Annotated in this window: 91 protein-coding genes, 1 other RNA gene, 2 pseudogenes and 2 riboswitches (1 of these 96 running past the window's edge); of the genes and pseudogenes, 39 read left to right on the top strand and 55 right to left on the bottom strand. The window is 50.4% G+C overall.

Features of this window, described 5'->3' with window-relative positions; genetic code table 11:
- Window positions 1-205: 205 nt before the first annotated feature.
- Complete coding sequence (locus IPG80_RS04755; protein WP_345103249.1) at window positions 206-517, bottom strand: hypothetical protein; 312 nt, start codon at window positions 515-517, stop codon at window positions 206-208.
- Window positions 502-741 carry a toll/interleukin-1 receptor domain-containing protein gene (locus tag IPG80_RS04750; RefSeq protein WP_345103248.1) on the bottom strand — a complete coding sequence of 80 codons (240 nt, stop codon included), beginning with the start codon at window positions 739-741 and terminating at the stop codon, window positions 502-504. Before IPG80_RS04750 ends, IPG80_RS04755 begins: the two co-directional genes overlap by 16 nt.
- Before the next feature lie 185 nt (window positions 742-926).
- On the opposite strand from IPG80_RS04750, the gene IPG80_RS04745 reads away from it, so the two are divergent.
- The 5 genes from IPG80_RS04745 to IPG80_RS04725 are packed head-to-tail and all read left to right on the top strand — an operon-like array spanning window position 927 to window position 5,792.
- Window positions 927-3,401, top strand: a complete 2,475-nt coding sequence (locus IPG80_RS04745) for a tetratricopeptide repeat-containing protein (RefSeq protein ID WP_345103247.1) — start codon at window positions 927-929, stop codon at window positions 3,399-3,401.
- Window positions 3,402-3,450: 49 nt separating this feature from the next.
- The gene (locus IPG80_RS04740) at window positions 3,451-4,050 is read left to right on the top strand and encodes a deoxynucleoside kinase (RefSeq protein ID WP_345103246.1); all 600 of its coding nucleotides are present in this window, start codon (window positions 3,451-3,453) and stop codon (window positions 4,048-4,050) included.
- Window positions 4,051-4,938, top strand: coding sequence for a class I SAM-dependent methyltransferase (locus IPG80_RS04735; RefSeq protein ID WP_345103245.1), 888 nt, complete (start codon window positions 4,051-4,053; stop codon window positions 4,936-4,938).
- Window positions 4,939-5,397 (top strand): GNAT family N-acetyltransferase, encoded by a 459-nt coding sequence (locus IPG80_RS04730; protein WP_345103244.1) that lies wholly within the window; start codon window positions 4,939-4,941, stop codon window positions 5,395-5,397.
- Window positions 5,394-5,792 (top strand): hypothetical protein, encoded by a 399-nt coding sequence (locus tag IPG80_RS04725; RefSeq protein ID WP_345103242.1) that lies wholly within the window; start codon window positions 5,394-5,396, stop codon window positions 5,790-5,792. Before IPG80_RS04730 ends, IPG80_RS04725 begins: the two co-directional genes overlap by 4 nt.
- 1,112 nt (window positions 5,793-6,904) lie before the next feature.
- Here the strand turns inward: IPG80_RS04725 and IPG80_RS04720 are convergent.
- The 7 genes from IPG80_RS04720 to IPG80_RS04690 form a co-directional block, all read right to left on the bottom strand.
- A complete protein-coding gene (locus IPG80_RS04720) occupies window positions 6,905-7,657 on the bottom strand; it encodes a hypothetical protein (RefSeq protein WP_345103240.1) in 753 nt (250 codons plus the stop codon).
- A gap of 96 nt (window positions 7,658-7,753) precedes the next feature.
- A complete protein-coding gene (gene tpiA / locus IPG80_RS04715) occupies window positions 7,754-8,515 on the bottom strand; it encodes a triose-phosphate isomerase (RefSeq protein ID WP_345103238.1) in 762 nt (253 codons plus the stop codon).
- 8 nt (window positions 8,516-8,523) lie between these two features.
- Window positions 8,524-10,326 (bottom strand): serine/threonine-protein kinase, encoded by a 1,803-nt coding sequence (locus IPG80_RS04710; RefSeq protein WP_345103236.1) that lies wholly within the window; start codon window positions 10,324-10,326, stop codon window positions 8,524-8,526.
- A 140-nt stretch (window positions 10,327-10,466) separates the two neighbouring features.
- Window positions 10,467-10,988, bottom strand: a complete 522-nt coding sequence (locus IPG80_RS04705) for a hypothetical protein (RefSeq protein WP_345103234.1) — start codon at window positions 10,986-10,988, stop codon at window positions 10,467-10,469.
- Between the two features lie 101 nt (window positions 10,989-11,089).
- A complete protein-coding gene (locus IPG80_RS04700; protein WP_345103232.1) occupies window positions 11,090-12,262 on the bottom strand; it encodes a phosphoglycerate kinase in 1,173 nt (390 codons plus the stop codon).
- A gap of 53 nt (window positions 12,263-12,315) precedes the next feature.
- Entirely contained in the window at window positions 12,316-13,326 is a 1,011-nt protein-coding gene (gene gap / locus IPG80_RS04695) for a type I glyceraldehyde-3-phosphate dehydrogenase (protein ID WP_345103230.1), read from the bottom strand.
- Between the two features lie 164 nt (window positions 13,327-13,490).
- Window positions 13,491-14,804, bottom strand: coding sequence for a gluconeogenesis factor YvcK family protein (locus tag IPG80_RS04690; RefSeq protein WP_345103228.1), 1,314 nt, complete (start codon window positions 14,802-14,804; stop codon window positions 13,491-13,493).
- A 269-nt stretch (window positions 14,805-15,073) separates the two neighbouring features.
- On the opposite strand from IPG80_RS04690, the gene IPG80_RS04685 reads away from it, so the two are divergent.
- Window positions 15,074-16,054, top strand: a complete 981-nt coding sequence (locus IPG80_RS04685; protein ID WP_345103226.1) for an aminotransferase class III-fold pyridoxal phosphate-dependent enzyme — start codon at window positions 15,074-15,076, stop codon at window positions 16,052-16,054.
- Entirely contained in the window at window positions 15,975-16,397 is a 423-nt protein-coding gene (locus IPG80_RS04680) for an aminotransferase class III-fold pyridoxal phosphate-dependent enzyme (protein ID WP_345103224.1), read from the top strand. The genes IPG80_RS04685 and IPG80_RS04680 overlap by 80 nt, the downstream gene beginning before the upstream one ends.
- 98 nt (window positions 16,398-16,495) lie before the next feature.
- Here IPG80_RS04680 and IPG80_RS04675 read toward each other — a convergent pair whose 3' ends face one another.
- The 3 genes from IPG80_RS04675 to IPG80_RS04665 form a co-directional block, all read right to left on the bottom strand.
- Entirely contained in the window at window positions 16,496-16,942 is a 447-nt protein-coding gene (locus IPG80_RS04675; protein ID WP_345103223.1) for a toll/interleukin-1 receptor domain-containing protein, read from the bottom strand.
- Between the two features lie 70 nt (window positions 16,943-17,012).
- Window positions 17,013-22,808: a sortase gene (locus IPG80_RS04670; RefSeq protein WP_345103221.1), complete on the bottom strand. Its 5,796-nt coding sequence runs from the start codon at window positions 22,806-22,808 to the stop codon at window positions 17,013-17,015.
- 42 nt (window positions 22,809-22,850) lie between these two features.
- Entirely contained in the window at window positions 22,851-30,971 is an 8,121-nt protein-coding gene (locus IPG80_RS04665) for an SdrD B-like domain-containing protein (protein WP_345103218.1), read from the bottom strand.
- 325 nt (window positions 30,972-31,296) lie between these two features.
- On the opposite strand from IPG80_RS04665, the gene IPG80_RS04660 reads away from it, so the two are divergent.
- The 3 genes from IPG80_RS04660 (at window position 31,297) to IPG80_RS04650 (ending at window position 36,314) form a co-directional block, all read left to right on the top strand.
- Complete coding sequence (locus IPG80_RS04660) at window positions 31,297-32,871, top strand: ATP-binding protein (protein ID WP_345103216.1); 1,575 nt, start codon at window positions 31,297-31,299, stop codon at window positions 32,869-32,871.
- A gap of 160 nt (window positions 32,872-33,031) precedes the next feature.
- A complete protein-coding gene (gene pepF, locus IPG80_RS04655) occupies window positions 33,032-34,837 on the top strand; it encodes an oligoendopeptidase F (protein WP_345103214.1) in 1,806 nt (601 codons plus the stop codon).
- 124 nt (window positions 34,838-34,961) lie between these two features.
- A complete protein-coding gene (locus IPG80_RS04650; protein ID WP_345103213.1) occupies window positions 34,962-36,314 on the top strand; it encodes a CpXC domain-containing protein in 1,353 nt (450 codons plus the stop codon).
- Between the two features lie 32 nt (window positions 36,315-36,346).
- On the opposite strand, the gene IPG80_RS04645 is transcribed toward IPG80_RS04650, so the two are convergent.
- The 3 genes from IPG80_RS04645 to IPG80_RS04635 form a co-directional block, all read right to left on the bottom strand.
- Window positions 36,347-37,156, bottom strand: a complete 810-nt coding sequence (locus tag IPG80_RS04645) for a PIG-L deacetylase family protein (protein WP_345103211.1) — start codon at window positions 37,154-37,156, stop codon at window positions 36,347-36,349.
- A 144-nt stretch (window positions 37,157-37,300) separates the two neighbouring features.
- Window positions 37,301-37,681 carry a pyridoxamine 5'-phosphate oxidase family protein gene (locus IPG80_RS04640; RefSeq protein ID WP_345103209.1) on the bottom strand — a complete coding sequence of 127 codons (381 nt, stop codon included), beginning with the start codon at window positions 37,679-37,681 and terminating at the stop codon, window positions 37,301-37,303.
- A gap of 6 nt (window positions 37,682-37,687) precedes the next feature.
- A complete protein-coding gene (locus IPG80_RS04635; protein WP_345103207.1) occupies window positions 37,688-38,380 on the bottom strand; it encodes an FHA domain-containing protein in 693 nt (230 codons plus the stop codon).
- A gap of 134 nt (window positions 38,381-38,514) precedes the next feature.
- On the opposite strand from IPG80_RS04635, the gene IPG80_RS04630 reads away from it, so the two are divergent.
- On the top strand, window positions 38,515-39,504 hold the full coding sequence (locus IPG80_RS04630; RefSeq protein WP_345103205.1) for a serine/threonine-protein kinase: 990 nt from the start codon (window positions 38,515-38,517) through the stop codon (window positions 39,502-39,504).
- Between the two features lie 97 nt (window positions 39,505-39,601).
- Here IPG80_RS04630 and IPG80_RS04625 read toward each other — a convergent pair whose 3' ends face one another.
- Complete coding sequence (locus tag IPG80_RS04625; RefSeq protein ID WP_345103203.1) at window positions 39,602-40,540, bottom strand: ATP-binding protein; 939 nt, start codon at window positions 40,538-40,540, stop codon at window positions 39,602-39,604.
- Window positions 40,541-40,542: 2 nt separating this feature from the next.
- Entirely contained in the window at window positions 40,543-40,737 is a 195-nt protein-coding gene (locus tag IPG80_RS04620) for a MoaD/ThiS family protein (protein WP_345103201.1), read from the bottom strand.
- 169 nt (window positions 40,738-40,906) lie between these two features.
- Here IPG80_RS04620 and IPG80_RS04615 point away from each other — a divergent pair, with 169 nt between their 5' ends.
- The 3 genes from IPG80_RS04615 (at window position 40,907) to IPG80_RS04605 (ending at window position 44,769) form a co-directional block, all read left to right on the top strand.
- Window positions 40,907-42,103: a glycosyltransferase gene (locus IPG80_RS04615; RefSeq protein WP_345103199.1), complete on the top strand. Its 1,197-nt coding sequence runs from the start codon at window positions 40,907-40,909 to the stop codon at window positions 42,101-42,103.
- Window positions 42,100-42,453 carry a YraN family protein gene (locus IPG80_RS04610; protein ID WP_345103197.1) on the top strand — a complete coding sequence of 118 codons (354 nt, stop codon included), beginning with the start codon at window positions 42,100-42,102 and terminating at the stop codon, window positions 42,451-42,453. Before IPG80_RS04615 ends, IPG80_RS04610 begins: the two co-directional genes overlap by 4 nt.
- A gap of 81 nt (window positions 42,454-42,534) precedes the next feature.
- Entirely contained in the window at window positions 42,535-44,769 is a 2,235-nt protein-coding gene (locus IPG80_RS04605) for an SH3 domain-containing protein (RefSeq protein WP_345103195.1), read from the top strand.
- A 74-nt stretch (window positions 44,770-44,843) separates the two neighbouring features.
- Here the strand turns inward: IPG80_RS04605 and ndk are convergent, their stop codons facing one another.
- The 3 genes from ndk to IPG80_RS04590 all read right to left on the bottom strand — a co-directional run bounded on the left by ndk (window position 44,844) and on the right by IPG80_RS04590 (window position 50,031).
- Window positions 44,844-45,296: a nucleoside-diphosphate kinase gene (ndk, locus tag IPG80_RS04600; protein WP_345103193.1), complete on the bottom strand. Its 453-nt coding sequence runs from the start codon at window positions 45,294-45,296 to the stop codon at window positions 44,844-44,846.
- A gap of 65 nt (window positions 45,297-45,361) precedes the next feature.
- Complete coding sequence (locus tag IPG80_RS04595) at window positions 45,362-48,670, bottom strand: tetratricopeptide repeat protein (RefSeq protein ID WP_345103191.1); 3,309 nt, start codon at window positions 48,668-48,670, stop codon at window positions 45,362-45,364.
- Between the two features lie 65 nt (window positions 48,671-48,735).
- Complete coding sequence (locus IPG80_RS04590) at window positions 48,736-50,031, bottom strand: thymidine phosphorylase (protein ID WP_345103189.1); 1,296 nt, start codon at window positions 50,029-50,031, stop codon at window positions 48,736-48,738.
- Window positions 50,032-50,193: 162 nt separating this feature from the next.
- On the opposite strand from IPG80_RS04590, the gene IPG80_RS04585 reads away from it, so the two are divergent.
- From IPG80_RS04585 to IPG80_RS04575, 3 genes are all read left to right on the top strand, one after another.
- Window positions 50,194-50,367: a hypothetical protein gene (locus IPG80_RS04585; RefSeq protein ID WP_345103187.1), complete on the top strand. Its 174-nt coding sequence runs from the start codon at window positions 50,194-50,196 to the stop codon at window positions 50,365-50,367.
- Between the two features lie 76 nt (window positions 50,368-50,443).
- Complete coding sequence (locus tag IPG80_RS04580; protein WP_345103185.1) at window positions 50,444-50,836, top strand: hypothetical protein; 393 nt, start codon at window positions 50,444-50,446, stop codon at window positions 50,834-50,836.
- A 2-nt stretch (window positions 50,837-50,838) separates the two neighbouring features.
- Window positions 50,839-51,453, top strand: a complete 615-nt coding sequence (locus tag IPG80_RS04575) for a hypothetical protein (protein WP_345103183.1) — start codon at window positions 50,839-50,841, stop codon at window positions 51,451-51,453.
- Between the two features lie 109 nt (window positions 51,454-51,562).
- On the opposite strand, the gene IPG80_RS04570 is transcribed toward IPG80_RS04575, so the two are convergent.
- Entirely contained in the window at window positions 51,563-51,712 is a 150-nt protein-coding gene (locus IPG80_RS04570; RefSeq protein ID WP_345103181.1) for a hypothetical protein, read from the bottom strand.
- Window positions 51,713-51,715: 3 nt separating this feature from the next.
- Between IPG80_RS04570 and IPG80_RS04565 the strand changes: the two genes are divergently transcribed.
- Complete coding sequence (locus IPG80_RS04565) at window positions 51,716-52,093, top strand: hypothetical protein (protein WP_345103179.1); 378 nt, start codon at window positions 51,716-51,718, stop codon at window positions 52,091-52,093.
- 1,301 nt (window positions 52,094-53,394) lie between these two features.
- On the opposite strand, the gene IPG80_RS04560 is transcribed toward IPG80_RS04565, so the two are convergent.
- The 23 genes and pseudogenes from IPG80_RS04560 to tgt all read right to left on the bottom strand — a co-directional run bounded on the left by IPG80_RS04560 (window position 53,395) and on the right by tgt (window position 74,583).
- Window positions 53,395-53,871 (bottom strand): hypothetical protein, encoded by a 477-nt coding sequence (locus IPG80_RS04560; protein ID WP_345103253.1) that lies wholly within the window; start codon window positions 53,869-53,871, stop codon window positions 53,395-53,397.
- Between the two features lie 393 nt (window positions 53,872-54,264).
- Window positions 54,265-54,603 carry a hypothetical protein gene (locus IPG80_RS04555; protein WP_345103177.1) on the bottom strand — a complete coding sequence of 113 codons (339 nt, stop codon included), beginning with the start codon at window positions 54,601-54,603 and terminating at the stop codon, window positions 54,265-54,267.
- A gap of 613 nt (window positions 54,604-55,216) precedes the next feature.
- Window positions 55,217-55,513, bottom strand: coding sequence for a hypothetical protein (locus IPG80_RS04550; protein WP_345103175.1), 297 nt, complete (start codon window positions 55,511-55,513; stop codon window positions 55,217-55,219).
- A gap of 30 nt (window positions 55,514-55,543) precedes the next feature.
- Complete coding sequence (locus tag IPG80_RS04545) at window positions 55,544-55,714, bottom strand: hypothetical protein (RefSeq protein ID WP_345103173.1); 171 nt, start codon at window positions 55,712-55,714, stop codon at window positions 55,544-55,546.
- An 11-nt stretch (window positions 55,715-55,725) separates the two neighbouring features.
- Window positions 55,726-56,034, bottom strand: coding sequence for a hypothetical protein (locus tag IPG80_RS04540; RefSeq protein ID WP_345103172.1), 309 nt, complete (start codon window positions 56,032-56,034; stop codon window positions 55,726-55,728).
- A gap of 52 nt (window positions 56,035-56,086) precedes the next feature.
- On the bottom strand, window positions 56,087-56,794 hold the full coding sequence (locus IPG80_RS04535) for an alpha/beta hydrolase (protein WP_345103170.1): 708 nt from the start codon (window positions 56,792-56,794) through the stop codon (window positions 56,087-56,089).
- 37 nt (window positions 56,795-56,831) lie between these two features.
- Window positions 56,832-57,496 (bottom strand): annotated as a pseudogene (locus tag IPG80_RS04530) (uracil-DNA glycosylase).
- A gap of 15 nt (window positions 57,497-57,511) precedes the next feature.
- Entirely contained in the window at window positions 57,512-58,549 is a 1,038-nt protein-coding gene (gene queA, locus IPG80_RS04525; RefSeq protein WP_345103167.1) for a tRNA preQ1(34) S-adenosylmethionine ribosyltransferase-isomerase QueA, read from the bottom strand.
- A gap of 84 nt (window positions 58,550-58,633) precedes the next feature.
- Window positions 58,634-58,837 carry a DUF2905 domain-containing protein gene (locus tag IPG80_RS04520; RefSeq protein ID WP_345103165.1) on the bottom strand — a complete coding sequence of 68 codons (204 nt, stop codon included), beginning with the start codon at window positions 58,835-58,837 and terminating at the stop codon, window positions 58,634-58,636.
- 27 nt (window positions 58,838-58,864) lie between these two features.
- Window positions 58,865-59,155 (bottom strand): hypothetical protein, encoded by a 291-nt coding sequence (locus IPG80_RS04515; protein ID WP_345103163.1) that lies wholly within the window; start codon window positions 59,153-59,155, stop codon window positions 58,865-58,867.
- Between the two features lie 9 nt (window positions 59,156-59,164).
- Window positions 59,165-60,190 (bottom strand): annotated as a pseudogene (ruvB, locus tag IPG80_RS04510) (Holliday junction branch migration DNA helicase RuvB).
- An 81-nt stretch (window positions 60,191-60,271) separates the two neighbouring features.
- A riboswitch (cyclic di-GMP riboswitch) is annotated at window positions 60,272-60,353 on the bottom strand.
- A riboswitch (cyclic di-GMP riboswitch) is annotated at window positions 60,354-60,448 on the bottom strand.
- Between the two features lie 117 nt (window positions 60,449-60,565).
- Window positions 60,566-60,880 (bottom strand): HlyD family secretion protein, encoded by a 315-nt coding sequence (locus IPG80_RS04505; protein WP_345103161.1) that lies wholly within the window; start codon window positions 60,878-60,880, stop codon window positions 60,566-60,568.
- Entirely contained in the window at window positions 60,861-61,688 is an 828-nt protein-coding gene (locus tag IPG80_RS04500; RefSeq protein WP_345103159.1) for a biotin/lipoyl-binding protein, read from the bottom strand. The genes IPG80_RS04505 and IPG80_RS04500 overlap by 20 nt, the downstream gene beginning before the upstream one ends.
- Before the next feature lie 82 nt (window positions 61,689-61,770).
- Window positions 61,771-64,203, bottom strand: coding sequence for an ABC transporter permease (locus tag IPG80_RS04495; protein WP_345103157.1), 2,433 nt, complete (start codon window positions 64,201-64,203; stop codon window positions 61,771-61,773).
- 58 nt (window positions 64,204-64,261) lie between these two features.
- Entirely contained in the window at window positions 64,262-66,331 is a 2,070-nt protein-coding gene (locus IPG80_RS04490; protein ID WP_345103155.1) for a GAF domain-containing protein, read from the bottom strand.
- A gap of 104 nt (window positions 66,332-66,435) precedes the next feature.
- Complete coding sequence (locus IPG80_RS04485) at window positions 66,436-66,819, bottom strand: response regulator (RefSeq protein WP_345103153.1); 384 nt, start codon at window positions 66,817-66,819, stop codon at window positions 66,436-66,438.
- 42 nt (window positions 66,820-66,861) lie between these two features.
- Window positions 66,862-68,781 (bottom strand): ATP-binding protein, encoded by a 1,920-nt coding sequence (locus IPG80_RS04480; RefSeq protein ID WP_345103151.1) that lies wholly within the window; start codon window positions 68,779-68,781, stop codon window positions 66,862-66,864.
- Window positions 68,782-68,811: 30 nt separating this feature from the next.
- On the bottom strand, window positions 68,812-69,990 hold the full coding sequence (locus IPG80_RS04475) for an ATP-binding cassette domain-containing protein (RefSeq protein WP_345103149.1): 1,179 nt from the start codon (window positions 69,988-69,990) through the stop codon (window positions 68,812-68,814).
- Window positions 69,987-70,721 (bottom strand): ABC transporter ATP-binding protein, encoded by a 735-nt coding sequence (locus tag IPG80_RS04470; RefSeq protein ID WP_345103147.1) that lies wholly within the window; start codon window positions 70,719-70,721, stop codon window positions 69,987-69,989. Before IPG80_RS04470 ends, IPG80_RS04475 begins: the two co-directional genes overlap by 4 nt.
- 63 nt (window positions 70,722-70,784) lie before the next feature.
- On the bottom strand, window positions 70,785-71,450 hold the full coding sequence (locus tag IPG80_RS04465) for a hypothetical protein (RefSeq protein ID WP_345103145.1): 666 nt from the start codon (window positions 71,448-71,450) through the stop codon (window positions 70,785-70,787).
- 63 nt (window positions 71,451-71,513) lie between these two features.
- On the bottom strand, window positions 71,514-72,605 hold the full coding sequence (locus IPG80_RS04460) for a M20 family metallopeptidase (protein WP_345103143.1): 1,092 nt from the start codon (window positions 72,603-72,605) through the stop codon (window positions 71,514-71,516).
- Window positions 72,606-72,643: 38 nt separating this feature from the next.
- Window positions 72,644-73,456 carry an undecaprenyl-diphosphatase UppP gene (gene uppP, locus IPG80_RS04455; protein WP_345103141.1) on the bottom strand — a complete coding sequence of 271 codons (813 nt, stop codon included), beginning with the start codon at window positions 73,454-73,456 and terminating at the stop codon, window positions 72,644-72,646.
- Complete coding sequence (gene tgt / locus IPG80_RS04450; protein WP_345103139.1) at window positions 73,453-74,583, bottom strand: tRNA guanosine(34) transglycosylase Tgt; 1,131 nt, start codon at window positions 74,581-74,583, stop codon at window positions 73,453-73,455. The genes uppP and tgt overlap by 4 nt, the downstream gene beginning before the upstream one ends.
- Window positions 74,584-74,702: 119 nt before the next feature.
- On the opposite strand from tgt, the gene IPG80_RS04445 reads away from it, so the two are divergent.
- Window positions 74,703-75,323, top strand: a complete 621-nt coding sequence (locus tag IPG80_RS04445) for a hypothetical protein (RefSeq protein ID WP_345103137.1) — start codon at window positions 74,703-74,705, stop codon at window positions 75,321-75,323.
- Window positions 75,320-76,750 carry a PLP-dependent aminotransferase family protein gene (locus IPG80_RS04440; RefSeq protein ID WP_345103135.1) on the top strand — a complete coding sequence of 477 codons (1,431 nt, stop codon included), beginning with the start codon at window positions 75,320-75,322 and terminating at the stop codon, window positions 76,748-76,750. Before IPG80_RS04445 ends, IPG80_RS04440 begins: the two co-directional genes overlap by 4 nt.
- Before the next feature lie 71 nt (window positions 76,751-76,821).
- On the opposite strand, the gene IPG80_RS04435 is transcribed toward IPG80_RS04440, so the two are convergent.
- Complete coding sequence (locus IPG80_RS04435; protein ID WP_345103133.1) at window positions 76,822-77,226, bottom strand: DUF2721 domain-containing protein; 405 nt, start codon at window positions 77,224-77,226, stop codon at window positions 76,822-76,824.
- 92 nt (window positions 77,227-77,318) lie between these two features.
- On the opposite strand from IPG80_RS04435, the gene recJ reads away from it, so the two are divergent.
- A complete protein-coding gene (gene recJ / locus IPG80_RS04430; protein WP_345103131.1) occupies window positions 77,319-79,058 on the top strand; it encodes a single-stranded-DNA-specific exonuclease RecJ in 1,740 nt (579 codons plus the stop codon).
- 36 nt (window positions 79,059-79,094) lie between these two features.
- Here recJ and IPG80_RS04425 read toward each other — a convergent pair whose 3' ends face one another.
- The 8 genes from IPG80_RS04425 to rnpB form a co-directional block, all read right to left on the bottom strand.
- Complete coding sequence (locus IPG80_RS04425; RefSeq protein WP_345103129.1) at window positions 79,095-79,436, bottom strand: rhodanese-like domain-containing protein; 342 nt, start codon at window positions 79,434-79,436, stop codon at window positions 79,095-79,097.
- Between the two features lie 29 nt (window positions 79,437-79,465).
- Window positions 79,466-79,660: a hypothetical protein gene (locus tag IPG80_RS04420; RefSeq protein ID WP_345103127.1), complete on the bottom strand. Its 195-nt coding sequence runs from the start codon at window positions 79,658-79,660 to the stop codon at window positions 79,466-79,468.
- Window positions 79,651-80,292 carry an SDR family NAD(P)-dependent oxidoreductase gene (locus tag IPG80_RS04415; protein ID WP_345103125.1) on the bottom strand — a complete coding sequence of 214 codons (642 nt, stop codon included), beginning with the start codon at window positions 80,290-80,292 and terminating at the stop codon, window positions 79,651-79,653. The genes IPG80_RS04420 and IPG80_RS04415 overlap by 10 nt, the downstream gene beginning before the upstream one ends.
- 10 nt (window positions 80,293-80,302) lie before the next feature.
- Window positions 80,303-81,304 carry a hypothetical protein gene (locus tag IPG80_RS04410; protein ID WP_345103123.1) on the bottom strand — a complete coding sequence of 334 codons (1,002 nt, stop codon included), beginning with the start codon at window positions 81,302-81,304 and terminating at the stop codon, window positions 80,303-80,305.
- Complete coding sequence (locus IPG80_RS04405; RefSeq protein WP_345103121.1) at window positions 81,291-81,602, bottom strand: hydrogenase/urease maturation nickel metallochaperone HypA; 312 nt, start codon at window positions 81,600-81,602, stop codon at window positions 81,291-81,293. The genes IPG80_RS04410 and IPG80_RS04405 overlap by 14 nt, the downstream gene beginning before the upstream one ends.
- A 222-nt stretch (window positions 81,603-81,824) precedes the next feature.
- Window positions 81,825-82,505 carry a hypothetical protein gene (locus IPG80_RS04400; protein WP_345103119.1) on the bottom strand — a complete coding sequence of 227 codons (681 nt, stop codon included), beginning with the start codon at window positions 82,503-82,505 and terminating at the stop codon, window positions 81,825-81,827.
- A 233-nt stretch (window positions 82,506-82,738) separates the two neighbouring features.
- The gene (locus IPG80_RS04395; RefSeq protein WP_345103117.1) at window positions 82,739-83,251 is read right to left on the bottom strand and encodes a hypothetical protein; all 513 of its coding nucleotides are present in this window, start codon (window positions 83,249-83,251) and stop codon (window positions 82,739-82,741) included.
- Window positions 83,252-83,532: 281 nt separating this feature from the next.
- Window positions 83,533-83,984: RNase P RNA component class A (rnpB, locus tag IPG80_RS04390), an RNA gene on the bottom strand.
- 148 nt (window positions 83,985-84,132) lie between these two features.
- Here rnpB and coaE point away from each other — a divergent pair.
- From coaE to IPG80_RS04305, 17 genes are all read left to right on the top strand, one after another.
- On the top strand, window positions 84,133-85,278 hold the full coding sequence (gene coaE, locus IPG80_RS04385) for a dephospho-CoA kinase (RefSeq protein ID WP_345103116.1): 1,146 nt from the start codon (window positions 84,133-84,135) through the stop codon (window positions 85,276-85,278).
- 74 nt (window positions 85,279-85,352) lie between these two features.
- The gene (gene cdaA / locus IPG80_RS04380; RefSeq protein ID WP_345103115.1) at window positions 85,353-86,225 is read left to right on the top strand and encodes a diadenylate cyclase CdaA; all 873 of its coding nucleotides are present in this window, start codon (window positions 85,353-85,355) and stop codon (window positions 86,223-86,225) included.
- Window positions 86,226-86,230: 5 nt separating this feature from the next.
- Window positions 86,231-87,484: a CdaR family protein gene (locus tag IPG80_RS04375; protein WP_345103114.1), complete on the top strand. Its 1,254-nt coding sequence runs from the start codon at window positions 86,231-86,233 to the stop codon at window positions 87,482-87,484.
- 117 nt (window positions 87,485-87,601) lie between these two features.
- A complete protein-coding gene (gene der, locus IPG80_RS04370; protein ID WP_345103112.1) occupies window positions 87,602-88,966 on the top strand; it encodes a ribosome biogenesis GTPase Der in 1,365 nt (454 codons plus the stop codon).
- 30 nt (window positions 88,967-88,996) lie between these two features.
- The gene (locus IPG80_RS04365) at window positions 88,997-89,377 is read left to right on the top strand and encodes a DUF3054 family protein (protein WP_345103110.1); all 381 of its coding nucleotides are present in this window, start codon (window positions 88,997-88,999) and stop codon (window positions 89,375-89,377) included.
- A 67-nt stretch (window positions 89,378-89,444) separates the two neighbouring features.
- On the top strand, window positions 89,445-90,050 hold the full coding sequence (locus tag IPG80_RS04360; protein ID WP_345103108.1) for a sigma-70 family RNA polymerase sigma factor: 606 nt from the start codon (window positions 89,445-89,447) through the stop codon (window positions 90,048-90,050).
- A complete protein-coding gene (locus IPG80_RS04355) occupies window positions 90,050-90,763 on the top strand; it encodes a hypothetical protein (protein ID WP_345103106.1) in 714 nt (237 codons plus the stop codon). Before IPG80_RS04360 ends, IPG80_RS04355 begins: the two co-directional genes overlap by 1 nt.
- Window positions 90,764-90,876: 113 nt before the next feature.
- A complete protein-coding gene (locus IPG80_RS04350; RefSeq protein ID WP_345103104.1) occupies window positions 90,877-91,452 on the top strand; it encodes a hypothetical protein in 576 nt (191 codons plus the stop codon).
- A 41-nt stretch (window positions 91,453-91,493) separates the two neighbouring features.
- Complete coding sequence (locus tag IPG80_RS04345) at window positions 91,494-91,979, top strand: NUDIX hydrolase (protein WP_345103102.1); 486 nt, start codon at window positions 91,494-91,496, stop codon at window positions 91,977-91,979.
- A 17-nt stretch (window positions 91,980-91,996) separates the two neighbouring features.
- Window positions 91,997-92,953, top strand: coding sequence for a homocysteine S-methyltransferase family protein (locus IPG80_RS04340; RefSeq protein ID WP_345103100.1), 957 nt, complete (start codon window positions 91,997-91,999; stop codon window positions 92,951-92,953).
- A 93-nt stretch (window positions 92,954-93,046) separates the two neighbouring features.
- Window positions 93,047-93,895 (top strand): SDR family oxidoreductase, encoded by an 849-nt coding sequence (locus tag IPG80_RS04335; RefSeq protein WP_345103098.1) that lies wholly within the window; start codon window positions 93,047-93,049, stop codon window positions 93,893-93,895.
- A gap of 33 nt (window positions 93,896-93,928) precedes the next feature.
- A complete protein-coding gene (locus tag IPG80_RS04330) occupies window positions 93,929-94,462 on the top strand; it encodes a hypothetical protein (protein ID WP_345103096.1) in 534 nt (177 codons plus the stop codon).
- 145 nt (window positions 94,463-94,607) lie between these two features.
- Window positions 94,608-96,497, top strand: a complete 1,890-nt coding sequence (locus IPG80_RS04325; protein ID WP_345103094.1) for a LysM peptidoglycan-binding domain-containing protein — start codon at window positions 94,608-94,610, stop codon at window positions 96,495-96,497.
- A 120-nt stretch (window positions 96,498-96,617) separates the two neighbouring features.
- Window positions 96,618-96,929 (top strand): metalloregulator ArsR/SmtB family transcription factor, encoded by a 312-nt coding sequence (locus IPG80_RS04320; RefSeq protein WP_345103092.1) that lies wholly within the window; start codon window positions 96,618-96,620, stop codon window positions 96,927-96,929.
- A 267-nt stretch (window positions 96,930-97,196) separates the two neighbouring features.
- Window positions 97,197-97,994 carry an arsenite methyltransferase gene (gene arsM, locus IPG80_RS04315; protein ID WP_345103090.1) on the top strand — a complete coding sequence of 266 codons (798 nt, stop codon included), beginning with the start codon at window positions 97,197-97,199 and terminating at the stop codon, window positions 97,992-97,994.
- Window positions 97,995-98,141: 147 nt separating this feature from the next.
- Window positions 98,142-98,726, top strand: a complete 585-nt coding sequence (locus IPG80_RS04310; RefSeq protein ID WP_345103088.1) for a TetR/AcrR family transcriptional regulator — start codon at window positions 98,142-98,144, stop codon at window positions 98,724-98,726.
- Window positions 98,727-98,791: 65 nt separating this feature from the next.
- Window positions 98,792-99,652, top strand: coding sequence for a DegV family protein (locus tag IPG80_RS04305; protein ID WP_345103086.1), 861 nt, complete (start codon window positions 98,792-98,794; stop codon window positions 99,650-99,652).
- A 43-nt stretch (window positions 99,653-99,695) separates the two neighbouring features.
- Here IPG80_RS04305 and IPG80_RS04300 read toward each other — a convergent pair whose 3' ends face one another.
- Complete coding sequence (locus tag IPG80_RS04300) at window positions 99,696-100,826, bottom strand: M48 family metallopeptidase (protein ID WP_345103084.1); 1,131 nt, start codon at window positions 100,824-100,826, stop codon at window positions 99,696-99,698.
- Window positions 100,827-100,894: 68 nt separating this feature from the next.
- On the opposite strand from IPG80_RS04300, the gene IPG80_RS04295 reads away from it, so the two are divergent.
- On the top strand, window positions 100,895-101,713 hold the full coding sequence (locus IPG80_RS04295) for a GNAT family N-acetyltransferase (RefSeq protein WP_345103082.1): 819 nt from the start codon (window positions 100,895-100,897) through the stop codon (window positions 101,711-101,713).
- 371 nt (window positions 101,714-102,084) lie between these two features.
- Here IPG80_RS04295 and IPG80_RS04290 read toward each other — a convergent pair whose 3' ends face one another.
- A protein-coding gene (locus IPG80_RS04290) for a cysteine hydrolase family protein (RefSeq protein ID WP_345103080.1) crosses the window boundary here: on the bottom strand, window positions 102,085-102,302 show its 3' portion. 352 nt of this gene lie beyond the right edge of the window; 218 of the gene's 570 nt are visible here — the last part of the coding sequence; its start codon lies beyond the right edge, outside the window; it ends in the stop codon at window positions 102,085-102,087.

Below are 102,302 nucleotides of genomic sequence, written 5' to 3'. Positions count from 1 at the left end.
ATGCCAGGAGATCCAGCCCCACACCCCAAGGATCAAACCAGAGGATAGGGCTGTTAACCAACTGGTAAGAACAGGGTCGCTTGTTTCAATGTGCAATGAGAGTAACTGCCCGTAAAGAGTGTTCCCCAATACCAAATAAGACAGGGTAATTGCAAATGGCATTGCCAGTAGAGCGGCTTGCACACGCATAAAATCAAAGCTGCGTTTAATATCTGATAAGGCAGCGAATCAACAAAAGGGTATAAAAATCGTCCACAAGGTATTTAACGAGAGGGAAAGCAACGATGGCACTAAATACAATTGTGCCCCATACTACTGCTGGTGCCTTAAAGCCTGATTCCGGAACAGGATGTTCCTCCTGTATCGGATGAGCTAATTGTGAGAATAATTCGTTCAAGCCCGCCTGATAATTGCCACGGAAATCCACCCATTCATATTTTTCAAGTTCGGCGGGGATGTCTACCGCTTCAAAGATCAGCAAAATAACACGTTTTTTCGTCTCTAAAAATGGCGCCATTCCAAGGCAACAAATTCTGAAGCCAGCGAAGCCTTTGAAACCACCAAAAGAACTGTATCTGCTTCTTTCAAACCTTTATCGATCTGTTCCGCCCAAGGAGAACCCGGGATCAAAACCCGATAATCCAGCCAGACATCATATTTTTTTTCTTCCAAATCGCCGACAAGATCGTCAACAAAACCCAGTTCGCGCCGTGAATAACTAATAAAAATTTTATTTTGCATCAGTCTCTCTCTCCATAACGATTATACCAAAGCGTTTAATCTGCCATGGAATAGTCATATCGCGCCAGCACCGACAGGGAGAATCTTTGCTCACATTGCTCCATCCTTGATACAATTAGAGAAAATTGACCAATCAGACGTATGTTTTTATATAATATTGGTATTGTAGATAAAAGGAAAAGAATATGCCCGAAGCCAATGAAAGCAATCCTGAAAAAAAGCTTGAACCAGAGGGAAATCCGATCCCAGTTCCACGACCGGAAAAACCCCTGACGCCTTCAGTCGATTCCAATCAGGTGATGGACGCTGCTTCATCCAAAGCAACTTCGTCTAACCCCGCCTCCACAGGTGATGCCGCCAAGACTGCCGCAGCCACGGAGACCAAGGCAGGTAAAGCCAACCGCTCTGTAGATGATAAGGATTATGATGTAGACGGCTCTGGAAAAGACAGTAAGAATTTGCACCCCGAAGTAAGACCTCATGCTTTTGTTGTAATGCCATTCGGCAACAAAAAGGGTCCAGACGGTCACCCATTCGACTTTAATGCAATTTACAAAACGCTGATCAAGCCTGCCATTGAAGATGCAGGTTTCGAGCCTTTCCGCGCCGATGAAGAGACCTCTTCAGGCGACATCCTTACAGACATGTTCCAAGAGTTACTGCTGGCAGACATGGTGGTTTGCGACCTAAGCATTGACAATGCCAATGCGTTCTACGAGTTAGGCATTCGCCACTCTTTACGCAAGCGAGGCGTGGTTCACATCCAGGCAGGACGCCCTTACATGCCTTTTGATGTATTCAACGTGCGCACCCTGCCCTATCACATCACACCTGAAGGGGTACCCGACCCGATACATATCCGCAACGATATCAAAGCCGTTGCCCGGCTTATTCGCGATACGTGGGCGTCAGACCGAGATATGGTTCACAGCCCCATCTACAACCTGTTGACCGGTCTAAAAGAGCCAAACCGAAAAAGCCTGCAAACCCCGCTGGCAACCGGGTTCTGGCGTGAATACGAAGAATGGAAAGACCGGGTTACTGTTGCCCAACGCGATAAACACATCGGCGACATCCTGCTGTTAACCGAAGAGATCCGCAATCCGCTCATCCGCGAAGATGCAGTTGCCGAAGTTGGCAGTGCCCTTTCGCGGCTGGGTCGTGACGAGCTGGCGTTAAAACAATATCGTGAAGGCATCAGCGTCAATGCTTCCAATTTGGAATTTCGTCAGGAAGAAGCCTTCCACTTGAATCGGGTTGGGCGGGTAAACGAAGCCATTGTCAAGCTTGAGAATATTCTGAAAGATTACCCGGAAGACAATAAATCGATCTCGTATTTGGGGCGCATCTATAAAGAGATGTGGACGGGCGCCTGGCGTAAAGTGAATGATAAGAAAAAACGGCTGAAAGTGGCTTTCGATAGCTATCATTGGCTTATCCGATCCATTGAAATCTATATGAAGGGGTTTCAAGTCGACCTGCGTGATTATTACCCCGGCATAAACGCTTTTACCCTTTCCATGCTTGCCATTCATCTGGCAGATAAGTTTGACAACAAAAAGGCACCCGACCCGGATATCATTCGCATTCGAAAAAGGTTGAATGGTCTCCGAGAGACCCTGCAGTTCTGCCTTGAAAGCAGATTAAATCTCGATCAAGATAATGCCGACTATTGGGCTCTCGTTTCTATGGCGGAACTGCGTTTATTTACCTCCAACGACCTTCAAGAAGTGCTTCGTTCTTATCGCAAGGCGGTGACTGCCGTTCGGCGCGACCTGTTCTCCCTGCGTTCTTCTCTTCAACAATTGGAGATCATTCAATCGTTGGACGTGCGCCCTGAGTTCGTTTCTGCCTGTATAAATTTGATCAAAGAAGAGATAAAGATCGCAAGCACGGGCGACGCAGGCAACATTGCCCAAGTGGACATTCGCCCCGGGTCCAAATCCAAAAGCGGACGAGCACTCGTCTTCAGCGGCTACATGGTGGACTACACAGGGAAGGACAAGAAAACCTTCCCTTCAGAAAAAGAAGGCGAGATCCGGCAGGAGATTCGCAAGCGCGTGGAAAAGTTTAAGGCAACAGCCCTGGACCGGGCTTTTTTGGCAGGTTTATCTGCCGGGAGTGAAATCATATTCGCAGAAGTTTGCGCCGAAGCTGGCATCAAGGTAAAAGTTTTCATGCCACACCCGGACTCTACCTACATTCGCAGGTTCGTTGCTCCGGCAGGAGAAGCCTGGGTTGACCGCTTCTACTCGATCCGCAATCACCCGCTGGTGGATGAGATCTACCAGATCGAGCACCTTGGGCAACCCAAAGATGGCGACAATTTATACGAGCGCAACTGCCGCTGGGCGATCTACTCAGCCATGGGTCGTGTTGGCATTGCCAACATGGAAATGGTCGCAGTGGCAAGTGATTTCATCAGCGACACCAAAGACCGCGATGTGCTCCTCACCCGCTACATGATCGACCTTATGCGCAACCTCGGCGGCAGGGTCGATGAGTTCATCAACCCTACAAAATACATTCGCAATGTGATCGACAGCGCCCTCGAACGCCTGATCCTGCAAGGGGATGAAAACGCGCAGTCGGGAAAAAAGAGCGGCTCCAGTTCCACAAAATCCATTCGAAGAAAGCGCGTCGAGAAAAAGACGGAATAACACAAGAGACCCGCTGATACGAGCGGGTCTCTTCTTCTCGAATTCATCCATGAACAAACTTTTTGTCATCGTTGGCGCAAGCGGCGTGGGCAAGACCACACTCATGAACGCTCTGCTGAGACACTATGAATGTGCAATTGCCTACGAACAACATAATGAACGTCCCTTTCAAGCGCTCTTCAAACAGGATGCCCGCTACGCGCTTGCCAACCAGGTGGATTATCTGCTCATGCGTGCCGAGCAGGAACGCGATCTGCGCTCGGGAGACAAGCCAGCTTTAATGGATGGCGGGCTGGATCTCGATTTTTACGGATTCACACGCCTCTTTCACACCCGGGGCTGGCTCAGCGCTGCCGAGTTTGACCTGTGCCGACGCCTGCATGCACTCACCCGTCAACTACTGCCGCCGCCAGACCTCATCATTACTCTGAGCGCGGATGCGAATACCATCCGCGAACGATTGGCTTCGAGAAACAGAATCAATATTGCATCGGGCGAAGATGCGGAGCTTTTAGAGTCGTATGTGGCAGACTGGTTGAAAACGGTTCCCGAGTCGCACATCCTGCGGTTGGACGTTTCAAAGGAAAATAGGGAGTACTCCACAAGCATTCCCATCATCCTTGATAAAATCAGGGGCATACGAGGCTGAATGGAAAACATTGATGAACTGAAGCACCAAACCAACGGCAAGCCAACCTATAAACTGACCCAGGCGAATGTTTATGTTTCGCCGGGAGGGTTTCACTACATTGACCATCTTGACCCGATGGAAGAAGTTTCGCCAACGATCGACGGCAGCGGGCTGACCGATGCCGAGGTGACCTACATTGAGAAGTCTTTGCAATCGAATCCCGAGAGGCTGGATAATCAATTGGCAGCAGTAAAGCGGCATCTGACCATTGCGGGTAAGAAGGCGCTGGATATCGGCTGCGGAGGCGGGCTGTTCCTGGCACAGTTGAAGGCGGCGGGCGCAAATGTTACCGGCGTTGAGTTAAGTGATACGCGCGCGTTCTATGCAAAGACCAAATACGGTTTTGAAGTGCTCAAGCGCACCATCGAAGATGAATATTGGAAAAACTTTTATGGCAGCTTCGATATTGTTACGCTGTGGGATGTGATCGAGCATGTCAATTACCCCATGGCAACCGTGCAGGCAGCGGCAAGGATGCTCAAACCAGGCGGTATTCTACTGATAGATACGCCCTGCCGCGATGCGTTCTATCATCGCTTTGGCGAATTCACCTACAAGCTCTCAGGCGGGAGATTCCCGACCTTTTTGAATACGATGTATTCGGCAAAACCTTTCGGGCACAAACAGATCCTTTCGCTCACTGAGATGAAAGGACTGTTCGAAGCGGCTGGCTTGGAAGTAGCGGAGTTGAAGCGTTTTCATGAACTTTCATTCCCCTACAGTTTTTATTTAAAAAAGTTGCTGCGGTCTGAGCTGTTGGTGAAGGTGCTGCTGCCATTCGTTCACATCTTTTTCGTGATCTTTCCCATCCGCAACAAGATGCTGGCGATCGGAAGGAAAGTATAAATGGTGACCCTGCGAGCCGTGACTACAGATGACCTGCCTTTTTTCTTTGCATATCAATTGGATGAACAAGCGGTTGAAATGACGGGCTTTCCACCCCGGAATAAAGATTCATTTGACGCACATTGGTCCAAGATTCTGGCAGATGAGAACATCTTTATCCAAACCGTTTTATACGAAGGACAAGTAGCTGGTAGTATTCTTAGCTTTGTCATTCAGGGGGAACGGGAGGTCGGGTATTGGCTGGGCAGGGAGTTTTGGGGTAAAGGCATTGCCTCTGAAGCGCTGAAGCAATTTCTATTTCAAGTAACACAACGTCCGCTGTTTGGGCGGGTGGCGCAGAAAAACCCAGCTTCGAAACGTGTCCTGGAAAAATGCGGTTTCCACGTCATCGGTGAAGATAAATGGACTCCGCCCACGGGTTCGGAAGAAGTTTTGGAATTCGTATTACGGTTGGAATGAAAACTGCGTTCAACGCCTATCTTAAAGAGCTTGCCGCCAGAACCCTGCAAAACGGCGGCACGGCATCAAAGCCAGCTACTTGTGAATTCCTCCCCGATCAGGATGTGTGGAGTTTTCCAAAATATCCGGCAAAGACCGCCATTCTTCCGCCTACGATCAATTTACTCAGCGAGCTGCGTGACTTCATTACCCGGAATGAGGCTTTCCTCAACGAGGCTGATTGCTGGCTGGGCACCTGGATCAACCCGCAGACAGGTAATTTTTATTTCGACGTTGCAACAGGCATCGCAGACCTTGAAACAGCGAAACGCAAAGCAATTCAGGCAGGCAAAGCAGACGGCAGAGAGATCGTGGCAATGTTCAATGCCAAAAGAAATAAGACGATATTTCTCTGAACGAATTAAACCCCCCCCAAATTTCCCTTCTGGGCGGGGCCCCGCGAACAAACACCCCCAAACCAACCCCCCAGGGGCCGGGGGGGGGGGGGGGGGGGGGGGGGGGGGGGGGGGGGGGGGGGGGGGGGGGGGGGGGGGGGGGGGGGGGGGGGGGGGGGGAGGGGGGGGGGGCGGGCCGGGGGGAGGGGGGGGGGGGGGAGAGGGGGGGGGGGGGGGGGGGAGGGGGAAGAGGGGGGGGAAAAAAAGGAGGGGGGGGGGGGGGGGGCGGGGGGGAAGGAGAAGAGGGGGAAAAAAAGGGGGGGAGGGAGGAGGGGGGGAGGGCGGGGGGGGGAAAAAGGGGGAAAGGGAGAGGGAAGAAAAGAAAGGAGGGGGGGGAAAGAAGGGGGGCCGGGGGGGGGGGGGGGAAAAAAGGAAAAAAAAAAGAAGGGGAAGAAGAAGGGCCCCAAGGGGGGGGGAAGGGGGGAAGGGGGGGGGAAAGGGGGGGGGAAAAGAGAGGGGGGGGGGGAAGCCAACAGCCAGGGGGAGGGGGGAAGAGAGGGAGGGAAGGGGCGGGGAGAGCACCGGAGAAAAGGAGGGGAAAGGGGAGAGGGAAAGGGGGGAAGGGGGGGAGGGGGGAGGGGGGGGGGGGGGCACGGGGGGAAAGGGGAAGAAAAAAAACCCAGGGGGGGGGAAAAAAAAAAAAAAGGAGGAAAAAGAAGGAAAAAAAAAAAAAAAAAAAAAGGAGAAAAAAAAAAAAAAGGGAAAGAGGGAAAAGAAAAAAAGAAAAAAGGGGGATTAAAAAAGAGGGGGAAAAAAAAGCGGGGAAAAAAAAAAAAAGGGGGGAAAAAAAAAAAAAAAAAAAAAAAAAAAGGACAAAAAAAAAAAAAAAAAAAAAAAAAAAAAGTAAACAAAAAAAAAAAAAAAAAAAAAAAAAAAAAAGAGAAAAAAAAAAAAAAAAAAAAAAAAAAAAAAAAAAAAAAAGAGAAAAGGGGAAAAAAAAAAAAAAAAAAAAAGCGTCCCAAAAAAAAAAAAAAAAAAAAAGAAAAAAAGGAAAAAAAAAAAAATAAAAAAAAAAAAAAAAAAAAAACCCTTGGCTTAGTATTCCCCGGCAATCAACTTTTATCAGATCATATTTAACGAACATCCACCTGCATAAGATATGCGATCACCTGCCGCAGTCCCCAAAATGGAATCAACAAAACAAGGTGGACGATATTACTGAGCGCAAACAGCAAAGCGACTGAACGTAACAATGGATCCAAAACGGGGGCAAGGTTATTCAGCATCCACGTCCCTGCGCCGGAGAGGATCGCAAGCGTGAGCAAAGCGCCCACCCACAACCCAAGCGGCAGCCAGGCATGCCGATCCGACTCAGAAGGCAGCATGGTGCTGGATACGGCAAAGGTCAAATAGAACCAAAGAAAGAAATCCGGCACAGAAGGCAGCAGCCCCACCCCCATCAGAAATAACTTCATCTGTCCATTGACCAACACATGCCAGAGCGCATCCAGCCGCAACTGGATCACGCCTGCATACGCCACGAATGCCGTCCCGGCAATGATAGGCGCCAGCCCGATCAGCGAATCGCGCAGGATGTCTGTCCTTTCTGTTTCCACATAACCGAGTTGCAAATGTCCATCTCCCAGTGCCTGCGGAATGATGGAAAAACCGCCGGTCCGCACACCTAATATCTTCGCCGCAACAAAATGACTCAGCTCATGCAAAAACACACCAGGCAGGAATAATGCTGAGAACAAGGCGATCGTCAATGGTCTGCTGCGAGTTACAAGAAAAAGGATGATCTGAATTTCACGATGCAAAAAACGCTGGAGGTATACCAGCGGCAAAAGCATGCAAACAAGCCAAAGTAAACCAGTGAACTGCATTTAAAAAATCTCACTGACAAAGGCAAAGGTCACAGAGAATTTTCCTGATCTCCGTGACCTTTGTGGTCTTTGTGCCAAATTCTTTTATGATTTCGATTAAGCAGAGCCCGCCGCGCGCGCAATGGCGATGAACTCATCCACCTTCAGGCTCGCGCCACCAACCAGAGCACCGTCAATATCCGGCTGGGAGAAAAATTCCGCAGCGTTGGAAGCGGTCACCGAACCGCCATACAGGATGCGGATCGCCTGAGCTGTTTCTGCGCCGAAAAGTTCGCTCAAAACCGGCCGGATCATCCCGCCGTGGACGCCCTGTGCATTTTCGCCGCTGGAAGCCTTGCCTGTGCCGATTGCCCAGACTGGTTCATACGCAACAACAATACGTGAGGCGAAGTCTGCAGAAACGCCCTGTAACCCCTGCCGGGTTTGTGAAGCGACAACCTCGGCAGTCTGCCCGGCTTCATACTGCGCCAAGGTCTCACCCACGCACACGATGGGCGTGATATCGGCTTTCTGCGCCGCGAGCAATTTCTTGTTGACCGTTTCATTCGTTTCGCCAAAATAAGTACGGCGTTCTGAGTGACCCAGAATCACATACCCGCAAAGTTCCCTCACCATGGCTGGGGCGACCTCACCTGTGAAAGCGCCTTTTTCTTCCCAATGCATGTTCTGCGCGCCAAGACCGATCCCGGTCGCTGCGAGCATTTGCGAAGCGGTCATCAAAGACAGATATGGCGGGCAAACTACCCGCTCAACACTATTAACTTCATTCAAACCACCAGAAAGTGCGGAGAGCAATTCTTTCGTCTCCGCAATATTTTTGTTCATCTTCCAATTACCGGCTACAAACGGTTTTCTCATGCATTCTCCTATTGGATCGTTGTTAGTAATTTACCAGCCATCTCCCGCAGCCAGGGCGGTGCCCCCAAGTCTGAGGATAATGACAGCAAAAGGGTTTTAGCTGTTTCGCGGCTGCCCACTTTCATTTCGATCTCTGCCTTGAGCAAAAAAGCTTCGTACATATCCGGCATCAGCTTTTGAGCATTTGCGAGATTTAATTTTGCATCATCCAGGCTGCCGTTATACAAGGCGTATCGTCCGCGGGCAATGTACCCAAGTGGAAGGTCGGCGCTATCGATCCGCTCGAAGAAAACGAGTAAAGGCATTTCCTTCTCGGAAGCAGCTTTATAGACCGCCTCATGCATTCCATCGCGGACTTCCATGGGAATGTTTTCCGCACGACCGGCAATTCCAGCCAGCCGCATGTACATCCCTGCGGCAGGGATCCATGCTTCACGGGACTTGAATTCCTGCACCGCAGTCATGTAAAAATCTTTATTGGAAGGACCAGCAAGATTGGCAGCCTGCGCCAGCGCTTCGTAAGACGGATTTTTTTGACCGTCATCCCAAAGAGCAAGGGAGAGTTGCAAGTGTGCGTTCGCGTTTCCCGGATCCTTCGCCACTTCTTCACGAGCCGCAGCGACGGTTGGCGAATCACTGCTCGGCGTCAGAGGCGGGAGCAATGTTTGAGTCGCATCAGGTGGTACGTCCACGACAGGAGTAGAAACAGCCGGAGTAGCGATCGCTTGCGTTGCCCGTGCAGGACGAATAGGCAGAATGCCTGGATAGTTACGCAGTGCAAAAAATGCTACAACACAACCAAGGATGACGACCAGCCCGCCTGCCGCCCACATCCACCCGGTATTTTTTTTGGAGGTTTGCTTGGGTAATGATTTGGCGGCAATCGCAGTCCTGGCATCCAAGCCGGGCTTTTGTTGGGCTTTGGAGGCATCGCGCAAACCGGCAGGGCGCATCTTAATGGATGTACCTTGCATGGGAATACCTGAATCGATCCAGGCTTGTTTGAAAGCGTCCATTAGAATTTCAACGGATTCGTAACGGTCGAGCCGGTCTTTGGCAAGTGCCTTCATCAACACACGTTCCACCGCTTCCGGCACCGTCGAATTTACGACCCGCGGAAGAGGCAGGGGTGAATAGATATGGTCGTGAATAATGGAAAACGGAGTGTCAGCAGTAAAAGGAACCCGCCCCACCACCATTTCATACAACATGACACCTAAAGAATAGATATCCGTTTTGTTATCGAGATCTTTCTTCCCCATGGCTTGTTCGGGCGAAATATATTGCGGCGTGCCCATGATCGAATCTGCAGAAAGTGTAGATTCGCCATCTTGAGCAATACGCGCCAGACCAAAATCCGCCAGATATATAACACCGTCAGTTGAGATCAGCACATTCGATGGCTTGATATCGCGGTGCAACACGCCCTGCCGATGTGCATACGCCAAAGCCGAACCGACCGAATCCACAACCTGCTCGATCTCAACCGCAGAAAGCGGACCTTGATTTAAGCGGGCTTTGAGCGTATCGCCTTCGATGAACTTCATCACCAAATATGGGCGTCCCTCGTGCTCAGCATAATCGTACACTGGCACAATGTTCGAGTGTTCCAACCGCGCCACGACCCGGGCTTCCCGCTGAAAACGGCTGATGAAGGTCGAATCTCCATTAAATGCCTGATGCAGCACCTTCAGCGCAACATACCGATCCAGGGCGGCATGATAGGCTTTGTACACAGAGGCCATCCCCCCCTGCCCCAATTGCTCCATCACTTGATATGGACCGACGTTCGCGCCCGGCTTGAATGACATACACTTCTCCGCAGAATTATTTCCCCCCATTATAGCCGAGCCTGCCAAGCTTCGGTTATACCTGTGTAAATTGTTTGCAAACTGTCATTAAATTGAAAAGCGGACGGGGTTGAGACCCGTCCGCTTTTAGAAAATATGGATTAAGGTTGAATATCCACGGTCACATTGACAATGCCGTTTTCCGGTGTGAAAGTCAACGGGAAAGGCTTGGAAGAGCCATCACCACAATTAACACTCCATTCCTCGCGCCAAACACCTGCGCTATCCGGCTCTTGGATCACAGTAATAGTAGTCCCTTCAACAGTGGGAGCGGTGCAGCCAGACATAATACCGACCAATTGAACCGACGCCCAAGCCATAAAACGCGTTTCCTCATCGGCAAGTCCACCAGTGGGAACGTCGCCGCTCACATCCAAACCAGGGACGCCCGGCACTCCGGGAGTGGCATTCGGGTCAAGCGGGTTGAACGGTACATCAGTGGGGATGTCAAAATTTTGAATATCCTCCACCGCTGCCTGTGCAGCCACGTATGCCTGGTAGCCATAATATCCACCAGCGCCGGTTACAACACAACAACAGCACAACACCACCGCAACAACAACACCAATAATCACATTGCGGTTATTCTTTGGTTCTGTTTGAGGAACGGAATTCGTTTCCATTTTTAAATCTCTCCTGTTTAAAATTGATAAAATCATTATACAAAAGAAAGGAGCAGAAGGATATAAAATCCTTCTGCTCCTTTTGTCCTATATAAAAACGCTTACTTGTCGTTCAGGGCAGCCACACCGGGCAGTTCCTTGCCTTCAAGGAATTCAAGTGAAGCACCGCCGCCGGTGGAGACGTGAGTCATCTGCTTGGCAACACCAGCTTTCTTGACAGCACTGGCAGAGTCACCACCGCCGATCACGGTGACGGCTTTAGATTCAGCCATCAACTTCGCAAGGGCGAATGTCCCTTCGGCGAACTTCGGCATTTCGAAGACGCCCACGGGTCCATTCCAAACGATCAACTTGGCTCCATCCAGTGTGCTTTTATACACGCTGATGGTTTTCGGTCCGACATCCAGCATGCGCCAACCCGCGGGAATCTTGTCCACGTCTACGGTTTGGGTGTTGGCTTCGGCGTCGAACTTATCCGCGATGATCGCATCGACAGGCAGGACGAGTTTATCGCCCAGTTTGCCGAGCAGAGTCTTGGCGGTTTCGAGCGCTTCGGCTTCGACGAGACTGTCCTGCATGTTCAGTCCCTTCGCGGTGAGGAAGGTATTCGCCATACCGCCGCCGATGATGAGTTTGTCACATTTAGAAGCAAGCGTTTCAACGACGAGAATCTTGTCACTGATCTTCGCACCACCGAGAATGGCGATGTAAGGATGCTCAGGGTTAGCAACGGCTTTGCCGAGGTATTCGAGTTCCTGTTCCATCAAGAAGCCGGAGACAGCGGGTAAGAAGCGGGCAATGCCTTCTGTGGATGAATGTGCTCGATGAGCCGAACCGAAGGCGTCATTGACATACACATCCGCGAGGGCTGCCATTTGTTTGGCAAGTTCGAGGTCGTTCTTTTCTTCGCCTTTGTGGAAGCGGGTATTCTCTAGCATCACCACGTCACCGGGCTTGAGCGCCTTGGCAATGGCTTCCACTTCAGGACCGACACAATCGGGAGCCATGGTCACGGGGCGATTGATCAGCGTAGATAAAACTTCGGAAGCAGCACGCAGGCTGAATTCCGGGTCTGCGCCGCCCTTGGGGCGTCCCAAATGGCTGGCGAGCAGGAGCGAGGCTCCCTGATCCAAAACGTATTGGATGGTGGGTAAAGCGGCTTTGATGCGTTTGTCGTCGGTGACTTTGCCTTCTGCCATGGGGACGTTGAAATCCACACGCATGAAGACGCGTTTGCCTTTGAGTTCGATATCTTTTACAGTTTTCTTGTTCATAATTTCCGCCAAAAAAGTAGGGGCAGGTCTGAGACCCGCCCCTACGCATTATATTACAGGGATTTCGCCATCAGTGCTACGAGATCGGCAGTGCGGCTTGCATAACCCCATTCATTGTCGTACCAGGCGACCACTTTGACCATGGTGCCCATAACGATGGTATCCATGGCGCTAAAGACGCTGGAGAACTGAGTACCGCGCAGATCGGTGGAGACGAGCGGCTCATCGGTGACATCCAGGATGCCCTTCATGGAACCATTGGCATACTCGATCATCGCGGCGCGGATCTCTTCGACGCTGGCTTCTTTGTTTAAGATCGCGGTGAAATCCACAACGGAAACTGTGGGAGTTGGCACACGGAACGCCATACCGGTGAATTTACCCTTGAGTTCGGGGATAACAAGACCGACTGCCTTTGCTGCACCCGTTGAGGAAGACACAATATTCTGCGCCGCGGCACGGGCATCACGCAAATCCTTCGCACCAACGTCTTGCAGTTTCTGCGAGTTGGTATAAGCATGAATAGTGGTGAGGAAGCCCTTCTCAATACCAAATTTATCATTTAACACTTTAGCAACCGGCGCGAGACCGTTGGTAGTGCATGAAGCGTTAGAGACGATGTTGTGTTTGGCGGGGTCGTATTTATCGCCATTTACGCCGAGCACCACGGTGATATCTTCATTCTTGGCAGGTGCAGAGATGATGACTTTTTTAGCGCCGCCTGATTCAATATGCGCCTTGGCTTTGGTTGCATCGGTGAAGAAGCCCGTGGCTTCGATCACAATGTCAACGCCCATGTCCTTCCACTTGATGGCACCGGGGTCTTTTTCAGCGGTAACCTGAACGGTCTTGCCGTCAACGACCAGGTTGCCGTCTTTCACGTCTACCGTGCCATTATAGGGACCGTACGTTGAATCGTACTTCAACAAATGCGCATTGGTTGCCGGGTCGAACAAATCGTTGATCGCAACAACTTCAACCTGGTCGCCAACGCGCTGCTTGATCGTGCGCAAGACGAGGCGTCCGATACGACCAAATCCGTTAATACCAACTTTTACTGCCATGGGAAAATCCTCCAATTAAATATGTGTCAGGGAACACGAGCGTGTTGCCGCTGGTATGGTCATTCATACAACTTGAATTTTACTTCTTTTGGGCAAATTTGTGAATTTTCGTACGTCTTGGTTTTTCGTGATGAATGTAATCGATTACCAGGTAATTTTTCTAATTATTTTGAGTGACGGGCGAAAAAAGCATCCAAAATCGCTTGTGTCACTTTTGCAGAATCATGCCGCCAGGGATGCGCATCATCAATAAGGTCAGTGGCATGGGTGCGTTCATCGGAAAGTACTTTTTCATCAGCACGAACCCAAACAGACGAAGGTCCCACATCCCCTTGATAATTATTATTACATAAGATCACGTCAAAAAGATTTTCACCTACATGTCCTTCCAAAACCCGGACATGATCGTAACAAGTAAATGCATCGGTTTCACCTGCCTGTGTGGCAATATTACAGACATAGACCTTAATTGCCCGGCTTGCACGGATCCCATCCAACAGATCGTGTACGAGCAGGTTAGGCAGGATGCTTGTATAAAGGCTGCCAGGACCGATCACTATAATATCTGCCGCAAGCAGTTCTTTGATCACAGGCGGAAAGGCGGCAGCATCATCGGGTTCGAGCCATACACGGCGTACCCGTCCTGCCATTTCAGGGATCTTACTCTCCCCCTCCACACGGACTTCATTCAACGTGTATGGCAATTCCATACTTGCCACAAGTTGCACATTGTGCAGCGTTGAAGGCAAGACCTGCCCATTCACAGAAAGTACCCGCCCAGATTCAACCACGGCACCTTCAAAGCTGCCGGTAATATCTGCGAGGGCTGTGATGAAAAGATTTCCAAACGAATGTCCGTCCAGATCTGGAGAGCCGCTGAAGCGGTACTGAAATAATTGAGTTAACATGGCTTCATCATTGGATAACGCCGCCAGACAGTTACGAATATCACCCGGAGGCAGAATGCCAAAGCTCTCCCGCAGCCTCCCCGAAGAACCACCGTCATCCGCAACGGTTACTACGGCGGTTAAATTGCGAGTATGAGCTTTCAAGCCGCGCAACAAGGTGGAAAGTCCATGCCCGCCGCCAATGGCAACGATGTGGGGTCCGCGATTGCGGCGTTGAAAATTCGCCAGTGTATTGACCACATCCGAGCCTGGTTGCAGGAACGGGCGCAGGAGGGAGCGGTTCAGTTTATACATCCCATAGACGATCAGCATGACGCCCATGCCGCCGAAGATCAGAGCACGCCAGATCCTGGGCAGAAAACGCAAAGAAGCATAGGAGAGTACAGTAAGCAGAGCCGGTTCGGATGAATCCGTTCGGTAAATGTCGATCAATATGACGGCAATGCCAAGTCCAAGCAGGGTAATGCCGCACATCATTAGAAAAAGCCAGCGTTTTACTCCCAACCCTGGGCGAAGCCAGCGAGGAAGATCGCGCAATATTTCCATGAATCGGTAGAAAAAATAATCCATAAAAAAGATAATAGCAGGGAAAATACCCTGAGTCAAAGGTATAAGAAGGCTCCCTGCGCTGCGGGATGCAAAAAAAGGCATACGGTATAATACGGACGTCCAATAACGTGGCGATCAAATTTGATCGCACGCAAACGCGACACACTGCCTACACGAAGTAAATTCACCTGGACTACACAATATACCCCCTGCTCTCGCTTCCCAAGTAGCGACGCAGGGTATTGTTGTCGAAACTCAAATCTGGCAATTAATTCACACAAGGAGCAATCATGGAAAAAACAAATCTTCCCGGACCAAAAACGAAGGCTATGATCGAACGAGATCACAAAGTAATTTCGCCTTCGTATCCCCGCGGATACCCCTTCGCCATGGATCATGGCAAAGGTACTGAGGTTTGGGATGTGGACGGGAACCGCTTTTTAGATTTTATGGGCGGTATTGCAGTTGTTTCAACCGGTCACTCGCATCCCCAGGTTGTCAAAGCCATTCAGGAGCAGGCAGAAAAATTCATTCATATTTCTTCAGATTTCTATCACGAGAATTGGATCCGGCTCGGCGAAAAATTGAACGAGATCGCGCCTTTTAAGGAAGATGCGCTTTCCTTCATGACCAACTCTGGCACTGAGGCTGTTGAAGCTGCCATCAAGCTTGCGCGCTACCATACCAAACGTTCAAACTTTATCGGCTTCACCGGAGCTTTCCATGGTCGAACCATGGGCGCCGTCACTTTTACGGCCAGCAAAGCGAAATATCACAGTGGTTTCTATCCGCTAATGAATGGTGTGACCCATGCCCCCTACCCCAATCCATATCGCCCTGTGCTGGAACGACGTAAGGGTGAAGATTATGGCGAAGCGGTCGTGCGGTATATTGAGGAAGAGATCATTGCGCAGATATTGCCTGCCGAGGAAGTTGCGGGCGTTCTGGTTGAAACTATTCAAGGCGAAGGCGGTTATATCGTCCCGCCAGATGGGTTCTACCCTGCACTGCGTAAATTCTGCGACAAGCATGGCATCTTGCTTATTCTGGACGAAGTACAATCAGGCATGGGACGCACTGGCAAATGGTGGGCGATCGAACATTTTGGTGTGGAACCAGATATCATCACCTCTGCAAAGGGAATCGCCTCGGGGTATGCCGCTGGGTGCTTGCATTGCTCGGAAATCTGTCATGGATTGGGAGATCGGTACTCACGGAAATACCTACGGCGGGAATCCCATCTCATGCGCGGCTTCGCTGGCAACCATTGACTTGATCGAGAAGCAATATCTTCAGAATGCTGCTGAAGTTGGCGAATATGCCATGGACGCACTGACCGAGATCCAGGCACGCCACCCCAGCATCGGTGAAGTGCGCGGCAAGGGCTTGATGATCGGCGTGGAATTCGTGAAGGATCGCGAATCAAAGGAATCTGCCGGTGAATTGACAGAACGCGTCGTGGACCTGGCGTTCGAACGCGGCTTGTTAATGCTTTCTTGCGGAAAAAGCGTGATCCGAATCGCACCACCGCTCTCCATCAGCAAGAGTGAAGTAGATGAAGGCTTACGTATGTTTGAAGAGGCACTGACAGAAGCCGAAAAGGAAATGAAGTAGGAATTTTCAAAATTTGCGCCGCAATGTTGGCGTTGAACAAAAAAGGCTGCCTAAAAACTAGGCAGCCTTTTTTGTTTTTTTTGTTCAAGAGGTCAATCTTAACCATCGGTAATGAGCGGCGCTGCGCCAACCCGCTTTGCACGCAGGTTTAGGCTCGCCAATAATTTCTTTCTACCATTATCGTTATATAGATCCACCCATTGATAGTCACGCAAGCTGTGGGGCAATTCAATTTCTTCAAACCGGGCTGGGATGAGGAATATCTCTCCTTGGGGCATTTCCAATGCCCGGTCAAGAGCGAGGCGCAATTCCCTTTGGACATACCCTTCCCTATTCACTGATCTTGAGGAAAGGCAAAGCAAGATCAGATCGGTCTCTTCCAAAGCTTTTGATATTTCCAATTTCCAATCCTGACCAGGCAAGAGTTTTTCAGTATCAAGCCACGGGTCTGCGCCATGTGCTACAAGATAAGCATACAATTCCTGTGCCTGAGTACGATCACCGGATGCATAACTAATGAAAATATTAATGAGGCGCGAGTTCAAAACAAAATCCTCCTACGAAAGTAATTGAGTGGAAATGTCCGCTGAAGACATTTCCACTCAATCCTAAACCTTATTCATCAATTACTTGGGTCAACACTGCGCGTACAACTGTTCTCTGCAGGTATTCACCCGAAGCCTCATCAAAAGTCTTACAGGTGATAAGGGTCAACCAGGGTTTGTCTTCGTGTTTCAGCACAGAGCTGACTGCAGTCGGTTGGACGGTGCTGTTGGTACGCACCTCGTAGATATACTTCTGTCCGCCAAGGTGAACGATGATCTGGTCGCCATATTTCAGGGTGTTAAGGTTGGCAAACGGACCCTTTAAGCCACTGGCGAGGGAGGTATGTGCAGTAATAACCGAGTTACCATCAAAGGTTGGGTAGGCTGTATTTTCCAACCATCCGGCTGAACTTGCCAGCCATCGCAGATCCCATTCGCCGGTCTTTTCGTCGAATGGCACGCCAACAATGTTCAACTTCGCGCCCATGGATGGAATCTCCACCCAGAGGTCGGTCTGCGCATACGCGAAGTCTTCCGGCATATCGGGCAGATAGGTTACGCGCCCGGGTGCAAAACCGGTAGCCGGAAGTTTAATTACCTCTTTTCCGGGTCCTTCACGTAAAGGTGGCGGCAAGTTGATGGCAACTGTTGAGACTACTGCATAGCTGTTCACGCCTGCAGGAGCACTTGGGTCATACCAGCGCTCAGTACCATTCACGTTGTAGGGCGAGATCTGCACAGGCACATCCGGAATAACACCAACATTGTCGACCGCAGGGTCGATCTCCAAACTAGTCCACTCGACATTCGCTGAGTTAACCACAGGAGCAGGTCCGACGAAGATCGCATCGAACGTGACGCGACCGGTTCGCCCAAGTTGGAATTCGTTCCAGCGGACAGTGAGCGTTGTACCGATAATGCTTGGCGGTAAAGCAACTGCTGTGCCACTAACAACCGCACTACCCGGAACATACTGCAAACCAACTGGGATCTCGTCGGTTATAACCACATCAAAGGCATCCGCAGAGCTTTGAGAGGAATGAGCCACATCAATCGTAAAGGTGATGATGGAGTTATATGGAGCATTTACAGGCGTGGCGGTCTTGTTGATGGTCATTTCAGGTTCAACCAGTGTGACCGGGTTCGCACTCACCGTTTGTGAATTACCACTGTAATTCCAAACCACACTGTTTGTACGCTGGTCGCCGCCTTGGTTGGACAGGATATCCAAAACGATCAGAGAATATCGGATGGTAACCAACTTTGGCTGGAGTGTTGCGTTGGTAAGAGCGCCGAAATCAAAAGTGACCAATCCACCATTATTTGCGACAAGCGGGTTACTGCCAGGCGCGGCGCCGTCAAGAGTGTTACAGGTGCCATCGGCAAGAGTTGTGCTGGTTACACCAGCAGGCAGATCCAGTTCGATACAATCCATGAACGCCAGACCGGTTTGAGGTGTATCAACAACTGTCACATTATTCAACGTACCGGAAGGCACAAGCAGAGTGATCTCATAGATAAGCTGCTCGCCAATGGTCGCTGCAGGCGCGCCTCCAGTTGTAACAGTGGTATGGGCAGCATTGCCGTCAATAAATGCCTTTGCAATTGTAAATGTGAAGCCAAAGTCCAATGTTGGATCGGTTGTGGTGCCGGTCGAATTATCAACCACCTCAAGTGATGCAGGAGCGGTGGGGTCAAGCGCAAAAACCTTACTGGAAGCAACACCGGCTGCCGTCCCAACACCATTGTCGTTATTATCAATATTATTGTTGGGGTTATTTGTATCACCAACACTGGCTACATCTCGCGCACTGAAGAAACCAGCAGGCGGGCTGACTCGAAGGATGTAATTACCCTGCGGCAAACCGGTTATAGTGTAGATGCCACTCGCATTTGTAGTTGTGGAGGTGTAAACGGTCAGACTATTGACATTGAGGACATCCACAGTCGCCGATGGAAGCGGGAAGTCGACAAAAGCGTCATAGGCTCCATCATTATCCACATCCACAAAGAGTTGATTGCTGACCGCTACCCGATAGAAACCAAAATCCACGGTGCGGTTGCTTTGGTTGTTCACCGCTTCACCTGACTCGGGGTTGGTACCTGGATCATTATCATTGATCGGCTCAGACATGCCCGGACCAAGGACAACGGCAGTGCTGACAACATCGCCGCTGGAAATACGCGTACCATTATCATCGAGGTCAGTATTGTTCTCAGGGCTGGGCGCAGTTGTTTCAAGCAGATTGCCGTTATCATCCCGGGTTGTTCTGCTGCTCCAATACCCTACGAGCGCATTATTGGATGCATTGTTCACAAAGTTATCGGAAGGAATGACAACCAGATAACTACCCGGTTCCAGATTGTCAAAACGATAATAACCATTTACATCCGTTGTATCTGTTGTGACCAGCGTGTCTGTACCCGAATCATATTGATTGTTCGTGTTTGTGTCGCGATACAACTCAACCAGAACACCGTTCACGCCAACTTCGGTACCGTTCTGTAGTACGCCATCATTGTTGGTATCGAACCAAACACGGTTGCCAAGGCTGTAAACAGATTTGAAACCAAAGTCTACGGTCAGGTCAGTTGTAAGACCGGCTGGGCTGTCGCCAAATTCACCTGCATCCATGACAAGTGTGCCACTGGTGACGGCGCCAGGGACATTTTCTGTGGGTCCATTATCGTCGGAGTCGGTGTTGTTATTTGGGTTGGGGGTTGAACCCAAGTCTACTGTGCTGACGTAGCCATTTGGCGGAGTCACACGCACAATGTAGTTCCCTTCGGGCAAGCCGGTGAAGGAGTAGATGCCGTTCGTACCAGTTGTGACGGAACCAAGAGATGTAGTGCCGTTACCTGCAAGCAAGGTAACTGTAGCGGCATCAAGTTCAGTATCTCCAGCACCATACGTGCCATTCACGGCGGCATCCACAAAGATCAAATTACCAATGGAAACCTGGTAGAAACCGAAATCCACGGTCATGTTGGCACGGTTATCGAGGTTGCCCTGACCCGAGCTTGAGAGATCGCCTTCACTGGTAGGTTCGTTGGTTGCAGGTCCAAGTGTGACCGCAGTGGATGCTACATAATTGATGGCGCTGCCCGAGAAGGTAGTGGCGCCATTTTCATCCACATCGGAGTCTGAATTGGTATCCGGATCGTTTGTGGCAGTTTCGTTGATCGAGCCGTTGTCTGCTCTTGAAGTGCCACTGCTCCAATATCCAAGCAAGACATCTGTAGTGCCACCAGAGGTGAAGTTATCATTTGGAAGTACAACAACATAATCACCCGCACTTAAACCATCGAAGCGGTAGTAGCCGCTTGCATTTGTGGTCGTAAATCCAGCGGAGGTATCCAAAGCGTCGTACACACCGTTTGGATTTGTATCCTTATACAACTCTACGCGGGCGCCACTGACGCCGTTCTCATTCGCGTCGATATTCCCATCATTATTTGTATCAAACCAGACGCGGTTACCGAGGCTGAAGGTTAGAGAATTGAAACCAAAATCCACTGAGTTATCTGTGGTGGTCCCGTTTGCAACAGTGAGAGTCTTGGCTGTGCTAAGCGGTGTGGTGCCGCTGCCGGGCGTCATTGTTAAGATGCCGCTGGTTACTGCACCGATCGCCGTACCAGGTCCGTTGTCGTTGTTATCCGTGTTGTAGTCCGGGTCAGTGGTGTCGTTTGCATTGACTGTATCCACCGTGCTGGCGTATCCGGCTGGTGGAGTAACACGCACGACATAGTTGCCTTGCGGCAGACTTGGGAAGGAGTACACACCGCTGGCAGTCGTGACCATACTGCGGAGCACGGTCGCACCATCAGCGCTGAGTAATTCAACGGTGGCACCACCAAGCAACTGGTCGCCAGAGGCGGAAACGTATTCGCCGTCAGAAACACCGGCGATCTGGTCATCCATGAAGATCAAGTTGCCAATGCCCACACGATAGAAGCCGAAATCCACGGTCATATTGGCGCGGTTATCGAGATTACCTTGCGGGTTGGCTCCGGATACAAGATCACTTTCACCTGTAGGCTCGTCGGTGGCAGGTCCAATCGTTATGGCACGTGAAGAAACATAGTTAAGCGGGTTCGCGTTGGAGAGCGCCGTGCTGGTAAACGTGGTCAGACCATTTTCCTCGCTAGTTAGCGGGTTGCTGCCTGCGTCCACATTATTATCGGGATCATTGGTGGCGCTTTCGCTCAAGACACCTGCATTACTGACCGTTGTGCCCGTGCTCCAGTAACCAGCCAGCGGGTCACCGGCAACATTATCTCCAAGACCAATATTTCTGAAGTTATCACCTGGCAAGAGAACAACATATTCACCCGCTGTGAGACTATCGAAGCGGTAATAGCCATTTACATCGGTGGTTGTATTTCCGGCTATGGTATCGCCTGCATCGTAAGCGCCACTTGCATTAGTGTCACGGTACACCTCAACTCGTACACCACTAATACCGTCTTCACCAGCATCAATGACGCCATCATTATCGGTGTCGTACCAAACACGGTTGCCAAGGCTGAAAAGCAGGGCGTTGAAGCCAAAGTCCAGCGTATTATCAGTTGTCGTCCCATTAGCAATGGTGACAGTTTTCGGCGAGCCGCCCGGGGTTGTTCCGCCGCCAGGAGTCATCGTCAGGATATTACTGCTCACTATCCCGGAATTTAGCCCAACACCATTGTCGTTATCGTTATCATTGTTGTCCGGGTTATCATTATCGGTTTGCGGATTTGTATCAATGGCGCTGGCATACCCTGTTGGCGGCGTAACCTTGACAATGTAATTACCTGCGGGCAATCCAGTAAATGAATATGTGCCCGCCGGTCCGGTGGTGACACTGCTGCCTATTGTCGTAGTTCCGTTCTCAGCATAAAGCTGGACGGTCGCTCCGCTAAGCAGGGTATCGCCGCCATTGTATGCGCCACTGGTATCAACATCCACGAAAACCAGATTACCGATAGCCACATTGTAGAAGCCAAAGTCAAGGGTGCGGTTGCTGCGATTATTAGGCGCTTCACCCGCTTGCGGATTGGTGGCTGGGTCGTTATCAGTGGTTGATTCTAGTTCGGCACCTAATGTGACTGCTGTTGAGGCGACATAATTAACCGTATTGCCCGAGAAGGTAGTGACACCATTTTCGTCGGTATCGCTATCATAATCATTATTGGCAGTAAAAGCCGCAGTTGGGGTCGCATCACTTGGAACGCCACTGGAATTGATCAACGTGCCGCTGCTCCAATACCCCAGCAATGCATCGGTAGTTCCACCAGCCACAAAGTTATCATTCGGTATAACTACTACATAATTGCCCGCAGCAAGATTATCAAACCGATAATAACCATTCGCATCTGTATTGACAGTTGTGACAGACGTATCCCCTGCATTAAATGTGCCGCTGGCATCGGTATCACGATACAGTTGCACCAGCACGTTATTGACGCCGCTCTCGCCTGTATCCAGAATGCTATCGTTGTCCGTATCGTACCAGACGCGATTGCCAAGGCTATAGACCTTGGTAAAGCCAAAGTCGAGTGTGTTATCGGTGGTGGTACCCGTACCCTGATTCAAAGCAATATTTGCCCGCACTTCACCAGCAGACATGGTTAATGCGCCACTGTTCACTTGACCAGGTCCAGTGCCATCCCCATTGTCGTTGTTATCAGTATTAATATCCGGGTCATCATTATCATTCTGCGGATTCGAGTCGATCGTACTGATATATCCGCTAGTTGGAGTGACACGGATTATATAATTTCCGGCTGGCAAGTTTTTGAAGGAATAGGTGCCGCCTGCGCCGGTGGTAACACCACCCGCCGCATCGTCTGTGGTTCCCAAAATTCCGTCTGGACCCACTGTCACTTCGGTAGAATTATTCCCAGTGTAAAGCCGGACGATAGCGTCTCATAAAAGTGAGTCTGAAGAAAGCGAGTTGTATATGCCATCACCATCTTCATCCACATAGACCAGATCGCCGATCTCAACTCGATAGAAACCAAAGTCCACCGTCATATTGGCGCGGTTATCGTAAGTGGTTCCCTGTCCTGTGGCGGAAAGGTCAACTTCGTTAAGCGGCTCAGCAGTTGCCCCAAGCGTAACAGCCGCTGCAGCTACATAGTTGATAAAGCGATTGGATATAAATGTAGTACGCCCATTCTCGTCACTCGTTGGGAGTCCGGCATCTACATCATTATCCGGGTCATTCGATGTTGAATCTGAACGATTGGAATTATTGGCAATGGTTGTGCCTGTGCTCCAATAGCCCACCAGCGCATCCGTTGTTCCGCCTGTGGTGAAATTATCGTTCGGAATGACAACAATGTAGTTCCCAGCGGGGAGTCCATCAAAGCGGTAATAACCGGTTAGGTCTGTAGTTGTAAATGGAGATGCCGCTACGGGCAGGTCTGTACCGGGATTATAAGTTTGATTGTTATTCGTGTCAGAATACAACTCGACGCGAACACCGCTTACACCTTGTTCTGCCGCATCCAACACTCCGTCATTGTCAGTATCGAACCAGACGCGGTTACCGAGGTTGTAAACGGGAACAATAAAGCCAAAGTCAACTGTGGGGTCTGAAGTGGTGGCAGTGGCATTGGTAACAACATTGTTAGCAGCACCCGCCGCACCGCCAGTGCCTTGACCAGGGGTCAAGGTTACAACACCGCTGCTGACTTGCAATGCATTTTCGCCAATCCCATTGTCGTTCTCGTCCGTGTTTGTGTCGGGGTCGGTGGTATCTCCTGAGTCGGCAGTATCCACTGTGCTGGCATATTCAATTGGGGTTGAAGGCGGGGTAACACGGACAACATAGTCGCCTGCGGGCAAGCCGCTGAACGAATAGGTGCCGCCTGCACCCGTCACATACGCACCGGTTCCATCATCGGTCGTGCCAAGGATGCCATCTGCACCGACTTGAATTTGTGTATTGTTATTCCCTGAATAAAGCACAACGTTTGCGCCTGAAAGCAGGGTATCTCCGGCATTACGATCGCCGCTCTTGTCTACATCAACAAATACGATGTTACCAAGGTCAAGACGATAGAAACCAAAATCAACAGTACGATCACTTTGGTTATTGGGTTCTTCACCATCAGCAGATTCCGGATTGGTTGAAGGATCGTTATCTGTGATTAATTCTTGCGCACCGGATCCCAGAGTGATCGCAGCAGAAGCAACATAATCAATTCCACCGCTGGCAAGAGCTGTGGTTAACCCGTTGTCGTCAAGGTCGTCTTGATCGGCATCCGGGTCGTTGGCGGTAGCATCAGTGATCGTACCGTCTGAAATGATGCTCGTTGCGCTGCTACGATACCCAAGCAAGGGGTTCCCCGGAACGGTGTCTCCAGACGCAAGGGTACGGAAGTTATCATCTGCAATAACGACAACGTAATTTCCTGCTGGCAGGTCATCGAAACGATAATAGCCGTTCGAATCGGTGGTATCAAAAGCGAGGAAGGTATCCCCGGCATTAAAACCGCCGCTGTTGTTTGTATCGCGATACAGTTCCACGCGAACACCGTTAATACCAACTTCGGCTCCATCCATGAGACTGTTATTGTCGGTATCGTACCAGACGCGGTTACCAAGGCTGAAGACCAATGGCACAAAGCCAAAGTCCATGGTGTTGTCAGTCGTGCTGCCGCTGGAATTGGTTATAGTCACATTTGGTTTTGGTGTGGTATCCGGACGTGTGCCGCCACCGGGTGTCATGGTAAGGACACCACTGGAAGTGACCACTGCATCGATCAATACACCATCTCCATTGTCGTTGTTATCGACATTGTTATCTGGTTCGTCATTGTCGGTTTGCGGGTTGGTATCAATCGTGCCTTCATAGCCTACCGGCGGTGTAACACGGACAATGTAATCGCCCTGGGGCTGCCCGGCAAACGAATACAACCCGGTACTTGCGGCGCTTGTAGTTGTAGCAAGCAAAGTGACACCATCCGCGCTATACAATTGCACAGTGGCTCCAGAAAGCGGTGTATCACCTGCGTTATTCGCACCAGATCGATCAAGGTCGGCAAATACCAAGTTGCCAATAACAGTACGATAGAAACCGAAGTCAGCCGTCAGGTTGGCACGCTCATCAATGGCACCCAGAGGTCTGGTTCCATCAATATCGGTTTCACCCATGGGTTCAAGCGGTGGAGGTCCAAGCGTGATGACAGACGAAGAAACGAAATTAATGGTCGTGCCGGTCACGTCGAATGTGGTCACGCCGTTCTCGTCACTATCATCCTCATCAATATCGACATCGTTGGCAGTATTGTCACTGAGAGTTCCATTTGCGGCGCGTAGAGTGCCACTGCTCCAGTAGCCCACAAGCGAAGTATTGCCGCCTGTTGTAAAGTTATCGTTGGGGATGACGACCACGTAATCACCAGCGGGAAGGTTATCAAAACGGTAGTAACCACCGGCGGCAGTCAACATACCGCCCGCGGCATCATCAGCACTGTTCAGAATACCATCGGGACCCACATTTATTTCAGTGCCGCTCGAATTGAAGAGTTGAACACGTACGCCACTAACGCCGACCTCTGTTGCAGTATCGATCAGGTTGTTATTATTGGTATCAAACCAAACGCGATTACCCAGACTATAGTAGGGAGAGATAAAGCCAAAATCGAGGCTTGAGTCGGTGGTAGTCCCAGTCGCGTTGGTCTTTGTAATATTCGCTCCCGAATCTGTGGAAGGATTCAGAGTCAGCACTGCGCTGGAAGCCTGCCCAAGCGCGGTTCCAACACCATTATCGTTATTGTTGGCGTTCTGATCCGGATCGTCATTATCATTTTGCGGATTGTCATCACGCGTGCTGTAATAACCAGCAGGCGGGGTGACTTTCACAATGTAGTCTCCGGAAGGCAACCCAACAAAGGAATATAGACCATTTGCAAGGGTGGTAACACCGCCCAAGGCATCATCACTTGTACCGATAATGCCGTCTGGTCCCACTGGGATTTCGGTTGTGCCGTTGCTCATAAAGAGTTGAACAGTCGCACCCGCCAAAGGACCATCAGGGCTGCCATCCAGGTCGCCGTCTTCGGTGAAATCGGCAAAGACCAGGTCGCCAATAGCGGCACGATAAAAGCCAAAGTCAACTGTCATGTTGGCGTGGTTGTCTGTAGAGCCCTGCCCGCTGGCAGAAGAAGGTTCACCCGTAGGCTCCAACGGCAGACCACCCAGAGTGATAGGAGCAGAGGAAACATAATCGATCGGATTAACAGAGGAAAGCAACGTACTTAAGAAGGTTGTAACACCATTCTCATCACTTGTGCCTGAGACGGCATCACGATCATTATCAGGGTCGTTGGTAGCGCTTTCAGATAGAGTGCCAGTTCCATTAACGGATATCCCTGTACTCCAATAGCCTGCCAATGGATCAGAGCCCATGTTATCGCCCGCGCCGACATTGCGGAAGTTGTCACCGGGGATGACAACCACATAATCACCCGCTGGCAGGTCATCGAAGCGATAATAACCAGTACTATCTGTCTCGGTATAACCAATGAAAGTCGCGCCTCTATACAACTCAACCCGCACGCCACTGATTCCTGACTCGGCAGCATCCAATACACCATCATTATCCGTATCGTACCAAACGCGGTTACCAAGACTGTACAAAACAAAACCAAAATCAACGGTTGGATCGTATGTGTCGCCGATAGCTGTTGTTATGATATTTTTTGAATTCGCACCTGCATCACCTGGAACCAGGGTAACAAGTTCACTTTCAACCAAACCTGAGCCAATTCCAACTCCGTTGTCGTTGTTGTCGATGTTCGTGTCCGGATCGTCGTTGTCATTTTGCGGATTGCTATCCACTGTACTTGAGTAGTCTCCCGGCGGATTTACTTTTACAAGATAAGTACCCTGGGGTAATCCCTGGAATAAATAGGTGCCAGCAGCGCCAGTAGTGACTCCACCTGCGGCGTCATCGCTTGTACCGAGGATGCCGTCAGGACCTGTATTAATTTCTGTTTCTGTAGCTCCGTCACTGGCAAAAAGTTGAACCGTTGCGCCAGAGATGGGGGTATTCGAACCATCGTAAACACCATTGCCATCTGAATCCATAAAGACCAGACTACCCAGGGATAGTTTATAGAAGCCAAAATCCACTGTGCGATTACTGAGGTTATCTGGTGATTCCCCTGCAGGGTTGGCAAGCGGCATATCGTCATCGTTTGTAGGCTCGGCGGGACCAGGAGGACCAATGGTGATCGCATCACTGATCACATCGCCGCCCAGTTGCGTCAAACCGTTTTCATCACTATCAAGATCGTCGTCAGGGTCATTTGCCGTGGCATCAGTCGTTGTACCGTCCGCGGCAATAGTAGTGCCGCTGCTCCAGTATCCACTGAGCCTGTTTAAGGGCGCTATATCACCAACAACATTCTTGAAGTTATCATCAGGGATCACAACCACGAAGTTATTCGGCTCAAGATCGTCAAAGCGATAATAGCCACCGCCGCTGGTGGTTTGCGTCCCACGCAGTACAGTTGGGTTACCGCCTGCATCGGCTTCGAACAACTGCACGACAACGCCGTCCACGCCGACTTCATCCGTATCAATATCACCGTCGTTATTCGTGTCAAACCAAACACGGTTGCCAAGGCTGAACAAACCACCCACACGCAGAGTGTCTGTTGTGGAGTTGATGTTTTGCACACCCCCCGTTGCTGTAATGCCACCAACAGGGATAACATTAACATACGCACCGATCTCGGTTGAAACGACATTTATCTCAACCTTACAAATATCTTTGCCGCCGGGGTCACCACGTGCAGCAAGGCTGCCGCCTGTTAATTGAATTGTGCCAGTCCCAGCCACAGCCGTCAGCGTGGTGGTGGTTACGGGAGCAGCAGGGTCAATACACGTATGAGTAGCAAGGTAATCAGGACCAGAAGCGATTACAAGCCCATCTGGCAGAGTTGGAAATTCATCCAATAACCCCATTTCTCTTACAGGCACATTGCTGGTATTTGAAATGGTAATGGTTAATTTTGACACTTGATTCACTGCCACAGGGTTTGGATTGAACACCTTGACCACACCCACACCAGGTAGGTTGGTCAAGGACGCTTCGGTTGGCTGATCGCTGGTCACGCCATTTGCAGTGGTTAAGGCTCCAGCAGGAATTCGGTTCGTGCGATTTCCATTGACATTCATGATCACACGCAAAGTGATCGTACAACTGGAAAATGGCTGGAGTACACCGCCACTGAAAGAGAATTGCGCATCGCCGGGATTTCCCACCAATGTGCCTCCACATGTCCCTGTATTTAACAAAGGCGGGTTGGCAAGTTTAATTCCACTAGAGCCTGGCAAATATAACAGATCCATATTGTCAGTGAACGCCACCCCGGTAAGCTGAGTAGCATTGGGGTTGATCAACTGCACAGTCATTGTGGATGTGGCGCCGCCGTAAACCAAGACCGGGCTAAAACCTTTCACAATGCCAATTTCGAGGTTCTTAACGGTTAAGTCTGCCTGGGCTTGTTGTAATGCCTGCACTACCGAACCAGTCGCAGATACTGTAGCAGATGTATTTCCAACCGGGATCGTATTGGTGTATGTGCTTGCAGAAGAGGGAGATGTATCCTTACCTTGAACGTCAACAGTAATCGTACAAATACCTGGAACACTACCTAATTTGGCAGGGACGGTTCCACCGGTCAGTTGAATGGTCTTGAAATCCGGCGAGATCGTTACAGTCCCTGCACCACAGGTAGTAACAGCATTGATGGGGCTGTAGACAACAATCCCATTGGTTGTGTCTCCCGGAAGGTTATCGGTGATATTTACATTAATCAGGTCAGAAGGCGCTTCATTTTGCAAGGTTATCGTTAATACAGAACGCCCATTTGCCTGCACTTCTATTGGGTAGAACGCTTTGCGTGTGGTTAAGGTAGTTGCGCTTAACAACGCCGAGGCAGCGGTAAGTTCATTGGTGCGTCCTTGCTGGGTTGTAATATCATTCACTGGGATGGTATTGGTGTAAAGACCTGGCGTCACTTCAACATCCACAGAGATCGTACAATTTGCTCCGGCAGCCAGGGTGGTAAGCAATGTCGTATCATTAAAGATCACTTGATCCGGATCAGCAACAGTATTCAATGTTAATGCGCCCAAGCCGCCCGGACAGGTGGTTGCGGCATTAGGTGTTGTTGCGATATTCATCCCCGCAGGCAGCGTATCCGTAAAGTGGATACCATTAATCGGTAGATCTGCTGGAGCCGTGATGGTAATGGTCAGGCGGCTGGTGGTCCCTAAAGTTGAAGATGGACTGAATGCCTTGGCAACATTTACAGGCAGGAAGGGGGCGTTGACTACGGTTAAGTCCCGCGGAGTCGTTGTATTCGTTCCTACCCCGGGTCCTTGCCCCGACGTGATCGTTCCTGCGTCAATAGTGTTGGAGTACACCCCAGCGGTAGTCGAAGAAACATTGAAAATAACGGAACAACTTGAGTTTGGTGCGATCGTACCGCTCGCCAACGTAATTGAGTTCGTAGTTGAAGTAATGGTCCCGCCGCATTGAGGCGAGACAGGGCTGCCTGAAACCAACAAGCCCGCCGGTAGCGAGTCTGTAAAATTAATACCAGTCAGCGTCGTGTTACTGTTATTACTCAATTGAATAGTAACAGTATTGGTGTAACTCCCATCCAAACCCATTATATAAGGCGCCGCAAATGACTTCGTGGCAGTTAATGCCGGACGTATGGTCATGCCAGCAGATGCCGGGAAGATGTTGGTAACGCCCGGCTGATCGGCAGTTAAAGTATCTTTGGGAATCGTGTTCGTTTGCGCGCCACTGGATGTTAATGAAGACTGGACAGTAGCCGTGATGGTACAGGTACCCAAGGTTGTCGGCGTAGGTCTGGGAGGGATGGTTCCCCCAGTCATTTGAAGTGTAGTTGCAGTGGTAAAGGTAACCACACCACTTCCACAAGTCGTAGTAGGGGTGCCTGTAAAGGTTAACCCTGGCGCGCCTGGCAGCAGCGAATCGGTAATTGCCACATTTGTATAATTCGCATTGGTGGGGTTCTGAAGCGTGATAGTTAAAGTAGACGTATCACCAGCATCAATATTTACAGGAGAAAATAACTTGGTAACATTTACCGGCTGAATATTCAGGTCCGCTTCAACATCCGTGGAGTTATATACGCCTTGTTGTGTTTTCAGAGAAGCAGGGTCTGTTGGACCTGCTGGAATGGTGTTTGTGTAAGCTCCACTATTTCCAGTAACTGTCACGGCAATCAAACAATCAACACTTGGCGCAACAGTTCCAGCGCTGAGAGAAACCACACTACCACCATCTGCCGCAGTGATTAACGCGCCAGCTCCACAACCTGAGGTTGTAAGCGCTGCAGGAGTGGCTAGTATCACTCCTGCGGGGAGATTATCGGTAAATGAAACATTCGTCAGGTCGGTATCATTATCATTATTATTGATACGGATCGTCATCCGGCTGGTTTGACCTACATAAATCGTATTGGGAGCAAAGGTCTTACTCAATGAAGGCGGTTTTACCTCGATCACTGTAATGGTTGCACTGGCAGGTGAAGTGTTTGTAATTCCGCCTTCGTCACCTGTGGCCGTCAACGCGCCAACATTGATAACATTAATGATATTTCCCGGAGTGATCGAAGAGATGGGAACCTCAACATAACATTCCCCCGGAACAGTAACCTGCGGGGCTACACTACCACCACTCATTGTCAGAGTAGTATCGCCAGGAAGTGGGGCAAAAGTTCCGCCGCAGGTATTTACGATCGCGCCCGGCGCCACATATAACCCGGTTGTCAGGTTATTTGTCCAGGCAACACTCGTCAACCCGTAAACATTTGGGTTAAAGATGGTGATACGAAGAATCGAAGTCCCGCCCGCGTCGATTTGAAGCGGGGTGAATTGCTGGTTGATCTCAGCCGGGAGCGATGCAGCATAGGCAGGCGTTGCGGGTCCAAGGAAGAGCGAACCAATCATAACAAGAGCGAGAAACAAATATTGAAAAGACCGTGACATATCATATCCTTGGAAAAATAGTTATATACAGAGCAAGCGCCTATGTTTTGAGAAAAAAAACAGCAAAAACGGCATACGGCCGGTTTCGCTGTTTTGCTATCCCACATCCGCCCCATAAATAAAAAATGGGGTTAGCGACCAATCCAGTTGTGAGGTCGTTGCATCCGTAGAAAAATAATAAAATCTTAGCAATTTTATAGCCTAACAGTACTATGGTCAACATCGTAAAATAACAAAAATGTCGGTTGGGCTGGTAACCTGCACATATTATACATATAGGAATCTAACATCCTAAAATTCTCCCAGTGATAAAATCATTGCAATTATGTCCCTTGTACCATCGATGTTGCCAGATTTTCGTGTACGCCAGCGGGATTACCTGCTGGAAATCTCACGTCTGCTCACTCAGGAACTCGACCTGGAGAAGCTCATGGCGCGTATTTTGCGCGTTTCCATTGAAATGCTGGCTGGGCAAGCCGGCATTATTGCGCTCAAACTACCCGACGGCTGGCGCGTCGCTGCAGCACATGGCATTGCCCCGGCTTTTCTCTCCTACTTAACCCCGCTCCTCGCCGAAGAAAAAGTCCGCGAGTTGGATGTACGTGAACTCAACCGTATGCTCAAAGGACTGACTTATACCGCCAGCATGGGGCTGCTCAATGGCACAGGTCTCCCACTCGCCGCTCATGAGCAAGTCATTGGCGTTATCTTCATCTTTCGTAATTACCCCGATCTTTTCACTCCCAACGACCGCATCCTTCTGCAATCTTTTGCCGACCAGGCAGCGATCGCCGTGTTTAATGCCCAACTTTATGGGCAGATCTCCTACGAGAAGAAACGACTTGATGCCCTGCTCGACTCTGCGGGAGACGGCATCCTCATCCTAGACGCGCAGTTGAACATCGAGCGCTGTAATGAAGCCTTTTGTCAACTCTTCGGCGTAACCCGTGAAGACGTAACCAACAAACCTCACAGTGAGATCGTTCGATGGAAGAAAGAACCGCAAGGCAGCACGCTTGAAGAGTCAGTTGCCAACGGTTGGCCCCTCACCCCCAACGCCACCCTTTACGTGGAGGGCGACTTGAATCGTCCATTACCGCCCGCTCTGCCAGTTGGCATCACGTACGCACCGCTGCTTTCTGATGAAGGCAAACTCCGCAATGTCATCGTTGCCGTGCGCGACATCACCCACTTCCGCAACGCCGATGAGATGAAAGCCACTTTCATCTCTATCGTCAGTCACGAGCTGCGGACGCCAGTGGCGCTTATCAAAGGCTATGCTTCCACCCTGCGGCGCGCCGATGCAAAATGGGACAAGCACACTATTAATGATTCGCTTGGCGTCATTGAAGAAGAAACAGACCGCCTCTCGAAAATGATCGACGATCTGCTGGATGCCTCACGTCTGCAAGCTGGGGGACTCAGCTTGAATCAGGCTGATGTGGCTCTGCCCAGTCTGGCGTTAAGAGTGAGCGAACGTTTCGCGTCGCAATCCCCTAAACATCGTATCCACACCGATTTTCCTGAAAAATTCCCCGTCATCCTTGGCGATGAAAATCGTCTGGAGCAGGTGCTTTCAAACCTTGTGTCGAACGCCTTGAAATACGCCCCCGAAGGCGAGATCAAAATATCCGGGACAACTCTGCCTGAACAGGTGATCGTGTGCGTAAGCGACGAAGGACCCGGCATCGATGCCCGCGATCTTCCGCATATCTTCGACCGTTTCTATCGCTCGACCAACGCCGTCAAACAGACAAAAGGCGCCGGGCTTGGTTTGTACCTTGCGCGTGCCATTGTGGAAGCGCATGGAGGGCGCATTTGGGTGGAAGGAAATAACGGTTCGAGCGCCAAGCCGAAATCTGATGCGGGTGCCCGAATCTGTTTTTCGCTGCCGCGTTAGCCGCCCTTCAGAATTCAGCCATTTTCCCCACTGGAGAATCTCCCAAAGTTACTACGGGAAAGGTAAAATTCTTTCAAATTTCAACGAACAAAAAATGAGCGCTGTATCAGCCGTCAAGGTATGATGCGGCACCCGCAAAGTTAATTTAAAAGGACATAAAATGGCAAAGATCCCCGCGCGAAAACAAGTGAACAAGAAATATACCTGGAACGCTGAAAGCGTGTTCAAAAGCACCAAGGACTGGGAAGCAGCTCTCAAAGCTGCCATTGACGACATTCCCAATGTAAAAAAATTCGAAGGCAAACTTGGGACAAGTCCTGAAACGCTGCTTGAAGGCATAAAAGCCATCGAAGATATTTCATTGCGCATGCAGACTATTTACATGTATGCCCAATTTGCCTACGCAGTGGATACGACCAACCAGGCGGCGGCAGGCATGGTCGGCAAAGCACAGGGCATGGCAGGGCAGGTTGCCGCCGCCATCGCCTTCCTTAACCCCGAGCTTCTGTACATTGGCAGGGAAAAGCTGGAAGGCTGGATGAACGGCAATGATCAGTTGGCGGTCTACCGTCAGAGCATTGACGACCTCTTCCGCCAACAGGCACACGTGCGTTCCACGGAAGTGGAAGAGATCCTCGGTATGACCGCTGAAGCTTTTAGCGGTCCTTCGAGCAGTACTAGCATGTTGGTAAATGCCGACTTCAAATTCACACCCGCTACAGATAGCAAGGGCAAAAAGATCGAAGTCACTCAGGGGAATTTTTACTCCACCCTGCTTGAGCACCCCGACCGAAAAGTGCGCCAGAGCGCCTTTGAGAATTACCACGACAAGCATATCGAATTCAAGAATACACTCGCAACCAACCTGGCAACATCCATCAGCGCGAACGTGTTTAGTATGCGCGCGCGCAAATTTGACACCACCCTTTCCGCGTCATTGTTCAATAATAACGTTCCAGAGGAAGTTTTTCATAACCTGATCAATACCTTCCAAAAGAAACTGCCTGTTTGGCATCGTTATTTCGAGATCAAACGCAAAGCGTTGAAGTTAAAAGATATTCAATATTTCGACATCTGGGCACCGATCGCCAAGAAACGCGTACCTGTTTCGTATGAAAAGGCAGTTGACCATATCAGCGATAGCCTGGCTCCGCTTGGCAAAGAATATGTAGAGGTCATGCGTCAGGGATGTCTCAAAGACCGCTGGGTGGATTCCACCGTCAACCTCGGCAAGATGAATGGCGCGTTCTCTTATGGCTCGCCGCAGACACATCCCTTCATTATGATGTCCTACACCGATGACATCGGCAGCATGAGCACACTGGCGCATGAGCTTGGGCACTCCATGCATTCATACCTCTCATGGAAGAACCAGCCATTTGCCTATTCAGGGTATTCCCTCTTTGTTGCCGAAGTGGCTTCGAACTTCAACCAAGCCATGATGCGTGGACACCTGCTCAAGACCATCAAGGACAAGAACTTCCTGATCTCTTTGATCGAAGAAGCCATAAGTGGAAATTTCTTCCGCTACTTCTTCCAAATGCCCACCCTTGCTCGTTTCGAACTGGAGACTCATCAGCGTGCCGAACGCGGCGAACCTCTCACCGCAGACGCAATGCAAACCCTGATGGCAGACCTGTTCACCGAAGGCTTTGGTCCGAAAGTTAAGATCGACCGTCCGCGTGTAGGTATGGTGTGGTCAACATTCAGTCATTTGTTTGCCGATTATTATGTATATCAATACGCCACCGGCATTTCAGGTGCGCACGCCCTCTCTGCCCGCATCTTACGCGGAGAGCCGAATGCCGCCCAGGATTACCTCGGCTTCCTCAAATCCGGTTCGTCAGCTTACCCGCTGGATGTACTCAATAAAGCCGGTGTGGATTTAAGAACCCCTCAAGCGGTAGAGGAAACCTTTGCGGTCATGGAAGGCTACATTGACCGGCTGGAAGAGTTGATCGGGTAGTTGCACAACCTCTCAGTTTAATGATCTTTTAGTCTAGTTATTACGCATCACGGGCTACATAATCCGTGATGCGTAACCATGTATAATGTAAGCATTAATCTCAAATCGTCAATCGGAAATTAGAATGGCACAAACTCAAATCGCATGCCCCCGCTGTAGACAAATGATCCCTGCCAACGTTGAGCAATTGTTTGACGTGACAGCCGATCCGCAAGCCAAACAACGCCTCATGAGCGGACAGGTCAATTACGCCCGCTGTCAGTTCTGCGGGTATCAAGGACGTCTTGCCACCCCCGTGGTATATCACGATAATGAAAAAGAACTCTTGCTAACCTTCTTCCCCGCTGAATTGGGGTTGCCGGTCAATGAGCAGGAACGCATGATCGGTCCGCTCATCAAACAGGTGATGGAACGCCTCCCTGCCGAGAAGCGCAAAGGCTATTTGCTCAAGCCGCAAGCCAACCTGACCTACGAGTCAATGATCGAAACCATTCTCGGCAAAGACGGCATTACACCGGAAATGTTGAAAGAACAGCAAGACCGGGTGCAGTTCATCGAAAAACTGATGCAGGTCACCTCGAAGGATGTGCGTACTGAGTTGATCAAGCAAAATGCGAAGATCATCGATGAGCAATTCTTTGCCCTCTTCAGCCGCATTGCCCAGAGCGCCATGAACAGTGGACAGGAACAAATGGCACGTGTGCTCATTGATATCCAAACCCAGCTGCTTGAAGAGACCGAGTATGGGCGTCAATTGAAAGAGTCGGTCGCAGAGTTGGAAGCCGCACAACATGAGTTGCAAGATGCCGGTCAGGGATTGACGCGTGAAAAACTGCTGGACTTTGTGCTTGCTTCCAAGTCCGATGCACGCATTCGCGCATACGTATCTCTGGCGCGTGGCGGCATGGATTACACTTTCTTCCAGACGTTGACCGAGCGCATTGAAGAAGCCTCCTCTGATGAAAAGACCCGCCTCGAGAGCATTCGCGAAAAACTGCTTGGCTTTGTTGCGGAAATTGATAAACAAATGGAAGCGCGCCTCAAACAGGCTCAAGACTTTGTTGAGGCATTATTGAAAGCACCAGATATTGAGCAAGCTGTCAGCGCAAACCTGGACAAATTCACTCAAGACTCGGTTGAGGTGGCTCAACAAATGCTCAGGCAGGCAACCGAAAAGAACGAATACGAGCGGATGGGCAAACTGCAAAAGATGATCCAGGTGCTGCAAACCGCCAGCGCACCGCCTGAAATTTCCATCATCGAACAGTTGATCCAACTGCCAGATGCGGCAACCGTTGAAGAAGCATTAACGCAAAACCCGGATATCGTCACTCAGCAATTGCTGGATACCCTTACCGGGCTTGCCACTCAAATGGAATCCCAGGGAGATAACCCCGAAGCCAAGGCGATGGGAGATAAATTGAGCGAGGTTTACAAAGTTGCGCTCAAAGTCTCGATGAAAAAGAACATGGGCTAAAAAGAAGGTCACCGTAAAGGTGACCTTCTTTTTTATCTCAATCCGGCAAACAGGTCTGTTTCTTTCGCGCGCCCGCCATTCACCAAACTAAATGCCCGAAAGAATGTGCCCTGCATCGCCAAGACAGCTACACCCGCATCTTCGTGCATTTCAGCCAGAGCGCCCAAAGTTGCCAATTGGCTCTTATGGCACTGAATGGCACGCCAGGCAGTATGGCAATACTCCGCCATTTCAATATGCGTAGTGATCATCCAATCCTGCCACGGCGCTTCGCCGCGGATCTGGTCATCCACAGGGAAGGTCATATCACCCATGAATGGGGCAATAAGATTGACAAAATTTTCACCATCCACCATGTAGTAGAGTTTTTGGACACGATACGCAGCGAGATTCTGCGGGTCCTTGTAACTTGAGTCGGCAGCGCAAACAATGGCGGCGTTGGTAAACTGTCCAACGGCGATGTGATCCGGGTGACCGTAGTTGCCGTCATGCGGAAATGTCACCACCACTTGTGGCTGAATGCGGCGTATATGAGTGACGATTTTTGCTATGGCTTCAGCAGGGTCAGCTTGATCCACTTGCCCATCGACGTAGTTAAGAAATGATAGACTTTTCATGCCAAGCTCATTCACGGCATTCTCCAACTCTGTGGTCCGAAGTTGACCGAGGCGCTCCTTGCCAGGATTCTGCTCTTCGGGTCCGAACCAGCCCACTTCCCCGCGTGAAGCGCAGACGAGATGAGTCTCCATGCCTTCGGCGGCATACTTCGCGAGTGTGCCGCCCATCCCCATCGACTCGTCATCAGGATGGGCAAAGACAGCCAACAGTTTTAGTGCGGTCATCGAATTCTCCTAAAAAATCTGCCGCCCATTTCGGCGGCAGGAGTAGTTGAGTTATCGCTCTGAAACTTGCAACAGGGCTTCTGCGGTGATATTGAATGCTTTGGCAAAACCTGCCACATACCGCTTGCCGCGCGGAGTGAAACGTTAAAAACTAAAATCGACCATATTGAACAATTGCTCCGCTTCAGGGAAACGCACAAGGTATTGCGCCTTTAGCGGAGTGAACCCCGGCTCGCCAACCTGGATCATCTCTGCCTTGCCGCGAATAGAAACACGCGCCAAAGTCTGAGGGTCACTGCGTCCATCATCTGTTTCACAGATCATCAGGCTTACACGGTTATCCTTTTGCATATCCACAGTATGCTGGGCGAGACGGCTCACAAAAATATAAAATGCCGAAAAATCATCGGCATAAATATAGGCTGCCATGGAAACCTGCGGCGCTTCATCTCTCAGCGTTCCAAGAGACGCAATGCGCGTATTGCGTATAAGTTGAGCTAAAACCTTTTCTGACTGTGCATCCATGCTGGATCATTCGCCTATCTGTGGGTTGTCTAATCGCAGACCATGCCCACGTACGGTGTTTATATATTGATGACCGGGATCGAGCACTGCCAGCCTGTCGCGCAAACGGCGGATCAAAGCGTCCAATGCCTGATCCGACACACCCGCAGTCTGATCCTCGCCCCACACATCAGAAACGAGACTGGTACGTTCAACCACCTGCCCCTGATTTTCATATAATGTCCAAAGCAATTTAAATTGCTGGGCAGACAATGGCGGAATTAACTGCTGTTGATTCACCCAAACCTGACGTGATTTCTGCTCCATCACAAGCCGCCCGGCACGCGGTCCATTCTCGGCAAGCGGCATGGTGGCATCGGATGTCAGAAAGGTAAATTGCTGAGCCAGTGCGATCCCAAGCATATCCCCATCCTGCAACATGATCGGACCTGTGATCTCCGTGCCATTATGATTTGTACCGTTCTTACTCCCGAGATCTTCAAGGGTAACCCCTTCTTGATTCGGAGTGATGCGTGCATGAAATCGTGACACCTGACGATCCTGCACCTGTATATCGCAGCTGGGGTCGCGCCCCATCATCAGGGTGCGGCTCAAAGTCCAGCGCTGCCCCTTTAGGGGACCGTCCTGCGCAACAAGAATGGGATATTCCTCTTCGCGGTCCATAATCTCCTCATCGCCTCTTGTGAGCATGTATTTCATCTCTATATTGCAAAGGCGTTTATAATATAGCAGAAAAGCGGATTTCTGTGCATGGGATTATAGTGCAAAAGTGATACACGCCGAAAATATCACTTCGCCATCACTACCGTTTTTGAAATCAAGAAGGAGAAGGTTTGCCCCTATCATTAATGAACGGGGAGACCCTGCGTGAGCGCTATATTGTCCGTGAACAGATCGGGCAAGGCGGCACGGGTAATATTTACCTTGCAGAAGACATTCGCCTGCAGGGGCGTTTATGCGCTCTTAAAGAAGTAGAGCATAATCAGGTTCTCCCATCCGAAGTCCTTACACAAGCCCGCGACCAGTTCTTTCGTGAGGCATCTGTTCTCGCGCGCCTCGATCATCCCAACCTGCCCAAAGTATCAGATTTCTTCTCAGAAGGTCCGCGTGATTACCTGGTAATGGACTACATCCCCGGCAAAGACCTGCGCCAAATAATGCAGGATGCCCGCCGCAGCAACACCTTCCTCTCTGAGAAAGAAGTCCTCAACTGGGCAACCCAGATCGCAGAAGCACTCAGTTACTTGCATCATCAAGACCCGCCCATTGTTCACCGTGACATCAAACCCAGCAACATCAAATTAATGCCGAGCGGGCTGGTCAAACTTGTAGATTTTGGTCTGGTCAAGATCATGGCACCCGGCGAAGTGACCATCACCGTCATTCAAGGTCAGGGAACTGCCTTGTACACTCCGCTTGAACAATACGGAGGCGACGACACCCACACCGATGCCAAAGCGGATATCTTCTCCTTTGGCGCAACTCTCTATCACCTACTGACAAATGAACCGCCTGCCGAGGCACGCAAGCGCTTCCTCAATAGCCGCAACCTGACTCCACCCATCGACATAAATCCACGCCTCAGCCAGCACGTGGAAAGAGCCGTTCTTTGGGCTATGTCACTCCACCCCGACGACCGCCCTGCGGACGTACTGATCTTCCGTGACGCACTTCTCGGTAAATTGGAAGCACCAGCCCAAATTCAGCCCGAACGTTTTGGCTTTGAGACACCGCCCTTCTCCATTTTCACTTCGGAACAAATCGCAGGGTATATTGCATTTGGGTTATTTTTGGTAGGGCTCATTGCAACCGTCGTTCGCTAAGCCTTGCTCAATAAAAAAACTCACCCTTGAAAGCTAGCTTTCAAGGGTGAGTTTTTTTAAGAACCAATGAGGGGATTGTTGTATCCACCATGCAGATCTATAAACCAGTTACCTCACTCGCCTTTTCAAGCATACGGCAAAATGAACACAACTCGGGCGCAGACGTAGGTTGACCGCATTTCGCGCAAGGATGGATATGCGCCGCATCCTTGTCTCGCTGAACAAACAACTCCCCGCTCTGCCGCGCATCCAGGAAGCGCAGGTAAAACGTCAATTTCGTCCCCGGGCGAACATTTTCCAACTGGTTCAACGACTCTTTGTAGAAGACCTGAGTGGCACCTTCCGCAAACGGACATTCATCATAAATATATTCGATGCCGCGGGCAATGGCATAGGCGGTCATCTCGCGCTCATAAAAGCGGCACAGCGGTTTTACTTTGCGCGCCAATCCCTCGGCAGAAGGCAGGACAGGACCCTGTCGCAAAAGATAATCCGCCGACCATTGCAGTGTATTCCCGAACAAAACTGCCGCCTCATCATCCAGGTTATGCCCTGTCGCCAGAACATCATATCCAAAATCACGTGCGATGCGGTTCATTTCATGCCTCTTCGTCAAACCGCATACCGAGCAAGGCTTGCCATATCCACGATGAGTGACCTCGGAAAGTACGGGGATGGAATGCCCATATTCTTTTTCAACATCCACAACATGCAGCGTAAGGTTGTTCGCTCGTGCAAATTCTTCCGTCAGACGATGAGACTCGTTCGAATAATTAACTCCACCGTCAATACCCAAGCCAAGATACAGACCATCTGCCTTGTAACCGAGGCGTACAAGAATATCCCACAACGAAAGGGAATCCTTACCGCCTGAAACCGCTACAAGGATCTTCTCATCGCGGGTGAACATATTATATTTTTTAATGAAGCGTTCCGTCTGCTCCGGGATCCATTCCAAAAAGTGGTCTTTACACAACGCCATGCGATGCTGGCGCATATTGATCGAGGCTCTCTCTCCGCATTTTTTACACTTCATAATTAACCGCCCGAGATCACAGCCACAAGCTTTATAACATCCCCATCTTTCAGCAACTCATCCTCGGTCATCAGCTCGCCTTCACGGGTCGCAATGATCGACTCTGGAACGATACCGCACTTCTTTAAAGCATCCAGCAAAGCCATTCCAGATTTAACTTCATATTCCTTGTTACGCAAGATCAACTTGGCTGTCATAGTTCACTCCTGGCATTCGACACAGCTATTATTAAAAACACAGGCACGTACTGCAAAACATCCTGTTTCTTGCAGCCTATTATTATTTGCACTTCATCCAAAGGACGGATATTCTACCACCAACAAAAGTCATCTTGACATCTGCACAAGCATAACGTAGATTCAGAATATGCGAATCGGAATGATGGTCGACAGCTACAAGCCGTATATCAGCGGAATCACAAATTATGTCGAGGTGAACAAACAATCCCTCGAAAAAGCCGGGCATGAGGTCTTCGTATTTACCTTCGGCGACCTCGAATACGAGGACTCCGAAACCAATATCATCCGCAGCCCCGGGGTACAACTCGCCGATACAGGCTTCTATCTCTCCATGCGTTATTCACGCGAGGCAAAAAAACTATTGCAAAGCATGGACGTTGTGCATGTCCATCACCCATTTTTGAGCGGACGCCTTGCCCTGCGCTATTGCCGCCCTGTCCAGATCCCGATCATATTCACCAATCACTCCCGTTACGACCTGTATGCGCAAGCCTACCTGCCCATGATGCCGGAAGAGGTCAGCCTTGGAATGCTGCAATCATACATGCCGCCCTTCTGCAAAGCCATGGACCTCGTCATCACTCCATCGGCAGGAATGGAAAAGGTTCTGCGGGAATTCAAAGTGGAAGCGGATATTGAGATCGTGCCAAACGGAGTGGACTTGACCAGTTTTCAATCTGCAGCCCCGCTTGCACGCGCAGACTATGGCTACGAACCGGAAGACATCCTCATTGTTTATGCCGGGCGCATTGCCATTGAAAAGAACATCCCCTTCCTGATCGATTCTGTTGCCGGGATCGCCAAAGCCGTACCGAACGTTCATCTCTTATTGGTAGGCGGCGGGATACAACAATACGAAGAGGAAGTTCGCGAGCACATCCAAACCCTGGATAATCCTGAACACATCCGCATGGTCGGCAGAGTGCCGTACGACCAACTCCCCGCCTATCTTGCCATGTGCGATATCTTCGCCACCGCATCCGTCACGGAAGTGCATCCGCTTTCGGTCATCGAAGCCATGGGTGCCGGACTTCCCACCATGGGAGTTGACTCTGTTGGGGTTGGGGACACAGTTCAGGACGGCATCACCGGCTTTTTAGCGACGCATGACATGCCAGCTTTCACCGCCAAACTCACCCGCCTCTGTCTGGACCCGGAACTTCGCAAACAAATGAGCCGATCAGCACGAGAAGCTTCTTCTGCTTACGCCATCGAACGCACTACCAAGATCATGCTGAACCAGTATGAACGTCTGCTTCATGGTCCACGCAAGATGGATCTCCACACACGTCTGCAGGAAATTCTGGAGAAATTCCTTTCATGAGCGGACATAATCAACAAGTTGGCGCCTGGGGTGAAGAAACTGCCGCAGCCTGGCTGGCAGGCAAAGGCTACGAGGTGATCCGCCGCAACGTCCGCACACCGTATGGGGAAATTGACATTATCGCCAGAAAATTAAATTCCACCATCTTTGTCGAAGTTAAGACACTCACCGCCTCAAAATCCTTTTTCCCCGAACACCAGATCACCGCCCGCAAACGCGAGCACATGCTAAACGCTGCCACGCACCACGCCGCCGAAAACGAGATCGAACACTGGCAGATCGACGTTATCGCCATCGAAGGCAAACCGGGAAGTACGCCAATTATCCATCACTTCGAAAACATCCAGTAGCTTAACGAAAATCCTTTGGGATATAATCATTAAAAGATCATTCAAGATTCTCACCGGTTCATGACAAACAAGGAGACTCTCATGGCAAACATCATCGGACCCGATATCAGTTTCTACCAGGACGATCCTCAAACCCCGCAAGGCGTCAATTTTATAAAAATGCGCGAAAGCGCGTATTATGTCATAGTCCGCGCAGGGCAAAACCTGTGGGGCGACCGCGATTTCAAAGTGAACTGGCGCGAGGCAAAAGCCGCCGGTCTGCCCCGCGGTTCATATTGGTTCTACGACAGCCGTGTGGACCCCAAATTACAAGCTGAAAAATGGGTCTCGATGTTCGATGGTGATTTTGGCGAACTACCCTTATGGGGCGATTTTGAAGATACCTACAATGGTCCATTCAGGGGTTGGAAGAATTGGTATAACTTCATCGAGCGCGTCAAACAGTTAATTCCTTCCAACAAAGAGATTGGCATTTACACTGGTTATTACTACTGGCGCGAGAATACCGCCGGTGTAGGCATCCCTAACGCATCGCTGCAATACTTCGAACAATATCCGCTCTGGATCGCAAATTATGGCGTCAACTCTCCACTAGTGCCTCAACCCTGGGATACTTGGACGCTGTGGCAATTCACCGACAATGGCGACGGTGCCATTTATGGAGTCGAAAGCCTTAACATTGACCTAAACTACTTCAACGGCGATCTCGCTGCCTTCCGCCAGCGTTTCGGGTTAAGTGATACTCCTCTCCCACCTCCACCACCGCCAAGCAAAAACTACCGTGTTACTGTCGCTTCACTCAAAGTCCGTGAGGGAGCCGGGCTGTCGTTCAATCAAATTGGGAGCATCACTCTCAATAAGATCGTGGAAAAGATCGGAGCCAATGCAGACGGCACCTGGTTGAACATCCGCACTCCAGATGGCAGCCTTACAGGTTGGAGTTTTGCCGCCTATTTACAGAACATCAGCGGATCCTCCAGCGACACACCCACAGATGATAGCGGCGGCACGGGCACAGGCGGTACAGGAGGAACCGGCAATACGGACACGGGAAACAACAACCCACCGCCGGATGAAGAAGATACAAATTGGTACCGCGTTACGGCTTCTTCATTAAAAATCCGCACCGGACCTGGTCTTGAGTACGATTCAACTGGCACATTCACCTTTGGCGAATTGGTAGAGAAACTGGATACCAGCCCCAACAATCAATGGATAAAAGCGCGCAGCAAAGACGGCACCCGAACCGGCTGGAGTTTTGGTGAATACCTTATCAGTGTGCATAATCCTTCAAATGAGCCGCCGCCGTCTGTGGTTACCCCTGCTCACAGTGACAAGAACTGGTATCGCGTTAACACCTCCAGCCTCAACTTGCGTGAGACGCCGAATCTGACGGCGAAGATCATCTCCACCCTCGTTAAGAATGATGTTGTCCCGGGTCTCGACGAATCAAATGCACAATGGTTGAAAACCGAGAAATTAGACGGAAGCACCGGCTGGATATCGCGCGATTTCCTTATTCAGGTCAGTACCTCCAGCCGCCCCAATTCGATCACTCAAAAACTTTTCTCAGGTGTCACGTACCTCCGAAAAGACCTGACCTCCCCGCGTCCGATCGTAGTGCATGTGCTCGCCATCGACCTGCAAACCCTGAAGCTTGAATTCCTGGTGACTCCATCCTCAAATAATACGGATGTCCTCTGCACCCGTACCACATCCCAATTCCTTGAGGAATTTAAACTGCACGCTGCCATCAACGGTGGCTACTTCAGCTATCTGGACTCGTCCAATGACCCCGTTGCACTTTGCCCAAATGGAGGCGACCCTGTACGCATCAGCGATTATGCGGCATCACGCGGAAAGATCTATTCCCCCAAGAAGACCGCGCAGCCTGTTGTTCACATAGGGAAGAAAAATCAGTTCACTTTTAACAACCAGCCCGGGCAGGTCTTCAATGCAGTTTCCGGTGACCGTATGGTGGTTACAGATGGGAAGGTTGTCAAAAATCTTGCGGCTCAGGTTCCAAATCCGCGCACAGCCATTGGGCTGAACCGCAATGGACGCTGGCTGACTCTGATGGTGGTAGATGGGCGGCAGACCGGCTACAGCGAAGGCGTCACCTTCCCTGAGTTGGCGGAACTGCTGATCTCGTATGGCGTCCATACCGGCGCCAATATGGATGGAGGCGGCTCCTCCGCCATGGTCATCCGCGGCGTTGACGGAAAAGCCCGTGTCTTGAATTCACCCATCGAAATGAACCAGCCCGGTAAAGAACGTCCGGTTGGAAACCATCTCGGCTTGTTCATCAAACCTTAAGAGTACTCATTAAGCTCAAAAAAAACACACCACGAAATAATTTCGTGGTGTGTTTTTAGTTCAATTAGACAGACTTACTTCTCAAATACCCAGGCATCCACAGCGCGTTTCCAGTCTACAAGTTCTTCCTTCTTGAACCAGAGAGCTACTTCACGTTCGCCTGTTTCGGGCTTGTCGGAAGCGTGGATGAGGTTGCGCCCAACTTCGAGGGCAAAGTCATGACGGATCGTACCAGGCGCAGATTCGACAGGCTTGGTCGAGCCGACTGTCTGGCGGACGGCAGCAACAGCGTTGGGACCTTCCCAAACCATCGCCATCACGGGCGCAGAGGTGATATATGAGATCAGCCCTTCGTAAAAGGGCTTGCCTTTGTGTTCGGCATAATGCGTTTCAGCCAACGATTGGCTGACCTGAATGAATTTTGCAGCGACCAGGCGCAGTCCACGGCGTTCGAAGCGGGCGATCACTTCGCCGATCAAGCCGCGCTGAACACCATCAGGTTTTACTAGTACGAGCGTTCTTTCCACAGAGTTCCTCCAAAAAGTGATTACAAAACCTGACAGGTCTTGCGAGACCTGTCAGGTTTTGTTTTTTACCGAATTAATTCTTCTGCCTTATTGTAGGCTTCAAGGGCTTCCTTGAGCCGGTTCGCGCGCATGTAAGCATCACCGAGAGCCTGCCAAATGCTGACCTCCACCGGGTAACGGTAGAGAGACTCGGTCAGATTGCCAATGACCTCTTCCAGATGTTTGCCTTTTTTGATCAACTTGCCGTAATGCACCAACGCTTCGGGGATATCGCCGCGATCCAACTCAGACTTGGCAAGTCCCAGGACGTTGACAGTTCCCTGTGCCTCCGGTTTTCGCTGGCGAGGCAAACCCTGCTGTTGTTTGGCAGGTGATTTCTTCTTTTCTGCCGGAGCAACTGGCTCAGGAGAAGGCGGGTTTTGCATTAAACGTTGTCCTCCACGCGTCTGTTGCGGAACAGGCTGTTCTGCCGGTTCCTGTTTTTGTGCGGCAGCAACAGGCTGCCAGTCTGAAGGTGAAGTAGGCTTGGGCGGCTGGGCAGTAACTGCGCCGTCTGCTTCCCACTGTTCACGATGAACCCACGGCGGCGTATCGTCTCCGTTACCTTCGGCTTGTTCTTCGTCCATGCTTTGCAGCCAGTCAGGCAGGTCAGAGCTCAAAGAAACAGGAACAGCTTGAGGCGCGGCAGGAGGCGTCACTTCAACGGGCTTCCAGGTATCTTCTTCTGCGGCTTCCGGCTCAGCATGAGTCGCGGTAACCGGAGGCTTCCAGGAATCCTCTTCTTCAGTCTCAGCTTCTTTAGGCTGCATCCAATCCGGAAGGGCTTCTTCAGCAACGGGCTTGCCCGCCGGGGTTTTGGTTTCAAGCGGCGGTTGTGGCGCCCGCAGAGTTGCCGGGTCAATATTCAAACCGGGCTCATCATCCAAACCACTGAGCCAGTCTGTAAGGTCTTGATTCTTTACAAGCGATTCTTCGGTGACAAGGTCGGGCTCTTCGGGTTTATCCAAGCCGCCAAGCCAATCTGGCAGGCTCGAAGTATCGAGCGAACCGGGCTGTCTTTGATTTTGAACGGGTTCAGTATCGTTCAACCATTCAGGGATCGAACCACGCTCGAGAGGTTGTTCCTCTTGGGCTTCGGGCTTCATCCAATCAGGCAGATCGGAAGAATCGGCAACAGGTGTCTCTTTTTCATCTTCATCGAGACTCTTCAGCCACATGCCAGTCGCATCCATGTCTGGTTGAGATGATGATGCTTTTTCAAATTCGGCAAAGAATTCTTCGCCGACGTTGGCAGCGGTCTCGCTCCATTCCGGCTTGACCGGTTCAGACTCAGCCGGAGCCTGTGCGCCAATGCTTTGAGCTTGTGCCACCCATTCGGGCGGAGTTTCACTACGTTTGTTCGGATCGGTGACGAGTTCTTCAGGTTTGGCACCATGCTTTGCCGCCAGTGACTCAAGCCAGGCAACGGCATCATCTTGTTCTTGAGCCGATGCACCGAGGTTTTCTACGGAGGGCGCAGCAGCTTGCGCACCAACGTTCTGCGCCTGCGCCACCCATTCGGGCGGAGTTTCACTACGCTTATTCGGGTCAGTGACGAGTTCTTCAGGTTTGGCACCATGCTTTGCCGCCAGAGACTCAAGCCAAGCAACGGCATCATCCTGTTCCTGAGCCGATGCACCGAGGGTTTCTACGGAGGGTGCAGCCTGTGCACCGACATTCTGCGCCTGTGCCACCCATTCGGGCGGAGTTTCACTACGCTTATTCGGGTCAGTGACGAGTTCTTCAGGCTTGGCGCCATGCTTCGCCGCCAGCGACTCAAGCCAGGCAACGGCGTCATCTTGTTCCTGAGCCGATGCACCGAGGGTTTCAACAGAGGCTGCTGGAGATTCCTTTTGAGGTTCAGATGCCTGAAGCCAATCGGGCAGGTTCGTAGACTCAGCCGCAGTGAGGTCTTCATTGGCAGAAACAGCCGCAACGGCCGTCATGCCGCCCAAGCCAGCCAGCCAGTCTGGTGTGTCGCCATTTTCTGGAGCAGCTTCTGCAGCAGGAGTATCCAATCCCTTTAGCCAATCTGGAACATCACTGGACGTTTCAAGCGGCTGCGAGCGCGATGTTTCAATGGAGGGAACGATCGGCGCTGCGGGCTCGCTTGCGTTCTTCAACCAGTCGGGTGTATCGCCGATTGGCGTATCCACTCCGCCGAAGGGATCGAAGGAGTCGTCCATGCTGCCAAGCAGGTTTGACGTTTCGATGAGCGGTTCAGATGCAACCGCTTGAGATGCCGAAGGCGCTTGTGACTTCAACCAGTCGGGAATATCTGCCTGGACGATGTTGCTATCTGCAGGCTCTTCATCAAATATGGAGGTAGGCGTTTCCGGTCCATTGGATGCGCCCCACCCGGCACTGCGCAAAAAGTCCGGGATGCTTTCTCCGGCATCGGCTTGAGATTCAGGCATGTCGGAGGACTGAGGCGTTTCATCCCCAGACCCACGCAGCCATTCAGGTTGTTCATTTCCAAAAGAGAGTCCATCACCCAGCGGCGGCACAGATGAGAAACCAAGAGAGGCGTTGTTCCAATCCTGCCCCATTGGCACTTCTTCACCGGAATATTCGAGCCGTTCCAGGCTGACGGATGCATCTGGCACATCGCTGGTTTGGAAGATGGAACCCTTGGCAAAATTGGAATAGGGATCCATTTCCGAGATATGCATACGATAGACCTGCGTACTTTCAACCCCGGCAGTTGCAGGTAAAAGCTCCACCATGATGCGGTTCGCATCGAAACTATATGCGTAGCGTTTTAGTAATTGATTGCAAATATCGGTGGCATCGGAGCGCAGCCCGCTTTTGAATAGAGAATGCGCCAGCAAGACCTGCATATCCACACGCTGCGAATCTTCTGCCAGCACGCTGCGGATCTCTGCGATCGCCTGCGGATACAACTCACCCAACACATAAATGCGCGCCAAAGCGCCGCGCGTCATGCGGATCTTGGGCGGCTCCATACCATCACGCCGGCCGTATAAACGTTGAAGTTCACCTTGAATGGCACCATTGGATGACTGCACTTCAAAGGCGCGTTCCATATGCCAGATGGCATCGTCGAGCTTATTCTCTTCATCGCGAATGATGCTCAAGCCGACATGTGCGACAAAATCATCGGGCACAGCCATGAGCAGGCGCCCGAAAATATCAACGGCTTCACCATAGCGGCGGGCTTCGAGATACGCCTTGCCGAGCAAGCGATAGGTTTCAAGATGTTTGGGAAAGGTCTTTAGAATGTGGCGGCAATGAGCAATCGCCTCATCCGTATGTCCTTGTTCGACGAGACGCTCAATTTCGCGGTTATAAATTCGCAGTGAAACTTTTGCCATTACCGGGTTCCTGTTAATTAAGTATGCCTGATTCCAGTGAAAATCGCAAGGCTATACGCTATATTTTACTCGTAAAACAGAGGTAATGGCGGTACAGGTTCGGGGCTGAATTGAAAAGCGGAGAGGACAGCCTGATGCGCTTCTTTTAGTTTTTCGGCATCATTGGCATGGATCTCGCACAGCGCTTCACCAGCCTGCACGGCATCGCCCACTTTTTTGAGGATAAGGAACCCAACCGCATGGTCGATGGGATCGCCTTTTTTGGCGCGCCCAGCCCCCAAAGCGACCGAGGCTTCGCCCACGGTTCGGGCATGGACCTGGGAAATGAATCCGCTTTGAGGCGCCTTGACCACCTCGATGAGTTTTGCGCGCTCAAATTTGGAGGTGTCATCCACATACGAAACGTCACCACCCTGCGCTCTTACCAATAACCGCAGTTTATCCAACGCACTGCCATCGTCAATGGAGCGTTGCGCCAAAGCACGCCCTTCTGCCAGGTCCTTCGCCCGCCCGCCAAGCACCAAGACATGCGCCGTGACATGCAGACAATGCTCCATGTAATCGGCGGGAGCCTTGCCGTGCAGGGTTTCGATGGCTTCGATCATTTCCAGTGAGTTGCCCACTGCCGAACCGAGTGGTTGGTTCATATCGGATAGCAGGGCTACGGTCTTGCGCCCGGCAAGGCGACCGATATCCACCATTAATTCGGCAAGTTCGCGCCCTTGTTCCAGTGTTTCCATAAAAGCGCCCAAGCCCACTTTGACATCCAGCACGATGGCAGTGGCGCCTGCTGCGATCTTCTTGCACATGATGGATGAGGCGATCAACGGCATGGACGGAACCGTTCCGGTCACATCGCGCAGCGCGTACATTTTCCCATCTGCCGGGGCGAGGTCAAGCGATTGCCCGGTGAGGACGATGCCTTTTTCTTTTAGTTGCGTTTTGAATTCTTCGGTGGTCAAGTCCACCCGGTAGCCGGGGATGGATTCAAGCTTGTCGAGCGTACCGCCGCTAAAGCCAAGCCCGCGCCCCGACATTTTCCCAACGGGCAAGCCGCAGGCTGCCACCATCGGCATGACCGAGATGCTGGTCTTATCCCCTACACCGCCGGAGGAATGCTTATCCACGGCAACATCCACGATCTTGGAAAGGTCGAGCACCTGCCCCGAACGCGCCATGGAAAGGGTTAAGTCTGTGGTTTCAAAGTTGGTCATGCCATTCAGCAAGACCGCCATGGCAAAGGCAGATGCCTGATAATCTGGAATATCTCCATTGGTAAAGCCGCGCACAAAGAAATCGATCTCCTGTGCGGTGAGTTGTTCGTTCTCGCGTTTTTTTATGATGATGTCTACCGCGCGCATTTAGGTCTCCTGTATCCTTGGTCAAATTTTAACGTAGTTTTCCGGTTTCGGCGGCGGTACGGTTTTTCTGCAAAAGCTGGCTTTCTCCCTAATAAATTTGAAAGCCCATTCCCGCATCCTATGCAATAAAATCTAAAAAAATAAAAACATAGGAGCGGGGACATGCAAAATAGACACACCCCAAGATTCAAACCTGTAAAAATACTACTTGCCATGTTCCTCGTTAGCTCCAGCCTCCAACACGAAGATCCTGTGTGGCAGAAGAGGAAGCGGCGCGTCTCGCCGCCCTGCGAAACAGCGGAGGCGGGGATGAAGGAGACAGCGGCGGCAGGATGAATGCGGGACGCAAGGCGTACCAAGCCATGATGCAGCACAGAATGCGAAAGCGCAGGACGATATTGCTGAGGCGACCTTGAAAACAGTTACGAAAGAAGGAATGCAAAGCCTTGCAAAAGAAGTGATGGAATCGGCGATCAAGTCGGGACCCTTGGATGTGCTCACAACCATAGGTTTTAACGCCTATGATTACGGCTTGGGTGAAAATAAAGATAAGAGAATCATCAGCCAGGAGTTTGCAGTCTCTAGTGGCGTGGATTTGGTTCAATCGGTTGTTGCAGGGCTGGCAGCGGCATTAGTTGTAGCGGGTGTAGTAGCTCTGTTGCCTGTGTTGGCTCCAGCTATTGTAGTTTCCGCGCCAATAGTTTTAGGTATAACCGCTGGAACAGCCATGTTAATTGACATAGGACTTAATCTTACATATAACGAAAAAATTAAAAAGGCTATTAATAACTATTTGGATTCATGAAAATGAGAAAAAAAATAAGTGAAATACTCAAGTTTTTTATCTTGATTGTGTTGGTTGGATTAGGTATTAGCGGGTTAGTTGGTATTTCCCCTAATAATTTAGGATACTACGATTTTCATTTCTTTTATGTGGGTGTTTTTATAACATTGTGTTTACTAATCATAGGCGAGATGCATATTTTACTGGACAAAAAATATGAACTTCTTGGCTTTTTGGGAGCAGTTATCTTAATAATATTTAGTTTTGGTTATATACCACTACGTATGATCTATTGGAGTGTTCCACAGCCATGGGTATGGATTGCATTTCCGGCATTGATTATTGTGGCTGTTCTTGTTCCAGTATTTAATCCTCAATTATCAAAGGAAATGGCTGAAGAATACATAAGCCCATCACCTGAAAAAGGTATGAAATTTTGGAAATTTGTGTCGTTTTGGGTGCCTATCATAGGGGTAGGGTTGGTATTTATCGCGAAAATCTTTGAATCTCCAAGCGGGTTATTTGTTTTTTCGCTGATGGGCTTTGGTGCATATATTGGTATGCTTTGGACAATACAGACAAATGTGCATAATTTCATTCAGAAAAGAAAAAAGGATAAAAAAGCCAAAGATGAATGATGTTTCTTTTCTAAACTTGTGGATTATTGGGATGGTAGGTGTCTTTATAGGCAGAATGATATTGTTTTTGATTCGCAAAAAATAAGCCGAATCAAATGAACCGGCTACCTCATTTCTGCTGGGAGCGACCCTGGCGGAGTGGCAGCGCAAGCGGGCGGATGAGGAAGCGGCGCGTCTCGCTGCCCTGCGCAACAGCGGCGGCGGGGATGAAGGAGGAGATGGCGGCGGCAGGACGAATGCGGGACGCAAGGCGTACCAAGCCATGATGCAGGAGAAGCGCATTGTGGGAGCCTTGCAGGCAGAACAGAATGCGAAAGCACAGGCTGCCATTGCCAAAGCAGCACAGGCAGACATGACACAGGAAGAGAAACTGTCCGCGTATAAGCAGACGGCGGGATACATTGCGCGGCAGGAGAGCAATGCAGAGTATGAACGCCAGAAGGCATTGGGGCTCAACGGGCAGGGGGCGAAATGCGGTGTCCATTGCGGAGGAGTACAAGGCGCAAGAGCAAGCCAAACAGAATGCTGTCAGTGCGGCGCGATGGGCGGGAGTGGCGTCTGTGGCGCAGGCGAAACAGGAGGAGGAAAAGGGGCGGCAAGATTTTTCTTAAAATGGACTTCTCCAACTAATTATGGTTAACTTTTGGGATTGGTTATCAGAAACCGCATTGGTTAGGCGGCCCAATGCTTACCTTTAGCATTTGGTCAGGCCTAGAGGGATTGTTTAACAAAAGGACTTGATAACATCGGCAAGTAATATACGGGAATTTTGTTACATCTTGTAATAAGATGAGGTGTATCTTCAGGGAGATGCTTTTGATAAGTAAAAAGCGGCGTGCACTCGACAATCAGCGATAGTCACACCTACGGAAAACCGGACATTATTACGGGTAACCCAAAATACGAAATAGGAATTTTTATAACCCAGACGAATAATTCTCAGATGAGGACTTAATAAAAAGAAGAGTTATTTTGGAGAAATTGACAAAGCGGCAAGGGTGCAAGGTTTGAAGGGGTCGATGGCTCTGGTCTGCAAATAGTTTATGAGCTCGCGCAAAGGAACATCGTGAACCACGGAGATGAGACATGAACTCTGGATGTTACGAACCCTGGATAGCTCTGACGTTGTATGGATCAGAGATGGTATAGCAGCCATAGCTGTAGTTGCGGGTCAACCTGGCTAAGACTCGATTTTAAGTTGGAATAACCAATAATCACATTATTAGCAGATTGGTAGGGAGCCTTACATGATAATTGGGCGGCAACCCTGATATGAAAATCAGTCGGCATGGTAGGGTGGTAAACAAAAAAGTTTTCCTCACGGAAAGTTTTTTTATTTCAAAGTTACCTTCAATAGTTATTCAAAGATCATCAATATAAAAATGAAGCCCCTGTTTGTAGAGGGTGGGGATATGTTAAGCTCGCCGTGTTTTCCTCTTAATAAGACCAATGAGAGGCAAGAAGTTATTTTGACTCTAATAAAAATTCCATAGATATTTTGGGACCTCTTCCCAGAGCAGAGAGATATTAGCGATTATAACAAGCGAATTCCAAGTTGAGCAATATTGATCTTGAGGAATTGGGAGGACTTATGGGATAGCTCAAGGATTAAAAGAGGCTTAAAACCTGGGAAGTAGACCTGAATGGTTGCAATCAAGGCCAATTAAAAGCATAGAAACACTTGTAACAATGAAAAAGCATGTTTTGCATATTGAAATAACGGGGGAATCAATATAAGCCAGATTGGTCCATGATCAGTTAATTGAATATCTTTCATAAGTTTGGCTGCCTCGGTTGTTTATCTGAAATTCCGAGAGTTAATGTCGCAATGCTTTCCGGTTTTCTCTATTTTAACTTTTAACATGTTATCGTTTGTTTTTTCATCCGTCAGCCCGATGGTAGTCACCTTTTGCTCTTCAGCCTTACCCTCCAACCTTCCATCTACCCCCAAAGGACCGAACACGCCCGCGCCAAAATCCTCAAAGACGTGGGCTGATGGTTCTTTACACTCGTAATCGTCTGTTTCTCGGTGGGATGGCGTCCATACTGGCAACTACCAAGTGGGGATGCGATGGGGCACTGTGGCGGGACTCGTGTCCGTGTGGTGATGGGACGTTTGCTGACCCCACTTTCTCCAGATTGTCCCTCTTTTGTGTCTTTTACCTTCCAGCCGAGCGCGGCGATCTCATCACGCAAACGGTCTGAGGCGGCAAAGTCTTTATTTATGGCTTGTTTGCGCTGCTCTAACAAGACGAGCACTGCTTCGGAGGGTCCTTCTGCTGATGAAGGTTGAGCCGCAGTGAGGCCTGTCCACACCTCAGGGCGGATACCGTCTACAGCGGGAGGTTCACCGCGCCCTACCTGGCATGCGAGGGGGGAAACTTGCGCCAGAAGCGTGCATCTTTGTTTCAGATGCATTCATCACCGTCACCGAACTGACACCATGCATGTCACAAACCAGCTTTAAAGTCTATAACAATGCCAGAATGTTCATCCAACCCAACAATGACATTTCTCTGCCGGTGATTAAGGCGCGCCATTGTTCGAATCGCTCCATGCCCACAAAACAGCGGCTGGTATCCCGGGTCCACGCCGCCTTCTGAATTATTCCAGTGCGGGACGAAGGAAAACGTGCATTTCCAAAATCAGAGAAAAAATAAGCCCATCTTCACATGACACATCTTCACCCCACTTTGTAGACTTCATAGACCGGCAAAACCCATTGCCCCACCGAGATCGTCGCGGCGGAGGCAAGATCAATGTGGCACCTGCCGTGCCGCGCACGGATAATGTCCCATGCCAGGGTGTCTTTTAATTGGCGGGCAACATAACGGGGCTGCCGGGTCCCATAAAGATGATGTTGGCTTGCAACAATGGTTTGAGGATGTCGGGATTATCGGGGCTGAACTCCGTCCCTTTTTGCGGGCGGGGACCAGGTCGATATGGGTTTGTAGTTCTGTAAACGGGTCTTGAGAAACTCACCCACGCGCCCGGCAACGAGGAGGCGTTAAACTCAAAGCCGGCTGGCGTTTCGAGAATGGCGATCCGCGCGGGTCCGAAATGAGGCGCGCAGGCGGATTTCAAATACGCCCACCCGCGAGGGAAGTCTCGCCGGAACCGGGAAGAGGCAATGCGTCCAAGTGCTGCCATTCCCTGATGCTTTATTCAATCCATCTCTTACGTTGAAGAAAATTTCGGTATCGGGGTAATCCATGCGATTGGCGCTGTAATGAATGTAACGGATGCGCCCTTCGGTATCGATAACACGATCAACTGCGTCCGGAAACTTGAAGAGATTGACTTCCTGCCGATAATTTTGCAACGCGGTTTTCAAGGGTCTGGCGCACCGTTGAAAGGAAGCAGCCTCTCTTTAGCCAATAGCGTAAATTGTTCCAAACCCCATCAGGTCCAATGGCAACAAGCTCCCCTACCGCGCTCGGCGAACCCGGAATAGGCTATCACGAAACGCGCCAACTGCGCGGCAATGCGCTAGATGAACCCTTCTAAAATGAAAGCGGACGGGCTTGTTTCCGCGATAGCTTGGCTTGAATGAGGTTTCTAGTTTATATCTTCGAGGGTGAATCAGGAGCGATCTCTGGCTTTTTGCAACAATAATAGTGAACTCATGGAATGTCCAAATATTTAGGTACAACTTCCATAAATTCCATAGGATAATTCTCTGCGGCACATGCCCGCATTGGGGAATGATCTCAAGTTGCGCATTGGAATTTCTGTGGAAATGGCTTCAAAGTACCAGAACGGATCAGGCGGTCTTCCGCCTGCCACGATCAGCGCGGGCACGGTCAATTGCGGCAGCAACGGACGCAGTTCCGGATAGGCAGGTGCGAAGGTAAGTTCGTAAAAGGCGCGGTCCCGTTCTTGATCTTGAGGGATCTGTAGATGTTTTGCGGATCTCGGCGGTCAATTTGGTTTGGTTGAACCATTCGCGTTCCACCGTGTTGGCAGAGTCTCTTGATAATCGCGCATCATCAACGGACCGAGATGCCGCATCTGCGGCATCCACATCAACGGCAGCCTCACGCCGGAAATTGAGGACCATATCCGCCGCCCACACCAGGCGCCACAAGGATCAGTTCCCCATCGATGCGCTCGGGATATTCCAACGCAAACGCCACAGCAACCCCGCCCCGGCAGAGTTGCCAACCAAAATGGCTTTCTCCACCCAGGGCATCGAGCAGTCCGCGCAATGTTCCACGTTGGCTTTCATGCCATACGGGTTAGACTGCCACTCGCCGGGCATCAATCGTTCCGTCAGCCCGAATGCGGGTCTGTCCTCAGGGCAATGACCCTGCCATATTTTGCAAATTCATCCATCACCTCGCGCCACGAATACGTACTGCCGCCGAAGGGATGCAGCAATATAAAAGTCTGCTCGCCTGCTCCGGCTTTGTAATGAATGTTCACACCATTGATCTCGATGAACTTGCTATCCGGCTCGATAAACTCCTGCTCACTCACCAACCCATCCAATTTGGGGAACGGGGACGGCAAAAGGTCCCAGCGCAGTGGTGACGCAGGCGAATGCAAAGGAGAGTAGTAGAATTTTTTTCCAACGTTCATGATCGAATAGGTAGATAGAAAATATTTTTAAACATGATTGCCCACAACCAATCTACTCTAACACTTTTGTGAAAAACAGTTGTTGCATCCGCAGCCTGCGTCCATTGCGCCTCGGGGGAAATACTGGCGGCATTATCCCCATCTTGAAGTCCATACGAACCGAACTGGGCATGGTTGCCGCCTTCAATTGAACGAATTGCGTATCAGCAGGCAACAGCGCTTTTGATGCCTGCAACTTTGTCACCTGTGGCAAGTCCGTCATTTGTGCCATAAATGGATATCGCCGGGGTACCCATCTTAATAATGAATCATCTGCCGGGTACGAAGCCCAGAACACGACGCCAGGAATATCGGCATGGCTCGCCGCATACGATGAAGCCGCCACACCACCAAGAGAATGCCCGCCAACGAACCAATTTTTAACCTCGGGGTAAGCCGCCTGGATCCGCGCCGCAGCATTGATATCGAAGAACGCCAAATTCAAAGGGCATGGGCGCGACCACCACAAAATATCCTCTGTTCCGCGATCAACGCCAAGACGGGTGCATAAGCGCGATAATCCACCTTGCCGCCAGGGTAAAAGATAAAGCCCGTTTCGGGCGCGGGTCTCAGCCGGGTGGAAGACCACCCAGCCATTTTCCGCGCTCACAAACACCTGAGAGGTCGAATTCAACGCCTGCACAGCTGTTTCATCCGCCGCCAAAGCATCACTCGCCCACACGACAAATACAGACGCAAACACCAACAAAGCGGACAGCAACAACTGCCGCCGCGATCCTTAAATTTCGTTTCATCAATCAAATCCTATCTATAAGTTGCTTTGCTTTTTCCCAAATGGCATCGAACATTTTGGGGTCAGTTTCTTCGTTGAGGTATTCTGCTGGCTGGGATGGTACGAACACAGCACCCATTTCCCATTCGCCAGTTGATAAGACGCGCCGTGCTTGAAAATATATACCGAACTTTTTCGGAAAATATTTTCAAAACCCTCTCAAAAAGCGACCCGGACCCAAACAAACGATCACCCCGGATCAATGATCTCTAATTCTCGCTCCAGGAACGGCTGGCAGGCATTCAACTCTGCTGGACTCGGCTTGTTGTCTGGCGGAGCGCAACGACCTGACGCCGTAATGTACATATCGGTGAGGATCAACCCATCGCCCCTGGACTCGGAAGTGGGCTGGTTCGCGAACCCAGCCTTATGCAACGCCGGATACAAAAAATTCCCGGAGGCATCGCCCGTAAATTGACGACCCGTGCGGTTCGAGCCATGCGCGCCGGGAGCCAGCCCCACCACCAGTATCCGCGCATGCGGGTCACCAAAGCCAGGCACGGGCTTGCCCCAATACTCATGCCCCATATACGCCTTACGCTTGACCCGCGCCACTTCCTCGCGCCACTCCACCAAGCGCGGACATTTTCGGCAGGCAATGATCTCTTTATTGTGTTGTTCGAGGTTCATAGGAATCCGTGATGACTATTCGATGAACATGGCATCGCCGAAAGAATAAAAACGATAACCATCCTGAATGGCAAGGTTATAAGTTTCCGAGGATCTTTCGCGCCCGGCAAACGCACTGACCAGCATCAAAAGCGTGGATTTGGGCAGGTGAAAATTGGTGATCATGGCGTCTACGACTTTGAATTGATATCCCGGAAGAATGAAGAGGGTGGTCGCACCAACAAATGATTCAATTTGATATTCGCTATTCGCTGTTTGAGCGTCAGATGACGAGCTTTGACCAGCACTTTCCAACGTCCGCACACTTGTTGTCCCTACCGCGATCACCCGCCCCCCATTGCGTTTGGTTTGGTTGATCGCATCTGCAGTGGCTTGCGAAAGCGACCACTCACTATGAATTTTATGCTCTGCCGGGTCATCTTCGTTAACTGGCGCAAAGGTATCCAAGCCGACATGTAAAGTAACATAGGCGACCTTCACGCCCGCCGCTTTGAGCGCATCCAACAACTGTGGCGTGAAGTGCAGCCCGGCAGTTGGGGCAGCCGCAGAACCAGGCTCTTTCGAAAAGACAGTTTGGTAACGTTCCGGGTCAGACAGTTTTTCGTGAATATATGGGGCAGCGGCACATTCCCAACCTGCGCAAAAATAAGGCTCGATCGGTTCAGAGAATTTGATCAGCCGCTCCGAGCCTTCAAGAATTTCAACGATCTGCGCGGTCGGTCCATCTTCAACATGCACCAATTTGCCTACACGCAAGCCTTTACCACCCACCAAGGCTTCCCAGGTTAAATCGTCGCGGCGGCGCAGGAGGAGCAGTTCCACTTTTCCGCCTGTATCTTTTCGGGCAAAAATACGCGCCGGAATTACACGAGTCTGGTTGAGGACGAGGAGGTCGCCCGGGCGAAGGAGGGAACCCACGTCACGAAAGAAGCGATGCTCTACTTCCCCGCTGTCACGATGCAAGACCAGCAGCCGCGATGAATCACGCGGCTCGGCGGGGGTTTGTCCAATGGACGTTTCTGGGAGGTGGTAATCAAAGTCTGTTGTTTTCATGCAGAAATATCTTCAACGTGAGGTAAAGAATAAAGTAATGTAAAGCATCCAAATAATCAACCCAATATGCAATTCATCAGGAGATTATTTATTCAAGAACTTTGAAATGATGTTTACAAAAATGCTCAGCAGAACCGAGAGCAGGATGGAACTTGTTACTGGAAAGTAAAACGAGCCATTCTGACCTTCAATACGGATGTCGCCAGGTAATCGCCCCAATGGAAAACCGAATTTCGAAGCAAGATACACTCCCCCGCCAAAGATAAAAAGAAAGATGCCGCCCAGCATCAGATAACGCGAAGGGTTTCCATAAAGCTAGAGGATTTCCGCTTCGCACAGATATTGAAATTTTCGCTGAAGCAACCGCAGCGACGCGAGTTCCATCGTCCAATCCAGGGTATCCAGCGATTCTTCGATCTCGTGTCCGCTCAATTTTTCTTCGAACTCGTTAGAGGATAACCCCGTTCGCTTCTCAAACCCGGCAATCCGCTCCAGCGAAGCGTCAATATCCTGTTGAAGTAACTTCATTTGATTGCGAATGGCGGCGACCACCAATGGCTTTAGATCTTCGTGGGCGTTTGCTTTGATGATGACTTCCTGCTTCATACTGATAACCTACAGCAACCGCGGCTGCCCTTCTTCTGTATATTGATAACCCAAATGCTCATACGCAGACTTGGTTGCCACGCGCCCTGCGGAGTACGATCGAGAAAACAAGGCTGCAACAGGTACGGCTCAACCACATCCATGATCGTATCCTGTTCTTCACTGATGGAAGCGGCGATGGTATTCAACCCCACCGGTCCGCCGTTGTATTTTTCGATAATGGTCTTCAAGACGCGGCGATCCACATCATCCAAACCAAGCGGGTCTACCTGGAGAAGGTCAAGCGCCTCTTTTGCAACTTTTTGCGTGATGACACCATCCGCGCGGACCTGGGCAAAGTCTCGCACGCGTCGTAAAAGGCGCAATGCAATACGCGGTGTTCCACGCGCGCGCCTCGCCACTTCACTGATGCCGGATTCATCTGCGGAAACTTTCAACAACGCCGCCGCCCGCTTTACGATCTGTTTCATGGCTTCGAGTTCGTAATAGTCCAAACGATAGACCGCGCCAAACCTTGCGCGTAACGGCGCAGTGACCAGAGCGAGTCTGGTCGTGGCACCGACCACAGTAAAGCGTGGCAGCTTCAGGCGGATGGAACGAGCCGAAGGTCCCTTGCCGATGACGATATCCAATGCAAAATCTTCCATGGCCGGGTAAAGCACTTCTTCAATGGCGCGTCCGAGGCGATGCACTTCATCAATAAAGAGGATATCACCTGCACGTAAATTGGTAAGGATGGCTGCAAGGTCGCCCGCACGTTCAATGGCGGGTCCTGCAGTGACTTTTAAGATTACCACCCATTTCATTGCCAAGCACATGTGCCAGTGTGGTCTTGCCCAACCCAGGTGGACCATAGAACAAGACATGATCCAAGGCTTCATTGCGTTGTCGTGCCGCCGCAATCAAAATGGACAGGTTTTCCTTGACTTGATCCTTACCGATAAGGTCATTTAGCTTCTGCGGACGCAGGGCATTGTCCACGCGGTCATCGGGCTTGGCTTCAGGGTCGAGGGCTTTGGAAGGTGATTTTGCCATACGGGCGATTATACCCTGCGGTATTTTAAACCAAGCCGGGATGACTAAAAATCAGTCATCCCGGCTGGATAAATTTTGCTCTTCGGCAGTCTGGCGGTCGTGATCGGTAAACGAATTACGATTTTAGACCCATGACTTTGCGCCGCCAAGTTTCCCTTAGCCTTTCGGCAGTCGGTCGGTCTTGACCAGTTACGAGAACTGGAGGTAGACGCTCTGACTTTGCGCCGCCGTCTTTTGACGGTTTTGCTTTTATCGGCAGCCCTTGTGATCATGGCTCGGTTCAGCTTTAGATCAGGGCTTTGCGCTGCCGGGTTTTCCCGGTTTTGCTCTTTCTCGGAGCAATTTTATTATTGCACGTTCCAGCGCGAATTACAATCACTCACCTGTTCTAAAAACGGTTTCCACCGTCATGCCCCATTTCAAGCTGGGGTCAGAGCCATCCACACGAATGCGGACGGAATAGAGAATGTCACCGCCTTGCTGGGTAAAGGCATTGCTGATCTCGGTGATCGTTCCATTCAATTCGAGGTCAGGCTTGGCGTCTGGTCGAATGGTAACAGCCTGACCCACACTCAGATTGACAACTTCCAATTCGGTCACATCTGTGGTTTCAACATACCACTCCTCTGAATCCACAACGCTCACAGCACGCACATCAGCTGTGACCTGTTCACCCGGCTTGACGTTCACATCTGCAATCACCAGAGAACGGCGCAGTGATCAGATATGTTGAGAGTGCATCTTTGGCTGCGTCAAGGTTTGCCTTGGCGAGCGCAAGCTGGTCAGCATTTGGACCGTCAAGGCTGATCTCATATTGGTACTTGGCTTCAGCCTCAGCAGCCAATGCGGCATCGTAAGCAGCCTTCACTTCATCACGTGTGCGAGCTTCATCTTCCAATTCGCGGATTTTGGCACTCAAATCTTCCTGCGCCGCTTCAAGGTCATCCTCGGCAGTTTTGCGTTTGGTATTGTCCTTATCGAGATCTTTGTATTTATCAAAATCTTCCTGGGCAGTTTTCAGTTCGTCCTTCAAGTCTTCAATATCGCCTTCAAGTTCCGTAATGCGATCTTCGACAGCAGTGACATCCACCCCTTCCCATTCTTTCTCAGCCTCGGCGCGGATGATCTGGGCGTTCATATACACTTCCCATAGCTTGGCGCGATCACCACTTTCATTTCGGAGCAGTTCGTCGTAGGCATTCTGTGCGATGAGGACCTGCGCCTCTGCCCCGCCCGCATTTGTAAGACGGACAAGAACATCCCCTTCGCTGACAGTGTCGCCAGCTTGAACGAACACTTCTTCCACCACGCCGCGAGCTTGAAAATTCAAATTCGTTGCATGGACAGGCTCAAGTCGTCCTTCCGCGATCACATCGCTTGAAGCGATAATGTTATCCACAGGCGTTTCCGCCGTTGCGGTTCCCTGCCCGCCACATGCAGACAAAGCCAGCAAGAGGAGGGTGGTCAATGCGATTAATTTCAAATTATTTTTTTTCATATAAACCTTTTTTCATTTACAGTTGCGATTTTTTTCAGATTCAGTAATAAACTCGAGGAAGCTCACAAGCACCCCGAATCCATTATTCGTACGCCAACACTTCCCGAATGGTCAGTCGAGCCGCGTTTTGTGCAGGCAGTATCGAACCGATGACAGAAAGTAATAACACCAACCCCAACCAAATGACGTATCCCAGATATGTGAAGACCACGTCAATGGGCGTTTCAAAGATCGCCAAACTGACGATGGTGGCAAGCAGATACGTAAGCGGGATCGAGACAATGATGGCCAACACAAAGGAAATAAAGCCGATCACAAAGCCTTCACCGATCACGGTGCGCATCACGGCACGGTCATCAGCACCAATGGCGCGCATAATTCCGATCTCACGCGTACGTTCAAGCACATTCATGCCCATTGTGCCGGTCAAACCCATCGCACCTACGATGGCAGTCAAAATTGCCATAATGAGTAGGAAGACGATCAAAATATCCAGACTTTCAGAAACAGTATCCAGTGAAGCCAGACCTGATTCAGCTTGACGCACCTTGAAGCCCAAAGCCCGGAACTGATCATCCAATTTCTCTGCCATTAGATCTTGAAACTCGCGGTCATGCTGAGTCGTGACCACACGGAAAGAAAATGAGCGATTTTTTAGATTGAGCACTTGCTCTGCATATTCAAGTGGAGTGTATGCAAGAATGCCTTCACGCCCTACGAACTTAAAGATACCTACCACTTCCCAGACCTCTTCGCGTCCATCCACTTTGAGGCGAAGGGAATCGCCAGGTTTCAAGTCAGGGTAAAAATTTAAAACCGCTTCACTAACCGCCAACTTTCGAACGTCATCCGGACGGATCCAGCGTCCTGAAGCAATAAGGGGGTTGACCAGTTCGCTTTTCGCGGGCGGTGCAAGCAAGTTGATATTATCCGCCACAGTGCCATCGGGGTACAACAATTCAGTACCGATGAACTGCCAGCCTTCCACCCTCTCCACGCCCTCGATCTGCGAGGCGAATTTCTGCACCTCATTGATGCGATACGCCTCGTCAAAATCCAAAGTCACATCAGCACGGAAGTAGCTGCCGATCTGGTCGGTGTAGTCACGCAAACTGGTACGCACATTGAAAACAGCAATAAAAATAGCACCACCCATGGTCAATGTGAACAGGGTCAAAACAAGACGCCCCCGCCTGCGGAAGGTATTCCGCAAAGAGATAATGAATGGACGGGGCATGTGCATTCCGCGCGCGGCAAGGATGCGCGTCAGGCGCACCAGAGCCCAATCCAGCCAACTCACGCGCGATTGCTGACCTGCCTGCGGCGCAGACTCGTCGCCCGCAAGGTCATTGCTCAATGCACGCAAGACCGTGATCTTTGAGCCATTCAATACAGGCGAAAGCCCGGCAACGAGTGGCACCAAAAGCCCGACTGCGATCTGAACGATAAAGGCGAACGGCACGATACGGTATCCCAGCAAGTTGAAGTTCAACTTATTTGCAATAAATTGAGACAAGCCATATGCACCCCAACCACCAAGTGGGACGGCGATCAGTAATGCCAGAATAGCAAACGCCATAATGAGGGTCAGGTACATATAGAATACCTGTCGGTTGCGCCCGCCTACCAATTTCATCACGCCAATATGACGTAAATGCTGATTGAGAAGCGCGCTCAAAGTATTTGCGATCAAAGAACTGGAAAGGAACACGATCAGGATGCCCAGCGCCATCAAAATACCGAGCACGGCGTTCAAAACATCTTCCAACGGATGCTTGTTCCGTTCAGAATAGCGCGAACGGACGACCGTCGTTCCATTCTTTTCAAGCCGATCTCGAAGCAATCCGCCTACGATACGAATGTGAGAAAGGTCGTTCGGATTCTCAGCCACGGTCGCAAAGACCCGGTTATATAAAACGGACTGGCGCAGGGTCTGCATGGTATCCATATCGGTAAATGCAAATGGCGGCGCCAGGAAATCCCCGGCACCCGTACTGGTATCCTGGACTACACCAACGACCTTCAGTGTTTTGAAGGTTCCATCATTCAACTCAAAGACAAGGTTTTCACCAACGGAGATCTCGATCTTTTCCAGCATTTTTTTATCGAGAATGATCTCATCTTTGGCTGCCTCAGATGCACCTTCGATCGGAACAAGCAGGTTGATCTTGTTCTTCTTGAAACTATCCACAGCCACAAGGTCTATTGCCACCCACTGAGTGCTATCTTCGGCACGTACACGGAAGTTGACCACCCGCCTGCCTTCAGCCTCCTTGATGCCTTTTGTATTGCGCACTGTTGAAAGGATGTCATCATCAAACCCTTCTGTGCGCAGCTCAATATTTGCAGGATTATTCGCCGCATACGAAACCCCCATATCATTGGAAATGATCTCGTATGCCCCTGAGATCACACCAATGGAAAATACGCCCACTGCAATGGAAAATACCACAAGCAGGGTGCGCATCTTGCTATCCCATAGATCATGAAAAACTTTTCGCCAACGTGGTCGCATAAACTACTTTCTTGCACGGGGTGGACATTCCCAAAGGGGCTTGCCCACCCCGTATAGATTATTTCAACAATTCGTTAAGTTCGCCTGCCGAGTATGGCTTTACAGAAACGTCCTTCAAGCCGCCGCGCAGGTATTGGGTCACACGTTCTGGATTGATCGCAGAGGTTAGAACGACTGTCTTCGAGGCAAGTCCGGCTTTGGAAAGAGCACCCAAGACTTCATCGAGTGAAACAGCAGCAATGTTCTCATCCACAAAGATCAGGTCTGCTTCGGGTAATTTCTTCAAATTAACAGACTGTGTCAACTTGATCTTGGAACCTTTGAGCAACTCCGCAAATAAATTCGCCCAATCATCATTATCGTCGATCAGCAGGATATTCTTCACGCCGCCAGCTTGAACCGTTTCTTCCACGACGTGCCCCTGGGGCATGAACATGGCGACCGTTGTGCCTTTGCCGCCTTCGCTCACCAAAGCAATGCGCCCTTGAGACTGCGAAACGACATGCATGGCTGCGGGTAATCCCAAGCCGTGATGCGAAACGCCGCGGGTAGTGAAAAACGGCGACCATACCTTGCGCTGGATATCGTCATTCATACCTGCACCATCGTCTTCAATATCGATCTGCAGCACGCCGCGTTCCTCGGTTGAATGAGCACGGACCGTCACAGATTTTGCTCCGGCTTCTACTGCATTTTGTAAGATATTTCCTACTGCACGAGTCAACTGGGTCGAATCTGCGATCACATAAGCGGCTTCAGGATCGATCTTCACTTTCAAAACATCCTGGGAAATTCCGCGCTGCATCGCGGCGGTCTGGAGAACATCCGCAAAAAGAACAGAGCGGGGTTTCATCTCGCGCACTGCACCAATCAGCTGTTCCTTGACTTGAATGATCTGCCCAGCACTTTCCGAGATCATATCAAGGTCTTCTTTGAGAGATTCAACATCCACCTTGCCATCGGCGATCTCTTCGCGCAGACGGGCAACTGTCAGCGAAATGGGAAGCGTCTTGTTGCCGATCCAGTGAATGGCTTCGGTCGAGGCGGTGGTCAGCGCTTCAAAAACCTTGTTGCGCAGGATCTCGTTATGCGCTTCCTTGAGTTCATCCACCAAATGCGCATTATTAATGGCGACCGCCAAATGCTCAGCCATGGTCAACAATGTGGTGATGTCGTCATCGCCAAAAGCGCGTTCTTCGGAGGATTGAATGGTAACGGCGCCCAAGGTCCTACCGCCATAAATGAGCGGCAGCGCCATCTCAGAACGGGTATGCGGCAAATGTGGATTCTTGAAGTGAACCCGTTCTTCACCGACATCAAGCGCAATACGAGCCTCACCCATGGCAACACACGCACCGATCATCGACTCGGTCCCGACGCGTAATTTATGCCCTTCTGCCAACATGGCTTTGCCTGCTTTACCATATCCGGCACGCAAAACGGCATATTCCCCTTTATCGTCGAGCAGGAATACACCTGCATAATACAAACCATAGGCTTCGCAGATGATATTCACCGTCTGCGGCAGAAGCTGATCAAGGTCAAGCAGCGATGCCACTTCCTTGCCCACCCGGTTGGCAGCCTTCAATAAACGCGAGCGGCGTTCTTCCTGTTTATGGAGCCTGGCATTTTGGATCGCAACTGCAAGTTGATCTGCCATGGTCTGTAGGGCATCGATATCTTCTTCATGGAACGCTGCTTCATCTGTAGATTGAACTGTAAGCGCGCCGATCGCTTCGTCGCCGATCACAAGCGGGAGAGCCATTTCGGAGCGGGTCTTGGGAAGATGCGGGTTCTCAAAGAAGACCGCTTCTTCCCCTACATCAAGCGCGATGCGTCCCTTCTTGTTGGCAATACTGGCGCCGATCATCGAATTCCCGCCAATCGCAAGTTTATGTCCCTCGCGCAGCATGGCTTTTCCAGCATCACCACGCCCTGCTTTGAGGACGGCATACTGCGACCCCTCATCCACCAGGAAGACACCCGCGTAGTAAAAGCCAAACTCATCACAAATGATATCCACCGTACGTTGAAAAAGTTCGTACGAGTCTAGTATGGTGGTGATATTTTTCGCGGCGCGCGCAGAGGCTTTCAATAATTTTGTGTGTCGTTCCATATTATTCGTCATAAGTTCCTCTTTCCAATCTACGATTTGTGTTTTTTAATTTACGTGTAGGGCATTTCAGACAGGTCTGATGTTTGAAATTTTCGAACTATCTATTTTTGTGAGGTTCAAGATCCTAAAATCTTTTGAATCAACTCCACCAATCCTTGCTCGCGCCCTTTCACAAAGAAAGCGCTTGCACCCTTGGAAACAGCGTCTTTGGCTTTATTCACTTCATCGTATGCTGTCAGAATGACTACAGGCAGATCGGCTTTCTTTTTCTTCAAGTCTGCCAGCAGGTCCAGACCGGCATCATTCTTCGGCAGATCGTCGAAGCCAGGCATATTCAAGTCCAGAACAGCAATATCCACTACGCCGACATTTTGCGAAAAAACCTCGCTCCCGGTCTTGCAATCCGGCGCAGTCAATACATCATATCCTGCCCGCAGAAGTGTCTTCTCTAAACTGCGTTGGATCAACTTCTCGTCGTCCACTAAAAGAACTGTCGTCATGCTTCCTCCAAAATTTTAATTTTCTGCAACGGCAGCCGCCGTTTAATTTCCATCTTCAGGCATATATAGTTTTTCAGCAGGCAGGCTTACAAAGAAAGTTGCTCCATTCCCAATTTCACTCTCCAACCAGATCTTGCCTCCATGCTGGCTTACGATCTGCATTACAGCCGAAAGCCCCAAACCTGTGCCGCCCGCTCCGCCTTTTGTTGTAAAGAACGACACCCAGATCTTTTCCTGGATCTCTTTCGGGATACCGGGTCCGTTATCTTTCACAGACACAAGCACAAAGTCCGTATTTTCATCACGCCGCCCATGCACATGGATCTTTGGGTTGGGCATCTGCGCGTTGGTCAAGGCTTCCCAGGCATTTTTGATCAAGTTATTAAAGACCTGTTCCACCTGACGCGCATCCACATGCGCCAGCGGCATATCATCCGCCCAGGTCATTTCAACAGACTCGTGCGGCAAGCCCATATTCATCACAGTATGAGTGATCATTTCGCTTAAAGAGACAGGGGCATCGTTCCGTTGACGCGCCGGACCGATCAGCCCTTCTTTAATATCAAGGATGGTCTTTGCGCTGTTTTCGGCAATTTCCAGATCCTCCATCAACGATTCGACACTGACCAGAGTTTGCAGTCGATTTGGCTTCATGGCAGACATCTCTTCAAGGATCTTGTTCAGGTCCAAGCCGGATGCTTCCGCCTCTTCTCTAACCGTTTGAACTGCCGCTTGCAACGAAGCATTTCCCAATTCCGATTCTTTCAACTGCGCAACCAATGCCAACAGATATTGCACATCCTCCCGTGCCCGGTTGACGCTCCCGGGAATTGGCGCCGCCTTATTCCCCACCCAATGGATGGCTTCACCAGTGGCAGTGGCAATGGCTTCATATGTCTTTGTCCGCAGTAACTCTTTATTGGCAGATTCCAAGTCTTTCATTAATTTTGCATTGTTGATGGCGATCGCCACTTGATCTGCCATGGCTTGCAATGACGCAATATCTTCTTCATTAAATGCGTTGAGTTCATTGCTTTGCACCGTTACTGCACCGACAGAAATGGAATTAACAATGAGTGGCAGCGCCATCTCCGAACGGGTATCCGGTAAATAAGGGTTTTTGAAACGGGATTCCTCTCCCGCCACATCCAATGCGATCTGCGCCTGTTGATTCAATATCGAACGTCCGATCATGGACTTTTCATCGATAGGCAGTCTGTAATGAGCGTCCAACATCCGGCGCCCAGCCAAGGCATACCCAGCCCGCAAATTTGCCCACTGACGATCCTCTGAAACGAGAAATATGCCGGAGTAATAAAAATGAAATTCGCTGCAAATGATATTAACCGTGTGCCGCAATAATTCATTCAGGTCCAGGATCGAAGTAACCATTTGTCCAACGCGCGCTGCAGTCTCTAATAATTTATGCCTACGATCAAGCATGGCAAACATCTTTTGGTTTTGCGAGAGCAAATACTTATTACGCTCGACCGTATTGGTAAGCAGGCGGGTTTGGTCTTCGATCTTCTCGGCAAGTTCCAGCTGATATTCGCGCAGGTATCGTTCGGCATCCTCAAGTTCATCGACTCTGCCGCCCAGGTAAGCCAGCACCAATTCTTCAAAATCGCCGCCAATGGGTTTGGGAATAAACCCAACGGCGCCCGCTGCAAGGGCACGCTCCCGGGCACCTTGCGATGTATCTCCCGAGACAACCACAATGGGCGTACCCGGCAGTATTTTTTTGATACGGGTCGCCGCTTCACTGCTGGTCATATGCAGGATATTGTTATCGAGCAGGATCAAGTTCGGCTGGGTCTCTTCCGCAAGTCCCAAGCCATCCAGCGGATTCGCCGCCTCGAGGACCACAAAATTAAAAGCAAGCAAACGCCGCACGAGTGAACGAGATTCTTCACTCGCGGCTATGTACAGTGCTTGCGGAAGTTTGCGTGGGTCGGAAGCCATGTTTACCTTACAGACAATATGAATCGCCGGTTATCGTTTCGTTTTCCTTGGGTCGACTACACGGTGTTCTTCCAATCGCTTCTGCACGATCTTGCTGATCGCTTCCACAGTGATCGGCGATTCATCCATCACCCGCGAAAAATCCTCACGCGGAATCATCAACACTTCGACCGGATCGTTGCCCGCACGCACATTTGCAATAGACTTGCCGCCTCGTAATAGCTCTATATCACCGAAAAATTCATCTGCCCCAAGCCGCGAAAGGACAATGTCTTTACTACCGGATTTTTGCAGAACGATCTCCACATTGCCGCTGCGGATCATAAAGAAATGACCCACCTTCTCATCGCGCGAAAGGATAGTCTCTCCAGGTTGATAAGAACGCCGTTGCGCCAGCTTCGTAAATTCCAGCATGTGCCGATGGCGCAGTTTTGGTAAAGAACGCGAAATGGTCTCGTCGATCAGTTCGCCGTCTGAGATGATGAGATTGCGGTCTGTGCGTGAAGTCAGCGATGGATCATGCGTGACCATGACAATGGTCTTGCCTTGCTCCACAAAATGTTCAAAGATGCGGATAATGGTATCGGCAGAGCGGGTATCGAGATTACCGGTCGGCTCATCTGCGATCAAAAGCGGCGGGTCACATGCCATGGCGCGTGCAATCGCAGCCAACTGTTGCTGACCCGTGGAAACCAGAACCGGCAGTTTATTTGCAAATTTCTCCAAACCCACCAGTGTCAATAATTCCAGGGCGCGTTTGGGGCGTTCATCGAAATCGTACATGTCCACATAATCCATTGGGAGCATGACGTTCTCAAGCAGGGTCAACATGGGCAGCAGCTGAAAGAACTGAAAAACGATACCAAGATTCTTCCCGCGCCAGCGCGAACGCTGACTCTCACTTACACCGGTATAAATGTCATTATGGTTTACGATGACCCGCCCATCGCTGGGATGATCGATACCGGTGATCATGTTCAACAAAGTGGACTTGCCGCTGCCAGATTTACCGACAATGGAAACGAATTCACCTTTGTTGATCATCAAGTCCACACCCTTAAGGACGGTAAACTCGCCAGCCGCATTGGAAAATCTTTTCACAACGCCGCGCATTTCGATGATCGCTTCCAGCGCAGCATCATGCACACGCTGAGGAGCAGCCTTGTGCGGAGTCCGCGCCGGAGCGCGTTTTTTAGTCGCAGTGGTCATTGTTTGCGGCTCCTCTTTGGCTTGGCAGCAGCCGTCACTTCCATTTCCAATTCTCCATCGGTAAGGGTCAGGCTGCGGGTAAAGCGTCCTCGCAAGCCCATATCATGCGTCACCATAATAATGGTCTTGCCGCGTTCCGTAACGAGCCGTGAAAACACATCGAAGATATGGTCCGCAGTGATCGAGTCTAAACTCCCGGTGGGTTCATCGGCAACAAGAATCTCCGGGTCATTGGCAAGTGCCCGCGCGATCGCCACACGCTGTTGCTGTCCGCCGGAAACAAAGGCGGGGAGTTTATCGGCATGTTCTTCGATCTCGACCAGGCGCAATAGTTCCAAAGCGCGCTCACGTGATTCGCGCGGTTTAAAATTTTCAGCGAGGTCCATCGGCAGCGTGATATTCTCAACCAGGGTCAGCATGGGCAGCAATTGAAAGGATTGATACACCACACCCATCGTCTTGCCGCGCCAACGCGCCTTTTCATCTTCGCTCAGCTCATGCACAGAAACGCGCTGACCGCCAGAATTGACGATCACTTCACCGCTGGAAAGCCCATCCACACCGTTGATCATATTCAACAAAGTGGATTTACCAGCGCCGGATTTTCCCACAACGCCAAGAAACTCCCCTGAATTTACCGTGAGGTTAATATTCCTTAACGCCGGAAAATCCCCTGCTGCTGTTGAGTAGGTCTTGCTTACATTTTTTAATTCAATAATGGATGTATTCATAAGCGAGCCAAATTGTACCCCTATTGTGCAATAGAGCGCAAAAGGCTTATTTGCAGTTTATTTTCAATCGTTTTGCAGACAAGCCAGCACCGCAGCCACTGCACCTTGCGGCTCCTCTTTTAAGACCGCCAACACAGGAAATACCCCCAACGAATAGACTTCACGGGGGTTCCCCGCTTTCCAATGCTTTGGGAGGATACCAATTGCATTGGATTCGGCGTTGAGCAGGTCAGACATTTGCTGCGGACCTGCCGCAATGCCTGCGGACGAAGCAACGCTTCTACCTTGCATCACAAATTGCTCAAACACCCGTTGCACATCCAACTCTGACGGATATACCCACACTTGCATGGAAGGATCCCCCAAGCCGGAAAACAACGCCTGAGCCTCTTCGAGAGAGAGCTTCTGCACCGGGCTTTCACGATGCGTAACGATAAGCAACTCCTCTTCATCGATTTGATAAGCAGGGACAAGTAAAGTTTCCGGCTCGCCAATGCGCAGATAGATCTGTGGATCATCGGGCGCGATCTTCACCACAATGGAAAGTTCATCAGCGCAAGCGAACAAATCGCTCATCCACGGCTGCGCAGCGGAAGTGGCATCCGCAGAGATCATTTGCTGAATAGTTGGTTGATCTGAAGGCGCACATGCTGCGAACAGGGTGGAAATAGAAGAAAGGAAAGTTAGAAGCACATACCCCATCTTTCCTGAATATCCGTTTTGCGACATAAGTTCTTTCTCCGTAACCTGTGCGGCAAACTTTTACGGCGACGTCCCCGCCGCCGTAACCAATTACCAGTTTTTTAGAAACGCAGAGATCAACTTTACACGTTGAGCGAGGCTGCCAGCAAAGATGTATTCACGTTCTGAATGATAGTTCTCGCCGATGGCACCTAACCCGTCCAACACGGGAATACCGAACGGCGCGACAAGGTTCGCATCAGAAACGCCACCTGTGCCGCCTGCCTTTAGATCAACGCCGATCTCGGCGGCAATCGTCTTTGCCTTGCCAAACGTTGCCTGCATCAACTCATCGAACGGCATCGGTCCGCGATTGAGAGAACCAGTTACTTCGATAGAAGTACCATCTAACACGGGCTTGAGCTCTTTCATCAACGCTTCAAGGCGTTCCCATTCTCCAGGCTGTAAAATACGCACATCCACATCGATATTGGCTTCGTCTGGCACTACGTTTGAAACCGTCCCGCCGCTGATCACACCGACATTTAATGTGGTTTTCTTTTCATAGTCCGTCATCTTTTGTATCGCGATGACCTGATGTGCCATTTCTTCGATGGCATTGCGTCCTTTTTCGTGGTCGCCGCCTGCATGTGCGGCGCGCCCTTTCACTTTAACGTGGAAACCGCCGCCGCCCTTGCGCCATGTCTTCAACGAGCCGTCGATCAGGGCGGGTTCCATCACCAGCACCAATTCAGACTCTTTCGCAAGACGCTGTATCAATTCACGGGATGTATCGCTGCCGATCTCTTCATCAGAGGTGCATAGCAATGTGATCGGACGGGTAGTCCCATTTTGACGAGCGTCTTCAATGGCGCCAAGTGAAATGGCAATGCTCGCTTTCATGTCCGACACACCAGGACCCATGATCTTGCCTTCAGCTTCACTGTACGGGAATTTTTTGAGTGTACCCAACGGAAAGACCGTGTCCATGTGGCAAACCAGGAGGATCGGTTTCCTCTTGGCGTCGGCTCCCCAGCGTGCAATGACATGATCGCCAGTTACCGCATTGGGAATGATCTCCACTGCCGCACCTAATTTACGCGCCTCATCAACAACGATCGCGCCGACTCGATCCACGGCGGCTTTTTCATGCGAGGGCGACTCAGTTTCAACCAACAATTTAAGAAGGGATTTTGTGTCCATACAGTCTCCAGAAATCAATAATAATGATATGGGACGAACTACTTCAAAAATAATACGAGCAGTCCTGCCATAAAACAATAGAGCGCAAAAACATACAAAGAGTGTTTGCGCAAATATCCAAGCAGCCAACGGATCGCCAGCCAACCGATAATGGCAGATGTTACAAAACCGGTCAACAGGATGGGTAAAAACTCAGTTGTGTTCGGGAGGAGAATGGCTTGAATGGTCTCATACAAGCCCGCCACAAGCAGGATCGGTGCAGACATCAAGAAGGCGAAACGCGCCGCCGAAGGGCGGTCAAAGCCGCGGAACATTGCTCCTGCCATCGTTGAGCCGGAGCGGGAGGCACCGGGGAAGATCGCCAGTACTTGAAACAAACCGACCGAGAGAGCATCCGCCCATGTGGCAGATTCCAATACACGGCTCTTTTTATCGAAATATTCCACTACTGCCAGCAGAATAGCCGTGAATAAAAGGCGAACCCCAGCCCACAATAAGGGATCACCGGACATATCTTTTACGAACTGATTCAACACCAGTCCCACCACACCTGCAGGAATGGTCGCTGCAATGACCAGCCAGCCGAGATAAGCATTAAGATTCTCAAATGGCTTTTTATGATAGATGCCAAGCAGAAAGGCTTTGCTGATTTCATATATATCGTGCCAGAAGAAGATCAGCATGGCGAGCACAGTTCCCATTTGGATGATGATATTGAACGCAAAAGTACGGTCATCTGAGGGGAGCCCAAGTAATTTACCGGCAATGAGCAGATGCGCAGTGGAAGAAACAGGGATGAACTCCGTCAGCCCCTGAACAATGCCGAGTAGGAACGCTTGAAATGTATTCACCGGGCAATTCCATTCATTGCACGTTTGGCATTATTCGACCATTGTGCCAGCATTTCCGGCGCGCGAGATTCAAAAGAGCCGTCGGCAACATAGATACGGATACGCTCCATCAGGCGGATCAATGCCCGCAAATTATGAATGGAGATCAGAGTTCCCGCCAGCAGTTCCTTTGCCACGATCAAATGGCGGATGTATGCGCGCGTAAAAGTGGTGCAGGCATAGCAATCGCAGGTCTCATCGATCGGGCGCTCGTCTCTTGCAAAAGTGGCGTTCATCATATTAAGACGCCCTTCCGGTGCAAAAGCGGAATGATGCCGTGCCAGCCGGGTAGGCAGAACACAATCGAAGATATCCACTCCACGCAGAACCCCGTTGATCAGGTCTTCGGGGGTGCCAACTCCCATCAAATAACGCGGTTTGTTTTCAGGCAGCAATGGTGTGACAACATCCAATGTATCGTGCATTTCCTGTTTGGTCTCACCAACGGAGAGCCCTCCAATGGCGATACCGGGCGTATCAAGAGAAGAAATGAATCTGGCAGACTCCTCACGCAGTGCAGGGTCAACACCGCCTTGAATGATCCCGAAAAGAGCCTGGTCGCTGCGTGTTTTTGCTTTGAGCGAACGCTCCGCCCAACGATGGGTCCGCTCCATGGCTTTCTTAATATAAGCATGGTCGTTGGGATCAGAACATTCATCGAACGCCATGATGATATCTGCCCCAAGGTTTTCCTGAATGGCAATGGATTTCTCAGGCGTAAAGCGATGCGTGGAACCATCAATGTGACTCTTAAAGGTCACACCATCTTCATCCACTTTGCGGGTTTGAGAAAGTGAAAATACCTGAAAACCGCCGGAGTCGGTCAGCATTGGGTTGGGCCACTGCATGAACTTATGAAGTCCACCCATATCACGTACGAGTTCATCGCCTGGGCGAAGGTATAAGTGATAGGTATTGCTCAAGACAAGGGAAGCACTGATGCCTTTCAAATGTTCCGGCGTCAGGGTTTTAACGGTTGCTTGTGTACCAACAGGAGCAAAAACAGGAGTGACCAGGTTGCCATGCGGGGTGGAAAAGACGCCCGTACGGGCACGGTTATTTTTGGCTGTAATGTTGAATTCAAACATAAGCGAATTATACAGGATGAAACCCCGCCCTCGAATTGGTAGGTAAACTCACGCGGAATTGGTCCTTTTGCAAAGTCAGACCGATTTATATAATGGAGAAAACGTTAGGAGTAGGACAAATGAAAAAAATTATTGTTATCGTTCCATTGATGGGCTTTCTTGCTTTTGCCGCCTGCACACAAGGCACTGAAACTACCGGACTGCCCATTCCCACCCCGTTGGCGGCGGAAGAAACCAAGCCGCCCACATTCGACCCCAATCACTTTCTCACTGCCACCTTGGTGCCATTCTATACCCAAGTTCCATCGCCTACATTTGTAGGCGAACCCGCCACAGTCAACATCGCTTTGAACATGGGCTCAGGCGGGGCAGGCTTCTCTGCCAACCTTTACGCACAGGAAGTGTACACAGGCAGAACGGTTGGGATCTTCATGTCTGCGGGCATGCACACCGCGCCGCTCTTACCCACCTCGCCTCCATTGGATATGGCTGTGCCTGCCCCGGGAACCTATGTCTTCTATGCCCGCCTCAGCAATGACCCCATGGATTATCACTACGGCTACACAGAATGTTCCGTTCCGACTGATTGCGTTGGCAGTCCATTGCTTGCGCTGGATGTACTTCCCGGCAAACACTACACCGTCTTGATCGTAGACCGCAAAGCACTGCTACCCGGCATTGACGAACGCGGACTGCCCGTTACGGTGCCATGGGTCAAACTGGTAGAATCAACTCCGTGAAAACATTGCTAATTCCTTTAGATACGAACGCCACCAAGCCGCTCTACTTGCAGGTTGCAGACTACATTACAGAAGCCGCCCGCAACGGACAGCTGCAATCGGGACAGCAACTACCGCCATCTCGCACACTGGCAGACCAAAATAGCGTCCATCGCTCTACGATCATCAATGCCTACCAGGAACTAAAGGCGCGCGGCGTGCTGGCATCCAAACCGGGAAGTGGAAGTTACATCGAAAAGGGATTGAGCGAAAGTAGCTCACTGGTTCAAAAAATGCCCGCTCAGGACACGATTCAGACCGATGAGCTTATTGCAGAGATCCGCCGTATGCATTGGTCTGAAGGCATGATCTCGCTTGGGTATGGTCCACCAGCAGATGAACTGATGCCCGTTGAAGATTTCGATCGCTCCCGTCAACGGGTATTGAGGCGTGACGGAAAAAAGACCGCCAACTACGAACATCCGCAAGGGTACTATCCATTAAGACAAGCAATCTGCGCAGACCTTGTCAAACAAGGTATTCAAGCCGACCCTAACGATGTACTGATCACAAATGGCGTATTGGAAGGCGTATCCCTTATCAGCCGCGCACTCGCCGCGCCCGGCGATAGTGTATTGACCGAACTACCCCAATACTTTGGCAATTGGACAAACTTCAGTTACCTCGGTCTGAACGTGCGTGGATTTGACCTACTTGAAAGCGGACCCGATTTCGCATCACTCGAGGCGCAACTTCAAGACGCAAATGACCGCCTGCGTTTCGTCTTTGTCACCGCAGATCATCAAAATCCGCTGGGCACCTGTTGGACGATGCCCGCCCGACATGAATTTCTAAAAATGATGAACAAGTACGATATCCCCGTTGTGGAAGATGCAACCTATCGCGACCTTACCTACGACGGCATGCCACACACTCCGCTTCGCGCCCTAGACCCGGATGTGATCTATGTAGGGACATTCTCTCATTCGCTGATGCCCGGTTTGCGCATCGGGTTCGTCCTTTGCCACGGACGCCTGCGCGAACACATCGAACGCCTCAAAGCCATTTCCAGCGGACCTGTCGAAACGCTCAACCAGCGCGCCCTCGCAGACTTTCTCTCCACCGGCGAGTATGAGCGACACCTCGAACGCATCATCCCCGTCTATCGCTCACGGCGTGATGCACTGCTAAATGCCATGCAAACCCACTTCCCCGCCGACCTGCGCTGGACAAAACCCAGCGGAGGGTTCTTCGTGTGGGTCTGGTTACCCGAACGAATATCAGCTATTGATCTATTCTATCGTTCCTTGAAAAAGGGAATTTCCATCGCCCCCGCCAATATTTTTTACCCGGGTCCGTGCCCGCAAAATGCATTCCGCCTTGCCTTCTCGCATCACTCTGAAGATGTACTCACTCGTGCCGTTATGGAAATCGGGCAGTTGTTATAAACAACAGCCTTCATGTGTGAAGAATTGGGAAAAATAAAAAAGGCAAGTTTGCAAAAACCCAGAACCCTATATCAGCCCTCGTCATGCTTTTCGAGGTCTGTGAGCAACAGATCCAACGCCCCCACAGAGATCTGTAACTCACGCAATGAAATTCCAAGCGAAACGATCATCAAGACCAGCGCCGCACCAAAGCTCCATTTGCCGCCATCAGACCAACCGGCAAACAACGCGAACATACTCACCACACACATCAACAAGCTCAACACGCCCACGATCTGCATATTACGAATGAGATAAACACGATAGCGCAGGTTATCGATCTGCGCCAGCAGGTTCTTATCGCCGCTTTCATGAAAACGGTCATTCAGGCTGCGGATGATGGTGGCAAGTGTCAAAAAACGATTGGTGTATGCCAACATCAAAAGCGAAACCGTTGGGAACAATAAAGCCGGGGTGGTTAACGAAAGCTCTTCCATGATAAACAAATTATACCCGTCTCAAATATCCATAATATATGCGGCTTCCCCTTCCTATTGACTTTGGACTCGTTTATACTCCGCACACTTTTATGACACAAGATAAACACTGGAATATCTCGCCTCGCATCTCCCCCGAAGCTGATTCGGCGCTATCTGCCTTTCCTCCACTCTTGCGGCAAGTCCTCTTCAACCGCGGTTTCGCCGACGACCCCAGCGCCCGCGCCTATTTACGCGGCGAACCGAACAGCAACACCGACCCGTTCCAAATGACGGATATGCGCCAGGCAATTGAGCGCATCCGCTTTGCGATGACGAACAACGAACCCATCGCCATCTACGGCGATTATGATGTAGATGGAGTCACCGCCACCGCACTACTGGTTGAACTCTTAAGGAAACTTGGCGCCAACGTACGTGGCTATATCCCCAACCGCTTCGAAGAAGGGTACGGTCTCAACAACAACGCATTGGATGAATTAAAAGCCGACGGTGTAAAACTGGTCATTACCGTAGATTGCGGCATCCGCTCACCCAGCGAAGCGCTTCATGCAAAAACCTTGGGGTTGGACCTCATCATTAGCGACCACCACCATCCAGACGATGAAAACCTGCCTTCCGCCCTCGCCGTCATCAACCCCAAACGCCACGGCGATACATATCCCGATAAAGACTTGGCTGGTGTAGGCATCGCCTATAAGATCGCTGAAGCTTTACTTTCCGATGACAAAGCCTCGACTACAGACCAAGGTTCGTTGTCTGTGGTTAACGGTCAGATCCTCAACTCGTTGCTCGACCTGGTAGCCCTTGGAACCGTTGCAGATCTCGCTCCGCTTGTTGGCGAAAATCGTGTACTCGTTAAAAAAGGACTGCGCCAGATGCGCCAAACCACCCGTCAGGGACTTTTTTCTCTGGCAGCGGTTTCAGAAGTTAATTTGCCAAAGGTCAATGCCGGGCATATTGGCTTCATGCTGGGTCCGCGCCTGAATGCAGCCGGGCGATTAAAAGAAGCGTTGGCAGCATTTGAGTTATTAACCACAACCGATGTCTTTAAAGCAGGCGAACTCGCCCAGCAGTTGGATATGCAGAATCGCGAGCGCCAGCGCATCACGCGCGACATGCAAACCCGCGCCGAAGAAATGGTCATCAGTGAAGACCCGGATGCCTATCTCTTTTTTGCAGCACATGAAGATTTCAACTCTGGCGTGGTTGGTTTGGCTGCCTCACGCCTCACCGAAAAATTTTACCGCCCAGCCATTGTCGCCTCCAAGGGCGAAGAAGAAACTCGCGGCTCCTGCCGCTCGATCCCCGAATTTCATATCACAGATGCACTCGACCAATGCGCCGACTTGCTTGTCCGTCATGGCGGGCATGCCGCTGCGGCTGGCTTTACGGTTAAGAACGAAAACCTTCCCGCCCTCGTAGCCCGGCTGAAAGCCATCGCGGCGGAAAAACTATCAGAGACAGAACTCAAGCCCACCGTTACGGCAGACGCGGAAGTATCCCTCTCTGAGATGCGCCCTGACGTGTACGAAAAAGGATTGAAGTATCTTGAACCCACTGGCTATGGCAATCGAGAAGCGTCCTTCGTGGCGCGCAATGTCAAGGTCAAAAGCTCCCGCATCGTCGGCTCGGATGGAAAACATATCAAGATGTCGCTTGAAGACGAAAAAGGCATCACCCACGATGCGATCGGATTTAAACTTGGCGAATGGCACAAATCCATGCCTGCCCGCGTGGACTTGCTTTTCACTTACGAGCCAAACGAATACAACGGACGTGTCACCTACCAGCTCAACTTGAAAGACCTTAAACCCGCCTCGAACAGATGACAAAAAAGAGACAGCCGTTTGGCTGTCTCTTTTTTGTCATTTCTGCACGGGAAGTTTTGCCCGCCGCCAGGCAAGCATGCCGCCCTGCACGTTCAGCACGTTGAAGCCTTCTTTTGCCAACATCTTTGCCGCCGAAGTACTGCGGCTGCCACTGGCGCAAATGCAAACGATCTCGCGTCCTTTGGGCAGGTCGCCCATTTGCTTGTGCAGATCGTTCAAAGGAATTAGTTTTGCGCCAGCAATATGCCCGGTGCGAAACTCCTCCGGCTGGCGTACATCCAATACAAGCGGATGTTTGCCAAACTTCAACTTTTCACTTAACTCTTCCGCTGTGATCGTCGGCACAGACGGACCAAACAAACTGGATAGAAATCCCATAAGACTGCCCTCCATGGCAATGGTTGAACCTAATTACGGTTCGTGATCTCATCTGCGCGTTCAGGGAGGGTAAACGTATTAATGGTCATTCGGTCAACTAGCCCGGGAAGAAAACGGTTAAGGGAAACGGTAAAGCCCCAAAGCCAGGGCATGATCCACATTCGGCGCGGATGGCGCACCAGTTTTACCACAGCTTTTCCAACTTGTTCAGCCGTCAGAACCATAAAATTTGGTGTGGATGCATTGGTCTTTCTTTTAATGCCTGCACGTTGGGCGAACTCGGTCTTAACCCGCCAGGATAAAGAAGCGAAACGTGGATGCCCCACGGTTCCACCTCGCGCCGCAAGGCTTCTGAGAATCCATGCACGGCATGTTTCGAAGCAGAGTAAATGGTGTAGGTCGGGGTTCCGACCAAACCCGAGATCGAGCAAATGTTGATGATGCTGCCGCTGCGCTGGCGGATCATCACAGGCAAGACCTGACGCGTGGTTTGGATCAAGCCCATCACATTTACATCCATCAGCCCTTTTATATCTTCCATTGGGTCGAGTTTCTCCAACCAATCCAGCCGACCGAATCCAGCGTTATTGACCAATACGTCAATACGCCCGAACGCCGCAAGTGTTTGGTTCACGAGTCTCTCAATATCTTCAAATTTGGAGATATCTGTTCGTACAACAAGAGCCTGCGCGCCTGTATTCATTAACTCGATCTCATGCGCAACTGCTTGCAATCGCTCGAATCGACGGGCAGCCAGCACAACTTTCGCGCCCTCGCGCCCAAATTCCAAGGCAGCAGCAGCACCGATCCCAGATGACGCTCCTGTAACGATAACAACTTTATCTTTAATATCCAACCTCTGCTCCTTATGGACCCCAACGGGGCTGATAATCACAATAATCGTTATCTGTCAGACGGCGAACATCGGATCCATCCACACGCATGATGTAGATTTCGCAGCCGTGATCTTCTCCATAATGATCATAGTAAGAAGTAAATGCCACCCACTGACCATCCGGTGAAATGGAGGGTCCCTGTGAATTGCCCCCCGTTGGGCTTAACATACGCGCATCCGAGCCGTCCGCATTCATGATGTAAACATCACGCTTCCATGCCTCACCGGAATAGGTAACAATGAACTGACCATTCGGAGACCAATCGCTTCTTCCCCGTATCGCGGGCAGGTTGCTGATCTTTAGCAGTTCACTCCCATCAAGCTTGATCGTGTAAAGCTGAACACCACCCTGCATATCCGATGCAAATAAAATGGACATCCCATCCGGTGACCAGGTCGGGTCCCAACCCAAAGCATTGGGAATGAAATGAGGGTTTGTGCCATCACGGTTCATCACCCATATTTGATTCGCCGCCGCTGTAGAAAGTTTAAAAGCGATCAGGGAACCGTCAGGTGAAATTTCCGGTCCGTTCAGGTTACCGAGGCGATCAGTCAATTGTGTGACATTGCCGCTGGCAATATTCATTTCGTATATTTCATAGATGTTCGGCTCGCGAAATGCAGCATAGATAACACTTTGCCCATCCGGCGACATGGACGGGTAATAATGTTGGCGGGTGTCGTCGGTGGTTAAACGCTGAAAGCCAGAACCATCGGCATGGATGATACAGATCTGGTTACTTGCCTGCGCTTTGAATATCTGACAAACAAAAGCGATCTTACCGGTCGGCTCGCTGATGGATGAAGGAACGATATCAGGTTGTAGAGTGGAGTCTGCCGGGAGGGCAGTCACTGCTGATAAAGTGGCGAGCAGGTTCGGGGTCGGGGTGGATGCGGACGGAACGTTGCAGGCAAGCATGATCAGCAATATAGCCAGTAACCAGGCAAGACGCATCTGCTTAATCCGCCTCAAGATAAAACTCCTCGCCTGACAGTATCTTTGCACCCACGCTGCGGCACTGCGGACAAATGGTTTCTTTTTCGCCGGGGTGATAAACCAGAAAGCACCACATGCACTGTTGCTGCGCCGGAATGACGCGGATATTCAATTTCATATTTTCAAGAGGTGTAGAAGTTGTTAACTCTTTCCATTCCTGCTCAATCTTCATTTCATGCAGCAGCAATTCCCCCACTGCAAGTTTTATGGTTTCGCGCGATGAAGATTGCGCAAGTAACTGCTGGACAAGCAAGGCGAGGCGGGAATTTTTCATAACAGTAGGGCTTACAAAGCTTGATGCAAGTATTTAGAAGTTATCTCAAAAATGTCATCCTGAGCGATAGCGAAGGATCTCTACACCCAAAACAAGAGACCCTTCGGTCGCAAAGAACGCTCCCTCAGGGTGACACAGTATTTTTGAGACAGGTTCTAGATAAGTCTTCGAATAATTTCATATCCACAAACGCAGAATCAACGACACACATAGGTAAAGCCGCTATGGCAAAGCGTAAATTCTGACATAGCTGACCGCCGTAGGTGCTTCATCTGCGTCGAGCACAACCTTGCCAGACTTGTACGATGCATCAGAAAAACTTCTCACAAATACACGATTGACGTAAACATTAAACTCGCTGCCTTTAGCGACTACTGTAAGGGTATTTGGTTCATTTAATTTCAACTGTGATGCCTGGGTGTAATTCATTAGCTGCTTTTTATCAGGTCCAATATGCCAAGCAGCGATATCTGATGATGATGAAACAAATACTTGCGTACTGCAATTCCCTGCAGCGCAATCAGTGTAACGCAAATACGCTGTAAAATAATGTGTAGACTGGGGGTTTACAAAACGAAATTCCGTTTCAAATATAAAATCCGAATATTCTGTAGACCAGTTGGGAAAAGTAGAAGTTGCTGGAGATAAGATCAACTCGCCATTTTGAATTGAATTCCCGCTTTGTAAAGACCAGACACCTGCATCCGATTCAAATGTATCTTCATACAACAACGACCCAAAATCTGAATTCGATAATTGAGTATCCGACGCAAGTTCTACAGGTTGATCATTTGATGCGATGTCTTCAATTGTTACTGTTGTAGTGACTGATGACGCAAATGTCTCTGCAAATGGCGTACCAAAACCTATCGATCCGGCAATAATTGTCCCAACTAGAAGCACAACTATAACTTTTTTCTTATCTTCTCTAACAAGTAGAGCAATGACTGCAACCAGTAATTCAGCAATAAAAGCATAAAAAAGATTACGACCGAGATCACTAGCATTTTGCGCTCCTTGGCTTGAGTAATTTACTGCAAAGCAAATAATCTCAGGCTTTTAATTTTGGTTCTAATTTTCGCCAGAAAGCTCACTACGTCTAATGCTCTGTGCTTTCATTCATCCAGTACACCACTCTACTTCCTTCTAAGCGTGCCGCTTGCAGAAATCGTGCCCTGCTCACCAATATACAAAGAAGAAAAACTTAATTCATCACCAGCAGCCACCGTAAACCGGTCGATCGTATTTTTCTTGCAAAAATCAGGAGAGTCTTTGCTTACCTTCTCTGTAAATTCATAAACATCCTGAGTAACGCCATTGTAGACCAAATCCCCTTTACAACCATATACAGGCATTTCGTACGTGCCACAGGCTTGTCCAAGCGCGCAATTTGATTTGATGAAGTATGTCGCTTGAGTACGATACGACTCATCAGATGCAGTTATCGTACCAACCCAGGTACCTTCTACTGAATAGGTCTGAGTACCGAAAGAAGGTAAAGTAGGTTCTTTACCAGCCGCAACCAAAACTGCATAAGCGCCTATTAAAGCGGCAATCACCGCAAAAACTCCAGCAATAATTGCGGCAACAATAGTAGGATTCGACCAACCTCCGGGCTCTTTTGGTGTTTTTAATTCATTCGGATTCATTCTGACCATCCTATTATTTTTTAAACCGTATGACCTCTACGGCAACTTTATCTTATCAGTCTCTTTTTAGACAAGGGCGGTAAAGCGAGTGTTTGCCCCACCATTCACAAGGCAGAGGACGTCATAAGCATTTTGAAAAATTTTATTCTCAAGCCGCTGTTCTTAAAGGTAGGGATGCCATCTTGAAAGAATGTTATAAAGTTTCCTTTAATTAACTACTCAATGTTTATAAAATTTACTGTCCAACAGATTAACAAGAAAACTCTATTCTAGGAGCAAGCACTTCAGGCTGGTCTATAAGCCGCATTCTGTCCAGCGGATCGCTCCGCTTGGGCAATCATCTCTCTGGGCGGTGCGTCGCCGCGCCGCTCGGTGCAGCCTACCCGGGACTGGCCCAACCCACAAGAGGGAAGGGCACGTATGGAGGCGAGCAGCCTCCCATCGTCCACAGACGAAATCGTCCCTGCTTGGCCTTGCTCCCGGCGGGGGTTACCTGGCCACGCACATTACTGCGCGCGCCGGTGGTCTCTTACACCACCTTTTCACCATCACTGCCAAAGGCAGCTGTTTGTTTCTGTGGCCCTTTTCCGGCAGGTTCACGCCTTTCAGCGATCTTCCCGTCAACGAATGACGAGACTTCCCCGCCCCGGGTGCTATCCGACGCCGTGCTCTATAGGAGTGCGGACTTTCCTCGATCCCGTCAACGCAGAACCGCGATTGCCCGACCAGCCTGAAGTATTTTCATGATACCCGTGGAAGGAAAGAGAGTCAACCACATGGATGCAAGTCCGTAACAGGCATGAAGATTCAATACTTAAAGGTGGACATTTCTGGAAAAGACATTAAAATTGACCCATCACGTAATTTGAAGAGGAATCCCCTTGAGCAACCTGCCAGGTAAATTTGTCATTGGTCTCACCGGAAATATTGCCACCGGAAAAAGCGTCGTCCGCCGCATGCTGGAACATTTAGGCGCATATACCATTGATGCAGACGCACTTACACATCGTGCGTATGCCAAAGGCGCACCAGGATATCAACCAGTAGTGGATATATTCGGGAAGTGGCTGATCAACCGCGAAGGTGAAATTGACCGCAAGAAACTTGGCAACCTGGTCTTTGGGGATGCGGAAGCCATGCGACAACTGGAAGAGATCGTCCATCCATTGGTGCGTCAGGCAACGGAAATGCTTATCAAACGTGCCAGCCAGCCGGTGATCGTCATTGAAGCGATCAAACTGCTCGAAGGTGACCTGCGTAAAGCCTGCGATTCGATCTGGGTGACCAATGCACCTGAAGTCATCCAAGTGGAACGACTGATGAGAAAACGCGGACTCAATTTGGAACAGGCGCAGGAACGCATCCGTGCGCAATCGCCGCAAAGCGCGAAAGTAAAGATGGCAAATATGGTCATTACGAACACAGGTTCGTATGATGATCTTTGGAAACAGGTCAGCGAGGCGTGGAAGGAGATCATCCCTGGCGCAAAAGACGCACCCGCTGAAACGATCACCATTAAAAAATCCACAGGAACCGGGGATTTCTCCTCCCAACGTGGCAAACCCAAACATGCCGCCTCCATCGCAGACTTGATCACCCGGTTAAGTAAAGGCAAGCGTAAAATGAACGCCGATGAAGTCATGGAAAGTTTCGGCGATAAAGCCTATATGCTGCTTAAGATGGATGATGGCGTTGTCGGTGTAGCTGGCTGGCAGGTGGAAAACCTGGTAACCCGCACTACCGATATTTTTCTTGAAGAAAACCTCGACGCCCCAAAAGCTCTTGAAGTCCTCATTCAGGGTGTGGAAGGAGCTTCTTCCGAACTACAGAGTGAAGCTTCCCTGATCTTTGCAATGGATAACCTTGCAACACAAGATGCCCTTTGGAAAAAGCTAGGGTATGAAAAACGCACATCGGAAAGCCTCGGCGTGCAGGCATGGCAGGAAGCCGCCGAAGAAGCCGCCCCTGCTGGGAGTGCACTCTTCTTCAAACAATTAAGGCAGGACCGCGTTCTCCGTCCCATTTAGGCTGAATATATCTTCAGTGGATTTGGGGCGCATCCCGAACTGACAGCCGTGATGGAGAGCCGTCTCAATTACACGTGACTGAATTACTGAACAACCTCTTCTTTATCTTTCAACGTGTCAGCTGGCTGAGCATATTGGATATCATGCTCGTCACGCTGATTTTCTTTGTGCTGCTGTATTCCCTGCGGGATACGCAAGCCATGGCATTGTTGCGCGGCATGATCATGCTGATTGTGACGATTACATTGATTACCAGCCTGGTGGAACTACCTGCTTTTTCATGGTTTGCACGCAACGCCCTGCCCGCCATGCTGCTTGCCCTACCCGTTATTTTTGCGCCTGAGATCCGCCGCACGTTGGAACGCATTGGTCGCGCCGGAACCTTTTTGCCCGCAGCCGTAAAATCTGCCGACTCCGCCCTCGAAGAGACCATCCGCGCGGTGGTAGGTGCCGCAACAAGACTCTCCGCCCGAAAACACGGTGCATTGATCGTAATGCAGCGGCTCGACCATCTCGATGACTATATTCAAACCGGCGTGAAACTAAATGCAAAGGTTACCCCGGAATTATTGCTGCAGATCTTCTACCCGAACACCCCTCTGCATGACGGCGGCGTCATCATTGTGGACGCGCAGGTTGCGGCAGCATCTTGTGTGATGCCCTTGTCCGCAAGCGGTATTTTGAACCGCACACCCGAACGCCAGATGGGATTGCGCCACCGTGCCTCGCTGGGTATTTCCGAAGTAAGTGATGCCATTGCCATTGTCGTTTCAGAAGAGACCGGTGCCATTTCCATAGCACATTCCGGCAGAATGTTGAGACGCCTCGACCCGGAACGATTAGAGAATATTCTCACCGCCTTCTTCCGCCCAAGCGGCACGGAACAAAAGGGCGGCTTTATTAATAGTCTATTTTCCGGCAAAAAACGCCGGAAGGAAGAAAAATAATTATCATGTTTCGCTGGTTGGTCGATAATTACCGTACATTTTTGTGGGCATTTGCATTGGCAGTTGCCGTGTGGATCTCTTCTGTCACCTCTGCCGACCCTGACCAGACGCGCACGCTTGCAGCCCCTGTACCGATTGAGATCATCGGTCAATCCTCAAACCTGGTTTTCAGTAATACCCTTCCAAAAGAAGTAGATGTAACCTTGCGTGCGCCTAGTTCGGTCTGGAAGTTGATCGAAGATAACCCAGCTATCGTACGCGCAATTTTAGATGTTTCCGGACTGAGCTCAGGTGATCATTCACTCGATCTTCAGATCCAGGTGGATGCGCGCCCAGTTCAGATCGTTTCCGTCTCTCCGAAAACAGTGGACTTTGCACTGGAACCGCTTATCACGAAATCCATGGATATAGATTTACGCATCGCAGGTGAGGTTGCTATTGGGTATCAAGTCGGAGAGGTCGATCTGGAGCCGCTGACCGTTGTCGTATCTGGCGCTCAGTCGCAGGTCGAAAAAGTGAGCCGCACACGAGTATCCATTGACTTGAACCGTATCCGTGAAAATTACGATCAATCCCTTAAAGTGGAAGTACTTGATGAACGTGGTCAAGTGGTAAACGGTGTGACCGTTTCTCCCGAAACGGTGCATGTTGTCCTCCCTGTCAGCCAGCAGGGCGGCTATCGCGATGTAGCAGTCAAGGTCACGACACTCGGGCGCGTGGCTAGTGGATACCGCCTTACGGATATTTCCGTTTCTCCGCCCGTGGTGACCATCTATTCCACAGACCCAGAAATCGTCAACAGCTTGCCCGGCGTTTTGGAAACCCAGCCGCTTGACCTGCAAAATGCGCAGGATGATATTACGACCAGACTAAAGCTCAGCCTGCCCGCAGGCATCTCCATCATCGGTGAACAGACCGTGTTTGTGCAGGCGGGGGTCTCACCGATCGAAAGCAGTGTAACCATCTCCAGTGAACGGATTGAGATCATCGGGTTGGAAAAAGACTTGAACGTGCAAATATCTTCTACAAATGTGGATATCATCCTCTCCGGTTTATTGCCGCTGCTGGATACATTGACCCGCCAATCGGTACGCGTTACTGTAGACCTGACCGGGCTCACCGAAGGCATATATCAATTATCACCAAGCGTGGAAGTACTTGTCGCTAACGTTGTAGCCGAATCGATCCTGCCTAACACCATTGAAATATCGCTCACCCCGCTGGATGTAAATACACCTACACCAACTGCCAAACCATAAAGTACAATAGCCCCCTTCGAAAAACCGCGAGCCTGCCAGGAAAATCCTTCATGTTGGGTATACTTGGCAGGCTCGGCGCGTCAGACAGGTTAGAGAAAGAGAAAGTAGAATATACCCATGAAACCCATTGTTGCCCTTGTTGGCCGACCCAATGTCGGTAAATCCACACTATTCAACCGCCTGGTTGGCGAGCGAATGGCGATCGTTGACGATACCCCCGGTACCACACGTGACCGCCTCTTTGGCGATGCGGAATGGAATTCCCGCACTTTCACCGTAATCGACACAGGCGGGATCGACCCGACCCATGGCGGTCGGACTCCGCTCTCAATTGGTTCCGTTGATTTCATCGAAGATATCCGCCGACAGGCGCAAGCCGCCATTCAGGAAGCCGACGCCATCCTCTTCGTCACTGACGTTGAAACTGGCGTAACAGAACCAGACCGTGAAGTGGCTGATATTTTGCGCCGTATGCAAAGGAAGCAACCCGATGGCAGTTTCCTGCCGCCGACTTTTCTAGTAGTAAATAAATGCGAATCGCGAGACCGCCGCGATCAGGTTTCAGAATTTTATGAGCTCGGCTTGGGCGAACCTTTTGCCGTCTCTGCCATTCACGGCACCAGCACCGGCGACCTGCTCGATGCGCTTGTGGCAGCCTTCCCTGAACAAAAAGAAGACGAAGAAGACAACAACATCAAGATCGCCATCGTCGGCAAACCAAATGCAGGCAAATCCAGCCTGTTGAATAAGCTGGTCGGCGCAGAACGCGTCATTGTCAGCCCCATCGCCGGGACGACCCGCGACGCCATTGACATGAACATTGAATTTGGCGGGCTACCCATTACACTGATCGACACAGCAGGCATCCGGCGGCGCGGCAAGATCGAAAAAGGCGTGGAAGAATACAGCGTCATCCGTTCCTTCAAAGCCATCGAACGCGCAGATGTTTCCTTATTGATGATCGACGCCACCACCGGCATCACATCGCAAGACGCTCATATCGCCGGCTTCATTAAAGATGAGTGGAAATCCTGTGTGGTTTTGGTCAACAAATGGGATGCCATCGAAAAAGACGGCACCACAATGGACGCCTATACCGAGAAGATCCTCAACGACTTGAATTTCGTCTCGTATGTGCCTATTCTCTACATCTCCGCCAAGACCGGTCAGCGTGTGGACCAGGTGATGCCATTGGCATTACGAGTTCAGGAAGAACGCCTCGCACGCCTGACCACCTCCAAGATCAACGAGATCATCCACAACGCACAAGATGCGCACCCGCATCCCACCCATGCCGGACGCGCGCTGCGCATGTATTACGGCACCCAAGTCCGCAGCGACCCGCCGACCTTCATGATCTATGTCAACGAACCATCGCTGATGCACTTCACGTATTTACGCTACCTTGAAAATCAGATTCGCGCCGAGTACGGCTTTTTAGGAACCCCCATTCGCATCGTATTGAAGGGGCGCAGGGAATAATTGTCGGTTATGCAACTCTGAGAAAAGACCATGAACAAAAAATCCATCCGCATCCTTGGCGATATCATCACGCTTGCCATCCTTACCGTCACCGGGTTTGCCACACATGGCGAAGCTGGCAGCTCCTTCCTTCCTCGCATGGCGGCGGCATTCTTCCCCATGGCATTGGGCTGGTTTGTATTGTCTCCCTGGCTGGGTCTCTCCGATGAAACAGTCATTAACGACCCAAAGAACTTGCTGCGAATACCGCTTGTATTTTTGTTTACAGCACCCTTGGCGGTCATCTTGCGCGCCGCCATCCTCCACACGACCGGCATCCCAATTTTTGCGCTCGCCCTTGGCAGCGCCAACGCCTTCGGTATGACGGTCTGGCGCTGGCTCTATCTTTTCATCGCAAAACGGGTGAAATAACTTCTTTGCTGTAAACAAAGAAGTTATTAAATTCCTTTCAAAAATAAAGCGGGGTAAAATAATCCTTATGGATGAAACAACACTCATCACTTCAGCACAACAAGGCGACTTGAACGCATTCAACACGCTTATCTTGCATTATCAGGATGCGGTTTTCAATACAACCGTGCGCATTCTCGGCGACGAAGATATGGCACAGGATGCCGCACAGGAAGCTTTCATCTCCGCATTTCAAAGCATTCGTTCATTTCGCGGCGGTTCATTCAAAGCATGGATCTTGCGCACCGCGACGAATGCCTGCCTCGACGAATTGCGCCGCCAGAAACGCCGTCCCACCACGCCCCTTGAACCCGAAACAAGCGATGGCGAAGAAATGGATTCGCCCAAATGGCTGGCAGACAAAAACATGACGCCCGCGCAAAAAGCCGAAGCCGACGAACTCGAACATGCCATTCAACATTGTCTCGATGCCCTGCCCACCGATTTCCGCACTGCTGTTGTACTCGCTGATGTACAAGGCATGGACTATACCGAAGTAGCCGCCGCCGCGCGCGTGCCATTGGGCACCATCAAAAGCCGCCTGGCACGCGCTCGATTAAGACTGCGTGAGTGTTTGCGTTCCTTCGAGGAACTTTTACCCTCTTCATATCGTTTAGAAGAGGAGAATGCCTAATGATCAATTCACGCGATATCGAAACCCTCTCCGCTTATTTAGATGGACAGCTCAATGCGTCGGATGCGGCTCGACTGGAAGCCCGCCTCAAGACCGACTCCGAGCTTGCTTCCGTTATAAGCGACCTGCGTGCCGCCCGCAGCATTCTCCGCAAACTGCCTGCCCGTAAAGCTCCACGCAACTTCACGCTCACCCGTCAAATGGTCGGTCTCAAACCACCCTTGCCGCGCAGCTATTCGCTATTTCGATTTGCCACAACGTTTGCTGCCGTCTTATTCTTCTTCTCGTTCACAGCCACCACGCTTTTGCCCATGTTAAGTTTTGGTGGAGCCGCCGCTCCCATGAATACAGGCTATGGCGGCGGATGTGATGGATGCGGCGGCGGTCCGGAAACAGCGTTGGAAGCAGCTCCTATGGCAGAATTACCAGCCGCCACCGAAGAAGCTCTTGCGCAGGATATGGCTCCCGCAGCAGAAATTGCGCCTGTCTCCACAGCAACGCCAGCCGCAGAAGACCGCGTGGCTGTATCTACAGTAGCGCCCAAGCAAGCCCCAACTGGAACCCCTGCAGTGGAACCAATTCCTGTGACGGCAATGGCGCCCACAGAAGAGGAAGCGTCTTTTAACTGGACAGTCTTATTCCTGCTCATTAGCCTCGCAAGCGGGCTGGTGATGTGGATCATGCATCAAAGCGCGAAAAGCAAATGGCGGTAACAGCCTGAAATAATGAGTACCCATCCCCTAATCGGGTCACCCCGATTAGGGGATTTTCTTTTTTATAATTATGGAGAAAATAAAGAAATTGATATTTTAATTTTAGGAGAATCATGAGAATAAAAAAGTTACTCGTTTCCCCCGTGTTTTGGTCAGTGGTCGCATTAATTAGCAGCGCATGTGTATGCGGTGAAGAAACTTCCACACAGGCGGCAAAAGTAATCGGTGCCCCTGAAGAAAAGCAAGGCAAACAGGAAAAGCAGGCATCCTGCCCCATGGAATGGACCTCCCCGACAAGCTCATCAGACGCAGGCGATATGCCGCCAACCGGCATGGTATCTTTCGATTGGAGTGACCATCCCGATGCAAGCGGATATGAAATGACCCTCATTACACCTAATAATTCGCCGGTATATTATGATGTTGATGGTTCTTCGAAGGACCTTTTCCTTGAAAACTATTCACAAGTTGGCAAGTATCAATTGGTTCTAACTGCCCTCGACACAGATGGTCAGCCTTTATGTTCGATCTCACTGGATTTCAACATGCCTGTGGTTGCCGATAAAAGCGCACCAAATAATAACAATTCTGGAGATGATGAAAGCGAACCGGGGTCTGTTTCCCCTTCGAATCCAATTATTGTGCCAGGCATCATTATTGTGCCGGATGTCATTGAGCCGCCCAAATAAGCGACTTGTTCAATACAGTGGATGATGATATAAAATCATTCATGTCCAAAAATGATCATGTAAAATTCTGCCCGCGATGCGGCACCGGAGTGGAATATCTTGAAAAATTCGGTGCGATCAGACCGGTATGCCCAAATTGTCGCTTTATTCACTTCCAAGACCCGAAAGTTGCAGCGGCTGTCCTCGTAAAAGATGGCAGCCGTGTTTTATTGGTACGGCGCGTGAACGAACCGTTCCGTGGAATGTGGACCTTGCCTGCGGGTTTCGTGAACGGCAGTGAAGACCCGGCAGAAGCGGCAGCACGCGAATGCCTCGAAGAGACCGGCTTGATCGTACGTGTTTCTCATGTGCATGATGTGATCGCCGGACGCGAGCACGAGCGCGGCGCGGACTTCATTATTGTGTACATAGCAGAAGTGATTGGCGGGGAGATGGCTCCAGCAGATGATGCCGATGCCGTGGAATGGTTTGAGCAAGACCACCTGCCATCACTGGCTTTCAAAGCGACAAAAAAAGTTCTTTTATAACTCCAGCGGAGATTTTCATGCGTTTCGATGAATTTATTCTAAAAAGCAACGCCGATACAGCTGCCCTCTCAGAAGGCTCGATATTCGAACGTTTACGCCGGGATCCTGCCGTTGAATACGACCCTTTCATCTCGCACTCCTCCCTGATCTACAATGACCGCTCCAGACAAGTCCTGGAAAACGTTCATCGTGAATACGTTGATGTTGCACAAAAATACCAGCTCCCCATCTTTATCCTCACAGACACATGGAAAGCCAACCCCGAACGAGTTGCCGCTTCCAACTTTAAAGATATGCAAATCAACCGAGATAATGTCCACTTCCTCTCGGATCTGCGGGCTGGATACGACCCATCGATGAGTATCTTCATTGGCGGGCTGATCGGCACATGGGGTGACGCTTACAAACCAGAACAAGCTTTATCAAAATTAGAAGCAGAGAAGTTTCATGCAAAACAGCTTTCAGAACTAGCAGAGGCGGGCGTAGATTTCTTATATGCTTCACCACTCCCGGCACTCGCTGAAGCGCAGGGCATTGCTGCAGCCATGTCCAGGCTAGGGTTGCCATATATGTTGAGTTTTGTTGTCTATGCCGAAGGCACCCTGCTGGACGGCACCCCATTGGGCAAGGCAATGGACATGATCGATAATGCAGTAACCACCCCTCCCATTGGATATGCGATCAACTGCGTACACCCGAAGATATTTTCAGGTGCCATGTATGCTCTTGAAAGAGAAAATCCTTCCTACCCTAAACGCATCATTAGTTATCAGGCAAATACCGCCAACTTGCGCCCCGAAGAACTGAATGAGTCTATTGAATTGATCACGGAAGACCCTGAAATTCTGGCAGGATTAATGAATGATGCCAGACATGCCTTTCATACCAAATTCATGGGCGGTTGCTGTGGAACAGACACAAGCCATATTGAGCAGATCGCGATTCAACTAAGCGGCTCACAAAACCCAATATAACATCTCCTTGCAAACACACCTAAAAATTACAAACCCGCCACTGCCAACCGACTGTATAATTCAAGTATCCATTCAACAGGAGTGCGTTTCCCCATGAAAAGTATTGTTGTCACTGGTGTTTCGACCGGCATTGGCAAAAATATCACAGAAGTATTCATTCAGCGCGGCTATCGAGTGTTCGGAAGTGTGCGCAAGCAAAAAGACGCTGATCAACTCCAGGCGGAGTTTGGCGAGGCGTTCATTCCGTTGTTATTCGATGTGACCGATAAAGCCGCTGTTCAGTCGGCGGCAAAACAAGTCCGCGAGATACTCAAAGGCGAGACATTGTTCGGGTTGGTCAATAATGCGGGCATTGCGGTCGCAGCCCCGATCCTCTACCTGGAGATCGAAGAGTTTCGTAAGCAGTTGGAGATCAATATCGTTGGACAGTTGATCGTCACGCAGGCATTTGCGCCATTACTCGGTGCAGATAAATCTTTGAAAGGTCAGCCCGGGCGCATCGTAAACATCGGATCGGTTTCGGGCAGGAACGGCAGCCCTTTCCTCGGAGCGTATGCCGCTTCCAAGCATGCATTAGAAGGCTTATCTGAATCCATGCGCCGCGAGTTGATGCTCTACAATATTGATGTCATCCTTGTAGCACCGGGTCCCATTGCCACACCGATATGGGACAAGGCTGAAGAGGAAGTGGACCCTGAAAAATATCGGCATACCGATTTTTACGAATCAGGCAAAAAATTTAGAGCATATTCGATCGCGAACGGCCGCAAGGGACTGCCGCCTGAAGCGGTCAGCAATGTGGTCTTCAAAGCGCTCACCGGCGCAAATCCGCGTGTACGTTATGCAGTTGACCCCAACCCATTCATGAGCTGGCTCATGTCGCTTCTGCCCAAACGACAGTTGGATGCCGTAATTGCAAAGGGTTTGGGATTTCGGAAATAAGTGCTTCGCCAACAATTGGTCAAAGGAGAAAATATGGCAACAGGACAAAGTCACAGAATTCCGCGCGGAAATGCAATGGTCACATACACGGAGTATAAATTGCAACCCAGTGATGCAGGTAAAGACTTGAAAAAAATCGCCCGTGAACGCCTGAACGATGAAAACCTTTACAAAGACATCCTCAGAATGCTCGAAGCGCCGAACGCACAAGGCAGACCTTGGTACGCTGAGATCGTGCAAAAAGACCGCATCGGCAGTGACTGGACCCTGCTTCTGCCGCCTGCAAAAGCCATTCCACCCCAGCCTGCTCCTTCGGACCTTGCCACCTTTAAGATCATCAGTAAAGCAAACGTACGTACTTCACCCAAACTAGACCCTGGCAACATCCATTTTGTTGGACCCATCGGCACGATCTATACTTACAAACGCAGTTCCATGATCACCGACGCCAACGGTATGGTTTGGGTGGATGTCACCCCATCGAACCTTCCGAGAAAAGCATCCGGGGCAACGTATTGGATGTGCGTCCGCGAAGGTTCCATTCATCATACAGATCCTTACATTTAAATTTATAGAATTAACATCCCGTAGGTCTGGCGCTGTCCATGCCTGCGGGACGTTCTATTTCCATCTCTTGCGGGGTTATAATTCTTGTGCAATCCTTTTATCATGGCAAAACCAGATTGACGTACAAAAAAAGAAGGAAGTGGCAATGAAAAAAATAACGTACCCGCTCATCCTATTCGTCCTCCTCAGCGCAATGCTGGCATCCTGCAGCTTGTTCGGCGCCTCCACAGCGGAAACGCAATCAGCCCTGCCTCTTCCTCAGGCAACCAATACCACCCCAACCGACAAGGTCACTGTCGAGCTTTCCTCTCAAGTTGATACCACCGTGCAATACAACGCGGTTGGACAGACCATGAAGTTCAAATTTATCGTCAAGATGATCAAAAACGACCTCGCCGACAATACTCCACCTAATCTGACTTTTATTGGGCTCACCCCCGTCTGTCCGGCGATTAATACCATCGGAAACTTGAACGACCGCTTCGACACTGGTGAGATCATCGAATGCACATTCGATTACATCCTCACCCAGGCAGATCTGGATAAGGGTTCGGTTTCTGCCAATGTATCTGCAACTGTGTATACGGTCAGTTCCAATCAGGTCACAACAACCGTCCCAACGATTCCATCTAAATTACTGAGCCTTACCCGGTCTGCAGAACCGACCACCTACAACACGGCGGGGCAAACAGTCACCTTTACCTATATCATCAAGAATAGTGGCGCAGCCCCCATTGGACCTGCTCAATTCACGATTGCAGATTCCGGCATTAATAACAATACGCCCTTTAACTGTGGCAATGCAGATGCTTCCATCGCCGTCGGCGCCACCCTGACCTGCACCAGCACCTATACCGTTACCTCAGCAGATATCAGCGCCGCCACCGTAACAACTAATGCTGTTGCTTCAGGTGGAGGTGCCAACTCCACGCAGCCTGTGCCTGTTACCCTTACAAAAGGCGCTGCGCCCACCACTGCCTCCGGAACGAGCGTTCAACACACAGTAATTGACGGGGAATGGCTCTGGCAGATCGCTCGCTGCTACGGAGCCGACCCTGCCAAAACGGTGGCAGCAAACCCGCAGTTGGCAAACCCGGCCCAAATCAAACCTGGAATCGTGGTTACCGTCCCCAATGTTGGCAGCAATGGAACGGTTCATGCCCCGCCACAGCCCTGTGTTACCAAGCATGTAGTTCAAAGCGGTGATACCTGGACAACCATAGCCACGAAATATGGTTCTGACCCTGGGCTTACCCAAATGGTCAATGCAAATACATTGACGGTCGGCAAGGAAGTCAAAGTTCCGCTATACACAGCCGGACTTAATCTACCCCTGTCTTCTTCCACTACACCCGTTACTCCGACAACGCCGACAACCGCTTCATTGACCCTGACAGCAACAACCAATCCTACAACATATAGTCAGGCAGGGCAGGTTATAACGATCAGTTACGTCATCAAGAACAGTGGCACTGCCTCATTGGGACCCGCTCAATTCACAGTGACAGATCCGCTTATCGGTGCAACTCCCATTAATTGTGGTCCTGCCAACACCACTCTGGCGGCGGGCACAACAGTTAATTGCACTTCAACGTACACCATCACTCCAACCGATCTGAACTCCGCTTCGGTTAGCACCAAACCCACTGCGGCGGGCGGCGGTGCAGCTCCTTCTACATCTGTGGATGTGACCATCCTCAAAAGCGTAAGTGCATTGACGGTCACCTCATCTCCCAGTCAGGCAACTTATAACCAAGCCGGACAAGTGATCACCTTTAACTACGTCGTCAAGAACAGTGGCACCACCCCATTGGGACCTGCTCAATTTATTGTGACCGACATTCTCATGGGACTTACCCCCATTAACTGCGGTGCTGCCGACACCACACTTGCCCCCAATGCCACCGTATCCTGCTCTGCCAATTACACAGTCACTCAGGCAGATCTTGGCGTGGCGTCCATCTCAAATAGCGCAACCGCCACTGGCGGCGGAGTGACTTCGCAGCCAGATAGCAAATCAGTCATCAAACAGTAACCCGCTTAACTTTCTACCAAAATCGCGAACGGAGTCCGTTCGCGATTTTGGTTTCCTCTTGCGACCATCAACTTCCCTACTCTACCTTGACAAATAGACAAACATCTATATAATAACCGTATGAAATTTGACCCCGTCCTTTTTGCCAAAGCCATTGCAGATGACACCCGCCAAAGAATCATGAGCGAGTGCTGCTGCTGCGAACTCTCGGTCAATGAGATCGTCGAGAAGATCGGCTTTTCGCAGCCCACTATCTCTCATCACCTCGCCATCCTGCGTGATGCCAATTTGGTAAATGTGCGCGAAGAAGGCAAGCAAACGTTCTACACCCTCAACCAGGAACACATCGCCGTTTGCTGTGGTCAGATCATGCTCAAGTTCGCCCCTGAATCGGTAACAACTGAAAATCTGTTGAAAACCTTCAAGGCATAATCGGGATGTGTCCACGGCCGTGACACGATCCCGTTTTTTGCAGTCAAATCTATAGACAAACTTCTATACGAAAGGAGCATCCCATGAACGAATTACCTGTCGTCACCAACGATTGCTGTGAAGAAGAATGTTGTGAAGGCGGCAACTGCCCCAGCGGTTGTTGCTAAGCTCGATCTCTGTTCGTCGTCAGATGAACAGAGCGAATTTATCGAAAAAATTTTAATCAAAAACATAGACAAACTTCTATATAAAACAAAGGAGACTCAAATGACTCAATCCCCCACCCCCATCCACGAAACCGTCCGCGAACACTATGCCGAGCGGATTAAGAGCAGCGCCTCTTGCTGCGGACCTTCAGACTGCTGCTCCACCGAAAGCAAACTCTACCCTGTAGACCTGCTTGCCACTCTTCCCTCCGATGTATCCAGCACCAGCTATGGCTGCGGCGACCCGATCACACTCGCTGCCCTGAAACCCGGCAAAACCGTCCTTGATCTTGGCTCCGGCGCAGGACTCGACTGTTTGTTGGCTGCCCAGAAAGTCGGTCCCGAAGGACGCGTGATCGGCGTGGATATGACTCCCGAAATGATCGAACGTGCCCAAGCCAACGCGAAACGCGTCAATGCAGCCAACGTCGAATTCCGCCAAGGCTATCTCGAAGACCTGCCCGTTGGCAGCAACACTGTCAACGTCATCATCTCCAACTGTGTAATCAACCTTTCGCCAGATAAAGCCAAAGTATTCACCGAAGCCTTCCGCGTGCTCGCGCCAGGTGGCAAACTCGCCGTCTCCGACATTGTCACCGATGGTCCGCTTCCTGAACCCGTCAAGCAAAGTTTGAGCGCATGGGCGGGTTGTGTTGCAGGCGCCGTCGAAGCCAAAGATTACATCGGCATGATGGAGGCGGTTGGCTTCACGGATATTTCGATCAAGCCTGTCTTCTTCGACAAGGAAACTGTCGACTCTGCCCTCGCAGACATGGAACTGGATGTGAACGAATATCCGCGCGAAGATATTTACAAAGCAGTCTATAGCGCAAAGATCACTGCCTACAAACCCGTATAATCTCATTTCCAATAAAACGGACGGAACCGAAAGGTTCCGTCCGTTTTATGTTTAATGTCATCTTGACAGTGCAAAGTTTCAGGAGTAAAAACAAACCGACTGGTCGGTTTGTTTTTACTTTATAGACAAATAGTCTTGAGGAAAAGAATGCAACAACGCAGTGAAGAAACCCGTTCAAATATTCTGGCTTCAGCAATCAAACTATTCTCCACCCGCGGCTTCGCCGCTGCCAGCGTGGACGATATTTGTGCAGACGCAGGCGTTAGTAAAGGTGCGTTCTATCATCACTTCAAGAGCAAACAAGACCTCTTCCTCGCCCTGCTCGATGGCTGGTTGCAAACCATCGACAACGCCATTGAAGCCTCAAAAGACAAAACCGTCCCTGAGACCTTCATGCAGATTACCGAGGCATTTCCCTATCTCTTCGCTACAGCAAATGAAGGCTTGCCCATGTTCCTTGAATTCTGGCTGCAAGCCAGCCGCGATGAAAAACTATGGCAGGCGGGCATCAAACCATACCGCCGGTATCACAAACATTTTGCTGCACTTATCAAAAAAGGCGTGGATGAAGGTTCGTTCGTTGAAGTGGATCCTGAATTGACCTCACGCATGATTATCTCAACAGCAATGGGCTTGCTTCTGCAAAGCTTGATGGACCCCAAAGGCGCAAAGTGGGAGAAGGTCGCACGTGACAGTACGAATATGTTGGTCAATAGTTTGTTAAAGAAATAGGAAATCGAAGAGTAATAAGTTGAACGTGTGAGCAACTATCAAAAAGAAAACCAAAAGAGGAAACCATGAAAATCGTAACAGACTGCGCGGCAGATATGTCAAATGAGGAATTGGAAAAGCTGGGGATCGTACAAGCCCCGCTATTTATTCAATTCCCGGAAGGCGAAGTAAACTCGGCGGATATTTCTGCCGATGAATTCTACAACCGTCTTGAGGCGATGCGTCCACAGATTCCAACAACGGCGCAACCATCCAGCGGCATCTTTGCGGAGTTGTATCGCAAGTTGGCACAAAGCGACAAGAACATCATGTCCGTGCATATTTCGTCAGGCTTGAGCGGCACGATCAACTCGGCGCGCGATGGCGGCGAACAAGTGAAGGGCGAAGCGAATGTCAATTTCTGGGATACGCTCACCCTTTCCGGTGGTGAGCGCTTTCAGGTGATGGCAGCAGCTCTGGCAGATAAAGCAGGCTGGGCAATGGACAAGATCAACGAACGCCTGACCAAGATCCGCGAGAAGACCGAAGTCATCTACACGCTCGACACGCTGGAATATCTCGCCCGCGGCGGACGCATCGGACGTGTGAAAGCGATGGCGGGTGCGCTGCTCAACCTAAAGCCCATCATCCGCGTGGATACGGATGGCAAGTACAGCACTGTAAAAAACGAACGCACACTAAACAAGTCCATGGCATCGATGGCAGATTTCCTGGCAGAAAAATATGGAACCACGCCCCTATGGGTCACCGTCCTGCACGGGCGTTTTGCGGAAAAAGCGGATCACCTCGCTGAAGAGTTCAAGCAAAAATTAAACGTCGCTAAGATCGAAGTACAGCGCATCTCGCCGGTGCTCGGGGTTCACACCGGCCCAGGTATTGTTGGCGCCGCAGTAGTGCCGATGGAATTGATGGGCGATCTGGTGTAAAGAAAAGAAAGAAGGGCTTGCGAGTTTCGCAAGCCCTTTCACTTTAGGCGGATGGGGTTTGTCTTGCCTTCGCGATCCGTTCGCCCAATGGCGGATGGGAATAAAACATGAAGACCACCCATTTCTCCGGGTCAACCTCGCCAAGGTTTTGATTCGCCAGCCGGGTAAAAGCGGAGGCAAACGCCTCGCGCTTGCCAGTTGATGAAAGGGCATAATCATCCGCCATTTCTTCGCGCCAGCGGGAGAGTGCGTTCTCAAGAGGCTGAGTCAATAAACCATAGGCGCCAAGAGTAAGAGATAGTGCGGGAAAAGCAGCCACATCTGCAACGGAGGTAAAGGAGAAAAAGGTTACAGCGTAATTTAATGCCAAAGAAGAAATAAACAAGCCCAAAGCGGTAAGAAGCGTACCAGAAACGATTAGGAAGGGAATATCCTTATGGATATGATGCCCCAGTTCGTGAGCAAGTACCGTCTCGATCTCATCCAGAGTAAATTCATTAATTAAGGTATCGCCGAGAATAATGCGGCGTGTATTACCGATACCAGTCAAAGCAGCGTTTGCAGCGTTGGTGCGCTTGGACATATCGAACTTGAAAACACCCTTAACCTGGGTGTTGGCACGCCTGGCTAAATCAAGCAGACGGTCTTGAAGTTCTTTATGTTCTTCACCAAGCGGCACATATTTATTAAAGAGTGGCATGATGAGCACCGGCGCAAGGTTGGAAAGAATGACGTTGAAAAGCAGCAACCCGCCCGCCACCCAAAGCCACCAGGCATCACCGGTAATGCGAAGCGCAAGATAGAAAAGCTCAAGCATGACAAGCCCAAGCGGTAAACCAATGGCAATTCCCTTGAGTTGATCAATAATCCAGTCTTTGAGCGACTGATTGGATTGCCCAAACCGATGCGGCAGGACGAACCCGCTATAGTAGCTGAGCGGCAGGTTGAGAACCGCATAAACACCTGCAAAAATAGCGATATAAAGGGGAACCAACAACCATTCGTTGCTTGAAATGGCGACCAGCCGCTCACGGATGGTGATACTCCATCCAAAAAATAACCAGGCAAGTGCATAAAGCGTACTAAAAACAGTATCTACGATCCAGAATCGACGGCGAATACGTGCATAATCTTTGGCTTGTTTCTGGCGTTCGGGGTCAAGAGTAGTTTGCATGGAAAAAATTATAGCATTTGACAGACTATAATCAAAGCAAGATCAAATACAAAACTGGAGCAAGTATTATGACAGCACTACACCCAAATCTATACGAACGGATCCGTCCATTGTTGCTTGGCATGGACTTTCATTTAATCGGACGTTCCATCCTCGCGCAAAAAACACCTGCGCAAATATTTGTAGACGACCATGAACACCCCTCTGCGTTGTTTGCTCAGGCAGGTCACCGGTACGTCCTGGCTGGCAACGCAGAAATAGACAGTTTCAACCGCGGGATCCAAAAACAATTCAGAGATGTGATCTTCCCAAAAATGCAGTCCGAAGGGCAGGAAGGTTTTGCGCTGTACTACGACACCCCAGCATGGGAGAAAAAAATAAGCGCTCTCCTTTCAGATAAAGAGATCATCCATGCCGACCGTGAATATTATGCCTGCAAAAAATTGAAACACAAATGGCAAGATATTATGCCCGAAGGCTTTCAACTAAAAATGGTGGATGCTGACCTTCTGGCTTCTCCAAACTTAAAGCATCTCGACACGCTCAAAGAGGAAATGACTTCAGAACGCCCTAGCGTGGAAGATTTTCTCGCCAAAAGTTTCGGTATGTGCGCGATTCATGAAGGCGAACTTGCAGGTTGGTGTCTCTCCGAATACAACACACATGGACGTTGCGAGATCGGCATAGAAACCATCAGCGACCACCGTCAACTCGGCATTGGCACCGCACTCACTCTCGCTTTTCTTGAGCACGCTTTCTCTCATGGCATACAGGAAGTTGGTTGGCATTGTTTCAAAAGAAACGAAGCTTCTGCAAAGACAGCGCTCAAGGCGGGCTTCGACAAGATCAAAGATTACAAATCATTCATTGTGCTGCTTAAGGACTAGCAATGCAATTCACGATGCCCCCCTATCTAAACGAGGAGGATTACTGGCGAATGCGTCAGTTCCTACGTGAAGTTATGCTGGCAAACAACCTGCACCAACATAGCTGGCATGTTGCCCGTCTTGATTATTGGTGGTGGTTTATCCAGCCAGATCTGAAAGAATAAAACATGAAGATGTAATGCACTTCTGGGAAACAGAAACTGGGGAAATTGCCGCCGTACTCAAGATGCGGCAAATGGATTGTATTTCTCAGTTTTCGGGGCAGAGCACGATCTGTTTTAACCTTGGGAAAAATTGGAATAAAAAAAAGAGGTGGCTGCGTAAAATGCAGCCACCTCTTCGATTCGCTTTCAGCTTGTGTCTGCTTCTGTTTAAGAAGCTCCGGCCTGCTCTGCAGCCAACAATGCAATGACATCCTCAGCCTTCATTATTTGTCCATACGAACGCAATGCCGCCAAAAACGATTTGTGAACATGGTCAGCAGGAATGAGCGTGCCATTAAATTCGAGATCTCGAGTCGCGCAGGCATCTTCGGCAACAATGACCTTGAAGCCAAAATCTGCGGCAGCGCGGGCGGTGGCGTCCACAC

Origin of the sequence: Candidatus Villigracilis vicinus (genome assembly GCF_016702885.1) — a bacterium.
GTDB classification, from domain to species: Bacteria; Chloroflexota; Anaerolineae; order Anaerolineales; family Villigracilaceae; genus Villigracilis; species Villigracilis vicinus.
This window is presented reverse-complemented; position numbering and strand designations above follow the sequence as displayed.

What these genes read in the sequence shown, in the direction of transcription:
- IPG80_RS04755 (WP_345103249.1), bottom strand. Translation starts at nt 517, where the DNA reads ATGGCGCCATTTTTAGAGACGAAAAAACGTGTTATTTTGCTGATCTTT.
- IPG80_RS04750 (WP_345103248.1), bottom strand. Translation starts at nt 741, where the DNA reads ATGCAAAATAAAATTTTTATTAGTTATTCACGGCGCGAACTGGGTTTT.
- IPG80_RS04745 (WP_345103247.1), top strand. Translation starts at nt 927, where the DNA reads ATGCCCGAAGCCAATGAAAGCAATCCTGAAAAAAAGCTTGAACCAGAG.
- IPG80_RS04740 (WP_345103246.1), top strand. Translation starts at nt 3,451, where the DNA reads ATGAACAAACTTTTTGTCATCGTTGGCGCAAGCGGCGTGGGCAAGACC.
- IPG80_RS04735 (WP_345103245.1), top strand. Translation starts at nt 4,051, where the DNA reads ATGGAAAACATTGATGAACTGAAGCACCAAACCAACGGCAAGCCAACC.
- IPG80_RS04730 (WP_345103244.1), top strand. Translation starts at nt 4,939, where the DNA reads ATGGTGACCCTGCGAGCCGTGACTACAGATGACCTGCCTTTTTTCTTT.
- IPG80_RS04725 (WP_345103242.1), top strand. Translation starts at nt 5,394, where the DNA reads ATGAAAACTGCGTTCAACGCCTATCTTAAAGAGCTTGCCGCCAGAACC.
- IPG80_RS04720 (WP_345103240.1), bottom strand. Translation starts at nt 7,657, where the DNA reads ATGCAGTTCACTGGTTTACTTTGGCTTGTTTGCATGCTTTTGCCGCTG.
- tpiA (WP_345103238.1), bottom strand. Translation starts at nt 8,515, where the DNA reads ATGAGAAAACCGTTTGTAGCCGGTAATTGGAAGATGAACAAAAATATT.
- IPG80_RS04710 (WP_345103236.1), bottom strand. Translation starts at nt 10,326, where the DNA reads ATGTCATTCAAGCCGGGCGCGAACGTCGGTCCATATCAAGTGATGGAG.
- IPG80_RS04705 (WP_345103234.1), bottom strand. Translation starts at nt 10,988, where the DNA reads ATGGAAACGAATTCCGTTCCTCAAACAGAACCAAAGAATAACCGCAAT.
- IPG80_RS04700 (WP_345103232.1), bottom strand. Translation starts at nt 12,262, where the DNA reads ATGAACAAGAAAACTGTAAAAGATATCGAACTCAAAGGCAAACGCGTC.
- gap (WP_345103230.1), bottom strand. Translation starts at nt 13,326, where the DNA reads ATGGCAGTAAAAGTTGGTATTAACGGATTTGGTCGTATCGGACGCCTC.
- IPG80_RS04690 (WP_345103228.1), bottom strand. Translation starts at nt 14,804, where the DNA reads ATGGATTATTTTTTCTACCGATTCATGGAAATATTGCGCGATCTTCCT.
- IPG80_RS04685 (WP_345103226.1), top strand. Translation starts at nt 15,074, where the DNA reads ATGGAAAAAACAAATCTTCCCGGACCAAAAACGAAGGCTATGATCGAA.
- IPG80_RS04680 (WP_345103224.1), top strand. Translation starts at nt 15,975, where the DNA reads ATGGATTGGGAGATCGGTACTCACGGAAATACCTACGGCGGGAATCCC.
- IPG80_RS04665 (WP_345103218.1), bottom strand. Translation starts at nt 30,971, where the DNA reads ATGTCACGGTCTTTTCAATATTTGTTTCTCGCTCTTGTTATGATTGGT.
- IPG80_RS04660 (WP_345103216.1), top strand. Translation starts at nt 31,297, where the DNA reads ATGTCCCTTGTACCATCGATGTTGCCAGATTTTCGTGTACGCCAGCGG.
- pepF (WP_345103214.1), top strand. Translation starts at nt 33,032, where the DNA reads ATGGCAAAGATCCCCGCGCGAAAACAAGTGAACAAGAAATATACCTGG.
- IPG80_RS04650 (WP_345103213.1), top strand. Translation starts at nt 34,962, where the DNA reads ATGGCACAAACTCAAATCGCATGCCCCCGCTGTAGACAAATGATCCCT.
- IPG80_RS04645 (WP_345103211.1), bottom strand. Translation starts at nt 37,156, where the DNA reads ATGACCGCACTAAAACTGTTGGCTGTCTTTGCCCATCCTGATGACGAG.
- IPG80_RS04640 (WP_345103209.1), bottom strand. Translation starts at nt 37,681, where the DNA reads ATGGATGCACAGTCAGAAAAGGTTTTAGCTCAACTTATACGCAATACG.
- IPG80_RS04635 (WP_345103207.1), bottom strand. Translation starts at nt 38,380, where the DNA reads ATGAAATACATGCTCACAAGAGGCGATGAGGAGATTATGGACCGCGAA.
- IPG80_RS04625 (WP_345103203.1), bottom strand. Translation starts at nt 40,540, where the DNA reads ATGAAGTGTAAAAAATGCGGAGAGAGAGCCTCGATCAATATGCGCCAG.
- IPG80_RS04620 (WP_345103201.1), bottom strand. Translation starts at nt 40,737, where the DNA reads ATGACAGCCAAGTTGATCTTGCGTAACAAGGAATATGAAGTTAAATCT.
- IPG80_RS04615 (WP_345103199.1), top strand. Translation starts at nt 40,907, where the DNA reads ATGCGAATCGGAATGATGGTCGACAGCTACAAGCCGTATATCAGCGGA.
- IPG80_RS04610 (WP_345103197.1), top strand. Translation starts at nt 42,100, where the DNA reads ATGAGCGGACATAATCAACAAGTTGGCGCCTGGGGTGAAGAAACTGCC.
- IPG80_RS04605 (WP_345103195.1), top strand. Translation starts at nt 42,535, where the DNA reads ATGGCAAACATCATCGGACCCGATATCAGTTTCTACCAGGACGATCCT.
- IPG80_RS04595 (WP_345103191.1), bottom strand. Translation starts at nt 48,670, where the DNA reads ATGGCAAAAGTTTCACTGCGAATTTATAACCGCGAAATTGAGCGTCTC.
- IPG80_RS04590 (WP_345103189.1), bottom strand. Translation starts at nt 50,031, where the DNA reads ATGCGCGCGGTAGACATCATCATAAAAAAACGCGAGAACGAACAACTC.
- IPG80_RS04585 (WP_345103187.1), top strand. Translation starts at nt 50,194, where the DNA reads ATGCAAAATAGACACACCCCAAGATTCAAACCTGTAAAAATACTACTT.
- IPG80_RS04575 (WP_345103183.1), top strand. Translation starts at nt 50,839, where the DNA reads ATGAGAAAAAAAATAAGTGAAATACTCAAGTTTTTTATCTTGATTGTG.
- IPG80_RS04565 (WP_345103179.1), top strand. Translation starts at nt 51,716, where the DNA reads ATGATGCAGGAGAAGCGCATTGTGGGAGCCTTGCAGGCAGAACAGAAT.
- IPG80_RS04560 (WP_345103253.1), bottom strand. Translation starts at nt 53,871, where the DNA reads ATGCATCTGAAACAAAGATGCACGCTTCTGGCGCAAGTTTCCCCCCTC.
- IPG80_RS04555 (WP_345103177.1), bottom strand. Translation starts at nt 54,603, where the DNA reads ATGGCAGCACTTGGACGCATTGCCTCTTCCCGGTTCCGGCGAGACTTC.
- IPG80_RS04550 (WP_345103175.1), bottom strand. Translation starts at nt 55,513, where the DNA reads ATGGTCCTCAATTTCCGGCGTGAGGCTGCCGTTGATGTGGATGCCGCA.
- IPG80_RS04545 (WP_345103173.1), bottom strand. Translation starts at nt 55,714, where the DNA reads ATGCCCGGCGAGTGGCAGTCTAACCCGTATGGCATGAAAGCCAACGTG.
- IPG80_RS04540 (WP_345103172.1), bottom strand. Translation starts at nt 56,034, where the DNA reads ATGAACGTTGGAAAAAAATTCTACTACTCTCCTTTGCATTCGCCTGCG.
- queA (WP_345103167.1), bottom strand. Translation starts at nt 58,549, where the DNA reads ATGAAAACAACAGACTTTGATTACCACCTCCCAGAAACGTCCATTGGA.
- IPG80_RS04520 (WP_345103165.1), bottom strand. Translation starts at nt 58,837, where the DNA reads ATGCTGGGCGGCATCTTTCTTTTTATCTTTGGCGGGGGAGTGTATCTT.
- IPG80_RS04515 (WP_345103163.1), bottom strand. Translation starts at nt 59,155, where the DNA reads ATGAAGCAGGAAGTCATCATCAAAGCAAACGCCCACGAAGATCTAAAG.
- IPG80_RS04500 (WP_345103159.1), bottom strand. Translation starts at nt 61,688, where the DNA reads ATGAAAAAAAATAATTTGAAATTAATCGCATTGACCACCCTCCTCTTG.
- IPG80_RS04495 (WP_345103157.1), bottom strand. Translation starts at nt 64,203, where the DNA reads ATGCGACCACGTTGGCGAAAAGTTTTTCATGATCTATGGGATAGCAAG.
- IPG80_RS04490 (WP_345103155.1), bottom strand. Translation starts at nt 66,331, where the DNA reads ATGACGAATAATATGGAACGACACACAAAATTATTGAAAGCCTCTGCG.
- IPG80_RS04485 (WP_345103153.1), bottom strand. Translation starts at nt 66,819, where the DNA reads ATGACGACAGTTCTTTTAGTGGACGACGAGAAGTTGATCCAACGCAGT.
- IPG80_RS04480 (WP_345103151.1), bottom strand. Translation starts at nt 68,781, where the DNA reads ATGGCTTCCGACCCACGCAAACTTCCGCAAGCACTGTACATAGCCGCG.
- IPG80_RS04475 (WP_345103149.1), bottom strand. Translation starts at nt 69,990, where the DNA reads ATGACCACTGCGACTAAAAAACGCGCTCCGGCGCGGACTCCGCACAAG.
- IPG80_RS04470 (WP_345103147.1), bottom strand. Translation starts at nt 70,721, where the DNA reads ATGAATACATCCATTATTGAATTAAAAAATGTAAGCAAGACCTACTCA.
- IPG80_RS04465 (WP_345103145.1), bottom strand. Translation starts at nt 71,450, where the DNA reads ATGTCGCAAAACGGATATTCAGGAAAGATGGGGTATGTGCTTCTAACT.
- IPG80_RS04460 (WP_345103143.1), bottom strand. Translation starts at nt 72,605, where the DNA reads ATGGACACAAAATCCCTTCTTAAATTGTTGGTTGAAACTGAGTCGCCC.
- tgt (WP_345103139.1), bottom strand. Translation starts at nt 74,583, where the DNA reads ATGTTTGAATTCAACATTACAGCCAAAAATAACCGTGCCCGTACGGGC.
- IPG80_RS04445 (WP_345103137.1), top strand. Translation starts at nt 74,703, where the DNA reads ATGAAAAAAATTATTGTTATCGTTCCATTGATGGGCTTTCTTGCTTTT.
- IPG80_RS04435 (WP_345103133.1), bottom strand. Translation starts at nt 77,226, where the DNA reads ATGGAAGAGCTTTCGTTAACCACCCCGGCTTTATTGTTCCCAACGGTT.
- recJ (WP_345103131.1), top strand. Translation starts at nt 77,319, where the DNA reads ATGACACAAGATAAACACTGGAATATCTCGCCTCGCATCTCCCCCGAA.
- IPG80_RS04425 (WP_345103129.1), bottom strand. Translation starts at nt 79,436, where the DNA reads ATGGGATTTCTATCCAGTTTGTTTGGTCCGTCTGTGCCGACGATCACA.
- IPG80_RS04420 (WP_345103127.1), bottom strand. Translation starts at nt 79,660, where the DNA reads ATGGTTCTGACGGCTGAACAAGTTGGAAAAGCTGTGGTAAAACTGGTG.
- IPG80_RS04405 (WP_345103121.1), bottom strand. Translation starts at nt 81,602, where the DNA reads ATGAAAAATTCCCGCCTCGCCTTGCTTGTCCAGCAGTTACTTGCGCAA.
- IPG80_RS04395 (WP_345103117.1), bottom strand. Translation starts at nt 83,251, where the DNA reads ATGAATCCGAATGAATTAAAAACACCAAAAGAGCCCGGAGGTTGGTCG.
- IPG80_RS04375 (WP_345103114.1), top strand. Translation starts at nt 86,231, where the DNA reads ATGTTTCGCTGGTTGGTCGATAATTACCGTACATTTTTGTGGGCATTT.
- der (WP_345103112.1), top strand. Translation starts at nt 87,602, where the DNA reads ATGAAACCCATTGTTGCCCTTGTTGGCCGACCCAATGTCGGTAAATCC.
- IPG80_RS04365 (WP_345103110.1), top strand. Translation starts at nt 88,997, where the DNA reads ATGAACAAAAAATCCATCCGCATCCTTGGCGATATCATCACGCTTGCC.
- IPG80_RS04360 (WP_345103108.1), top strand. Translation starts at nt 89,445, where the DNA reads ATGGATGAAACAACACTCATCACTTCAGCACAACAAGGCGACTTGAAC.
- IPG80_RS04355 (WP_345103106.1), top strand. Translation starts at nt 90,050, where the DNA reads ATGATCAATTCACGCGATATCGAAACCCTCTCCGCTTATTTAGATGGA.
- IPG80_RS04350 (WP_345103104.1), top strand. Translation starts at nt 90,877, where the DNA reads ATGAGAATAAAAAAGTTACTCGTTTCCCCCGTGTTTTGGTCAGTGGTC.
- IPG80_RS04345 (WP_345103102.1), top strand. Translation starts at nt 91,494, where the DNA reads ATGTCCAAAAATGATCATGTAAAATTCTGCCCGCGATGCGGCACCGGA.
- IPG80_RS04340 (WP_345103100.1), top strand. Translation starts at nt 91,997, where the DNA reads ATGCGTTTCGATGAATTTATTCTAAAAAGCAACGCCGATACAGCTGCC.
- IPG80_RS04335 (WP_345103098.1), top strand. Translation starts at nt 93,047, where the DNA reads ATGAAAAGTATTGTTGTCACTGGTGTTTCGACCGGCATTGGCAAAAAT.
- IPG80_RS04330 (WP_345103096.1), top strand. Translation starts at nt 93,929, where the DNA reads ATGGCAACAGGACAAAGTCACAGAATTCCGCGCGGAAATGCAATGGTC.
- IPG80_RS04325 (WP_345103094.1), top strand. Translation starts at nt 94,608, where the DNA reads ATGAAAAAAATAACGTACCCGCTCATCCTATTCGTCCTCCTCAGCGCA.
- IPG80_RS04320 (WP_345103092.1), top strand. Translation starts at nt 96,618, where the DNA reads ATGAAATTTGACCCCGTCCTTTTTGCCAAAGCCATTGCAGATGACACC.
- arsM (WP_345103090.1), top strand. Translation starts at nt 97,197, where the DNA reads ATGACTCAATCCCCCACCCCCATCCACGAAACCGTCCGCGAACACTAT.
- IPG80_RS04310 (WP_345103088.1), top strand. Translation starts at nt 98,142, where the DNA reads ATGCAACAACGCAGTGAAGAAACCCGTTCAAATATTCTGGCTTCAGCA.
- IPG80_RS04305 (WP_345103086.1), top strand. Translation starts at nt 98,792, where the DNA reads ATGAAAATCGTAACAGACTGCGCGGCAGATATGTCAAATGAGGAATTG.
- IPG80_RS04300 (WP_345103084.1), bottom strand. Translation starts at nt 100,826, where the DNA reads ATGCAAACTACTCTTGACCCCGAACGCCAGAAACAAGCCAAAGATTAT.
- IPG80_RS04295 (WP_345103082.1), top strand. Translation starts at nt 100,895, where the DNA reads ATGACAGCACTACACCCAAATCTATACGAACGGATCCGTCCATTGTTG.